The organism is Methylobacterium sp. XJLW, assembly GCF_003254375.1.
Lineage (GTDB): Bacteria > Pseudomonadota > Alphaproteobacteria > Rhizobiales > Beijerinckiaceae > Methylobacterium > Methylobacterium fujisawaense.
This window is the reverse complement of record NZ_CP016429.1, coordinates 5990442-6095828: the sequence shown is the minus strand read 5'-3', so window position 1 is coordinate 6095828 and position 105387 is coordinate 5990442. Positions and strand designations below refer to the sequence as shown.

At 69.4% G+C, this 105387-nt stretch carries 136 protein-coding genes, 1 tRNA gene and 1 pseudogene (2 of these 138 running past the window's edge); 57 read left to right on the top strand and 81 right to left on the bottom strand.

The annotated features are described in order from the left end of the window. From A3862_RS28280 to A3862_RS28270, 3 genes are all read right to left on the bottom strand, one after another. Positions 1-586, bottom strand: the 5' portion of a protein-coding gene (locus tag A3862_RS28280; protein WP_043345723.1) for a PhoH family protein. Its footprint begins 521 nt before the window's first position; the window shows 586 of its 1107 coding nt (coding positions 1-586); the start codon lies at positions 584-586; the stop codon falls past the left edge of the window. Between the two features lie 37 nt (positions 587-623). Continuing rightward, positions 624-1961, bottom strand: a complete 1338-nt coding sequence (gene miaB, locus A3862_RS28275; RefSeq protein ID WP_043755741.1) for a tRNA (N6-isopentenyl adenosine(37)-C2)-methylthiotransferase MiaB — start codon at positions 1959-1961, stop codon at positions 624-626. Positions 1962-2128: 167 nt separating this feature from the next. Next, on the bottom strand, positions 2129-3865 hold the full coding sequence (locus A3862_RS28270; protein ID WP_043383926.1) for an L-lactate permease: 1737 nt from the start codon (positions 3863-3865) through the stop codon (positions 2129-2131). 298 nt (positions 3866-4163) lie between these two features. Between A3862_RS28270 and A3862_RS28265 the strand changes: the two genes are divergently transcribed. Further along, the gene (locus A3862_RS28265) at positions 4164-4499 is read left to right on the top strand and encodes a pentapeptide MXKDX repeat protein (RefSeq protein WP_111474214.1); all 336 of its coding nucleotides are present in this window, start codon (positions 4164-4166) and stop codon (positions 4497-4499) included. Between the two features lie 123 nt (positions 4500-4622). On the opposite strand, the gene A3862_RS28260 is transcribed toward A3862_RS28265, so the two are convergent. From A3862_RS28260 to A3862_RS28245, 4 genes are all read right to left on the bottom strand, one after another. Beyond that, entirely contained in the window at positions 4623-5492 is an 870-nt protein-coding gene (locus tag A3862_RS28260; RefSeq protein WP_043755745.1) for a lysophospholipid acyltransferase family protein, read from the bottom strand. A 4-nt stretch (positions 5493-5496) separates the two neighbouring features. Then, on the bottom strand, positions 5497-6012 hold the full coding sequence (locus A3862_RS28255) for a GNAT family N-acetyltransferase (RefSeq protein ID WP_043345740.1): 516 nt from the start codon (positions 6010-6012) through the stop codon (positions 5497-5499). Further along, positions 6009-6683 (bottom strand): tRNA (adenosine(37)-N6)-threonylcarbamoyltransferase complex dimerization subunit type 1 TsaB, encoded by a 675-nt coding sequence (gene tsaB / locus A3862_RS28250; RefSeq protein WP_043760775.1) that lies wholly within the window; start codon positions 6681-6683, stop codon positions 6009-6011. The genes A3862_RS28255 and tsaB overlap by 4 nt, the downstream gene beginning before the upstream one ends. Positions 6684-7038: 355 nt before the next feature. Further along, positions 7039-7605 (bottom strand): NifU family protein, encoded by a 567-nt coding sequence (locus A3862_RS28245; protein ID WP_043345741.1) that lies wholly within the window; start codon positions 7603-7605, stop codon positions 7039-7041. Between the two features lie 186 nt (positions 7606-7791). Between A3862_RS28245 and A3862_RS28240 the strand changes: the two genes are divergently transcribed. The 4 genes from A3862_RS28240 to A3862_RS28225 all read left to right on the top strand — a co-directional run bounded on the left by A3862_RS28240 (position 7792) and on the right by A3862_RS28225 (position 10012). Next, on the top strand, positions 7792-8250 hold the full coding sequence (locus tag A3862_RS28240) for an atp-dependent helicase (RefSeq protein WP_335633064.1): 459 nt from the start codon (positions 7792-7794) through the stop codon (positions 8248-8250). A gap of 122 nt (positions 8251-8372) precedes the next feature. Beyond that, positions 8373-8780, top strand: coding sequence for a DUF2934 domain-containing protein (locus tag A3862_RS28235; RefSeq protein ID WP_043755748.1), 408 nt, complete (start codon positions 8373-8375; stop codon positions 8778-8780). 169 nt (positions 8781-8949) lie between these two features. Further along, entirely contained in the window at positions 8950-9615 is a 666-nt protein-coding gene (locus tag A3862_RS28230) for an HAD family hydrolase (RefSeq protein WP_043755750.1), read from the top strand. Between the two features lie 190 nt (positions 9616-9805). Beyond that, positions 9806-10012 carry a hypothetical protein gene (locus A3862_RS28225; protein ID WP_043351410.1) on the top strand — a complete coding sequence of 69 codons (207 nt, stop codon included), beginning with the start codon at positions 9806-9808 and terminating at the stop codon, positions 10010-10012. Between the two features lie 15 nt (positions 10013-10027). On the opposite strand, the gene A3862_RS28220 is transcribed toward A3862_RS28225, so the two are convergent. The 3 genes from A3862_RS28220 to A3862_RS28210 form a co-directional block, all read right to left on the bottom strand. Further along, positions 10028-10315 (bottom strand): hypothetical protein, encoded by a 288-nt coding sequence (locus A3862_RS28220; protein ID WP_043383910.1) that lies wholly within the window; start codon positions 10313-10315, stop codon positions 10028-10030. Between the two features lie 109 nt (positions 10316-10424). Beyond that, the gene (locus tag A3862_RS28215; RefSeq protein WP_043351407.1) at positions 10425-10718 is read right to left on the bottom strand and encodes a hypothetical protein; all 294 of its coding nucleotides are present in this window, start codon (positions 10716-10718) and stop codon (positions 10425-10427) included. 168 nt (positions 10719-10886) lie between these two features. Further along, positions 10887-11267 (bottom strand): DUF6481 family protein, encoded by a 381-nt coding sequence (locus A3862_RS28210; RefSeq protein WP_043351405.1) that lies wholly within the window; start codon positions 11265-11267, stop codon positions 10887-10889. Between the two features lie 829 nt (positions 11268-12096). Here A3862_RS28210 and A3862_RS28205 point away from each other — a divergent pair. The 10 genes from A3862_RS28205 to A3862_RS28160 all read left to right on the top strand — a co-directional run bounded on the left by A3862_RS28205 (position 12097) and on the right by A3862_RS28160 (position 22001). After that, positions 12097-12291: an AtzG-like protein gene (locus A3862_RS28205; protein WP_043755751.1), complete on the top strand. Its 195-nt coding sequence runs from the start codon at positions 12097-12099 to the stop codon at positions 12289-12291. After that, complete coding sequence (locus tag A3862_RS28200; protein WP_043755752.1) at positions 12288-13685, top strand: AtzE family amidohydrolase; 1398 nt, start codon at positions 12288-12290, stop codon at positions 13683-13685. The genes A3862_RS28205 and A3862_RS28200 overlap by 4 nt, the downstream gene beginning before the upstream one ends. Next, positions 13685-14068 (top strand): oxalurate catabolism protein HpxZ, encoded by a 384-nt coding sequence (gene hpxZ, locus A3862_RS28195; RefSeq protein WP_043351400.1) that lies wholly within the window; start codon positions 13685-13687, stop codon positions 14066-14068. The genes A3862_RS28200 and hpxZ overlap by 1 nt, the downstream gene beginning before the upstream one ends. 109 nt (positions 14069-14177) lie before the next feature. Then, entirely contained in the window at positions 14178-15800 is a 1623-nt protein-coding gene (locus tag A3862_RS28190; RefSeq protein WP_043755753.1) for an ABC transporter substrate-binding protein, read from the top strand. 258 nt (positions 15801-16058) lie between these two features. Continuing rightward, positions 16059-17012, top strand: a complete 954-nt coding sequence (locus A3862_RS28185; RefSeq protein WP_043383901.1) for an ABC transporter permease — start codon at positions 16059-16061, stop codon at positions 17010-17012. Positions 17013-17026: 14 nt separating this feature from the next. Then, positions 17027-17962, top strand: coding sequence for an ABC transporter permease (locus tag A3862_RS28180; protein WP_043351394.1), 936 nt, complete (start codon positions 17027-17029; stop codon positions 17960-17962). Beyond that, the gene (locus tag A3862_RS28175) at positions 17959-19014 is read left to right on the top strand and encodes an ABC transporter ATP-binding protein (protein ID WP_043755754.1); all 1056 of its coding nucleotides are present in this window, start codon (positions 17959-17961) and stop codon (positions 19012-19014) included. The genes A3862_RS28180 and A3862_RS28175 overlap by 4 nt, the downstream gene beginning before the upstream one ends. Before the next feature lie 8 nt (positions 19015-19022). Continuing rightward, entirely contained in the window at positions 19023-20060 is a 1038-nt protein-coding gene (locus A3862_RS28170) for an ABC transporter ATP-binding protein (protein WP_111474395.1), read from the top strand. A gap of 88 nt (positions 20061-20148) precedes the next feature. Next, positions 20149-21408, top strand: a complete 1260-nt coding sequence (locus tag A3862_RS28165; protein ID WP_043755758.1) for a hypothetical protein — start codon at positions 20149-20151, stop codon at positions 21406-21408. A 287-nt stretch (positions 21409-21695) separates the two neighbouring features. Next, positions 21696-22001 carry a hypothetical protein gene (locus tag A3862_RS28160; protein WP_043755759.1) on the top strand — a complete coding sequence of 102 codons (306 nt, stop codon included), beginning with the start codon at positions 21696-21698 and terminating at the stop codon, positions 21999-22001. Here A3862_RS28160 and pdxR read toward each other — a convergent pair. Next, a complete protein-coding gene (gene pdxR / locus A3862_RS28155; RefSeq protein WP_043755761.1) occupies positions 21976-23481 on the bottom strand; it encodes a MocR-like pyridoxine biosynthesis transcription factor PdxR in 1506 nt (501 codons plus the stop codon). The genes A3862_RS28160 and pdxR overlap by 26 nt on opposite strands. Positions 23482-23579: 98 nt before the next feature. Here pdxR and A3862_RS28150 point away from each other — a divergent pair, with 98 nt between their 5' ends. Beyond that, positions 23580-24206, top strand: coding sequence for an FMN-binding negative transcriptional regulator (locus A3862_RS28150; RefSeq protein ID WP_043755763.1), 627 nt, complete (start codon positions 23580-23582; stop codon positions 24204-24206). Beyond that, positions 24203-24919 carry a GNAT family N-acetyltransferase gene (locus A3862_RS28145; RefSeq protein ID WP_043755764.1) on the top strand — a complete coding sequence of 239 codons (717 nt, stop codon included), beginning with the start codon at positions 24203-24205 and terminating at the stop codon, positions 24917-24919. The genes A3862_RS28150 and A3862_RS28145 overlap by 4 nt, the downstream gene beginning before the upstream one ends. A gap of 7 nt (positions 24920-24926) precedes the next feature. Here the strand turns inward: A3862_RS28145 and A3862_RS28140 are convergent, their stop codons facing one another. Together A3862_RS28140 and A3862_RS28135 are read right to left on the bottom strand one after the other, a co-directional pair. Then, positions 24927-26474 carry a GMC family oxidoreductase gene (locus A3862_RS28140; RefSeq protein ID WP_043755767.1) on the bottom strand — a complete coding sequence of 516 codons (1548 nt, stop codon included), beginning with the start codon at positions 26472-26474 and terminating at the stop codon, positions 24927-24929. After that, entirely contained in the window at positions 26471-27898 is a 1428-nt protein-coding gene (locus tag A3862_RS28135) for an alpha/beta hydrolase (RefSeq protein ID WP_043755769.1), read from the bottom strand. The genes A3862_RS28140 and A3862_RS28135 overlap by 4 nt, the downstream gene beginning before the upstream one ends. A 125-nt stretch (positions 27899-28023) precedes the next feature. Here A3862_RS28135 and A3862_RS28130 point away from each other — a divergent pair, with 125 nt between their 5' ends. After that, positions 28024-28776, top strand: coding sequence for a GNAT family N-acetyltransferase (locus tag A3862_RS28130; protein WP_043755771.1), 753 nt, complete (start codon positions 28024-28026; stop codon positions 28774-28776). A 49-nt stretch (positions 28777-28825) separates the two neighbouring features. On the opposite strand, the gene xseA is transcribed toward A3862_RS28130, so the two are convergent. From xseA to A3862_RS28100, 6 genes are all read right to left on the bottom strand, one after another. Beyond that, a complete protein-coding gene (gene xseA / locus A3862_RS28125; RefSeq protein ID WP_111474213.1) occupies positions 28826-30526 on the bottom strand; it encodes an exodeoxyribonuclease VII large subunit in 1701 nt (566 codons plus the stop codon). 80 nt (positions 30527-30606) lie between these two features. Next, positions 30607-32079, bottom strand: a complete 1473-nt coding sequence (locus A3862_RS28120) for an MDR family MFS transporter (protein WP_111474212.1) — start codon at positions 32077-32079, stop codon at positions 30607-30609. A gap of 164 nt (positions 32080-32243) precedes the next feature. Further along, complete coding sequence (locus tag A3862_RS28115; RefSeq protein ID WP_043383873.1) at positions 32244-33560, bottom strand: MFS transporter; 1317 nt, start codon at positions 33558-33560, stop codon at positions 32244-32246. Continuing rightward, positions 33560-33766 (bottom strand): hypothetical protein, encoded by a 207-nt coding sequence (locus tag A3862_RS28110; protein ID WP_043755776.1) that lies wholly within the window; start codon positions 33764-33766, stop codon positions 33560-33562. The genes A3862_RS28115 and A3862_RS28110 overlap by 1 nt, the downstream gene beginning before the upstream one ends. A 67-nt stretch (positions 33767-33833) precedes the next feature. After that, positions 33834-34091 (bottom strand): DUF6894 family protein, encoded by a 258-nt coding sequence (locus A3862_RS28105; protein WP_043351991.1) that lies wholly within the window; start codon positions 34089-34091, stop codon positions 33834-33836. Between the two features lie 109 nt (positions 34092-34200). Then, positions 34201-34464, bottom strand: a complete 264-nt coding sequence (locus A3862_RS28100; RefSeq protein WP_043351989.1) for a hypothetical protein — start codon at positions 34462-34464, stop codon at positions 34201-34203. A 539-nt stretch (positions 34465-35003) separates the two neighbouring features. On the opposite strand from A3862_RS28100, the gene A3862_RS28090 reads away from it, so the two are divergent. Together A3862_RS28090 and A3862_RS28085 are read left to right on the top strand one after the other, a co-directional pair. Further along, on the top strand, positions 35004-36020 hold the full coding sequence (locus A3862_RS28090; RefSeq protein WP_111474210.1) for an NAD-dependent epimerase: 1017 nt from the start codon (positions 35004-35006) through the stop codon (positions 36018-36020). A gap of 246 nt (positions 36021-36266) precedes the next feature. Then, on the top strand, positions 36267-36632 hold the full coding sequence (locus tag A3862_RS28085) for a c-type cytochrome (RefSeq protein ID WP_024831013.1): 366 nt from the start codon (positions 36267-36269) through the stop codon (positions 36630-36632). Between the two features lie 66 nt (positions 36633-36698). Here the strand turns inward: A3862_RS28085 and A3862_RS28080 are convergent, their stop codons facing one another. The 3 genes from A3862_RS28080 to A3862_RS28070 form a co-directional block, all read right to left on the bottom strand. After that, positions 36699-37217, bottom strand: coding sequence for a MarR family winged helix-turn-helix transcriptional regulator (locus tag A3862_RS28080; RefSeq protein WP_043383865.1), 519 nt, complete (start codon positions 37215-37217; stop codon positions 36699-36701). A gap of 128 nt (positions 37218-37345) precedes the next feature. After that, the gene (locus A3862_RS28075) at positions 37346-38221 is read right to left on the bottom strand and encodes a site-specific tyrosine recombinase XerD (RefSeq protein WP_051044825.1); all 876 of its coding nucleotides are present in this window, start codon (positions 38219-38221) and stop codon (positions 37346-37348) included. 65 nt (positions 38222-38286) lie between these two features. Beyond that, on the bottom strand, positions 38287-38439 hold the full coding sequence (locus A3862_RS28070) for a hypothetical protein (protein WP_043351982.1): 153 nt from the start codon (positions 38437-38439) through the stop codon (positions 38287-38289). Between the two features lie 255 nt (positions 38440-38694). Here A3862_RS28070 and A3862_RS28065 point away from each other — a divergent pair, with 255 nt between their 5' ends. The 5 genes from A3862_RS28065 to A3862_RS28045 all read left to right on the top strand — a co-directional run bounded on the left by A3862_RS28065 (position 38695) and on the right by A3862_RS28045 (position 42321). Then, complete coding sequence (locus A3862_RS28065) at positions 38695-39306, top strand: shikimate kinase (protein WP_051044824.1); 612 nt, start codon at positions 38695-38697, stop codon at positions 39304-39306. 19 nt (positions 39307-39325) lie between these two features. After that, positions 39326-40471: a 3-dehydroquinate synthase gene (gene aroB, locus A3862_RS28060; protein ID WP_111474209.1), complete on the top strand. Its 1146-nt coding sequence runs from the start codon at positions 39326-39328 to the stop codon at positions 40469-40471. A 110-nt stretch (positions 40472-40581) separates the two neighbouring features. After that, positions 40582-40657: transfer RNA gene (locus A3862_RS28055), tRNA-Thr, on the top strand. Positions 40658-40760: 103 nt separating this feature from the next. Beyond that, positions 40761-41042 carry a hypothetical protein gene (locus A3862_RS28050; RefSeq protein WP_111474208.1) on the top strand — a complete coding sequence of 94 codons (282 nt, stop codon included), beginning with the start codon at positions 40761-40763 and terminating at the stop codon, positions 41040-41042. 463 nt (positions 41043-41505) lie between these two features. Further along, positions 41506-42321 (top strand): WcbI family polysaccharide biosynthesis putative acetyltransferase, encoded by an 816-nt coding sequence (locus A3862_RS28045; RefSeq protein ID WP_124263036.1) that lies wholly within the window; start codon positions 41506-41508, stop codon positions 42319-42321. Here A3862_RS28045 and A3862_RS28040 read toward each other — a convergent pair. The 44 genes from A3862_RS28040 to A3862_RS27850 all read right to left on the bottom strand — a co-directional run bounded on the left by A3862_RS28040 (position 42314) and on the right by A3862_RS27850 (position 80281). Further along, the gene (locus A3862_RS28040) at positions 42314-42796 is read right to left on the bottom strand and encodes a hypothetical protein (RefSeq protein ID WP_111474206.1); all 483 of its coding nucleotides are present in this window, start codon (positions 42794-42796) and stop codon (positions 42314-42316) included. The genes A3862_RS28045 and A3862_RS28040 overlap by 8 nt on opposite strands. Continuing rightward, positions 42793-43227: a hypothetical protein gene (locus A3862_RS28035; RefSeq protein WP_111474205.1), complete on the bottom strand. Its 435-nt coding sequence runs from the start codon at positions 43225-43227 to the stop codon at positions 42793-42795. Before A3862_RS28035 ends, A3862_RS28040 begins: the two co-directional genes overlap by 4 nt. 26 nt (positions 43228-43253) lie before the next feature. Further along, complete coding sequence (locus A3862_RS28030; protein WP_111474204.1) at positions 43254-43838, bottom strand: hypothetical protein; 585 nt, start codon at positions 43836-43838, stop codon at positions 43254-43256. A 2-nt stretch (positions 43839-43840) separates the two neighbouring features. Continuing rightward, the gene (locus A3862_RS28025; protein ID WP_111474203.1) at positions 43841-44746 is read right to left on the bottom strand and encodes a hypothetical protein; all 906 of its coding nucleotides are present in this window, start codon (positions 44744-44746) and stop codon (positions 43841-43843) included. Between the two features lie 21 nt (positions 44747-44767). Continuing rightward, positions 44768-44929, bottom strand: a complete 162-nt coding sequence (locus A3862_RS31725) for a hypothetical protein (protein ID WP_164706407.1) — start codon at positions 44927-44929, stop codon at positions 44768-44770. Between the two features lie 11 nt (positions 44930-44940). Next, positions 44941-50934 carry an LPD38 domain-containing protein gene (locus tag A3862_RS28020; protein ID WP_111474202.1) on the bottom strand — a complete coding sequence of 1998 codons (5994 nt, stop codon included), beginning with the start codon at positions 50932-50934 and terminating at the stop codon, positions 44941-44943. 14 nt (positions 50935-50948) lie between these two features. Further along, positions 50949-53285 (bottom strand): hypothetical protein, encoded by a 2337-nt coding sequence (locus A3862_RS28015; protein ID WP_111474201.1) that lies wholly within the window; start codon positions 53283-53285, stop codon positions 50949-50951. Next, positions 53285-53785 (bottom strand): hypothetical protein, encoded by a 501-nt coding sequence (locus A3862_RS28010; protein WP_124263035.1) that lies wholly within the window; start codon positions 53783-53785, stop codon positions 53285-53287. The genes A3862_RS28015 and A3862_RS28010 overlap by 1 nt, the downstream gene beginning before the upstream one ends. Before the next feature lies 1 nt (position 53786). Beyond that, a complete protein-coding gene (locus tag A3862_RS28005; protein ID WP_111474199.1) occupies positions 53787-54143 on the bottom strand; it encodes a hypothetical protein in 357 nt (118 codons plus the stop codon). Beyond that, entirely contained in the window at positions 54140-57052 is a 2913-nt protein-coding gene (locus A3862_RS28000; RefSeq protein WP_111474198.1) for a hypothetical protein, read from the bottom strand. Before A3862_RS28000 ends, A3862_RS28005 begins: the two co-directional genes overlap by 4 nt. A 3-nt stretch (positions 57053-57055) precedes the next feature. After that, positions 57056-58576, bottom strand: a complete 1521-nt coding sequence (locus A3862_RS27995; protein WP_124263034.1) for a hypothetical protein — start codon at positions 58574-58576, stop codon at positions 57056-57058. A 169-nt stretch (positions 58577-58745) separates the two neighbouring features. Further along, positions 58746-61166 carry a hypothetical protein gene (locus tag A3862_RS27990; RefSeq protein ID WP_111474196.1) on the bottom strand — a complete coding sequence of 807 codons (2421 nt, stop codon included), beginning with the start codon at positions 61164-61166 and terminating at the stop codon, positions 58746-58748. Between the two features lie 8 nt (positions 61167-61174). Continuing rightward, on the bottom strand, positions 61175-61642 hold the full coding sequence (locus A3862_RS27985; protein ID WP_111474195.1) for a hypothetical protein: 468 nt from the start codon (positions 61640-61642) through the stop codon (positions 61175-61177). A 70-nt stretch (positions 61643-61712) separates the two neighbouring features. Further along, positions 61713-62000 carry a hypothetical protein gene (locus A3862_RS27980; RefSeq protein ID WP_111474194.1) on the bottom strand — a complete coding sequence of 96 codons (288 nt, stop codon included), beginning with the start codon at positions 61998-62000 and terminating at the stop codon, positions 61713-61715. Between the two features lie 65 nt (positions 62001-62065). Beyond that, complete coding sequence (locus A3862_RS27975) at positions 62066-62923, bottom strand: phage capsid protein (protein WP_111474193.1); 858 nt, start codon at positions 62921-62923, stop codon at positions 62066-62068. Between the two features lie 191 nt (positions 62924-63114). After that, on the bottom strand, positions 63115-64128 hold the full coding sequence (locus A3862_RS27970; RefSeq protein WP_111474192.1) for a hypothetical protein: 1014 nt from the start codon (positions 64126-64128) through the stop codon (positions 63115-63117). After that, positions 64118-64420, bottom strand: a complete 303-nt coding sequence (locus A3862_RS27965; protein WP_111474191.1) for a hypothetical protein — start codon at positions 64418-64420, stop codon at positions 64118-64120. Before A3862_RS27965 ends, A3862_RS27970 begins: the two co-directional genes overlap by 11 nt. Next, positions 64417-64695 (bottom strand): hypothetical protein, encoded by a 279-nt coding sequence (locus A3862_RS27960; protein ID WP_124263033.1) that lies wholly within the window; start codon positions 64693-64695, stop codon positions 64417-64419. Before A3862_RS27960 ends, A3862_RS27965 begins: the two co-directional genes overlap by 4 nt. 8 nt (positions 64696-64703) lie before the next feature. After that, entirely contained in the window at positions 64704-66416 is a 1713-nt protein-coding gene (locus A3862_RS27955) for a portal protein (protein WP_111474189.1), read from the bottom strand. Continuing rightward, entirely contained in the window at positions 66413-66616 is a 204-nt protein-coding gene (locus A3862_RS31235; protein WP_124263032.1) for a hypothetical protein, read from the bottom strand. The genes A3862_RS27955 and A3862_RS31235 overlap by 4 nt, the downstream gene beginning before the upstream one ends. Before the next feature lie 258 nt (positions 66617-66874). Further along, a complete protein-coding gene (locus tag A3862_RS27950) occupies positions 66875-67153 on the bottom strand; it encodes a hypothetical protein (RefSeq protein WP_111474188.1) in 279 nt (92 codons plus the stop codon). Further along, on the bottom strand, positions 67153-67341 hold the full coding sequence (locus tag A3862_RS31230; protein ID WP_124263031.1) for a hypothetical protein: 189 nt from the start codon (positions 67339-67341) through the stop codon (positions 67153-67155). The genes A3862_RS27950 and A3862_RS31230 overlap by 1 nt, the downstream gene beginning before the upstream one ends. After that, the gene (locus A3862_RS27945; RefSeq protein WP_111474187.1) at positions 67338-67523 is read right to left on the bottom strand and encodes a hypothetical protein; all 186 of its coding nucleotides are present in this window, start codon (positions 67521-67523) and stop codon (positions 67338-67340) included. The genes A3862_RS31230 and A3862_RS27945 overlap by 4 nt, the downstream gene beginning before the upstream one ends. After that, positions 67520-69019 carry a terminase gene (locus A3862_RS27940; RefSeq protein ID WP_124263030.1) on the bottom strand — a complete coding sequence of 500 codons (1500 nt, stop codon included), beginning with the start codon at positions 69017-69019 and terminating at the stop codon, positions 67520-67522. The genes A3862_RS27945 and A3862_RS27940 overlap by 4 nt, the downstream gene beginning before the upstream one ends. A gap of 92 nt (positions 69020-69111) precedes the next feature. Continuing rightward, the gene (locus A3862_RS27935) at positions 69112-69357 is read right to left on the bottom strand and encodes a hypothetical protein (protein WP_111474185.1); all 246 of its coding nucleotides are present in this window, start codon (positions 69355-69357) and stop codon (positions 69112-69114) included. 35 nt (positions 69358-69392) lie between these two features. After that, on the bottom strand, positions 69393-69881 hold the full coding sequence (locus A3862_RS27930) for a hypothetical protein (RefSeq protein ID WP_111474184.1): 489 nt from the start codon (positions 69879-69881) through the stop codon (positions 69393-69395). Continuing rightward, positions 69881-70684, bottom strand: a complete 804-nt coding sequence (locus tag A3862_RS27925; protein ID WP_111474183.1) for a hypothetical protein — start codon at positions 70682-70684, stop codon at positions 69881-69883. The genes A3862_RS27930 and A3862_RS27925 overlap by 1 nt, the downstream gene beginning before the upstream one ends. 5 nt (positions 70685-70689) lie before the next feature. Then, positions 70690-71055 (bottom strand): hypothetical protein, encoded by a 366-nt coding sequence (locus A3862_RS27920; protein ID WP_205782305.1) that lies wholly within the window; start codon positions 71053-71055, stop codon positions 70690-70692. Between the two features lie 36 nt (positions 71056-71091). Beyond that, the gene (locus tag A3862_RS32410; protein ID WP_257791600.1) at positions 71092-71217 is read right to left on the bottom strand and encodes a hypothetical protein; all 126 of its coding nucleotides are present in this window, start codon (positions 71215-71217) and stop codon (positions 71092-71094) included. A gap of 45 nt (positions 71218-71262) precedes the next feature. After that, a complete protein-coding gene (locus A3862_RS27915; RefSeq protein ID WP_111474182.1) occupies positions 71263-71424 on the bottom strand; it encodes a DUF3309 family protein in 162 nt (53 codons plus the stop codon). Between the two features lie 132 nt (positions 71425-71556). Further along, a complete protein-coding gene (locus A3862_RS27910; RefSeq protein WP_111474181.1) occupies positions 71557-71817 on the bottom strand; it encodes a hypothetical protein in 261 nt (86 codons plus the stop codon). Between the two features lie 22 nt (positions 71818-71839). Next, entirely contained in the window at positions 71840-73222 is a 1383-nt protein-coding gene (locus tag A3862_RS27905; RefSeq protein ID WP_111474180.1) for an ISL3 family transposase, read from the bottom strand. Further along, the gene (locus tag A3862_RS31225) at positions 73222-73785 is read right to left on the bottom strand and encodes a hypothetical protein (protein ID WP_124263029.1); all 564 of its coding nucleotides are present in this window, start codon (positions 73783-73785) and stop codon (positions 73222-73224) included. Before A3862_RS31225 ends, A3862_RS27905 begins: the two co-directional genes overlap by 1 nt. A 169-nt stretch (positions 73786-73954) precedes the next feature. Beyond that, the gene (locus tag A3862_RS27895) at positions 73955-74815 is read right to left on the bottom strand and encodes a hypothetical protein (RefSeq protein ID WP_124263028.1); all 861 of its coding nucleotides are present in this window, start codon (positions 74813-74815) and stop codon (positions 73955-73957) included. Next, complete coding sequence (locus A3862_RS31220; protein WP_124263027.1) at positions 74812-75054, bottom strand: hypothetical protein; 243 nt, start codon at positions 75052-75054, stop codon at positions 74812-74814. Before A3862_RS31220 ends, A3862_RS27895 begins: the two co-directional genes overlap by 4 nt. Further along, on the bottom strand, positions 75051-75326 hold the full coding sequence (locus A3862_RS27885) for a hypothetical protein (RefSeq protein WP_111474176.1): 276 nt from the start codon (positions 75324-75326) through the stop codon (positions 75051-75053). The genes A3862_RS31220 and A3862_RS27885 overlap by 4 nt, the downstream gene beginning before the upstream one ends. Then, entirely contained in the window at positions 75326-76225 is a 900-nt protein-coding gene (locus A3862_RS31215; protein WP_124263026.1) for a hypothetical protein, read from the bottom strand. The genes A3862_RS27885 and A3862_RS31215 overlap by 1 nt, the downstream gene beginning before the upstream one ends. A gap of 4 nt (positions 76226-76229) precedes the next feature. Further along, on the bottom strand, positions 76230-77690 hold the full coding sequence (locus tag A3862_RS27875) for a replicative DNA helicase (RefSeq protein ID WP_111474174.1): 1461 nt from the start codon (positions 77688-77690) through the stop codon (positions 76230-76232). Next, positions 77687-77944 carry a hypothetical protein gene (locus tag A3862_RS27870; RefSeq protein WP_111474173.1) on the bottom strand — a complete coding sequence of 86 codons (258 nt, stop codon included), beginning with the start codon at positions 77942-77944 and terminating at the stop codon, positions 77687-77689. The genes A3862_RS27875 and A3862_RS27870 overlap by 4 nt, the downstream gene beginning before the upstream one ends. Before the next feature lie 4 nt (positions 77945-77948). Further along, a complete protein-coding gene (locus A3862_RS27865) occupies positions 77949-78536 on the bottom strand; it encodes an MT-A70 family methyltransferase (RefSeq protein WP_111474172.1) in 588 nt (195 codons plus the stop codon). Next, positions 78533-78883 (bottom strand): hypothetical protein, encoded by a 351-nt coding sequence (locus A3862_RS27860; protein WP_111474171.1) that lies wholly within the window; start codon positions 78881-78883, stop codon positions 78533-78535. The genes A3862_RS27865 and A3862_RS27860 overlap by 4 nt, the downstream gene beginning before the upstream one ends. A gap of 59 nt (positions 78884-78942) precedes the next feature. Further along, positions 78943-79161, bottom strand: a complete 219-nt coding sequence (locus tag A3862_RS27855) for a hypothetical protein (RefSeq protein ID WP_111474170.1) — start codon at positions 79159-79161, stop codon at positions 78943-78945. A gap of 33 nt (positions 79162-79194) precedes the next feature. Then, positions 79195-79602, bottom strand: coding sequence for a hypothetical protein (locus A3862_RS31210; protein WP_124263025.1), 408 nt, complete (start codon positions 79600-79602; stop codon positions 79195-79197). 448 nt (positions 79603-80050) lie between these two features. After that, on the bottom strand, positions 80051-80281 hold the full coding sequence (locus tag A3862_RS27850; RefSeq protein WP_111474169.1) for a hypothetical protein: 231 nt from the start codon (positions 80279-80281) through the stop codon (positions 80051-80053). 92 nt (positions 80282-80373) lie between these two features. On the opposite strand from A3862_RS27850, the gene A3862_RS27845 reads away from it, so the two are divergent. Both A3862_RS27845 and A3862_RS27840 read left to right on the top strand, forming a co-directional pair. Then, positions 80374-80709 (top strand): helix-turn-helix domain-containing protein, encoded by a 336-nt coding sequence (locus A3862_RS27845; protein WP_111474168.1) that lies wholly within the window; start codon positions 80374-80376, stop codon positions 80707-80709. Between the two features lie 2 nt (positions 80710-80711). Beyond that, on the top strand, positions 80712-81059 hold the full coding sequence (locus A3862_RS27840; RefSeq protein WP_111474167.1) for a hypothetical protein: 348 nt from the start codon (positions 80712-80714) through the stop codon (positions 81057-81059). Here A3862_RS27840 and A3862_RS27835 read toward each other — a convergent pair. Next, entirely contained in the window at positions 81056-81313 is a 258-nt protein-coding gene (locus tag A3862_RS27835; protein WP_111474166.1) for a hypothetical protein, read from the bottom strand. The genes A3862_RS27840 and A3862_RS27835 overlap by 4 nt on opposite strands. Before the next feature lie 183 nt (positions 81314-81496). On the opposite strand from A3862_RS27835, the gene A3862_RS31720 reads away from it, so the two are divergent. The 27 genes and pseudogenes from A3862_RS31720 to A3862_RS32655 form a co-directional block, all read left to right on the top strand. Then, the gene (locus A3862_RS31720; RefSeq protein WP_164706406.1) at positions 81497-81658 is read left to right on the top strand and encodes a hypothetical protein; all 162 of its coding nucleotides are present in this window, start codon (positions 81497-81499) and stop codon (positions 81656-81658) included. Then, the gene (locus A3862_RS27830; RefSeq protein ID WP_111474165.1) at positions 81658-81873 is read left to right on the top strand and encodes a hypothetical protein; all 216 of its coding nucleotides are present in this window, start codon (positions 81658-81660) and stop codon (positions 81871-81873) included. The genes A3862_RS31720 and A3862_RS27830 overlap by 1 nt, the downstream gene beginning before the upstream one ends. Further along, the gene (locus A3862_RS27825; RefSeq protein ID WP_111474164.1) at positions 81873-82235 is read left to right on the top strand and encodes a hypothetical protein; all 363 of its coding nucleotides are present in this window, start codon (positions 81873-81875) and stop codon (positions 82233-82235) included. Before A3862_RS27830 ends, A3862_RS27825 begins: the two co-directional genes overlap by 1 nt. Positions 82236-82308: 73 nt before the next feature. Beyond that, entirely contained in the window at positions 82309-82560 is a 252-nt protein-coding gene (locus tag A3862_RS27820) for a hypothetical protein (RefSeq protein WP_124263024.1), read from the top strand. After that, complete coding sequence (locus tag A3862_RS27815; protein WP_111474162.1) at positions 82557-82805, top strand: hypothetical protein; 249 nt, start codon at positions 82557-82559, stop codon at positions 82803-82805. The genes A3862_RS27820 and A3862_RS27815 overlap by 4 nt, the downstream gene beginning before the upstream one ends. After that, the gene (locus A3862_RS27810) at positions 82802-83203 is read left to right on the top strand and encodes a hypothetical protein (RefSeq protein ID WP_111474161.1); all 402 of its coding nucleotides are present in this window, start codon (positions 82802-82804) and stop codon (positions 83201-83203) included. The genes A3862_RS27815 and A3862_RS27810 overlap by 4 nt, the downstream gene beginning before the upstream one ends. Then, on the top strand, positions 83200-83538 hold the full coding sequence (locus tag A3862_RS27805; protein WP_111474160.1) for a hypothetical protein: 339 nt from the start codon (positions 83200-83202) through the stop codon (positions 83536-83538). Before A3862_RS27810 ends, A3862_RS27805 begins: the two co-directional genes overlap by 4 nt. Beyond that, a complete protein-coding gene (locus A3862_RS27800; RefSeq protein WP_236961574.1) occupies positions 83535-84290 on the top strand; it encodes an ERF family protein in 756 nt (251 codons plus the stop codon). The genes A3862_RS27805 and A3862_RS27800 overlap by 4 nt, the downstream gene beginning before the upstream one ends. Before the next feature lie 2 nt (positions 84291-84292). Further along, entirely contained in the window at positions 84293-84928 is a 636-nt protein-coding gene (locus A3862_RS27795) for a lambda exonuclease family protein (RefSeq protein WP_111474159.1), read from the top strand. Next, on the top strand, positions 84929-85330 hold the full coding sequence (locus A3862_RS27790; protein ID WP_205782304.1) for an ASCH domain-containing protein: 402 nt from the start codon (positions 84929-84931) through the stop codon (positions 85328-85330). After that, complete coding sequence (locus A3862_RS27785; RefSeq protein WP_111474158.1) at positions 85327-85650, top strand: hypothetical protein; 324 nt, start codon at positions 85327-85329, stop codon at positions 85648-85650. Before A3862_RS27790 ends, A3862_RS27785 begins: the two co-directional genes overlap by 4 nt. Beyond that, on the top strand, positions 85647-85802 hold the full coding sequence (locus A3862_RS31715; RefSeq protein ID WP_164706405.1) for a hypothetical protein: 156 nt from the start codon (positions 85647-85649) through the stop codon (positions 85800-85802). The genes A3862_RS27785 and A3862_RS31715 overlap by 4 nt, the downstream gene beginning before the upstream one ends. Then, positions 85799-86188 (top strand): hypothetical protein, encoded by a 390-nt coding sequence (locus A3862_RS27780; RefSeq protein WP_111474157.1) that lies wholly within the window; start codon positions 85799-85801, stop codon positions 86186-86188. The genes A3862_RS31715 and A3862_RS27780 overlap by 4 nt, the downstream gene beginning before the upstream one ends. Positions 86189-86261: 73 nt before the next feature. Continuing rightward, on the top strand, positions 86262-86618 hold the full coding sequence (locus A3862_RS27775) for a hypothetical protein (RefSeq protein ID WP_124263023.1): 357 nt from the start codon (positions 86262-86264) through the stop codon (positions 86616-86618). Positions 86619-86932: 314 nt separating this feature from the next. Then, positions 86933-87682, top strand: a complete 750-nt coding sequence (locus A3862_RS27765) for a methyltransferase (protein ID WP_236961572.1) — start codon at positions 86933-86935, stop codon at positions 87680-87682. Between the two features lie 61 nt (positions 87683-87743). Further along, entirely contained in the window at positions 87744-87956 is a 213-nt protein-coding gene (locus tag A3862_RS27760) for a hypothetical protein (RefSeq protein WP_111474154.1), read from the top strand. After that, a complete protein-coding gene (locus tag A3862_RS31205) occupies positions 87953-88345 on the top strand; it encodes a hypothetical protein (protein WP_124263022.1) in 393 nt (130 codons plus the stop codon). Before A3862_RS27760 ends, A3862_RS31205 begins: the two co-directional genes overlap by 4 nt. Positions 88346-88422: 77 nt before the next feature. Continuing rightward, entirely contained in the window at positions 88423-88971 is a 549-nt protein-coding gene (locus A3862_RS27755) for a 3'-5' exoribonuclease domain-containing protein (protein ID WP_111474153.1), read from the top strand. A 3-nt stretch (positions 88972-88974) separates the two neighbouring features. Beyond that, positions 88975-89337 (top strand): hypothetical protein, encoded by a 363-nt coding sequence (locus A3862_RS27750; protein ID WP_111474152.1) that lies wholly within the window; start codon positions 88975-88977, stop codon positions 89335-89337. After that, the gene (locus A3862_RS27745) at positions 89330-89662 is read left to right on the top strand and encodes a hypothetical protein (protein WP_111474151.1); all 333 of its coding nucleotides are present in this window, start codon (positions 89330-89332) and stop codon (positions 89660-89662) included. Before A3862_RS27750 ends, A3862_RS27745 begins: the two co-directional genes overlap by 8 nt. Before the next feature lie 4 nt (positions 89663-89666). After that, positions 89667-89942, top strand: coding sequence for a hypothetical protein (locus A3862_RS27740; RefSeq protein ID WP_111474150.1), 276 nt, complete (start codon positions 89667-89669; stop codon positions 89940-89942). Positions 89943-89946: 4 nt separating this feature from the next. Continuing rightward, the gene (locus A3862_RS27735) at positions 89947-90183 is read left to right on the top strand and encodes a hypothetical protein (protein WP_111474149.1); all 237 of its coding nucleotides are present in this window, start codon (positions 89947-89949) and stop codon (positions 90181-90183) included. 4 nt (positions 90184-90187) lie between these two features. Beyond that, positions 90188-91297, top strand: coding sequence for a hypothetical protein (locus A3862_RS27730; RefSeq protein WP_124263021.1), 1110 nt, complete (start codon positions 90188-90190; stop codon positions 91295-91297). Beyond that, complete coding sequence (locus A3862_RS27725; protein ID WP_111474147.1) at positions 91290-92015, top strand: hypothetical protein; 726 nt, start codon at positions 91290-91292, stop codon at positions 92013-92015. Before A3862_RS27730 ends, A3862_RS27725 begins: the two co-directional genes overlap by 8 nt. Beyond that, the gene (locus tag A3862_RS27720; RefSeq protein WP_111474146.1) at positions 92005-92235 is read left to right on the top strand and encodes a hypothetical protein; all 231 of its coding nucleotides are present in this window, start codon (positions 92005-92007) and stop codon (positions 92233-92235) included. Before A3862_RS27725 ends, A3862_RS27720 begins: the two co-directional genes overlap by 11 nt. Continuing rightward, positions 92228-92644, top strand: coding sequence for a hypothetical protein (locus A3862_RS27715; protein WP_111474145.1), 417 nt, complete (start codon positions 92228-92230; stop codon positions 92642-92644). The genes A3862_RS27720 and A3862_RS27715 overlap by 8 nt, the downstream gene beginning before the upstream one ends. After that, positions 92596-92754, top strand: a pseudogene (locus A3862_RS32655) (hypothetical protein); the annotation flags it as partial. The gene A3862_RS27715 and the pseudogene A3862_RS32655, both read left to right, overlap by 49 nt. On the opposite strand, the gene A3862_RS27710 reads toward A3862_RS32655, so the two are convergent. Further along, positions 92692-93897: a tyrosine-type recombinase/integrase gene (locus tag A3862_RS27710; RefSeq protein WP_236961570.1), complete on the bottom strand. Its 1206-nt coding sequence runs from the start codon at positions 93895-93897 to the stop codon at positions 92692-92694. The pseudogene A3862_RS32655 and the gene A3862_RS27710 overlap by 63 nt on opposite strands. Positions 93898-94966: 1069 nt before the next feature. Between A3862_RS27710 and A3862_RS27700 the strand changes: the two genes are divergently transcribed. Then, complete coding sequence (locus A3862_RS27700) at positions 94967-96445, top strand: methyl-accepting chemotaxis protein (RefSeq protein ID WP_111474143.1); 1479 nt, start codon at positions 94967-94969, stop codon at positions 96443-96445. 112 nt (positions 96446-96557) lie between these two features. Here A3862_RS27700 and A3862_RS27695 read toward each other — a convergent pair whose 3' ends face one another. After that, entirely contained in the window at positions 96558-97028 is a 471-nt protein-coding gene (locus A3862_RS27695) for a hypothetical protein (protein WP_043755790.1), read from the bottom strand. Positions 97029-97374: 346 nt separating this feature from the next. Here A3862_RS27695 and A3862_RS27690 point away from each other — a divergent pair, with 346 nt between their 5' ends. Then, positions 97375-97791, top strand: coding sequence for a hypothetical protein (locus A3862_RS27690; RefSeq protein ID WP_043755792.1), 417 nt, complete (start codon positions 97375-97377; stop codon positions 97789-97791). An 8-nt stretch (positions 97792-97799) separates the two neighbouring features. On the opposite strand, the gene A3862_RS27685 is transcribed toward A3862_RS27690, so the two are convergent. From A3862_RS27685 to A3862_RS27625, 12 genes are all read right to left on the bottom strand, one after another. After that, entirely contained in the window at positions 97800-97997 is a 198-nt protein-coding gene (locus A3862_RS27685) for a hypothetical protein (protein WP_043351974.1), read from the bottom strand. 140 nt (positions 97998-98137) lie between these two features. Next, positions 98138-98509 carry a hypothetical protein gene (locus A3862_RS27680; protein ID WP_043351972.1) on the bottom strand — a complete coding sequence of 124 codons (372 nt, stop codon included), beginning with the start codon at positions 98507-98509 and terminating at the stop codon, positions 98138-98140. Between the two features lie 93 nt (positions 98510-98602). Then, positions 98603-98938, bottom strand: coding sequence for a hypothetical protein (locus A3862_RS31710; RefSeq protein ID WP_164706404.1), 336 nt, complete (start codon positions 98936-98938; stop codon positions 98603-98605). Between the two features lie 249 nt (positions 98939-99187). Continuing rightward, complete coding sequence (locus A3862_RS27665) at positions 99188-99466, bottom strand: DUF6894 family protein (protein ID WP_043755794.1); 279 nt, start codon at positions 99464-99466, stop codon at positions 99188-99190. 467 nt (positions 99467-99933) lie between these two features. After that, entirely contained in the window at positions 99934-100647 is a 714-nt protein-coding gene (locus tag A3862_RS27660) for a hypothetical protein (RefSeq protein WP_236961565.1), read from the bottom strand. A gap of 60 nt (positions 100648-100707) precedes the next feature. Further along, positions 100708-102462: a complex I subunit 5 family protein gene (locus A3862_RS27655; protein ID WP_043755798.1), complete on the bottom strand. Its 1755-nt coding sequence runs from the start codon at positions 102460-102462 to the stop codon at positions 100708-100710. Beyond that, positions 102459-102866 carry a sodium:proton antiporter gene (locus A3862_RS27650; RefSeq protein ID WP_043351959.1) on the bottom strand — a complete coding sequence of 136 codons (408 nt, stop codon included), beginning with the start codon at positions 102864-102866 and terminating at the stop codon, positions 102459-102461. Before A3862_RS27650 ends, A3862_RS27655 begins: the two co-directional genes overlap by 4 nt. After that, positions 102863-103639, bottom strand: coding sequence for an MnhB domain-containing protein (locus A3862_RS27645; RefSeq protein ID WP_043755800.1), 777 nt, complete (start codon positions 103637-103639; stop codon positions 102863-102865). Before A3862_RS27645 ends, A3862_RS27650 begins: the two co-directional genes overlap by 4 nt. Next, positions 103636-103887 (bottom strand): Na(+)/H(+) antiporter subunit B, encoded by a 252-nt coding sequence (locus A3862_RS27640; protein ID WP_043383840.1) that lies wholly within the window; start codon positions 103885-103887, stop codon positions 103636-103638. Before A3862_RS27640 ends, A3862_RS27645 begins: the two co-directional genes overlap by 4 nt. Further along, entirely contained in the window at positions 103884-104168 is a 285-nt protein-coding gene (locus A3862_RS27635) for a monovalent cation/H(+) antiporter subunit G (RefSeq protein ID WP_043755801.1), read from the bottom strand. The genes A3862_RS27640 and A3862_RS27635 overlap by 4 nt, the downstream gene beginning before the upstream one ends. Further along, the gene (locus A3862_RS27630; protein WP_043351953.1) at positions 104165-104416 is read right to left on the bottom strand and encodes a monovalent cation/H+ antiporter complex subunit F; all 252 of its coding nucleotides are present in this window, start codon (positions 104414-104416) and stop codon (positions 104165-104167) included. Before A3862_RS27630 ends, A3862_RS27635 begins: the two co-directional genes overlap by 4 nt. After that, on the bottom strand, positions 104413-104901 hold the full coding sequence (locus A3862_RS27625; RefSeq protein WP_043383834.1) for a hypothetical protein: 489 nt from the start codon (positions 104899-104901) through the stop codon (positions 104413-104415). The genes A3862_RS27630 and A3862_RS27625 overlap by 4 nt, the downstream gene beginning before the upstream one ends. Positions 104902-105032: 131 nt before the next feature. Between A3862_RS27625 and A3862_RS27620 the strand changes: the two genes are divergently transcribed. Further along, positions 105033-105387, top strand: partial view of an NUDIX domain-containing protein gene (locus A3862_RS27620; protein ID WP_043755804.1) — the 5' portion only. The gene runs 215 nt beyond the window's last position; only the first 355 of its 570 coding nucleotides appear in the window; its start codon is at positions 105033-105035; the stop codon falls past the right edge of the window.

Sequence of the window (105387 nt, the reverse complement as noted above, 5' to 3'; positions counted from 1 at the left end):
GGATCAGCCGCTCGGCATGGCCCTGCTCCAGGAGCGATACGGCGTGGCCGACCGCGAGCCAGGTCTTGCCGGTCCCGGCGGGCCCCTCGGCGAAGACCAGCTCATTGGTGCGCAGGAGCTTGATGTACTCGTCCTGTGCCGGATTGCGGGCCCGCACGGCGCCGCGCTTGCGCGTTGCGATCTGCTCGAAATGCGGCGTGTCGGCCTCGGCGGCGATCGCCGCCGCCGGGAACAGGGTTGCCTGGGCGGTGGCTTCGCGGATGGCGCCGTCGACGTCGCCGAGGCTGAGGGTGCTGCCGCCGGTCCGCACTCGGGCGTAGAGTTTCTGGAACACCCGCCGCGCCGTCTCGACGGCGTCTGCGGGGCCCTTGATGACGAGATGGTTGCCGAGCGCCGTGGCGGTCACATCCAGCCGGCGCTCGATATGGGCGACGTTCTGGTCGTATTGGCCGAAGACGAGGCTCGCGAGGCGGTTGTCGTCGAAAGTCAGCGGCACCTCGACCGCCTCGTCCGATCCGGCCGGCAGCGCCGCCGGGCCGCGACCCCGGAGCGCGCCGCGCGCACCCCCACCGTCCGACGCGCTCAATCCGTCATCCTCGCCATCCGTCCGACCGTTCCGATCCTCACGCCGCCGCAGCCTCCGAGACGAGTTCCCCGAACAGGCTATTGGCGCCCGCCTCGGTGATCCGCACCGGCACCACCTGTCCGATATGGTGCGGCGCGGCGTCGAACTGGACGGCCAGCAGGTGCGGCGTCTTGCCCGCGACCTGACCCGGGTGACGTCCCGGCTTCTCCACCAGCACGTCGAAGACCCGGCCCTCGGCCGCCCGCTGATAGGCGTGCCGCTGGCTGTCGAGGAGCGCCTGCAGCTCGGCGAGCCGCGCGGCCATCACGGCCTCAGACACCTGATCGGTGCGGTCTGCGGCCGGCGTCCCGGGACGGGGGCTGTACTTGAACGAGAATGCGCTCTCGAACCCGACGTCGCGCACGAGCCGCAAAGTCTCGGCGAAATCCGCATCGGTCTCGCCGGGGAAGCCGACGATGAAATCGGAGGACAGGGCGATGTCCGGCCGCACGGTCCGGATCCGGTCGATCAACCGGCGATAAGCATCGCCGGTGTGCTTCCGGTTCATGGCGGCGAGGATCCGGTCCGACCCCGACTGCACCGGCAGGTGCAGGTAGGGCATCAGGGCCGGCACCTCGGCATGGGCCCGGATCAGGGCCTCGTCGAAGTCGTTCGGATGGCTCGTCGTGTAGCGGATCCGCGCGATGCCGGGGATGCTGGCCACCGCCCGCACCAGCCCGGCAAGACCCACGGGCGCGCCGTCGGGCCCGTCGCCGTGATAGGCGTTGACGTTCTGACCGATGAGGGTGATCTCGCGCACGCCCCCTTCGGCGAGCTTCTCGGCCTCGGCGAGCACGGCCGCCACGGACCGCGAGACCTCCGCACCCCGTGTGTAGGGCACCACGCAGAAAGCGCAGAATTTGTCGCAGCCCTCCTGCACGGTCAGGAAGGCCGAGGCCCCGAGGGTCCGCCGACGGGGCAGGTGGTCGAACTTGTCCTCGACGGGAAATTCGGTGTCGACGACGCGGCGCTCGCGGGACCGTGTCAGGAGATCGGGCAGGCGGTGATAGCTCTGCGGCCCGACCACCACGTCGACAGCGGGCTGCCGCGCCTGGATCTCGGCGCCCTCGGCCTGGGCGACGCAGCCGGCCACGACGATGCGGGTGTCGAGGCCTTTCGCCTTCCGTTCACCTTTCAGGACGCGCAGCCGCCCGAGTTCGGAATAGACCTTCTCGGCAGCCTTCTCGCGGATATGGCAGGTGTTGAGGACCACGACATCGGCGTCCTCGACCGAGTCGGTCGCCGTGTAGCCCTCGGCGCCCAGGACGTCGGCCATGCGGGCCGCATCGTAGGCGTTCATCTGGCAACCGTAGGATTTGACGTAGGCCTTCTTCAACGCGCGCCGTCCTGAACCAATCCGCTTCAATCCCCACGCCCGTCCCGCGACGCGGGCCGGCGCGTGGCCTGTAGCACGGATCGCGCGGCCCGTCGCGGCGCCAAAACGCGACCGGCCGCCCGAAGGCGGCCGGTGCAACGGTGCGGCGGAGGATTCCTCCGCCGGCCTCAGTGGGCCGCCGGCGCGGCGGCGGGCAGGTCAATGACCATCTGCTGGAAGAAGGGCACGTAGGCCTGCAGCATCACGAACAGGCCGACCAGGCAGGCGAGCGCGATCGAGTGCCAGAACACGAAGCGCAGGATCTTGCCTTCCTGGCCGAAATAGCCCGTGGCCGTGGAGGCGACGACGATCGACTGGGCGTCGATCATCTTGCCCATGACGCCGCCGGACGAGTTCGCCGCCGCCATCAGCACGCCGGACAGGCCGAGCTGCTCGGCCGTGATCCTCTGGAGGCCGCCGAACAGCACGTTCGAGGCCGTGTCCGACCCGGTGAGCGCCACGCCGAGCCAGCCGAGGAGCGTCCCGAAGAACGGGTAGAGGATGCCGGTTCCGGCGAAGGCGAGGCCGAGGGTCGCATCGACGCCCGCGTAGCGGGTGAGGACGCCGAGCGCGAGCATCGCCGAGATCGTGATCAGCGAGTACCGCAAGGCCCAGATGGTCTCGAAATACGCCGTCACGAGGCGCACCGGCGAGAACCGCATGATCAGGCCGGAGATGATCGCGGCGATCAGCACGCCCGTACCGGTGTAGGACATGTAGGTGAACAGGAAGACCGCACCCTCGGGCACCGGCTTGGCCACCACCGGGGGCACCTTCATGATCACGTTGTGCAGGCCCGGCACCTCGTACTTCCAGGTGAAGATCGGGTTGACGATGCCCTTGAACCAGCCGGTTCCCCAGATGGCGACGACCACGGACAGGATGACCCACGGCACCCAAGCCCAGAGGATTTCGCCCTGGGACGCCGTGCGTGCGCCGATATGGACCGGGGGCGTGCCGGGCACGCCGGCGCCGAGCGCCACCGGGCGCGGACCGGCCACGGCGAGCGACGGATCGTGCCCGCGCAGCGCCGGCGACGTCCAGATCTCGCGGGGCTGCCAGACCTTCAGGAACAGGACCAGGGCCAGCATCGAGGCGATCGAGGCGCCGATATCGACGATCCAGGGATTGACGTAGTTCGAGATCAGGAACTGCGCGACCGCGAAGGAGGCGCCGCAGACCAGGATCGGCGGCCATACCCGGATCATGCCGCGGAAGCCCGCGAACACCCAGATCAGCCAGAACGGCACGATCAGCGAGAACAGCGGCAGCTGCCGGCCGATCATCGCGCCGAGGATCTCCGGCGGGTAGCCGGTCACCGAGGCGAGTCCCTGGATCGGCGCGCCGAGCGCCCCGAAGGCCACCGGCGCGGTGTTGGCGATGAGCGACAGGCCCGAAGCGGCGAGCGGCGAGAAGCCGAGGCCGATCAGGATCGCGCCGGTGACGGCGACCGGGGTGCCGAAGCCGCCCGCGCCCTCGAAGAAGGCGCCGAACGCGAAGGCCACCAGCAAGAGCTGCAGGCGCCGGTCGGCCGTGATGCCGGCCACCGATTGCTGCAGAATCGCGAACCAGCCCTTCTCCACCGTCAGCCGGTAGAGGAAGATGACGTTGAGGATGATCCAGCCGATCGGGAAGAAGCCCGTGACCATCCCGAGGATGGCCGCCCGGCTGGCGAGATCGGTCGGCATGCCGAAGCCGACGATGGCCACCAGCATGGCGAGGCCGAGGGCAATGACGGCCGCAATATGGGCCTTCACGCGCCCGCTGGCGATCATGGCGAGCAGTGCGATGACCGGCACTGAAGCGGCGAGCGTCGAGAGCCAAGCGCTCCCGAACGGATCGTAAACCTGATTCCAGGTTTGCAACGGGCGTCCTCCACAAATCCCGACTGTTCCGGGTTGCGGCCTAGCTAGCAGACGGGTTCGACCCGCTCAATGCGTTGCATCATGTATTCCGGGGTCGTGCCTCTGGAGCTTCGGAGATCTGAGGCCCCAAGATCTCGCATCCCGCCTGACGTCGGCGCGGGTCCGACGCCGGAACGGGCCTGTTCGGGCGCTAACACACTCGCCCGACGAACGTTTTCTGCAGCCCCGTAACCGCGGGCCGAAGACGGCCGAACGTCCGGATGTGCTGCATGATCAGCACAGTTCGCGAGGTTTCGACATGCGCAACGGATTACAGCTCTCCGCCGCCTTCTTCGCCGCCGCGCTGGCCGCGGCTCCGGCCGTAGCGGAGACCATGAACAAGGATGCGATGAGCAAGAATTCCATGGCCAAGGACAGCATGGCCAAGGACAGCATGGCCAAGGACAGCATGGCCAAGGACAGCATGGCCAAGGACAGCATGGCCAAGGACAGCATGGCCAAGGACAGCATGGCCAAGGACAGCATGGCCAAGGACTCCATGCATAAGGGAGCCATGGAAAAGTCGGCTCCCATGGGAAAAACCGATGCCATGGACAAGGGTGCGATGAGCCGGAGTGACGCACCGAAGCGGTAGAGCACGGCAGACGCGCGGCGGAGACCGGCCGGGATCGGCAGATCCGTCGCGCGTCTCGAACCGCGCTGTCCGGGACCGCGGCGCCGGGGACCACCTGCCGAGCCCGCGGTCGAACGGCTCCGCTCAGACCGTCGCAATCTCCTGACCCTGAAGGCCGAGATCGCTGGCCGCTGGCCGGACATTCGGCGCGGGCGCGACCCCGTCGCCGCCCGCGCCGATGCCCCGCAGGGCCGCGCGCACCTCGGCCTCCGCGGCGGCCGTGGCGGCCTTCCGGTCGGTTGTCGCCTCGAAGACGATCGGCGCCCCCCAGACGACGTGCACGTCGATGGGGCCGCCCTGCACGAAGGCGGCGAGGTGGGGGGCCAACTCCATGTCCCCGTACCAGGCGATCTCAGCGCGCTCGGCCCGCGTCACCGGCAGGCCGTTGCGACGGGGATAGGTGATGGCCAGCGGCTGGAGGCGCACCCGGCCGCGCCCGGCCTCGGCTTGCAATGCCGCCCGGGCTGCGCCGACCAGGGAGGAGCGGAACGGCAGGAGCCGGGTTCCGTCGCCGGTGGTCCCCTCCGCGAACAGAACGACGAGCTCCCCTTCGGCCAGCCGATGGCCCATGGCGGTGCTGACGGTGGCGGTTGCCCCGCGCCGCTGCCGGTCGATGTAGATCGTCCGCTGCAGCCCCGCGAGGGCGCCGATCAGCGGCCAGCCGGCGATCTCGGACTTCGCCACGAAGGAGAGCGGCCGCAGCGACCCCACCGCGATGATATCCAGCCACGAGACGTGATTGGCGAGCACCAGGGCCGCCTCGCCGGGGGCAGGGGGTGTTCCGCTCTGCATGACCCGCACCCCGAACAGGCGCAGGAAAGCACGGTGGAACAGGACCGGCGCCAGGGCCGCGCGGCGACGCAGCAGCCGCAGGGCGATCCAGTGCGGAGGCCCCAGCACCGCGAAGGCGAGGCCGAGAGCCGCGACGCGCCAAGCGATACCGAGGCGGCTCACGGCGTCACAGATCGGCGCTCATCGTCAGCGCAGTCGCACGGCTGCCGTCGGCCTTGAGATAGTAGCCGGTGCGCGAGCCCACCTGTCGGAAGCCGTGGCGCGCGTAGAGCCGCAGGGCGGGGGCGTTGCCCTCGTCGACCTCCAGATGCACCCGGGCAACCCCGGCGAGGGCGAGGCTCGACAGGTGCTCGCGGAGCAGCTTGCGGCTGTGGCCGCCGCCGCGCAGCGCCGGGGACAGGACCACCGTCAGGATCTCCGCCTCGTCGGCCGCCCGGCGCGAGAGCACGAAGCCGTGGAGCGTGCCCGCACGCCACAGGGCGTGCGCCTGGGTCGAACGCTCGCAGAGCATGCGCTCGAATTCGTGGGCCTCCCAGGGCCGCGCGAAGGCGGTCGCGTGGAGCCGGGCGAGGGCAGGGGCCTGCGCCGCGTCGCGGAGCGGGGCGACGTAAGGCTCCGGGGTCAGCGCGTCCCACCACGCGAACCACCAGTCGAAGGGCCAGAAAGGCAGCGGGCGGGTCATCGCCGTGCGATCCGCGCATGATCCTGCGGCCGGGCATCCGGCCCGCGCAGGTAGAGAGGCCGTGCCAGCGCCTGCGCCGGGTCTGCGACGAGACCGAGGGAGGCCACCGACGCGATATCCGGGCCGGAGACGTTGGCGACGCGCGCCGCGACGCCGCGTTCGGCGAGCGCCGTGGCCAGCATCGGCGCACCGGAGCCCGTGAGCACCACCGGGCCGGAACCCAGCTGCTCGGCCGCTGCCTCGACGGCGAGGTGCGCGGGGGCGAGGCCGTCGCCGGGACCGAGGGCCTGGACGTAGACGGCGCCGTGGCGGGCATCGATCACCGCCGCGATCGTGCCCTCGACGGTCTCCGCCAGGAGGGGAGCGAGGAGAGCCGAGAGGGTGCCGACGCCGACGACCGGCTTTCCGGTGGCGAGTCCGATGGCCCGGGCCGCCGACAGGCCGACCCGCAGCCCGGTGTAGCTGCCCGGCCCGACCGTCACGGCGACGCGGTCGATCGCCTCAAATCCGCCCTCGACCCGGGCGATTACCCGCTCGATCAGCGGCAGCAGGGATTCCGCGTGGCCGCGCGCCATCGGCAGCGCCTCGGCGGCGAGGGGCGCCTCGGACTCCTCCGCCATGACGCAGGCGGCGCAGGTGTCCAGCGCTGTGTCGATGGCCAGGATACGCACGCTCACTCCCACAGGACGGTCCGAACCGGCCGCTTCCTCCTGCGTCACGACGGACGCGAAGAGTCTCAAGCGTTAGAGCAAAACCGCCGCTTCGTCAGCGGCGGGGGAGACCGAGCCGGCTCTTCGGCGGTCGAGTGTTGCCGGCTTGCGCCGCTCGGCCTGCACACTGGGAGGCCCCAAGGCCGCACCAAGGTCGGACGCCTTCGCTCGGCGCGCGGCCGCGGCACGGATCACGCCCTCTGGCGCCGGCGACGACGCGCGTCACCCGCTTGAAACGCGGCGTCGACGGCCTTGGGAAAGCTCGAGGGCGATGCCGGCCGGCAGGATCCTCGAGCTATACCGCGGAAACGGATCGTCAGATCGCCTGGACTTCGCGGATCTCCGGCAGGAAGTGCCGGAACAGGTTCTGCACGCCGTGCCGCAGGGTCGCCGTGGAGGACGGACAGCCCGAGCAGGCGCCCTTCATTTCCAGGTAGACCACGCCCTCCTTGTAGCCGCGGAAGGTGATGTCGCCGCCGTCGCCCGCCACCGCCGGGCGCACCCGGGTCTCGAGCAGGTCCTTGATGGTCACGACGGTGTCGTGGTCGGCCTCGTCGTAGAACTCGTCGCTGGGCTCGATCTCGCCGTGGCTGCCCTCGGCCATCACGGGCACGCCGGACTGGAAGTGCTCCATGATCGCACCGAGCACCGCCGGCTTCACCTGCGCCCACTCCGAGCCGTCCTCGGCCTTGGTCACGGAGATGAAGTCGTGCCCGAAATAGACGCCCGCCACACCCGGGACGGTGAACAGCGCCGCAGCCAGGGGCGACCGGGCGGCGGCCTCGGGATCCCGCGCCTCGAAGGTCGATTCCGGAAGGACGACACGGCCGGGCAGGAACTTCAGGGTGGCCGGGTTCGGCGTGGCTTCGGTCTGGATGAACATGGTGGGATCACTCCGCTGCGCCGGTTCAAGGCCGGCCGGGACAGGCGCCGCGAGGCACCGCCTTCCATGTGGACCGGCAAGCGGATTTTCTCAACCGGTCGTGGCGTCCGCGCCCATCGACGAGAGTGGACATTCCTGCAGCGGCGCGACAGGACGGGCGGAATCGGGATGCCAGAGGAGCCGGCAGTGGACGTGACCGCGGACCAGACCCTCGCGCAGGAATTGCTGAAGGATCTGCGCGAGACACAGATCAAGCTGGAAGCCGCGCGGACGGAGGCGGCGTCGCTCAAGGTGCTGCTGGCGTTGCGCACCCATCAGCACGACCAGGCCTGGCAGGACGGGCGGCGCCTGGCGGCCGCGCTCGAAGACGCGGAGGCGCGCACGAAGGCGGCCACCGAGCAGGACGCGGCGCGGGAGAACACCGCGTCGGCCGAAGCCGTGGCGATGGCCGACGAGCGCACCGAGGCGGTCCGGACCGTGCTGTCGGCCGTCCTCGCGAGCATCGGCCAGCGCGCCCTCGACCGGCGCCGGTTCCAGGAGATGATCGCCCGGGCCGGACGCGAGGCGCCGGATCAGGGACCCGGTGCGGCTCGCCACGCGGTACTCCTGACCGAGGCGCGGCGGGTGCTCGGGATCGCCGAATAGGCCGCGGGCACGTTCGCTCGGAGAGGGGCCGCGTCCGGCTCCCGGCCCCGGCGGGCAGGGTTAACCGACGCTTAACCTGACTCTCCCATCGTCGATCCCGGGACGGACAGGAGATCGACTGCATGCTGATCAGCGAGCACCAGGTGCGCGAATGCGCCTACTACATCTGGGAGAACGAGGGCCGGATTCACGGCCATGCGGCCGCCCACTGGATCCGCGCCGAAGCCGAGCTGCGCGCCAACGCGATGCTGGCGGCCGGCGTCGCCTCCAAGACGGTCGAAGCTCCGAAGGCCACCAAGGCCGCCGCTGCGAAGACCGCTTCAGCCAAGCCCGCGGCCGCCAAGCCTGCGACCACGAAGTCGGCCTCCGCTAAGCCGACCGCCGCCAAGCCGACCGCTGCCAAGCCCGCGGCCGTGAAGGCCGCCGCGAAGCCGGTGGCCCCGAAGACCGTTCGCGCGTCCAAGGCGGCGGTGACCGCCGGCCTCGCCGCCAAGGCGAAGCCTGCCCGGACCGCAGCCTCGATGCACTGACGGGCCGGCGCCGCCGCGCCGATGACGTTTCAGGAGCCCGCTTCCCGAGGGGAGGCGGGCTTCCGTCGTGCAAGCATCCGGCTCCGCGAATCCGGCCTCGCGGAACAGGCTGGCCCCGGCCCGGTTGTCCGGCCGAACGCGGGCGCCGGGCACCGCGAGGGGGCTCGCGATGCGCGCGGCGATTTTCGACATCGACGGAACGCTGCTCGACAGCGTCGATCTGCATGCCCGGGCCTGGGTGGAGGCCTTCGCGCATTTCGGGGTGACGACCGACCCGGCGGAAGTGCGGCGACAGATCGGCAAGGGCGGCGACGAGTTGATGCCCGTCTTCCTGTCGCAAGAGCGGATCAGGCGCGAGGGCGAAGCGATCGAGGCGTACCGCTCGGACCTGTTCAAGCGGCGCTACCTGCCGGATGTGCGGCCCTTCCCCGGTGTCCGCCCGCTGTTCGAGCGCATCCACGAGGCCGGCCTGACCATCGCCCTGGCCTCGTCCGGTAAGCGTACCGAGGTGGATCGCTACACCGAGATCCTCGGGATCGGCGATCTCGTGGACGTCGCCACCAGTGCGGACGATGCCGACCGCTCGAAGCCGCATCCTGACATCTTCCAGGCCGCCTTGCGGAAGCTCGACGGCGTGGCGCCGGACGCGGCGCACGTCGTCGGGGACACGCCCTACGATGCCGAGGCCGCTGCAAAGGCGGGACTGCCCACGATCGGCCTGCTCTGCGGCGGCTTCCCGGAAGCGGATCTGACCGCTGCGGGCTGCGTGGCGATCTATCGAGATTCCCAGGACCTGCTCGCCGGGTTCGCGTCCTCGCCGCTGGCCGGCACCTGAAATCGCGATCGGGCAAGCCGATTCGGACTCTCAGCCCGAGTCGTCCACACTTTACCGCCGCGCTGTTGCCCCACGGTGACGGAGACTGATGCCGGCTACGTAATCGCGCGAAAGGGGCTGGTGTCCGTCGATCGAAAGGCGTAGCGACCCGCCCGCCAATCTGGACTCTTTCGAAGGACGAGCGCCTCGCATGCCCCAGACTCATCAGGCCGGCCCGGCACCGCGCTACGTTCCGGCCGCCAAGTCCCTGCCGGAGCAGATCGCCGACGCCGTTGCGTGTCGTTCGACCCCGCTCAGCCACTTGCTGCGCCTGATGGCCGCGCTCGATGCCGAGGGTGGCAACGAGGCCCTGCGCCTCCGCCTCCGCGCGCGGATCGGCGCGCCGCTCGACGCCTGACAGCGCCGCCGCCGCTCAGCGGCGTCGGCTGCGATGCCGCCGACCACCGCGCCGGGCCGCCGGCGCGGTCACCTGTGCGACGCGCTTCATGCAGGCGAAATAGATTCGCCGCCCGATCTCCTCGAGTTCCAAACCCTGAGGGTTCGGCGTGGAGAACACCTTGGCGCGGGCCTCAAGGCGGCATGCCGCATCCTCGGGGCTCCGAATCGGAGGCTCTGCGCGGGCCGTTCCACAGCTCAGCGCCGATGCGATCCAGACCGCGGCGAACATCGACACGCGGGTGCTTTCGAGGATACGCGGCATACTGATGTTCAGGGCTCACACGCTCAAGACGTGAGAAATAGCGCGTCTTGCTGAGCCGTGAAGCTTCGTCAGAGTGCTGGCCTGACCGAAAAACGAGGGCGTGCCCGGCTTACGGGACAACCCAGAGACACCGCCCCGCATCGGCAACACTCATGCACTCGTAAGGCGCCCCGCCGATCAAGGCCCGTTGCTCGACGGCGCCGATGGCGCTGCGCGGGATGCGGCGGCAACCGGTCTCCCCAAGCGCTTGACGCTCGGCACCCGCGGCAGCATCGATCCGGCGTGCGGAGATCAGCGTCTCGCAGGCGGTCACCGTCTCCGAATCCTGCGCGTGGGCCTGTTCGGCGGCGAGGAGGATCGGCAGAGCGCCGACGATGAGGGCCAGTCTCGTCCAGGATTGCATCGCGACCTCGGCTGCGCCCGCCGAGCGAGGACGTCGCGGGTTCGACCGGCCCCAACGCGCGGGCACACGCAGCGGTTGCCGAGCGGGCATGACCCAAAACGCGAAGACGCCCGCCTGGCGGGCGGACGTCTTCGGTTTCCGTGGCGTGAAGGAGCCGTCGGTGCGCGTTCAGCGCTTGGTCTTGACCTTTGCCTTGCGGGCCGCGTAGCGCGCATCGCGCTGGGCCTTCTTGGCAGCCAGTTCGGCCGACTTGCGCTCCTGCGCCGCGGCCAACTCGGCGGCCTCGCGGGCGAGCTGGGCGGCGAGTTCCGCCTCCTCCCGCTGACGCTTCTCTTCGGCGGCCTGCCGCTCGGCGGCGATCCGGGCCGCCTCGCGCTCGCGGGAACGCTCCTCGCGGGCCTTGGCGATCTCCGCGCGGGCCTTCGCCTTGGCGATCACCTCCGGATCATCGGCCGGCGGACGGGCCTTGAACTTGGCCAGCAAGGCGGCCTTGGCGTTCTGGGAGTTCTGACGACGGTCGTCGAAATTCCTGTAGTCGAATGCGCTCATCTGACCTTTCTCAGTTGGGTACGTCTCGCGTGTCGCGGGGACATCCGGCGGGGCCGGGCACGTACGGAGTCTGCCGGTTCCAACGCCGTCCCCGCGCCCCGGAACCGCACCGATCCATCGGCTGTACCGATGGTCCGACCCGAACGCTCGGCGTGCGTCTGAACGCTCGGGTCGAACCATTGTTTCGAAGATCGCAGAGCCCTTAACCAGAGCTCCCCACACGATGCAATCGTCGGAACCTGCGCAGGCGGGCGACAAAGCGACAATCCACGCCGTCTCTGTAAGAGTTTCGTCCGGCGATGCGGAAAAACCTCAAGCCGAGGGCCGGGCCGCAAGGTCGGCACGCCCGCGTGTGGCTCCCGTCATCCTGCAGGTCTGACTGTGGATGATGTAGGTAGGTCGCGTGCGCGCTGAGAACAAGGATTGAACGTTCGCAATCCACCGACACATGGACAGCCGGGCCAAGGCGACGCCGTCTCAGGCTATACCTGCGCGGTCTTGCTTCCGGGCGGAGCATTCTTCGATCGCAAAGCAGACCTGCAAAATCGGCAGTCTATAGGAGGTCTTGGCTAACCGGCCACGTGCAACGGCCACCGAAGCCACCTCGACCGGAGACCGGGCGCGCCCGAATCCCGGTCCTGCTTACGACGCGGCGCCCAAAGCGCGGGCAACTGACCGCGCCGCCCCCGGATGCCGCGTCGCGTTCGTCGATATGCTCAACATTTAGGCACAATCGGATGCCGATCGGCAGATCTGTCGCGGCCTGCGCGGCACAAGGCCTGCTTCCCCCGCGAGACCTGCCTGAATCGACATCACACCGAAAGCAGCGATGCCCGAGACCTGCCCGCCCTTCGATCCCGAGAGCTATGCCGCCGTCACGGCAGCGCTGCTCGGCCTCCCGCTCGATCCCGCCTGGATGGGGCCGATCACGGCCAATCTCCGTGTCCTGGCCGCAGCGGCCGCGTTGGTGGAGGCGTTCCCCCTCGCCGACGAGATCGATGCGGCGCCGAGGTTCGAAGCGTGAGCGCATACGAGCTTTCGACGGCCGTCGCGGTCGCCGCGGCCATCACCGACGGCCACACCACCGCACGGCAGGTCGTCACGGCGGCTCTCGACCGGATCGAGCGGCTGGACGGCCGGGTCGGCGCCTTCACCGACGTGGTGGCTGCCCGCGCCCTGGCCAGAGCCGACGCCCAGGATGCCGCGCTGAGCGGCGGAGCGAAGCCGGGACCGCTGACCGGCGTGCCGTTCGCGGTGAAGAACCTGATCGACATCGCGGGCCTGCCCACCCGCGCCGGATCGAAGATCAATCGCGAGCGGCCTCCGGCCGAGAGGGACGGTGCCCTGTTGCGGCGCCTGGAGGCGGCGGGAGCCATCCTCGTGGGCGCCCTCAACATGGGCGAATACGCCTACGACTTCACAGGCGAGAACGTCCACGACGGCGACGCCCACAATCCGCACGCCCTCGATCACATGACCGGCGGCTCGTCCGGCGGCTCAGGCGCGGCCCTCGCCGCCGGCATGGTGCCCCTGACGCTGGGCTCGGACACCAACGGATCGATCCGCGTCCCCGCCGCCTTCTGCGGCTGCTTCGGCCTCAAGCCGACCTACGGCCGGCTGACCCGCGCGGGCAGCTTCCCCTTCGTGGGGAGCCTCGATCATCTCGGGCCCCTGGCCCGGAGCGTGACCGACCTCGCGCTCGCCTATGACGTGATGCAGGGCCCCGATCCGGACGATCCGGTGGCGACGCTCCGGCCGGCGGAGCCGGTCCTTCCGCATCTCGATGCGGGGATCGATGGCCTGCGCATCGCGGTGGCCGGCGGCCATTTCGCGCGCGGCGGCGACCCGGACGCCTTCGCGGCGGTTGCGCGCGCCGCCGAGGTCCTGGGTGCGCGCGGCACGGTCGAGTTGCCGGAAGCGCACCGCGCCCGCGCGGCCGCCTACCTGATCACCGCCGCGGAGGGCGCGACGCTGCACCTCGACCGGCTGCGGACGCGCCCGCAGGATTTCGATCCGGCGGTGCGGGACCGGTTGATCGCCGGGGCCATGATCCCGGCCCCCCATGTGGAGCGGGCGCAGCGGTTCCGCCGCTGGTACCGGGCGCGGGTGCTGGAGCTGTTCGAGACCGTCGACGTGATCCTGGCCCCGGCCACGCCCTGCCGGGCGCCGAAGGGCGGACAGACGCACTTCGTCCTCGACGGCGTCACGCTGCCGGTGCGCGCCAATATCGGCGTGTTCACGCAGCCGATCTCGTTCATCGGCCTGCCGGTGGTGGCGGCACCGATCCGGCTCGACGCGGGATTGCCCCTGGGGGTCCAGGTGATCGCCGCGCCCTGGCGCGAGGATCTCGTCCTGCGCGTGGCGCGTCACCTCGAACGAACCGGCGTCAGCACGTCGCCGATCGCGGAGCTTGCCTGATGATCATCGACGATCCCGCCGTGAAAGCCGAGGTCGAGGCCGCGTTCCGGGCCTACGAGACGGCACTGACGACCAACGACGTCCCGACCCTCGAGGCCCTGTTCCGGGACGATCCGCTGACCATCCGCTACGGCATCGGCGAGAATCTCTACGGCATGGACGCGATCCGCGCCTTCCGCCGGGCCCGATCGCCGGTGGGCCTGGAGCGCACCCTGGCGCAGACGCAGATCACCACCTACGGGCGCGACTTCGCCACCGCGATGACGCTGTTCGCCCGCGCCAGCGCGCCGGGCAAGATCGGCCGCCAGAGCCAGACCTGGGCGCGCTTCCCCGAAGGCTGGCGGGTGGTCGCCGCCCATGTAAGCCTGATCGACGCGCAATAGCCACGACACGCTCCCTGCATGCAGGACGATCCGTCTGGCCGCAGGCTTGCATAAGGTCGAGCGTATCCCGGGCCCTCAGGCTCGGGCCAACGTGAGCACCCGACGCAAGATGCTGTCCCGTCTGAGAAAACTCGGCGCCCGTGCGGCGCTGGCCGGCGCCCTGGTGCTCTCCGCGAGCACCGCTGCCCTCGCGCAGGGGACGCTGCGGATCGGCATGACCGCCTCCGACATCCCGCTGACCACCGGCCAGACCGACAATGGCGGCGAGGGCATGCGGTTCATGGGCTACACGGTCTATGACGGCCTGATCAATTGGGACCTGTCGAGCGCCGAACTGGCCTCCGACCTCGTGCCGGGCCTCGCCACCAGCTGGGGCGTCGACGCCACCGACAAGACCAAGTGGACCTTCAAGCTCCGGCCGGGCGTGAAATTCCACGACGGCTCGGACTTCACCGCCGACGCGGTGGTTTGGAACCTCGACAAGCTCCTGAAGGCCGACGCGCCGCAATACGACCCGCGCCAATCCGCCCAGGGCAAGACCCGCATCCCAGCGGTGGCGAGCTACCGGGTGGTCGACCCGCTGACCGTCGAGATCACCACCAAGGCCCCCGACGCGACGCTGCCCTACCAGATCGCCTGGATCATGATGTCCTCGCCCGCCCAGTGGGAGAAGCTCGGCAAGTCCTGGGACGCCTTCGCCAAGCAGCCCTCGGGCACCGGCCCGTGGAAGCTGACCCTGTTCGCCCCGCGCGAGCGCGCCGAGATGGTGCCGTTCAAGGAATACTGGGACGCGAACCGCGTCCCGAAGCTCGACAAGCTCGTGCTGATCCCGCTGCCGGAGGCCAATGCCCGGACCGCAGCGCTCCGCTCCGGTCAGGTGGACTGGATCGAGGCGCCCGCTCCGGACTCGGTGGCGTCGCTGAAGAGCGCCGGCTTCACCGTCGTCACCAACGCCTACCCGCATAACTGGACGTGGCACCTCTCGCGCGTCGAGGGCTCGCCCTGGAACGACATCCGCGTGCGCAAGGCGGCGAATCTCGCCATCGATCGCGACGGTCTGAAGGAACTGCTCGGCGGCCTCGCGATCCCCGCCAAGGGCTTCATGCCGCCCGGCCATCAATGGTTCGGCCATCCGACCTTCGATGTGAAATATGACCCCGACGCCGCCAAGAAGCTGCTCGCCGAAGCCGGCTACAGCCCCGCGAAGCCGCTGAAGCTGAAGGTGGCGATCTCGGCCTCGGGCTCGGGCCAGATGCAGCCGCTGCCGATGAACGAATTCGTCCAGCAGAACCTCGCCGACGTGGGCATCCAGGTCGATTACGAGGTGGTCGAGTGGAACACGCTCATCAACATCTGGCGGGCCGGCGCCAAGGCCGACATCTCCCGCGGCGTCTCGGCGATCAACTACTCGTACTTCATCCAGGATCCGTTCACCGGCTTCATCCGCCATCTGCAGTGCAACTTCGCCCCGCCGAACGGCACGAACTGGGGCTATTATTGCGACCCTGCGATGGACAAGCTGTTCGATCAGGTCCGCAACACCTTCGACAAGACCGAGCAGACCAAGGTCTTGGAAAAGATCCACGAGAAGTATGTCGACGACGCGCTGTTCATCATGATCACGCACGACGTCAATCCGCGGGCGATGAGCCCCAAGGTCAAGGGCTTCGTCCAGGCGCAGAACTGGTTCCAGGACTTCTCGAAGATTACGATGGCGACGGCGGGGCGGTAGCGCCGCCGTCGTGCCTGCGAGCTATCGGAGGCACGGAGCGGGTTTTCTGGAGGGGCGGGTTCCCTCTCCTATGCGGGAGAGGGACAGGGTGCGGGGTGCGACCTCTCTGGATGGACCTGATCCCTCACCCCAACCCTCTCCCGCACGGGAGAGGGGGGATTGTCGCGCCTCGCAAGGACCGAAGCGTGATCTTCGAAGGCTCTCCACGGCGGGGGCGACCGGACGGCGACAAAATATCGGTGGGCCAAAAGGCGAATAATGCTGCTCTACATCCTCAAACGGCTGGTCTACGTGACGCCCGTGGCGTTCGGGGTCAGCGTCGTCTGCTTCCTCCTCGTCCATCTCGCGCCGGGCGATCCCCTGAGCGCGGTCCTGCCCGCCGACGCCACCCAGGCGACCATCGACGAGATGCGGGCCGCCTACGGGTTCGATAAGCCCCTGCCGGTCCAGTACCTGATCTGGCTGTGGCACGTGCTGCACGGCGATCTCGGCACCTCCATCGCCACGGGCCGGCCGGTGCTCGGCGAGGTTAGCCGCGCCGTGGTGAACTCGCTGATCCTCGCCTCGGTGGCGACCGTGATCGGGTTCACCTTCGGCACCCTGTTCGGCTTCGTGGCGGGCTACCACCGCAACTCGCTGGCCGACCGGGCCGCCTCCGCCGTCTCGGTCTTCGGCGTGAGCGTGCCGCATTACTGGCTCGGCATGGTCCTAGTGATCGTGTTCTCGGCCAATCTCGGCTGGCTTCCGCCCACCGGCGCCGGGCCCGACGGCTCCGGCAACTGGCGGCCCGACTTCGAGCACCTGCGTTACCTGATCCTGCCGGCGATCACGATGTCGGTGATCCCGATGGGGATCATCGCCCGCACCGTCCGGGCGCTGGTAGCCGACATCCTGTCCCAGGACTTCGTCGAGGCCCTGCGCGCCAAGGGCATGGATGAGCGCGGCGTGTTCCGGCATGTCGTGCGCAACGCCGCCCCGACGGCGCTGGCCATCATGGGCCTGCAGCTCGGCTACCTGCTGGGCGGCTCGATCCTGGTCGAGACCGTGTTCGCGTGGCCGGGCACCGGCTTCCTCCTCAACGCCGCGATCTTCCAGCGGGACCTGCCCCTGCTGCAGGGCTCGATCCTCGTGCTGGCGATGTTCTTCGTGGCCCTCAACCTGCTGGTGGACGTGATGCAGACCGCCCTCGACCCGCGCATCGAGCGCGCCTGACCCGGAGCCCGATGATGACTGCTCCCGTCACCGCGGCCTCCGTGGCCCTCGACGGCGGCGTGCTTGCCGCCGAGGACGTGACCCACGGGCCGGAGGCCGCCTTCGCCCCGTCGCGGGGCTTCTGGGGCCATGTCGGCCACCGTCTGGTGCGCGACCCCGTCGCCATGGGCGCCGGCGCCGTGATCCTGATCGTCGTGCTCATCGCGATCCTCTCGCCGTGGATCACCCCGATGGATCCCTACAAGGGCTCCATGCTGCGCCGCCTGAAGCATGTCGGCGACGCCACCTACTGGCTGGGCTCGGACGAGCTCGGCCGCGACATGATCAGCCGGCTGATGCTGGGCTCGCGGCTGTCGCTGTTCATCGGCGTCACCCCGGTGCTGATCGCCTTCGTGATCGGCTCCGGCATCGGCATCCTGGCGGGCTATGTCGGAGGCTGGACCAACACGATCCTGATGCGCACCATCGACGTCTTCTTCGCGTTTCCGTCCGTGCTCCTCGCGATCGCGCTGTCCGGGGCGCTCGGCGCCGGCATCTTCAACTCGATCGTCTCGCTGACCTGCGTTTTCGTGCCCCAGATCGCCCGGGTGGCGGAGAGCGTCACCACGGGCATCCGCAAGCGCGATTACATCGACGCCGCCAAGCTGTCGGGCGCCTCGGCGCTGACGATCATGCGCGTGCAGGTGCTGGGCAACGTCGTCGGGCCGATCTTCGTCTACGCGACCAGCCTGATCTCGGTCTCGATGATCCTGGCCTCCGGCCTGTCGTTCCTCGGCCTCGGCGTGCGCCCGCCCGAGCCCGAATGGGGCCTGATGCTGAACACCCTGCGCACCGCGATCTACGTCAACCCGGTCGTGGCCGCCCTCCCGGGCGTCTGCATCTTCATCGTCTCGATCGCCTTCAACCTGTTCTCGGACGGGCTCCGGTCCGCCATGGAGATTCGCCAGTGAGCGTCATCCCGGACGCCCCCGACCCGTTCGCCCGCGACCGCGGCGGACCCGCCCAGCCGCTCCTGTCGGTCTCGGGCCTCATCAAACACTTCCCGGTCCGCAAGGCCGGCGGAAAAAAGCAGGTGGTCCGCGCCGTCGACGGCGTCGATTTCGACGTGCTCAAGGGCGAGACGCTGGGCATCGTCGGCGAATCCGGCTGCGGGAAGTCGACCACCGCCAAGCTGCTGATGGGCCTGATCGAGCGCGATTCCGGCCAGATGTTGTACGACGGTCAGGCCATCGGCGAGCGCGCCATGCCGTGGCGGGCCTACCGCCGTCAGGTCCAGATGGTCTTCCAGGACAGCTACGCCTCGCTCAATCCGCGCATGACCGTGGAGCAGTCGATCGCCTTCGGCCCGAAGGTGAACGGCGTGCCCGGCCGGGAGGCGGTGGAGCGCGCCCGCGCGCTGCTCGCCCGGGTCGGCCTGGAGCCGAAGCGCTTCGCCGGGCGCTACCCGCACGAGATCTCCGGCGGCCAGCGCCAGCGGGTCAACATCGCCCGCTCCCTCGCCCTGGAGCCGCGGCTCGTGCTGCTCGACGAGGCGGTCTCGGCGCTCGACAAGTCCGTGGAGGCGCAGGTCCTGAACCTGCTGCTCGACCTCAAGGCCGAGTTCGGCCTGACCTACATCTTCATCAGCCACGACCTGAACGTCGTGCGCTTCATCTCCGACCGGGTGATGGTGATGTATCTCGGCCGGGTTGCGGAGATCGGGCCGTCCGACACGGTGCTCGACGCACCGGCGCATCCCTACACCGAGGCGCTGCTCGCCTCGATGCCGTCGCTCGATCCCGACAACCGCACCCAGGCCGCGCTGCTGGCCGGCGACCCGCCGAACCCGATCGACCCGCCCCCGGGCTGCCGCTTCCACCCGCGCTGCGCCCTGGCGGAGGGCGTGTGCAGCCAGAAGGAACCGCCCCTCGACGCAATCCGGCCCCTGCACCGTGTCGCCTGCCTCGCCCGTCAGCCCGGATCGGGCCATTCCGCGGCCCGCGCAGACGCGCTCGCCGCATGAGCATGCCCATGAGCACGCCGATCTCTTCCTCAGAACCCGCAGTCGTCCTCAAGGACCTGCGCGTCGCCTTCGGCAAGGTTCAGGTGGTCGACGGCGTCGACCTCACCGTGGAGCGTGGTCAGGCGATGGCGCTGATCGGCGAATCCGGTTCCGGCAAGAGCGTCACGCTCCGCGCGATCCTGCGGCTGTTCCCGGAAGGGCGCAGCCGCATCGAGGGCCGGATCCTGGCCGCCGGCAGGGACGTACAGGCGCTCACCAAGCGTCAGCTCGCCGATTTCCGCGGCGGCGACGTCTCGATGATCTTCCAGGAGCCGCTGCTCGCCTTCGACCCGGTCTACACCGTGGGCCGGCAGATCACCGAGGCGATCCTGCGCCACGAAACGATCTCCAAGGACGAAGCCCGGAAGCGGGCGCTGGCCCTGTTCGAGCGGGTGCGGATCCCGAGCCCGGAGCGGCGGCTCGACAACTACCCGCACGAGATGTCGGGCGGCATGCGCCAGAGAGCGATGATCGCGCTGGCGCTGGCCTGCCGGCCGCAGGTGCTGCTCGCCGACGAGCCGACCACGGCGCTGGACGCCACGGTGCAGATCCAGGTGCTGCTGCTCCTGCGCGAGCTCCAGCGCGACCTCGGCCTGTCGATCATCATCGTCACCCACGATCTCGGCGCGGCCGTGGAGGTCGCCGACCGGATTGCCGTGATGTACGCGGGCAAGATCGTCGAGACCGGCACCGCGCATCAGGTGGTCCTGGACCCGCACCACCCCTACACGATCGGCCTTCTGCGCAGCCGGGCGGAAGGGGCGCTGGCCAAGGGCTCCCGGCTCGAGACCATCCCGGGCAGCCCGCCCGACCTCGCGAACCGCCCGCCGGGCTGCCCCTTCGCGCCGCGCTGCTTCCTGGCCGAGGAGCGCTGCCGCCGGGAGATGCCGCCGGTCGCCGAGATCGCCCCCGGCCACCGCGTCGCCTGCTGGCGGACCGAGGAGGCCTCGGCGGCCTACCGGGCCGGCCCGACGCCCGTGCGCGCCGCCGAGGCGGTCCCGGCCTGACCTCGACGCCCCCGCGCCGAGGCTTTATCCGGCTCGGCGCGGTCCCGCGGTGGCGGACCGCGTCCGATCCGGCCGCGCGGGCGTCACGATGAGCCAAGTCCTCTCCGAGCCAGTCTCGTCCGAGATCCTGCTCGTTCCCCGGGGCGAGGCCGGGCACTTCCTGACGGCGGCCCTCGGCTGGCTGGGCAAGCGGATCACCGTCACGGCCCAGCCCGGCACGGCGAATCACGTCCTCTGCCTCCCCGTCCTCGATTTCGTGCGCCTCGGCTTTCCGGAGGCGAACGGCCGCCTCGACCTCCTCGAACCGGGAGACGCCGAGAACCTCCGCGCCGGGCGCGCCGCGCTCCTCCTCGATCTCTCCAACGAGGGGCCGGGCCTGCACGCGCCGACCTTCGAGGCGCTTCACCGCAACCTCGCGGGGCTCGGCATCCCGCGCGATCGGGTGATCCTAGTCACGCAGAACCGGCTGCTGCGGCTCGATTACGAGCGGCTCTACGGCGAGGGCCTGCGGTTCTGGACCTTCGAGTTCTTCCCGCTCCAGGTTGCCCTCTGGCTGGACGCCGAGGCGGGTCCGCGGCTCTTCCCCCAGCATGCCCTCGATCGCACCGGCTACACGCCCTTCGCCCGCGCCTCCGGCCCGGCCCGCTTCCTCTGCCAGAACGCGGCTTTGCGCTGGCACCGAGTGCTGCTCTACCGGTGGTTCCAGCTCAACGGGCTGGACAGGGACGGGCTGATCTCCTTCCACGGCATCGGCGAGGACAACCCGAAGGCGGGCGGCATCAACGTCTTCCACGCCCCGCCGGAGATCGAGGCGGCTTTCGGCCCTCTGCTCGCCGATGTCGGCAGCTGGATCCCGCGCCGGGCGCGGCGGATCGATGCCGATCAGGGCACCGACATGGTCATGACCCTCGACACCGGCGCCTACGCGGAGTGCGACCTGACCGTCATCTCGGAGACCGACTTCTTCGAGCTGGGTGTCGAGCGCATCACCGAGAAATCCATCAAGGCGGCGGCGACGGGCCTGCCCTTCGTGATGGTGGGCGCGCCGCGCGCCGTCGAGCGGCTGTCCGAACTCGGCTTCCAGACCTTCGGCGGCCTGATCGACCACCATTACGATCTCGCGGCCGACCCGGCCGAGCGCCTGCCGCTCGTGTTCCGGTCGATCGAGCGGGCCTGGGCGACGTGTCGGGGCGACCGGGCGCGCTGGCATCGTCTGGCCCGGGAGCAGGCTGAAGCCAATGTCGCCCATGCCCGAACCGGATTGCTGCCGCAGCTCGACCGGGTGATGGTCGCCCCGCTGATCGTGCGCCTGGCCCGGTTCATGGAAACGGGCGCGATCGTGCACTGACGGCACTCCGACCGTGACCGCAGCCCCTCTGTCGCCGGACCGCCATTGCACCACCTGCGGGCGCGGCCACTACATCGCCGTCCGGTTCTGCCCCTTCTGCGGCGCCGCCCAGGAGCTGCCGCGGTCCGGCCCGGATGACGGGCCCGTCCCCGCGGTCCACGTCCTGCTGGTGCCGTCACCGGAATTGGACCGACCCGCGCGCGCGACGGCGCCGTCCGCCCCGGAAGCCCTGCTTCCCCCAGCGCCTCCATTGCATCGACCGCCGCGCGCCGCGGCCCCGCCGGGTCGTGCTGGCGCTCTTCACCATCGGCGCGCTCGCGTGGCTCGCGCAGGGCAGGCGGGCGGGGCGTCCCGCGCCGGTCCGGATCACGGCTCAGGCCGGCTGGACGCCTGTGACCCTCGCGCCCTTCCGGGGCGCAAGGCTGCTGCGGGTCACGGGGGAGACCGCCTTCAGCCTGCGCATCGACGGGGAACGCATCGTGCGCGTCGCACCGGACCGCGGCGCGACCGTCCGGATGAAGGCCCTGCGGAGCCTGGACGTGCGGGCCGACCAGGGGCGCACCGTCGTCACGCTGACACCGCGACCGGAGTGATCGGGACGGCGCGCAGGGTCTCCGCCAGGCGCAGCACGGCCGGGTCGATCGCCCGCTCCGGCACAGCGGCATAGCCGAGCAGCAAGCCCGGCTCCGCCGGCCCGGCATGATAGGCCGAGAGCGCGACCGCGGAGATTCCCGCCCGGCCGAGTGCGGCTGCGGCGGCCACGTCGGTGAGGGCTGCGGCCCAGGCTGGCCCCGGCCGGGCGATGACGTGCATCCCGCCCTCCATGGGGGCGATTACGGCGACATCCCCGGCATGGCGGCGCGCGGCCTCGATCAGCGCCTCCTGGCGCAGGGCGTAGAGGCGTCGCGTCCGGCGGAGATGGCCGGCGAGGTGTCCGTCCTCGATGAACCGGGCCAGCGCCCACTGACCGATCCCGGGCGGGGCGGGCCCCGTCTCCGCGAGGGCCTGATTCACCGGCGCCACGAGCCCGCGCGGCAGCACGAGATAGCTCAAGCCCAGTGCGGGGAGCAGCAGCTTGGAGAAGCTGCCGACATAGATCACCCGTCCACCGCGATCGAGGGCCCGCAAGGGCGCCAGCGGACGCCCGGCATAGCGATAGGCTCCGTCGTAGTCGTCCTCGACGATCCAGCCCGAGACCGCCTCGGCCCAGGCCAGGAGGTCGAGGCGGTTCTCCAGGCTCATGGCGTACCCGAGGGGGTAATGGTGGGCCGGCGTCACCACCGCGAGCCGCGCCTCCGCCGCCGGCGCGGCGGCCAGGGCCACCGACAGGCCGCCTGGACCGACCGGGACGGGCACCGGGCGCAGGCCGGCGCTGGCGAGGGCCTGCGCGATGCCGGGGAAACCCGGCTCCTCGACCAGGGCGGTCTCGCCGGGATCGAGCAGCAGCTCGGCGAGCAGGCGCAGGCTCTGGCGGATGCCCGCCGTGACGATGACGTCCTCGGGCTCGCAGGCGACGCCGCGGGCCTGTGCCAGATAGGCGGCGATGGCGCCGCGCAGGGCCGGCGATCCGCGCGGGTCGGGCTTCTCCGTCGGACCGTGGCGCCACTCGGCCTGGAGCAGGCGAGCCCAGACCTCGAACGGGAAGGCGTCCTGCGCAGGCCGGCCGAGGGCGAAGGCGTCGGGCACGCCCGGCCCCGCCATGTAGCGCCGTGCCGGAGCGGAGACGAGGCGGGCGCCGCGGCCCGACAGGTTCGGCGCCGGCTCGGCGCCCGGTCGCCGGATCGGGCCTGGCGCGGGGAGCGCGTCGTCGGGAAGGGTCGCGGCGACGCGCGTCGCCGAGCCCGGCCGCGCCGTCAGGTAGCCCTCGGCGGTCAGCTGCTCCAGCGCCAGGACCACGGTTCCGCGCGCGCAGCCGAGATCGGCCGCCAGGACCCGCGAGGCCGGAAGCCGGGCCCCGCGCGGCAGGCGGCGGTCGAGGATCGCGGCGCGCAGGCCCTCCCGGAGCTGCGCGTGCAGCGGCGTCGAGGCAGCGGCATCCAAGGCCAGCGTCAGCGGCAGGGGGCTTCGGGACATGGCGCAAACTGGTCCAGTTGCAGTTCGAGAATTGGACCTTTCGCCTGGACCGCCGAACGGTCAAGCACGCGTGGGCATCACCGCCGCAGGACGGACCCATGTACCAGCCGCCTCACTTCCGGGACGATTCGCGCGCCGCTCAGCACGCGCTGATCCGCGCCTATCCCCTCGGCCTGCTGATCACGGCCGGCTCGGGCGGCCTGACGGCGAACCCGATCCCGTTCCTGCTGGATGAGGCCGGGCCGCACGGCGTGCTGCGGGCGCATATCGCCCGCGCCAACCCGCAGGGCCTGGATCTCGCCGCGGTGGAGGAATGCCTGATCGTGTTCCAGGGGCCGCAGGGCTACGTCACCCCGAGCTGGTACGCGAGCAAGCGCGAGCACGGCCGCGTCGTCCCGACCTGGAACTACGCCACCGTCCATGCCTGGGGCCGGCCGCAGATGATCGAGGATGTGGAGTGGCTCGGGCGCCAGGTCGCCGACCTCACCGCCCTGCGCGAGTTGCCGCGGGCCGAGCCGTGGGCGGTGGCCGACGCGCCGGAGCCCTTTGTGGCCGCCCAGGTCCGGGGAATCATCGGCATCGAGATTCCGATCACGCGGATCGAGGGGAAGTGGAAGATGAGCCAGAACAGGCCCGAGGCCGACCGACACGGGGTCATCGCGGGGTTGCGCGCCGAGGGCGAGGCGGGTCTCGCCGGGCTGGTCGCCGAGCGGAGCGGCCTGTGAGCGCGCGCTTCAACGCCTTCGGCCAACCCATCGGCCCGGCGCTGCCGGACTGGAGCCCGCGTCCGCGCCCGCCGCGGACGCCCATGGAGGGCCGCACCTGCCGGCTCGTCCCGCTCGACGCCGCCGCCCATGGCGGGGCCCTGTTCGAGACCTACAGCGCTGCCCCCGACACGCGCGGCTGGACCTACCTCGGCGACGAGATGCCAAAGAGCGCGGCGGCCTACCGGGCGCGGCTGGAAACCCAGCAGACAAGCGAGGATCCGCTGTTCTACGCGATCCTCGATCCCGCGCGCGGCGACGCGCTCGGGATCGCCTCGTATCTCCGGATCGATCCGGGTAACGGCGTGATCGAGGTTGGCCATCTCCATTTCGGGCCGCGTCTGCAGCGCTCGCCCGCCGCCACGGAGGCGATGGCGCTGATGATGACCCGGGCCTTCGAAGAACTCGGCTACCGGCGCTACGAGTGGAAGTGCGACAGCCTCAACGCCCCGTCCCGGGCGGCGGCACTGCGGCTGGGCTTCACCTTCGAGGGCATCTTCCGCAACGCCGTCGTGGTGAAGGGCCGCTCCCGCGACACGGCGTGGTTCTCGATCACCGCCGCCGAGTGGCCGCGGGTCCGCGCCGGCTTCGCCGCATGGCTGGACCCGTCGAATTTCGACGGGGAGGGCCGGCAGCGGCACGGGCTCGCGGACCTGCGCGCCGCTTCGGGCTGAGGCATCCTCAGGCCCGACCGGCCAGGAACGCCTCCGCACTGCGCAGGCTGAGCGCCATGATGGTCAGCGCCGGGTTCGCCGCGAGCGAACTCGGGAAGGTCGAGCCGTCGCAGATCCACAGGTTGTCGATGTCGAAGCTGCGGCCGTGCGGATCGACGACGGCGCTCGACCCGTCGCGGCCCATCCGGCAGGTCCCGAGCGTGTGGGCGACGCGCTCCAGCACCCAGATGTCCTCGGCCCCCGCCTCCTCCCAGAGCCCGCGCATGACCTTCGTGGCATGCGCGTTGAGGCGGTCCTCGTTGGTGCCGTAGCCGAAGCTGATATGGGCCTTGCGCATCCCGTGCGCGTCGGTCTCGTCGGCGAGGGTCAGCACGTTGGCGTCGCAGGGCAGGGTCTCGCCGTTGATGCCGATGCCGGCGAGGCGGTTGTAGCGGTCGAGGTAGTCGAGGAGCGGCTTCCCCCACAGGCCGCGCCCCCGCGCCACCGCATTGCCGAAGGTCACCGGCACCACGCCGAGGCTCTGGATGAGGTAACCGCCGGCGAAGTCGGCGCCGGCGCGGATGAAATCCTCGGTGATCAGCGAGGACGGATAGCCCCGGTTCATCCGGACCTCGTTGTCGAAGGTGCCCCAGACCTGGGTCGCCACGTGCCCCATGTAGTTGCGCCCGATCTGGCCGCTGGAATTGGCGAGCCCGAGATTGAGCAGCAGGCGCGGAGTCTCGACGGCCCCGGCACAGAGGAAAACGGCGCCGCACCGCTGCCGGCGATCCTCGCCGTCCTGGCGGTAGACCACGCCGGTGACCCGGCCGTCGGCAGCGCGCTCCAGGCCGTGGACGAAGGCCTCGGCCCGGATCTCGGCACCGTGGGCCACCGCGTACGGCAGGTAGGTCACGTCCATGCTCGCCTTGGCGCCCGTGCGGCAGCCCTGGTGGCAGAAGCCACAATTGATGCAGGCGTTGCGGCGGGGTCCGTCCTCGGACTGGAAATCCTGGGAGACCACGGCGGCGGGCGCATCCGCCCACCGGATGCCGCGGGCCTCGCAGGCCCGCGCCATGATGTCGGCCGGGCCATTCCGCGGGACCGGGGGCAGGGGATAGCGCCGGCCGGCATCCCACGGATAGCTCGGCGCGCCCGACACGCCGAGAAACCGCTCCACCCGCTCGTAGAACGGAAGCAGGTCCTCGTAGGTCAGCGGCCAGTCGACGCCTTCGCCGGTCTCCGTATGGAGCCGGAGGTCGCGGGTGTCGGCCCGGGGCACGAAGGCACCCCAGTGCAGCGTCGAGCCGCCGACACCCGTGCCGCTGTTGTTCGCCCCGAAGGCCTCCGGGGTCGCGCCGCCGCTCAGCCGCTCCTCGGTCCAGTAGATCTCGTCCGCCAGCGTCTCGTCGAAGGCGAAGCGCTCCGGCGTGAAGTTCGGTCCAGCCTCCAGAGCCACGACCCTGAGGCCCGCGGCGGCGAGGCGCGCGAGGAGCGGCGCGCCGCCCGCGCCAGTCCCCACCACGACCGCATCGACGACGTCGTCCGCGCGGTAGGTCCGCATGCCCGCGAGATTCATCGTCCTGCCTCCGTCTGCAGCGCTTGGGGCTCCCAGGGTTCCGGCGCGTCGAGCCCGACCGCGTGGAAGCCCGGCAGGCCGTCGGCGATTTCTCCCGGCCGGTCGCCGCCGGCACCGATGCCCGAGAAGCCGATCCGGGCCAGCGCAGCCGGGTGGCCGAGCCAGAGCCGCACCGCGTCGGCGCGGAGATCCTCGAACCAGAACCGCATCCGGTCGGCGTCGAGCCGGCCTCCGAGGGCGTCCGTGACCGTCAGATCCCCACGCTGGCAAAGGGTGAGCAGCGCGTCCTGCCGTGGCGCGTCGAGGGTTGTGAACGGGCGGCCCTGCGCGGCCCGGGCTGCGGCATCCAGGGTGCGCAGGGCGGCGCGGTAGGCGTCCGCGTCCGGCGGTAGGGCCGAGAAGCGCCAGCCGTCGCCGGCGCCGGACGCCAGCCGCCGATCGAGGCGGGCTGCGAGATCGAGATGCGGCACCGGCATCACCCGGGCGAGGGCGGCCCGCAGGATCGCGAGTTCCACAGGGTCGATGGCTGCCGGTCGATAGGCGGGGTCGTCCGGCGCGGCGCGCTCCGCGAGCGCCTGGCGCAGGCGGCCGTTGACCCGCTCGGAGGCGATCAGCGCCGCGTAGTCCGGCGCCACCGCCGGGGCTGCCTCAACCGGTCGGCGGGGCCGGTCGTCGACATGGGCGCGCAGCCCGTCGGCCAGGGCGGCCGGCCGCTCCAGCGGCAGGAGATGGCCGACGCCGTCGACCGTCACGAGGCGATGATGTGCGAGGTGGGGCGCCGTCAGGGCCTGCTGCGCGTCGGGTCCGAGGTCGGCGTCCTCGGATCCGGCCAGAATCAGCGCCGGGGTGCGCAGGACGCCGACGCGGCGGCACCAATCCTCGTTGGCGCCCGCCTCGAGCCAAGCCTTCCAGGCGGCCGGCGCGGCCCGCAGGACGTCGGCTACCGCCCGTTCCTCGGTCTCAGGGTCCAGCCGGTCGCCGACATTCGCGCGTATGAAGGCCTGAGCCTCGCGCCGCCGCGTCTCGGGATCCGCATCGATCCAGGCGAGCATCTTGGCGCGCCGGTCCTCCGGGATCGGCTCCGGGCTCGGCGGCGAGCCGGAGACCAGGATGAGATCGGTGAGGCCGGTCAGGCCCGCTTCGCCATCCTCGGCCCGGCGCGCCAAGGCCAAGGCGACCTTTGCCCCCATGCTGTGACCGGCGATCCCGAACCGGGCCGGAGCCCGCGCGCGGATGGCTTCGGCCACGTGATCGGCCATCGCGGCGACGGAATAGCCCGGCGTGCCGGCGGCATCGCCGAAGCCCGGCAAGTCGACCGGCACACATGTCAGCGGCGTCCCCGCGAGGGCACGCGCCAAAGGCTCCCAGCTTCGGGCGCTGCCCCCCAGGAAGTGAAGGCAGAACAGGACTTCAGGTTCGGACATTGCGGAGACATCGCGCGGTGCCAGAGTGCTTCAAGCGTACGCGACGCCGCATGGCCGACGTTTTGCCCCGGACCGAACGGTCAAGCCGGGACGGCGTGCGATCAGGGCATACGGAGGAGACCGTGGTGACGGATCTTGAACAGGCCTGGCGCGTGGAAGAAGCCTGCCTCAACGCCTGGCCGAGCCCGCGCGAACTCCTGATCCACGGCTACCTGCTGCGCGCCGCGGGCGGGCGTTCGAAGCGGCAGAATTCCGTGACCCCCATGCGGGGGAGCGGCGCGCCCGGACCGGCCATCGAGGCCGCGCGCGCCATCTACGAGCGTCTGGGGCGGCGCGCGATCTTCCGGATTCCGGCGATCGCTCCGCAGATGGAGCCGCTCCTGTCTCACGCGGACTTCGCCGTCGTGGACGAGACCTGCACGCTGCTCCGCGCGCTCGATGACCTGCCGGCGGTGCCTGAGCCGGCAGCGACGGTCGCCGCCGTCCCCGGTGAGGACTGGCTGGCGGTGCGCGATGCCGTGAACCACGCGGACGCCGCAGCCGCGCAGGTCTTCCGCGACACCGTCGCCGCCCTGTCCCTGCCGCGGGCCTTCGCGGCGGCCGCGGCCGAGGGCGGGATCGGCGCGATCGCCTTCGGGGTGCTCGACGGTGGTTGTCTGGTCATCGAGGCGGTGGCCACGCCCGAACCCCTGCGCGGCCGCGGCCATGCCCGGCGCGCCGTGGCCGCGCTGCTGCGCTGGGGGAGGGCGGAGGGCGTCCGGGCGGCCTGCCTGCAGGTCGTCGCGGCGAACACGCCGGCGCGGGCGCTCTACCGCGCCCTCGGCTTCGAGCGCGAACTGTACCGCTATCACTATCGGGTCGGTCCGGAGCCCGGCTGAGACGCGAGCCGGATCGCGGCCCAGTCCCGCACCCGCTCCGGCCGTCGTCTCAGGCGTCGAAGAGCGAGCCCTGCCGCGTCGGGGCAGGGCGCGTACCGGTCCGCCTGCCCGACGTTGCCGGCGAGGCCGCGCCGCCGCGACGCGCGGGCTTCGCCGACGGGGATGGATCGGACGTCCCGGACGGATCGGCCGTCCCGTCGGGCACGGCCGTCACGGTCCCGTCGGCGAATTGCAGACTGAGGCGGGTGGCCGCCGCCGCATCCGCGGCGCGGCGCATCGGCAGCCCCGCGGCATCGCGCACCAGCACGTAGCCGCGGTCGAGCACGGCGCGGTAGCTGAGCGAACCGAGCAGGCCCGCCAGCCCGTCCAGACGGTCGCGGCGGCGCTCGATACTGCGCGCCCCGGCCTGGGCGAGGCGCTCCGACAGCGCGTGCAGGCGGTCGGTGTGGCGCGCCTGCAGCGCCCGGGCCCGTTCCAGGCCGGCCTCCCGCGCGACGACGAGGCGCCGCCCGAGCTGGATCAGGGCTTCGCCCTTGCGCTGGACGTCGTTGCGCAGGGCATTGAGCGGCCGGTGGTCGATCCGCGCCAGCCGCGCGCGGGCGTTGGCGAGGACCACGTCGGGCGAGCGCCGGGCCATCCGGTCGAGGAGGAGCTGGAGCCGCGCGCGATGGCGGCTGGCGCCCGCCGCGAGGGCCGGGGCGAGGCGCGCCTCGGCGAGGTCGAGCCGCTGGCGCTTGGCCGCCAGCAGGGCGTCGGCACTGGGCAGAGCACGTCCGAGGGCGCGCAGATCCGACCGGTCGCGGTCGATCCGGCGCCCGACCGCCCCTCTGCCACGGGCGGAGAGGTCCGCCACCGTGGCGATCAGGTCGGCGCGGACCGGCACCGCCATCTCGGCGGCGCCCGTCGGGGTCGGCGCCCGGCGGTCGGACACGTAGTCGATCAGCGTGGTGTCGGTCTCGTGCCCGACCGCCGAGATCAGCGGGATCGCGCTCTCGAAGGCGGCGCGGACGACGCATTCCTCGTTGAAGGCCCAGAGATCCTCGATGGAGCCGCCGCCACGGGCGACGATCAGCACGTCCGGGCGCGGGATCGCGCCGCCCGCCGGAAGCGCGTTGAAGCCGCGGATCGCGGCCGCGACCTCCTCGGCCGCGCCGTCGCCCTGGACCCGCACCGGCCAGACCAGGACGGGCCGCGGGAACCGGTCCTCCAGCCTGTGGAGGATGTCGCGGATCACCGCGCCGGTCGGCGAAGTGACGACGCCGACGACCTGCGGCAGGTAGGGGATGGGCCGCTTGTGCTCGGGGGCGAACAGCCCCTCGGCGGCGAGCAGCTTCTTGCGCTCCTCCAGAAGAGCCATCCAGGCCCCGAGACCCGCCGGCTCCAGGTTCTCGATGACGATCTGATAGGAAGACTTCCCGGGAAAGGTGGTGATGCGACCGGTGGCGACGACCTCCAGCCCCTCCTGGGGGCGCTGGCGCAGGCGGCCGAACACACCCTTCCAGACCACCGCGTCGATCCGCGCCTGCCCGTCCTTCAGGGAGAAATAGGCGTGGCCCGAGCCGTGCTGGCCGCGATAGCCCGAGATCTCGCCGCGCAGGCGGACATGGCCGAAGGCGTCCTCCAGCGTGCGTTTCAGGGCACCGGCCAGTTCGCCCACCGACCATTCGGGCTGGTTGGCATTGAGCACGCGGGTCGGCGGGATATCCGCCGCGGGCTGGGCTGCGGGGCGCGGGGGCGGCACGAGGGGCATGGCCGGACGCTAGGGGGCTCCGGCAGGACAGTCAAAGGTCCGCTGTGGAGATGCGGTCGTTCGGCCGGAGCGCTGCGACGCTACTCCACGGCGAGTTCGCGCGGACGGTCCGAGATCGCCACCCGCGGAACGAGGAGCGACAGGAGCAGCGTCAGCACCGCCACGACGAAAACCGTCCAGAACGTGCCGTGCAGGGCGTGCTGCAGCCCGTGCCGGATGGCTTCGCCGCCGGCGCCGAGGCTGCCGGGATCGTCGAGCAGGCGGCGGAGCTGGTCGGAATTCACCGCCGGGCCGCTCGACGGGTGCGTCAGCCGGTAGTTCAGCACGGCGCCCAGCACGGTGGCGCCGAGGGTCGAGCCGAGATTGCGCGAGAAGATGTTCGAGGCCGTCGCCGCCCCGCGCTGCGCCCAGGCGACGCTGTCCTGGATGATCACGATGGCGGCGGTGGACAGGAAGCCCATGCCGAGCCCCATCACCACGGAGCCGCAGGCCGCCACCACGGGGGATGTGTCCGGCCCGAGCGCCACGAAGGCGATCGCGCCGAGGGGCAGGAGGGTCGCGCCGACCAGCAGGATCGGGCGCAGGCCGAACCGCACGAAGCTGCGCGCCGCCGTGGTGGCGCCGATCGGCCAGCCGAGGACCATCAGGGTCAGCGTCAGGCCGGCGATGAGGGGCGATTGCCGCAGAACGCCCTGAACGTACATCGGCAGGAACGCCGTGAGCCCGATCACCGTCATGCCGGAGAGCAGCGTCGCGGTGTTGGCCGTCGCGATGGGGCGCTGCATCCACAGGCGGATGTCGAGCATCGGATCCGGGGCGCGCCGCTCCTGGACGACGAACAGGATCGCGGCCACCACGAAGGCCAGCGCCGGCCACAGGGCGGCTTCGGCCGATTCACCGGCCTCGGTCAGCGCGAGCATCAGCGCCGCGATGGCCGCGGTGAACAGGGCCGCGCCGATCACGTCGATCTGGCGGCTGCGGCGCTCGACGCCCTCGTGGAGGAAGCGCAGGAACAGGCCGGCCGCGATCACGCCGATCGGCAGGTTGATCCAGAAGATCCACGGCCAGCTCAGATGGCCGATGATCAGGCCGCCGACCAGCGGCCCGGCCACCGACGAGATCCCCCAGACACTGGCGAGGAAGCCTTGGACCCGGCCGCGCTCGCGGGCCGAATACAGGTCGCCGACGATGGTCAGGCTCACCGGCTGGATCGCCCCGGCGCCGACGCCCTGCACGAGGCGGAACAGGATCAGCGAGGGCATCGACCACGCGAGCCCGCACAGCAGGGAGCCTGCGAGGAACACCGCGATGCCGAACAGCAGCACCGGCCGGCGCCCGTAGAGGTCCGACAGCTTGCCGAACACCACCGTGGTGGCCGTCTGGGTCAGCAGGAAGGAGGCGAACACCCAGGCGTAGAGGTGGAGGTCGCCGAGCTGTCCGGCGATCTGCGGCATCGCCGTCGAGACGATCGTCGCCTCGATGGCGATCATGAACATCGCCGCCATCACCGCGGCGAGGACCAGCGGGCGGCGCGTCTCGGAAGGCTTCGGCATGGCGCCGGTCTAGGCCCCACGAGCGTGCCGACCTAGCCTCGAAACCGGAGACCGGTTCTCTGGCCGCGAGAGCCGTGCGCGAGCGCACATACACCGGCACCTGGCCCCGCGGCGCATGCATGAGCATGGCGCCGCGATGCTCAGGGCGCATGCGGCCGGTCTGTTCAGGCCTCCGCGTCGGCGTCGAGGTCCCGCCCGCGCGTCTCCGGCAGCAAAAAGGCGGCAACAGTCCCGACGAGGCTGAACGCGGCGAGATAGTAGGCCGGCGCGAGCCGGTCGCCGGTCGTGGCGATCAACCAGTTCACCACGTAGTTGGTGCTGCCGCCGAACACCGAGACCGAGACCGCGTAGACGATCGACAGCCCGGCGCTGCGGACGGCCCGCGGCAGTGCCTCCGGAATGCCGACGATCACCGCGGCGGCGTTGATGGAAGACAGCGCCGAGAGCAGGAAGGTGACCGCGTAGACGCTGGCGGCGCTCGGCGCCTGCACGACCCAGGCGAAGGCCGGAACCGCCAGGATCAGGATCAGCGCACGCGGCCAGATCATCACCGGCCGCCGGCCGACCCGGTCGGCGAGCCAGCCGCCGAGCAGCGGGAAGATCACGGAGGCGAGCCCGAGCGCGATCGGCACCGCCGTGGCGGCCGTCTCGCTCAAGCCGAGCGTCGCGCCGGCGAAGACCGGCATGTTGGTGCCGACCGCGTTCGACACGGTGGAGGCGGCGATGACCAGGAAGGTCAGGCCCAGCAGCCGGCCATGCTCCCGCAGCAACCGGCCGACCACCGCCAGGGTCGAGGCGGCCGCGTCCGGATCCTCCTCGGCGCCGGCCGTCTCCGGCAGATGACTGCGGATGACGAGGCCGACCGGCACCACGCACAGGCCGAGGGCGAACATCAGCCGCCAGCCCCATTGCGCCATGGCCTGGTCGCCGAGGACGAGCGCCAGGGCGGTCGCGAAGATCCCGGCGAACAGGGCCGCACAGCCCTGGCTGGCGATCTGCCAACTTGTCACGAAGCCGCGCTTCTCCGGCGGCGCCGCCTCCAGCAGGAAGGCGGTGGACGGGCCGACCTCGCCGCCGAGGGCGAGCCCCTGCACGAGCCGTCCGGCGATGACGATCACCTGTGCCCAGCCGCCGATCGTCGCGTAGGCGGGGCAGGCGGCCAGCATCAGCATGCCGACCGCCATCAGCGCGATGGTGATCAGCATCGCGGGCTTGCGGCCGGCACGGTCCGCGAAGGCGCCGATCAGCACGCCGCCGATGGGCCGCATGACGTAGCCAATGCCGAACAGGGCGAGCGACGCCAGCAGGCTGTGGGTCGGATCGTTTGCCGGGAAGAAGGCCTCGCCGATCGGCTTGGCGAAGAAGGCGTAGACCGTGAAATCGTAGAACTCGAGAGCATTGCCCAGGACGACGGCCCCGACCGACTTGCGGTCGAGCGTAGGATGATGTGCGCCGGGATGCGGTGCGGTCCGGGCGTCCATCAGCGGGCCGATCCGTCGACCGGGTGCTTGGCGAGACCGCCGGTCGCGGATTCTGCGCCATCCGCCAGGGCTTCGTCATGACCGGACAGCCGGAGCGCGGGCGCTTCCGTCCCCTGCGCGCAGGCGCGGGCTTTCGCGGCCGAGCCCTTGGCGGATGCGGCTCGGCCGAGCGCGCGGGCATCGAGATCGTTCGGGGGCGAATCCATTCGGGCGCAGCTCCGTATCGGTAGGCTGCGCCGCGATGTAGGGCGCGGATCGCGCGCGTCGTCGCTCTCAGTGACGCGTCGGATCCTCCGACGGCGGAAGCACGACGGCCTCGCTGAACGGGAATTCCAGCACGACCTCGCCGTCATCGTCCATGACCACGAGGCATGCGGTCATCAGCCGGGCCTGATTCTGCGGATTGCGCAGGGCGGCGCGGATCGTCTCCTGGGCCATCTCCCACGCCGCGTCCGGATCGCGCAGCTCGGTCCCGGTCGGGTCGGAGACGACATCCGCGCCGATATGCGTATGGAAGAAGTACCGCGGCATGGCTTTTACCGGCTCGGAGGCGTCCGCCAGGGCGGAGCGATCCGCGATAGGTGGGGATCGCCGGTCCTTGGACCAAACCGCAGCGCAGGCCGCCCAGCCGCGCCCGTCCTCAGCCGTTCGCGGCGCGTCTGTCCGGTGCGGACGGGACCGGGCGGAGGGCCCGCACTTGGCCGGTGACGCCGGCCGCGCGGTGCTGCTTCTCCATGGCCATGAGCGGACGCAGTTCCGGCTCGGCGAAGTCGAGGAGCTTGGCGTTGCGCCAGCGCGGCTTACCGGAGCCGCGGCCGAACCAGCGGGGACGCTCTTCCTCGACCAGCAACACCAGTCGCCCCGTCCAGGTCTTTCGGAACCAGAAACGCCCCGTCAGAGACATCGCTCAATCCTTGCAGCAGAGCCGCCCCCGTCTTGGTGCCTCAATAGCGAACTCGGCGGTTCGCGTACGGTTAGAAGAAGCAGAAGGCCCGACGAAATCCCGCTATCCACAGCAGCCGGCGCAGCGGCACGGCGGGGAGCGCCTACCGTGCGAAGTGCCGGAGGGAGAGTGCCAGGACGACGAGCCAGACGCCCCCCGAAACGGCGAACACGAACCCGCGGAGGATCGCTGTCTCCAGCGCCGCGTGCGCCGAGCGCCGATCCGGTGTTCGTGACACGCCGCCCCTGCGCGAAGGCTCGGGACGCGCTCCGACCGCCCGCTGCTCCGGCACGGCGAGCAGGCGCGTCAGGCTGTCCGGGAGCGGTCGCGGGTTTGTCTGCACGGCACCCGCGAACCTACAGGGCTCAGAGCCGGGGCGACAAGCCGTGCAGGGGCATCCCGGATCGCCGCTCCCGGCGCCCGCTGCGATCCGATTTGTCGGCTTCCGGCCCCATGCTACAGCGCGCGTTCGGCGGGCTTGTCCGCCCGTCGGTCCGCGGATGTCACAGCCCCCTGTCTTGATCACCGGCGTCGCCGGCTTCATCGGGAACCAGCTCGCTTTGCGTCTCCTCGAGTCCGGCCGCCAGGTCGTCGGACTCGACAGCGTCAACGCCTATTACGACGTGCGGCTCAAGGAGGCCCGGCTTTCCCGTCTCGCGGGCTTCGAGGGCCACAGCTTCACGCGGCTCGACCTCGCGGACCGGGACGGCCTCGACGCGCTGTTCCGCCGTCACGACTTCCGGACGGTGATCCACCTCGCAGCCCAGGCGGGCGTGCGTCATTCGCTCACCGATCCCCATGCCTATGCGGCGAGCAACCTCGTCGGCTTCCTGAACATTCTGGAGGCCTGCCGCCACGGGGGTGTGGAGCATCTGCTCTACGCCTCATCGAGTTCCGTCTACGGCGGCGGCACGACCATGCCCTTCTCGGTGCATCAGAACGTCGACCATCCGCTCAGCCTCTACGCCGCGACCAAGAAGGCGAACGAGCTGATGGCGCACAGCTACAGCCATCTCTACGGGCTGCCGACCACCGGCCTGCGGTTCTTCACCGTCTACGGCCCCTGGGGTCGGCCGGACATGGCCCTGTATCTGTTCACCCGCGCCATCCTGGCGGGCGAGCCGATCCGGGTGTTCAACGAAGGGCAAATGCTCCGGGACTTCACCTACATCGACGACATCGTCGCGGGGATTCGGGCTTTGACGGAACGGCCGGCCACGCCAAACCCCGCCTGGAGCGCTGCCGAGCCGGATCCGGGGACCAGCGCCGCCCCCTACCGGATCTACAACATCGGCAACAACGAGCCGGTGGCGCTTCTGGAGATGATTGCACTCCTTGAGGCGGCCCTGGGCCGCAAGGCGGAGAAGATCCTGCTGCCTATGCAGCCGGGCGATGTTCCGGCGACCTACGCCGACATCGACGATCTCGTGCACGAGACCGGATTCCGCCCCGCCACGCCGTTGAAGACGGGCATCGGGCACTTCGTCGATTGGTATCGGACCTACCACGGCGTCTGAGACAGGCGCGGTGAGCGCGCGACCGGCCGCCGGCGGCCGGACGGGGCTTCCGGCCATCCGGGGAGCCAAACCGGCCGCACCGTGTTGAGGCAGGCGGCGCGCCGGGTCGGCCGCCGATCTGAACACGGGCGACGGCTTTGCCAGACTAGGCCGTTGCGCCCGCCGGGCAGATTCATTTAGAGCTATTCCAGGCAGGCAAGCTCTGCCCGCATCGCTGCCGCAACGGTGGCCAACAGGAGGAAATCCATGCGTTCACTCGTTTTCGGCGCCGTCCTTGCCGTTGTCATGCCGCTCGCGGCACAGGCCCAGGAGGCCGGGGATGCGGCCGCCGGCGAGAAGGCGTTCGCTCCCTGCAAGGCGTGCCACAATTTCCAGAAGAACGGCGTGGGCCCTGATTTGAAGGGTGTCGTCGGCCGCAAGGCGGGCACCTACGAGGGTTACAACTACTCCGCCGCCCTGAAGAACTCGGGCATCACCTGGGACGAGGCCAACCTGCACGAGTGGCTGAAGAACCCGAAGGCGAAGGTCCCGGGCACCAAGATGATCTTCCAGGGCTATCCCGACGACAAGAAGATCAACGACGTCATCGCCTACCTCAAGACGCAGTCCTGAGACGCGAATTCGCGCAAGCCAGAACCGGGAGCGACCGCGCGGTCGCTCCCGGGCCGGGTGCGGTCCCTAGTCGGACGCGAGACCTGCCTGAAGGCTCAACCTGAGGGTAACGAGATCGTGAAGGAGATCCTTGCGACCCTGGATGTCGAAGCCGGTCAGGCCGCCCGCCTCGTCGGGGATGCAGGCCAGTTCGTCGCGCAGGGCTAGGCCGGCCGGGGTGAGGAAGATGCTGACCTGACGCTCGTCGACCCGGTCGCGGGCACGGCGAACCCGGCCTGAGGCCTCGAGGCGCTTCAGGAGCGGCGTCAGCGTCCCTGAATCCAGGAACAGACGATTGCCGATCTCCTTCACCGAAAGGCCGTCCTGCTCCCAGAGCACCAGCAGGACGATGTATTGCGGATAGGTCAGCTCGTAGCGCCCGAGAAGGTTTCTGTAGGCGCGACCGAAGGCGTGCGCGGCGGCGTAGACCGCGAAGCACAGCTGATTGTCGAGGCGCTGCCGCTCCTGCTGCGAAGGCTGATCGGCACGCGTGTGCCCCGCCTGATCCAGCTCAGCGCCGATCTGCGAGGCCGAAGGGCCTGACATAGGATAACTCTCTCTGGTAAAGGCTGGCTCGCGTACCGGTATGGCGAAAGGCCCCTCTTAGGCATTTCGCATAACCTATACAATTGGGGCGATCGACCAGGATTGCCACGCGTTCTGTGCGGTGATCCTCAGCCATCCATCAACGGATGCAGATCGCGGACCATCGCCTTCAGGCGTTCATCGAGCACGTGCGTGTAGATCTGCGTTGTCGAAATGTCGGCATGACCGAGCAGCTCTTGGACGATGCGCAGGTCGGCCCCGTTCTGCAGGAGATGGCTGGCGAAGGCGTGACGGAGCACGTGGGGGCTGACGCGGTCCGGATGCAGGCCGGCCGCCGCAGCGAGCGTCTTCAGGTCGCGGGCGAAGGCCTGCCGGGTGAGATAGCCGCTGTCGCTGTCGGCGGGGAACAGCCACGCGGAGTCCTCCGGCACCGCCGGAAGATGGGCCGACATGGCGGCGCAGGCCGCCTCGGTCAGGGGGACCAAGCGCTCGCGGCCGCCCTTGCCCTTGATGAAGAGGTAGCGCTCGCGGCTCACGCCCGCCGCGCGCGGCAGCGCGACCAGCTCCGAGACGCGCAGGCCCGTGGCGTAGAGCAACTCGAGCAGGCACACCATCCGGCGTGCCCGGCGGGCCGGCCCCGGCGGCTGCTCGGCGGCGGCGGCCGCCTGCGCGGTGGCGAGCAACCGGTCGACCTCCGCGATGGAGAGCACCTTGGGCAGCGACCGTCCCCGGCGCGGTCCGGAGACCGCGACGCTGGGATCGCTCTCGGCGCCCCCCTCGGCGTACAGGAACTTGTGGAAACCGCGCACGCAGGACAGGCGCCGCGCTGCCGAGGAAGCCTTGAGGCCGCGGGTCTCGAGATCGATCAGGAAGGCTCGGAGCGTGCCGGAATCCACGGCGTCGAGCGCGGTCCCCGACCGGGCGAGGTAACCGAGATAATCCTCCAGATCGCGCCGGTAGGCGGTCAGGGTGTTGAGGCCGGCACCGCGCTCGGCGGCCAGCATGTCGAGATAGTCGGCGGCCTCGGGGCAGAGCGCCCGGCCGGCATCGCCGGAGACGTCCGACCCGCTCAACGGTTGCCGGGCTGGAGCTTCGAGGCGGGGATGGAAACAGTCATCTCCCGCGGCGTCGGCTGGACGAAATTCGCCAAGGCGAACATCGCAGCGAAAACCAGACCCGCCAGGATCGCGAGGGTGGCGAAGAAACGGAATAGGGTCGGCACGTCGGTCGAACCTCGGGCAGACGGGCGCTGGCGGCGGGAAGGGGGACGGGCGAGGGCTGTCTCCGAGCCGCCGCGGGTGCTCGGGTTCGACCACGCGAACGCGGCGCTGACAAGGCCCACAACGACACAGCGATGCGTTTCGCAGCCCGCTTGAATCGCGCTAAGAGCCTGCCGCAGGATGGAGGCAGCCCGGCGACAGGCGCTCGGGGGCCGGTGAGGAGGCGGGGACGCCACACGGATGCGATGCAGGAGTCGATGCAGGAGGCCATAAGCGAGGAGGCGGCGGGTGAACCGATCGAGGCGCGTCTGCGCCGCGCGCTCGGCCTGCGCTCGATCGTGCTCGTCGGCCTCATGGGGGCGGGCAAGAGCACCGTCGGCCGGCGCCTGGCGAGTCGCCTCGGGCTGATCTTCAAGGATGCCGACATCGAGATCGAAGCGGCGGCCGGCCTGACGATCCCCGACATCTTCGCCATCTATGGCGAGCCGAGCTTCCGCGACGGCGAGGAGCGGGTGATCTCGCGGCTGCTCCGGGCCGGCCCGCTGGTCCTGGCGACCGGCGGCGGCGCCTACCTTCGCGAGGCGACGCGCGCCCGCATCGCCGAATCCGCGGTCTCGGTGTGGCTGAAGGCCGATCTGGACGTGCTGATGCGGCGCGTGCGCAAGCGCGGCAACCGTCCGCTGCTGCAGACCGAGGACCCGGAGGCGACGATGCGGGACCTGATGGCCGTGCGCCACCCGGTCTACGCCGCCGCCGACGTGATGGTCATCTCCCGGGAGGTGTCGCACGACCGGGTCGTCCAGGACGTGCTGGAAGCGCTGGACGCCCATCTCAGCGGCGAAGGCTCCGTCCCCGTTGCCGCCCAGTGAGACCCGAGCGAACCGCCCCATGACCGAGCCGACGCCCCGTCAGGACCTCCTGACCGTCCACGTGCCCCTCGACGCCGGCCGCGCCTACGACATCCTGATCGGCCGCGGGCTGATCGACACGGCCGGCGCCGCCGTGGCCGCGCTCGGGGGACGCCGCGCCGCCATCGTGACGGACGCCACCGTCGGCGCCCTCTATGCCGCGCGGCTTCGCACCAGCCTGGAGCGCGCCGGCCTTCAGGCGGGCGTGGTGACGGTGGCACCGGGCGAGGCGTCGAAGTCCTATGCGGGCTTTGCGGAAGTCTGCGACGGTCTGCTCGCCCTCAAGGTCGAGCGCGGCGACCTTGTCGTGGCCCTGGGCGGCGGCGTGGTCGGTGACCTCGCCGGCTTCGCGGCCGCCACCCTGCGGCGGGGCGTGCGCTTCGTGCAGGTGCCGACGAGCCTCCTTGCCCAGGTCGATTCCTCGGTGGGCGGCAAGACCGGCATCAATGCGCCGCTGGGCAAGAACCTGATCGGCGCCTTCCACCAGCCGCGTCTCGTCCTGGCCGATACGGCCGCCCTCGACACCCTCTCCGAGCGCGAGATGCGCGCCGGCTATGCCGAGGTCGCCAAGTACGGGCTGATCGCCGATCCGGGCTTCTTCGACTGGTGCGAGGCGAACTGGCGCGGGATCTTCTCCGGCGGCCCGGAGCGCGAGCAGGCGGTCGCCTCCTGCTGCCGGGCCAAGGCCGCGGTGGTCACCCGGGACGAGCGGGAGGACGGGGAGCGGGCGCTGCTCAATCTCGGCCACACCTTCGGCCACGCCCTGGAGCGCCTGACGGGCTACGATTCCGCCCGGCTGGTGCATGGCGAGGGCGTGGCGATCGGGATGGCGCTCGCCTTCCGCTTCTCGGCCCGGCTCGGGCTCTGCGGCGGGCAGGATGCCGGCCGCGTCGCCAACCATCTCGCCCTCGCCGGGCTGCCGACCCGTCTGCAGGCGGTCCCGGGCGGATGCGGCACCGTCGGGTCGATTCTCGACGCGATGACGCAGGACAAGAAAGTCCGCGACGGCGCGCTGACCTTTATCCTGGCCCGCGGGATCGGCCAGAGCTTCATCGCCCCGGGCATTGACCGGGCGGCGGTGGCGGCCTTCCTGGAAGACGAACTGGCGTCGCATCGAGACCTCTGAAGTGCTCGATAGTCGGCGGTGGCCTTGCCTAACGCAGGCCGTGCCGCTATGAGCCTGCCACGTCCGGCGCCGCACACTGCGTGCGTCGGTCACGGTTCCTCGGAACCAGGGCCGCAATAGCTCAGCTGGTAGAGCACCTCATTCGTAATGAGGGGGTCGGGGGTTCGAATCCCTCTTGCGGCACCACCACTTAGCCCTGCGCTTGCTTACCGGAAATAGCGACCGGTAAGCACATAGTAAGCAGGCCGAGGAACTTGCGCCGAGGCAGCGAGCTACGCGACCCAAGCCGATGCCCTTCACGTGGCGCCGCACCTTTCCTGACACGCACCACGATTTCGTCGCCGAGGATGCCGGCCAGCATGTCGGCCGCATCCGGCGAATCCACGGCGGCCCGCAGGATGGCGTCTGGATGTGGAGCTGCACCGGCTGCCAGCGCGGGCATGAGGCGACGGGCGTCCGGCCGCTCAATGGCGAGGCCGCGACCCGGGACGAGGCGATCGAGGCGCTTGCCGCCGCGTGGGGCCGGGCAAAGGCATGGAGCGCCGCGTCCGGGCTGCCGCTGGCGCATTGAGTTCAAGAGGCAGAGCGGCCCATCTCTCGGGCATCAGGTTCGGCGCCGCCTGTGTATCGGTGGTTGTACGATCGCACAATCAAGCAACCTGGGCGAAGCATCACGGCAAATTTAATCGACAAGACTTGTCGTCGCCGTGATCGCCTGCGTAGAGACATGCGGTCCTCAACCGTGGATTGACTAAGTTGGAAAATAGCACAGCAACTTCAGGTTCGTCTGGCGCCAGCGATGAGCTGGTCAATGCAAGGATGGCGTTGGCGGCGGCCGGACATCACGTCCTTCCGGGGGCGCCGGCAGGCTCGAAGCTGTGGCACATAGACCGGAGCGGGCCGATGACTGGAGAGGAAGTTGTTGCCTTTGCGCGACAGCGCAACCTCCTGCCGCCAGAAGGCCCGTCCAAGGACCTTTGAGCGCCACAACTCTACGTCTATAAGCCGTCCAGCAGGGCAAGCGGTCGGCGGGCATGAAAGTCGTAGTTTACGCGAATTGCCAAGGCATCGCGGTCAAGAAGCTCCTTCCGATCATATCGGGGATGGGCGACACGCTTCAGATCAATAACTTTGAGAATTACAAGATCATATCTGGGCAAGAGCCGAACGATCATCTGTTTGAAGCACTCGCGGACGCTGACATATTTATTTATCAGCCCCTTGGCGAAGGGCATGGGATCTACAGCACGTTTGGAGAGAGCGATAATATCCTCAATCGACTAAAGATATCTGCTGTGCAAATCTCCATGCCGTACATTTATAACAACGGCCTGTGGCCGATGTACCATGAAGGATCTGCAAAGAACACCGCAGCGATTGACGCCTACCTGTCTGACGGCGCGACCGCACAGGATGTCATCAAGATTTACGACAGCGGCGACATGTTCTTCGACATGAAAAACCGCATGCGTCAAAGCCTGGAAATGCTCCGCGACCGCGAAGCCGGGCTGGACATCAAGATCGCCGACTATATCGAACAGAACATGCTGGATCGCGAGCTTCTGTTCGTTCAGAACCACCCGACCACGGATCTGTTTCGAGTAGCTATCGAGCAGATGATCCGCCACATATTCGGCGAAGGGTTCCAGTTACCGCGCGTCGATTACGCTGCCCTGGGCTCCAACTACTCCGATCTGCCTGGGAGATATCCGATCGACAGATATTGCATTGAAGAAGGCGGCATCAGGTACGTGGATGCGCCGGAGGAAGGGGCCCAGCTATACTATCATGGCCTGATCTACATGCGACATGAAGAGTTGAACAAGCACAACTCCCCGCCAGTCAGTTAGGGGCGGGTTCGCACGGGACCTCGAATGGGGTCAGGGCGTCGCGCGCGTGCTGCCGCCAGATATGACGTTGGACCCAGTTGCAGGCAGCCGACGGCTTGGTTCGGATCTGAGCGGAGCCGCACGCCATGTCGAATGGAATGGCGATGTGGATCGCCTGCCCGCGTCCGTTGAAGCGCCACGGCGTGCTCGTCCGCTCCTCCGGCAGGATGATCGGCGGCTCGCCGGGATTCGCAACGCTCTCGATCTGCCGCGCGAAGAACAGGTCGCAGTCGTCGAGGTAGGTCCGGACCGCGATCACCGTAAGCGTCCCACCACGCGGTACTCGATCCGTCACGACGTCGATTGATTGGACGACGTAGGGCCAGCGCCAATCCCCGGCGGTGAAGGACAGGAGAGAGGCGAGGAACAGAAACGCGATCCCGCCAGCCACGTGCAGCGTCCGGTTCAGCCAGCGATCGAAGGTGCGAACGGTCACGATCCGCCTCCCTTGACGTTGAGGAGCTTCAGGGCCTCGCGCAGCAGCGGCAGAGCCTTATCGAAGAAGCCCTGCGCCCAGGCGAAGATGACCGGGACGACGAGGCAGGCCACCTTGTAGAAGCGCCGCCACAGCTTGCGGATGGCCTTCCGCTCGCGGTGATCCTCGACCAGCTCCTGGAGCGCTGTCAGCCGGTCGTCGTCGAACCAGCGGATGGTCTTCCGCCAGCCCGGCGTGAAGCGCATGAACAGACGCTGCTCGACCTCCTCCTGCTCGCTGTCGTCGAGCAGCTTGGCGACAACCTCCTCGCCGACCGGGCCGAGCCCGGAGCCGTCGGCGGGGAGACGCTTCTTGATCGCCTCCGCCGCCGCGTCCGCGGTAACCCGCGGGGCGACGGCAGCCGGGTCCGGCGGCTTTTTCGTGGGGGGCATGATGGCTCATCGGTTCGGCGACGGGGTCAGCGCTTCACGGCCTGGGCGACGGTGGCCGCGATCTGCGCCGGGCCGGGGACCGCAGCGCTCCGCGCCACCTCGCGGATGGCGTCGCCGTTGCGCCGGCTGCTGTCGGACGACCCGGTCCAGTACTGGACGACCGCTCCGAAGGCCGTGGCCAGGATACCCATCATCACCGACAGGAGCTGGAACACGCTCTGGGGCATCTCCGCCCGGACGAAGAACAGCATGAACATGATCCCGAAGAACCCGATCGTGACCACGACCGAGACCACCGGAGCGCCCCACGCGATGTTGCTGCCGACGGTTGCGAGTTGCACCGTCGTCGCCCGGGCGTTGGCGATGTCCGCCAGTTGCGCCTCGTTCGCCTTGGTCTCGGCCTCGATCTGCGCCAGTTTCACGGCTGCGGCGCTCGGGTCGGCGGCGATGGCGCTGGAAACGGCCTGCGGGGTTGGTTCGACGCCGAGCGCAGCAGCTACGCCCTTGCCGACGAGGCCGCCGATCGTGCCGCCGAGCGGGCCACCGAACAGCGTACCGAGGGCGGGGAGCCCGATCTGCGCGAGCTGACCCGCAATGCTCTGCCATTCCATGATCAGGCTGCCTTCTTGGTGAAGAGGGATTTCAGGGCGGCCCAGAAGCCGCCGGTCTGCACGACCGGGCCGAGCGGCGCCGGGGCGGGGGCAGAAGAAAGCCCGCCAGAGGAGGCGGGCTGGGATGGTGCGGGAGGGCCCGGGGGCGTGGGCGCGACTGCCGCTGGAGGCAGAGGCGCCGTCTCGACCGGCGGGATGGGCACGGCCGCCGCCACTCCACCGGGGACGTGCCCGGCGCTCTGGAGTGCATTGAGGAAGGCGCGATGCAGGACGGCAACCGCGGCGCCGTTCACATCGGCATTGACCATAGCGCGGGCGCCGACCGGGTTGTCCCGGCCGCCGCCAAAATAGTCCGAGAGCTTCTTGCCCGTGTACCAGCCCTCGGACAGGCCGACGAACAGCATGGCCGCGGCGATGTCGGGGTTGAGCATCAGGGTCGGGGTCTGCTCGAGGTCCTGATCCGCGGTCAGGTAGCCGAGCTCGCGCAGCCGCTTCGTCGCGCGGCGGGCGTTGTCCCGCCCGGTGGACTGGACGAGGCCCATGCCGCGGAAGTCCCAGCCGTCGTTCGGCTGGGTGTTGCCCATCCGGCCGCCGTAGACCTTGTTCGCGAGCGCCTGCGGGTTGCGGACGTAGGGAGCCGCTGCAGCTTCTGACGCAAACCGCGAGGGCCACACCGCGCGAATCCGGGCTGCGCTCGTGTAGTTCAGGTTCTCGATCCGCGGCGCCATGGCGCCGCCGGTCTCGTGATGCGTGGTCCCGAGGCTGTAGGCGAGATCCAGCGTCGGCATCAGCGGCGGCGCCATGTCGAGCATGGCGTTCAGGCCGTCGACCTGGGCTTGGCTCAGTCCGGCGAAGGGTGATCGGCGCACGGCTGCGAAGAAGGCTTTGCGATCCAAGCTTGCGGTCATCTCTGGCTCCGAGGCGAGGGGTCAGTGCCGGGCGCGGGCCGGGCGGGCGGAGATCCACACCGTGCCGACGCCCTCGATGAAGACGGGGACGGACACGGCGCGGGGGCGATGGTGGCGCGGCGCGGCGGCCTGCGCGCACGTCGAGAGAGCCGCCAGCAGAGCCGCGGCGTAGAGGAGGGGCATGGGAGCGAGCCTCAGTTGAAGGGGTTCGGGACCGGGTTGTCCTTCGGCACCGACAGGGCCGGCGGGGTGCGGCGCTCGCCTCGCGGCGGCGGCGGGGCGCTCGGGTCGATGCCGACGCGGCGGCGCTGCGGCTTCCTGACCGCGTCGCCGTCGAAGGCCCAGCCGTCCACCTTGGCGTCGAGCGCGAGGTCGCGGATCTCGGCCTGCGTGCCGTCGGCCAGGAGCCGGCGCTGCGCCTCCGGCCAGAGCTTCGCCACGGTGTCGGTCGGGAGGATCTTGTTGGTAGCGTAGCGAGTCGCCAGCTCGGCCGCCGCGACCGGGCTCTGCGCCTTCAGGACCGCGAACTGATCCTCGGCCGAGAGCATGGGCCGGCCCTCGTAGCCCTTCTGGCCCGTGAGCACGAGGGCGTTGCGCTGCTCGATCGCCTGGAGCACGCGCAGGTTGTCGATCACGTCGCGACGCTTCTGCGGGTCCAGCCCGATCCGCTCGCCGTCCTCGAAGGTCTTCTGGCTGTTGTTCGTCAGCTCCTTGATGAGGCCGCCGACCACCTGCACGGCGTTGGCCGCCCGGGTGATCGGGTGGAGGCGCTTGTCGTCGGCGTTGAACGATGCCTTGCCGGTGTCCTCGTCGCCGCCCTGGGTCAGCATGACGTAGGCACGCTGCGCCGCCGGCAGGGCTGCGAGGTAGTCCGAGGCGTCGCGGTCCTGGTAGCTCTTGAGAAGATCGCCGTAATGCGCTGCGGCCTGGGCGAAGGCGCCGTTGCGCTGGGCAGCCTGCTCCCAGAACAGCTTCGTGGTCTCGCTCGACCGGTCCGCGCCCTTGATGAAGCGCCGGAGGAACATGGTGTCCTCGTTCGCCGCGGCCGGCTGGTTCGGGTCGGCCTGGTTCGAGACCGACATCAGATCCCGGCCCCAGTTCCCGAACATGGAGCCGACGGCATAGTCGACCTTGATCGGGGAGATGTTGAGCGCGTTCCCGATGGCCTTCGCCGCCGACGACGTGTTGGGCTTCACCTCGAAGCGCGGGTTCTCCTTGTTTTGGAGGTTCTCCGGTACGATGTCGCGGCCGGTGAAGAACGAGCGGTTCAGCGTCAGCTCCGCGGCGGTCTTCACGAGCGGTATGCCGGTCAGCGGATTCGGCGGCTGGATCACCTCGCGCACGCCGTCCATGGCGAAGTGCGCGGCCCGGGGGTCGCCGGTGGCGATCTTGAGCCCGACCGCCTCGCCCAGGTTGAAGCCCATCGCGAGTTCGAACGGCTTCGGCACCACGAGGATCTTGCCCGGCCGGCCGAACGCATCGCCCGGCAGGATCAGGTGCGTGGCGCGAAGCTCTTCGTTCGCATCCCGGTAGGCCTCGCTCTGCGACGCCCAGAGGCCGTACATGGTGCCGAGCGCGCCGCCGACGCCGGCCAGCTTCAGCCAGGCCACGCCCGCGTTCTTGAGCGCGGCCGCATCCTGCTCGGTCACGATGCCGTCCCGGGCCGACCGCCAGAGCGGGTCGATCAGTGTCCGCCGGGCGAGGTCGAGCGCCTGCAGGTGCGCGTTGAAGAAGGGCACCAGCGTGCGGAGGTAGAGCGTCCCGGACCCGTGCCGGCCGAAATCGAGCACGTCCGTGGCCTGGGCCGCCGCCTCGATCATGGCGTCGTAGTCCGACAGGCCCTGCCGCTTCTTCTGCTCGAACACGGTCCGGATCACAGACAGGCGCGTGCCCGCCTCGGCCGTCTCGATGATCTCGGCGCCGGCCTTGAGCGGCGCCAGCAGATGTCCGTGCGCGAGATCGCCGATACCGCCGACCTTCTGTGTCAGCCATCCCTTCCGGGCGAGAGCGTTCACGTCGCGGTCGATCAGTTCCGAAAGGCCCGCAGATCCGGCGCCCGGGGAGACACCACCGGCATAGGCATAGAGCGCCGGCCATTGCTCCTTCACGAGACCCGTCTCGTTCAAGATGCCACGGGCGCCCGACACAAACGGCACATAGTCGGACCGCAGGATGCCTACCGCCAACTGATCGCGGAAGAAGTTCGTGATCGCGAAGGTGGGATTCGTGACGATGCCCGTGCGCAGCAGGCTCGACGTGGTGGCGCCGAATTTCAGCGCGAAGTCCCGGGCCACCGGCGGCAGGGCGGACAGGGTCTCGTAGAGGGCGAGTCCCTCGTCCCGGGCCTGGAGGCGCACCGCGCGGAGCTGCCCGCCGTCCTTGTAGAAGACGAGCGGCTCGCCGCGCTTGCCCGTGGGCTCGGCCCGGAAGATCGTCGCCATGATCGGGTCGTTGCCGAACACGTCGGTGATCGCGCCGTTCAGCACCGCGAGGTCGTCGCCCGACGTGCCCGCCGCGCGCGCCGCGCTCTGCACCGCCTCAGCGAGATCGAACTTCTTCCCCATCATCTGCGTGGGCGGGATCTCCTCAAGGATCCGCCCCACGCCCTCGGCGCCGGCCTCGCGCGCCAGCCGCGCCAGGGCGACGAAGCTCTTGATGATGTCGTTGTGCTGGAGCGTCCGGTTCACGAGGAAGGCCTGGGTCATCAGGCTCTGCGTCGGCGGGATCACGTCGCGGTCCGAGCCGCGCAGGCGCTTGATGGTGTCCACCGTGCCGGGCCCGTCCGAGCCGCCGGCCCCACCGCCGAGACCTTCCGGCCGCTCGTCCATGTGCCGGTAGAGGGGCACATAGAACTCCTCGTCCATCAGGCGCGCGTAGAGGTCGGCATCGATCAGGCCGCCCTCGTACTGCTTGCGCAGGAGCTGCCGGGTGAACTGGTGGATCTGGTCGGCGCCGGCCCGGAACGTCGGGTTCGCGGCCTCGGCCTCTGCCACCGCGGTCCGCACCTCCTCCGGCGACAGCGCGATCGGACGGCGCTCCAGCGTGCCGTCGGCCACGCGCCGATACAGCACCTCCGCGCGCCGGGCGACGAGGTAGCGGTCGAACTCCTCGACCTTGCCGGCATCCCAGCGCCCGAGGATTCCGGGCTGGCCGGTGGCCGTCGCGAGCGCGTCGGACATCGAGGGCCCCTCGGGCGCGATGCCGTGATAGGGCCGCACGCCCTCGCGCATGTCCTGCACCGCCGCCTGGTTGGCGCGGGCGAACAGACGCACGAGGTTCTCGGGGTTCTCGCCGCCCTCCAGCCTGACCCGCTCTCCGGTCGCGGCGTAGATCGCCCGCGTCATGGACCGGACTGCCCGGGCCACCGGCGCCTTGTCGTCGAACACCGCCTCGTAGGCGCGCGACAGGTACAGGCCGACCGTCGCCGGCAGTCCGTCCCGGCGGATGGACTGGATCACGCCCTCGTCCTCGGGCTTGCGCACCATGGTCGCGAGCTTCTCGCCGGTCGGCGCGGCGAGGTAGGCCTGATGCGCAGCCACGGCTTGGTCGAGGCGCTCCAGCAGATCGGGCGCCTCCCGCTGCATCAGCGACCGGAAGGACTGCGCGAACGCGGGCGCCTGCCGCTGCCCGGCGGCCGGGTTGAACATGGCCGTGCGCACCCACTCGGCGAATCCCTCGCCGGCGTCGCCGCGCTGCGGGTCATAGTCGAGCGGCCCGAGCTCCACGGCGTGCCGGTCGATCAGGTCCGACAGCGGCTCGCCGATCCGCTTCTCCAGGGCGTGGCCGGCCTCGTGCGCCACCGTCTCGAAGTCGGCGACGTTCCGGACCCGCATCACCTCGTCCGAGTTGCGGAACTGGCCGAGCGCGTCCTTGCCGCCCTGCACGCGCCCGGAGCGCAGCGGCACATCGAGCGCATCGGCGAGGTCCTGCGACTGCTGTTGGAGCGAGCGCAGCGGCTCAGCCGCCGGGCTCTCAGCCGGCGCCGCAGCGGAGACCACGCCGTCGGGCGGCTGGGGCCGGCCCGGCTCGCCCGCGGCGGCCGGCTCGCGGTTGCGGAAGCGGATGTCTCCGCCGTCATCGCGCAGCAAGCCTCCCAGATCGGAGCGGGCCGCCTGCGTCTCCGGCCGGGCATCGAGCGCGCCCTGCACCTTCGACAGCGTTCCAGGCTTCATCCGGAACTGGAGCCCATTGACCGCCTGCGCCTGCTGCCGCTGGCCCGGCCCGGACTCGCCCGACATCATGGCGTGCTCAAGCGCCACGAGCGGATCGTCCGCGTCGCCGCGCCAGAGCATCTCGGCCGCGTCCATCATCGTCCGCTGATCGACGTCGCCCGCGCGGATCCCGACCTTCTTCGCCGCCGCCGTGATCTTCCGAGCCTGCGCCTCGATCTCGCGCGTCTGGTTGTCGGCGCCGCCCTTCTCTGGCACCTGGTCGTGCGCGCTGAACTGGCGCTGCCCGCGCTGCTCCCGGTCGAGCGCGTCGAACAACTCCCTCTCGATATTCCGCGCCGCCATGCCGTCGGCATCCGGCGGCAGGTAGCCGTGCTCGATCAGCGCCTCGCGCCAGAAGCCGTCGATGCTGTGGCCCTTCGCGCGGGCGAGCGGACCGCCACCGGGCACGAACACACGGTTCAGGTCGCGGGCCCGGGCCTCGCCGTCGAGCGCCAGTCCGCCGTTCCGAGCGATGAACTGCGATAGGGACAGGGGCTTGCCCGACGAGGAGGTCACGACAGCCTGCGCGGGCGTGGCCGGGATCTCGGCCGCGGGCCGGGTGACGGCACTGCGCTGCATGAAGGCAGCGGCCTCATCCGGCGAACCAACCTCGACGCCTGGAAAGCGAGCGCGCGCCGCCTCAACGGCCGCATCGCTCCGCGTGTTCACCGTGACGAAGGCCGGGCCGTCCGTCATGGATCGGTTCTTGTCGTAGAGCAGCACATAGGGGGCATCGGTCCGCGTGGCTGCGGTGCCCGTGGAGCGCTCGACATCGTTCGGGAGTACCGGGCCGGCATTCATCTCTGGGTGATCGCGAAGGATGCCCTCGACAGCTTCAGCGCGGGTACCGCCGCGCGTTGCCGACACGCCGTGCGCCTGGAACTGGTCGCGCACCTCCGGCGGGACCTTCTCCATCGCCTGCGTGTAGGCCTCTCGCGGATTGGCGCCGTCTTTATAGAAGTCGGGGCTCAGCTGATGTTCGGTGCTCTCCCGCTCCAGCAGCCGGTCGGGATCGGGCGACGCCGGCTCCTCGCGCGGTACGTCCGCCGCCGCCCGCGCGGCCGCCGCCTCCGGGTCCGCGACGACGGTGGAGGCGTCCATCGCGGGGGATTCGGACGCGGCCCCTCCCGTCTCAGGGGAGGGGACGTCGCCCGCCCGGGGAACGTCGACGGTCTGCTCGGGTAGCGTGACCTCGGTCGAGGGCTCGCCGACCCGCGGCCCAAGTGCCTGATCTCGTTCCGTTGTCGGTATACCGATATCGCTCTGGCCCGCGGTCTCGCCGCCCGGCCGCAGCGCAGGATCCTCGCTCGCCAGTGCCGCCATGTTGCGGCTCTCTGCCGCCTGCTGCTCGGCCACGCGGGCGCGAGCCAGCGCGTCGGTGTCCACCTTCGCGGCCCGGCCAGATCGGGCCAGCGCACCCACAGCCTCGCCGGCGCCATGCAGCGCGCCGCCCAGCACCGCGCCGCCGGCCGCCGCGGCGAGGTTCTCGCCCAGGCTGTAGCTCTTCCGAAGTCCGGACTGGATCTCGCTCGCCTGGATCGCCGGGTTCGCGACGCCCTGCACGGTGGCCTGCGCGGCTCCCGCTCCGAGCACACGCCCGGCCACGCCGCCGACAAGCCGCTCTACCAGGCTGTTCACGCCCGGCACGCGGGTGACCAGAGCCTCGGGCGAGGTCATGCCGCCGCCGAGCTGACCGGCCAGCGCGACCGCGCCCTCCAGCGGCCCGTCGAACCCGCGCATGGTCTCGTACCGGGCGAGGTCCTTCGTGATGCGCTCGTACTGGTCGGGAAACGCCCGCTTGAACTCGGCGAGGTCGGCCGAGCCGGCGATCGTCCCGCGGTATGCCGCCTCGACGGCGTTCAGCCGGGCGCGCTCGGCCAGCGAGACCTCGCCGAGCGACGGGTCAGCCTGCAGGCGATCCGCAAAGGGGTTCGGCCCGTCGTCCTGGGGGGACGCGGGCGCTGCGCTGTCAGCCATGTCGGGGTCTCAGATCAGGGGCGGCCGGTGATCGCCAGGACGCGCTCGGAGGCGCCCGGGCCATAGGTGCGGTCGAACTGCCGGGCGAGGTCCGGCTTCTTCCGCAGCATGTCGATGGCGCCGGCGTCCGGGGTCGGGAACGTCGGGCGCGCGGCCAGCGCGGGCTGCGGGTTCAGGTAATCCGTCCCGGTGGCGCCCGCGGTGGCGTCGAAGTTCAGAGGCAGCGGGCCACCGCCGGCCGGTGCACCCGGGGCAACGCCCGCGACGGCCCGGTCCGCGGCGCTCGTCCGCTGCGCCTCGTCCAGGGCCCGGGCATCCTGCGGCGTCGGCATCTCGCGGTTCGCCAGCTTCCGCAGCACCACCGCCGCCATCTCGGCGCCGGCCCGGCCGATATGCGCCTCCTTGATCACCTGCTGGAGCGCGGTGTCGCTCTGGTCGCCGAAGCCGGCCTGGAGCTGCTTCACCGTGTCGGTGAGGACGTCGCGGATCTCGCGCGGGTCGCCGCCCTGCTGCGCCAGTTCCAGCGGCCGCGCCACCTGCTGCGCCTCGGCCCGGGTCATCGGCACGCGCAGATCCTCCGGGATCCGTAGACGCTCCTGCGCGATGGCGCGGGCCTTCGCCACGGCCTGATATGTGTCGGGCCGGTCGAGGCTGGCGTTCTGGAGCGCGGCGCGCACCTCGGGCGTCCGGTCCGCGGCGGCGGCGGGATCCTGCTGCCGCTCCTTCTGGATCTTGCCGGCCTGCTCCTCCGCGATCGAGAACAGTCGCTGCGCCGCCTCGAAACCCTGCGCGCCGGGCGCGGGCTTGAGCGTACCGAGCCGGGCCCGGATCTCCTCGATGGGGATCTGGCTCCAGTCGTTCGTCGCGTCGTGGAACTGCACGGCCTGCGCGCGGCCTTGGGCGAACTGCTCGGCCGCGGCCGGCCCGAGCGAGGCTGACACGCGCTCCGGTGTGATCTGACCGAGCGGGGCGCCCTGCGCCATGATGGACGCCTCGTCGTCCTTCATGAGTTGCCGGACGGTGGCGGCCTCGTTCGCCTGCGCGTTCTGCGTGGCCCGGTCCTGATTTACGAGGTCGCGCGTCGCGCCGTTCGCCAGGGCGAGGCGCTGCTGCGGGTCGAGGTAGCGTGCCAGCGAGCGCTCGTTCGGGTCGCCGGCGCCCGGGCCGGCCTGCGCCGCCATGCGGGCATAGCCGGAAATCTTCGTGCCGTTCTCATCGCCGCGGTCGACGCCGCCACGGAGCCAGCTATCGGTTCCGCCGATGCCGCCGAGGTGCGCCGCCGTGTAGATGCCCTCGCGCGTGATTGGCACGCCGTTGACCGTCTGTCCGATGAACTTGCCGAGTCCGCGGCGCTCGATCTCCTTGTCGTAATAGGAGGTCGAGGCCTGGAATGCGGCCCGCTGCGCCTCCGGGTTCTCGCGGAAATCGGACAGCGTGCGCACGCCCGGGAAGCCCGGGATGTTGAAGGTGCCCGACCACTTGCTCGGGTCGTCCTTGACCTTCGTCGTGCTCCACGTCTGGAGGTTCTCGCCCGCGCCCGGCGTGTAGAGACCGAGCGTCTTCAGCAGCGGCGCGCCGAACTGGTACAGGCCCGCATAGCCGAGCGGGTTGACGATGCGCGGGTTGTTCGAACTCTCGCGGTTGATCAGCGCGCCTTCCCAGCCGCCGCGTGCCGCCGCGAGCCGCGCCTGCGGGTTCATAGCGTTGAGCGCATCGACCGCATAGGACCGGCCCCAGGCCTCGCGCTGCTGCTGTGCCTGCACGGCGGTGATGTAGCCCTCCTTCTCCATGCCGGAGATCAGGGCGTTGCCGGCGTCGATGTACCCGGCCTTCTTCTCGGGATCCTGGTCGTTGATCGCGGTCTTCTTCAGCTCCTCGAGCTGCTGCAGCGTGCTGGCCCGGGTCTGATCCGAGGTGATGTTGAAGGCCTTGTCCTTCGCGGCCGTGCCAAGCGTCTCGATCGTCGGCCGGGCCCGCTCCAGAAACAGCGCGCGGCGGTTCGGGTCGGTGATCCGGTTGGCCGCCGCATCGAGGTCCGCTTGGGCGCCCTCGCGGTGGATCTTCTCAAGGTCGGCCGCGGTGGTGGCGTCACCGATCTGGCTCCGGCGCTTCGCCGACGCGGTCAGAAGGTCCGCCTGGGCCTGCGCGTCCTGAAGGGTCTCGGCCTGCCGGTTCTCCCGGGCAATCATCTCCAGGCCAGTGTTGACCCCGGCGTTGCCGATGCTCTGCACGCCGGCCGCGACCGCCTGCTGCCCCCGCGCGAGCGGCGAGGCGTCATAGGTCGCGATTCCACGGCGGCTCTCCAGCGACGGAGCAGGGCCGAGGTCTGCTTCAGTGGGGAGCTTGGGCATTAGCCGAACAGGCCTCCAGAGCCGCCGAGGCTCCCGAACCGAGATGCGAGCGAGCCGATCCCGCCCAGAATGGTGCCGGTGGCCTGCGCGCTGGCGCCGGCGGCTGCAGCGGCGCCGGAGTAGCGGTCAGCGCCGGCCTGCTGCCGGAAGCCGGCGGCCTTGTCCTGGCCCGCGAACAGGTCGCCCAGCGCGAGGTACTCGCCGCGGCCTGCCACGTTGTCGGTCAGGCTGAGCACGCCCGGATCCGTCGCCGATCCGCCATCCGCCGCGGCGCGGGCCTGAAGCGTCGACTGCGTCAGCGCCGTCTTGCGCTGCGTGTCGAACATCGTCCGCTGGCTCGCGGCGATCGCCTGCGTCGCCTGCTGCTCCTCCTGCGCCGCCTTGAAGGCGTATTGCTGCTGCTGCGCCTGCCCGGCCTGCCGCGCGGCCGAGGCCGACCCTAGCGTACCGAGCGCGCTGATCCCCGCACCGACCCCGGTCAGCGCCGCTGCCATCCCCACGTCAGGCCTCCCAGATCCACACGTTCGGAACTTCGCTCTCGCGGAAGCCCAGGCGAGCGAGCCACCGCGCCGCCGCCTCGATCGAGGTGTCGCACTCGGCCACGATGCGCCGGACACCGCGCGCCCGCGCCGCCGCCAAGCCGGTCATCACCGCCCGCGTGATCGCGACGGGAAAGCGCTGCACCGTCTCGGTGCCGGCATAGAAGGCGTGCGCCGTGCCGTCCGGCCCATAGGCCAAGCCGCCGATCGCGACGCAGGAGCCGTCCCGGTGCGCCGCCATTCCGCGGATCCGCCAGGGCGGCGCGGTGCCGAACACGGTCTCGAAATCCGAACCGGTGGCGGGCGCCAAGACGATCACTGCCGTGTCATCCCGGTTTCGACGCTGGTCTCCATCGTCAGGCTCGCCGCCATGACGGTGCAGGGGCGCGGGGCCTGCCCGACCAAGCACAGCCGAGCATCCGTGGTCCACGACCCCGGTAGCTCGACCTCCTGCTCATCGTAGCCGTACCAGCCGCCGGTCAGATCGATGCCGATGTCGTCCTCGGTCCAGGGCATCGGATCCAGGGCGTCGTAGCTCTGGCCGATCTGGAGGCCCTGAATGTGCGCGTCGGCGAGGATGAGACCCAGGCCGATCGTGCGTTTGCGACGGTTCAGAGCGGTTCCGCCCTGCGGCGCCCCGTAGGCCAGCTTCGCCGACCTCCATCGTGCCTGATAGGGCAGGCCGACGCAGACCGCCGAGTAGGAACCTCCGAGCGCGACCTGACCGCCGCTCACGACCGCAGTTCCGCGGTCCTTGCCGTCGGCCCAGATGCACACCGTCTTGCCGTTCAGATGCGTCAGGCCGCCGAGCGCGCTGATCGGGCTTCCCAGAGACGACACATGCGCATCTGCCATCAGGTTCAGTCCGCCGCCGCGCGCCTGATCCAGTCGAGCCATTTGCTCGCGGCAGCGCGTGCCGCTCCGATTCACCGTGTAGTAGACCGCATCCTCAAGCTGCCCTGGCAGCACGTAGACGTCTTCCACGAAGCCATCGGTCTCGATCCGGTACCACGCCGCCACGTCGTCGTTCGGCTCGAACACCAGCACCGCTACCGTGCCGTCGGCACGCACGCAGTGGATGCGCGTGTTCGGCTGCCGCTGCACGGCGATGCGCACGATGGCATTGCCGAGGAAGAGATCGGGGTGCAGGCGGGTCAGGTCCGAAGCGCCGTAGTCCTGGCTGTTCACGTCGTAGGCGAGCTGCAGCAGGCGCCGTCCGGACCGGTCCGCAAACAAGCCGCGCGTGTCGCATTTCACAGCCGGCACGAGGGCCGAACCGTAGGTCGAGCAATCGCGCATCGCCATGCCACCGGTCGGCGTCAGCGGCGCGTCCAGGGCCGAGGAGCGCACGGAGACCTCGCTGCCGGCGGTCCCGAGCAGGAGGCGCGTCAGGGGGAGCATCCAGTTGATCGTCGCCACCGGCCCGTAGCCGATTGAGCGGGAGATCGCGGAGGAATCCCCGACCGTGGCACCGCCGCTCCCGTCATCGATCTGCGCCGCGAAGCTGTCGAAGGCGTCCGAGACCGACATCCAGAGGCGATCGCCGCCGGAGAAACCGAGACGCCCGTCGAACAGCGCAACCGCTGTCGGCCATCCGGCGGCGTCGGACCAATCGCCGAACTGCCAGGAATCCGAGGGGTTGTCGCTCGACGGCGGCTGTATCACCTGGGCCCGGGCGCTGGTCGGGCTATCGACGGCGAGGATCCGCAGCACAGCCGTCCGGCCCCCGGACCCGCCATGGATGATCTGGGCGTTGATCACGCCGGAGGTCAGGCTGGTGGCCGAGATCCGATACCAGGCCACGACGTTGTCGAGGTCGTCCTGATAGGTGCCCCCGCCGTTGCCATTGGCTGTGAAGACCGTGCCGTTGCCGGCGGTGCCGCCCTTCTGCGTCGTGGTCGTGGAATTGCTCGTCCCGGTCGTGTTCGTCTCGCTGCTGCTTGTGCTCGATGAGGTGCCGTTCGACGTACCCGATGTGGAGTTCGATCCGCTGCTGCCGCTCGAAGTGTCGGTGCTCGTTCCGGAGGTCGAGCCGGTCCCGATCGCCTTGCTGGTGCTGGTCGTCGAGGTCGTCGAGCTGGTGGAGGTGATGGGTTGCGGGACGGCCGCGAATCCGTCGTTTGGCCCGGTGATCGACCGCTCAAGCTGCCAGGATCCGCTGAACGAACCCGAGACGTTGAAGGCGATGGAGCGAGCGACGCCGACGCCGGAGACACGGACCGCCGGCATGGCTGCCCCGGTGGCGCCGAGGGCGAAGGTCGCGTTCGCATTGGGCGTGAAGACCTGAAGCAGGCTGTTCGCGTGCCCGGACTGAAACACAGGTCGAGACGCGGTCACAGTCGCGTAGCCCTGCGCGTTCGAGACCTGGAGCTTGCAGGCCGGCGGCGTGCCAGCCGCAAAGGGACCGTCATCGGCGCGATAGGGCACGATGGACCAAGAGAACGGCGTGGGCCGCTGGATCCGCATCGGCGGTTTCCCGGCGCAGGCCAGGAAAACCACGTTCGCGGACTGATCCCATCGCACGTTCGGGAGATCGGCATCGCCCCATGAAGTCGGCAGCCGCAGCTCGCCGGCGCTCTCCAGCGCCACCGAGCCGATGAGCGCCGTCGCGAACTGGCGGTTCTGGAATTCGGCCCAAGCCGCGGCGCCCGGAGTGAACGCGATCGAGTGCGTGCCGACGTCCAGGCTGAGTTCGCCCACGAGATCGTCGAGCCCCGCGCTCGAGCCGATGCGCAGTCGGATCGGCCCGCGTAGGACCACGATCCGAAGCGCATGCAGAACGCCGGGGGAAGAGACGCCGACCGGCGCGCGAGCAATCGCGTAGCCGCCGATCGATGGCACATCGAGAGCGATCTGGCCGCTGATGGTGACGGACCCATTGCCCTGAACGCTGGTCTGCCAAGCGCCGCCTGGGAAAGAGGATCCCGTCGCGGGTCGCCGCAGCGCACTGGTCTGCGTGATGATGCGCAGCACGCCCGGGGTAAGCTCCAGCAACGCGGTGTCCTGCGTCGAGTAGACGAAGGGCAGCGTGTAGGCCTTCGCGTTGCCGGCCGTGTCGTTCACGTATGCCAGCCCGGGCCGGACCTGCATGGGGCCCAGGGTGTGCGGGATCCAATTCACGCACTCCTCGGCCGCGAGGCGCAGCTTGTCGACGTCGACGCGGCCGAGCGCGAGGCGCGAGACCTCGCCTCGGTTGAACGCTGTTAGGGCAGTCGTGATGCGGGCCATGGGTCAGAGACGCGAAACGGCATAGGTGCCGCCCGTGCATCGGATCTGCGCGTCCAGCATGGTGTTGCTGGCCGCCGGCGCGATGGTGGTCGAGATCGTCGTGACCGCCCCGGAGGTCGTGTAGTTCACGGTCGCGAAACCCGAGGCCGCCTGTGTCGAGTAGGCTGTGCCGACCGGCAGCACGACGGCGCCGCCGCCGTTGCGGGCGATCAGCAGGCCTTGCCGCACGATGCCGCCGCCGACACCGCCCACGAGGCCAGAAACGTTCACAGTGCAGTCGGTGCCGGTATAGGGGTTCAGGCTATCGAGCGTTACCGCGAACAGCGGGACGATCTGCTGTCCGGTCGCGTTGGTCGCGTAGTTCTTGCCGGCACGGCGCTGATCGACGAGCTGATCGTCGATGAGGCTGTCCGCCACCGGTGGCGTGTTCAGCGTAACGCCGCCGCCCAGGTTGTTGCCGGTGAATGAGATGCGCTGGAACGTCGGGCTGTTGGGCGCGAAGTCGAACGGCACGTTCATGCCGGCGTCGAGCTGAGAGCCCGAGACCAGGATATTGTTCCGATAGTTCGTCGACGTCCCGACCTTGATCAGCTCTGAATTCGTTCCGCCGAAGTGGCCGCCGTTGATGACGATGTCTCCGACCACTCCCGCCGGATAGTAGAAAGCCACGGCGCCGGCCGAGTAGAACGCCGTCTTGATGTTGTTGTACGTCGTGCCGGTGCCGGACCCGTTGTTCCAGATCCATCCATACATCGCGGGGCCAGAGCCGCCGCGGATCGTGATGTCGTCGAAGGAGAGCCAAGCCTGCGTGCTCTCCTGGCCGAACGACGTCGCAAACGAGGCTTTTCCGTTGTCGAAGGCGGCGTACAGCCCCTCGAAGGTCAGGTTTCGAAAGTGATTGTACTGGAAAAAGTTGGCGTTGTTGCCGGTGAAGGTGAAGCCGCGCGATGCGCTGTTGTCCGCGCCGGACGCGAACTGACCGCGCAGCGAGAAGTTCTGCACGAGCGCATTCGAGACCTCGGTGGCATCCGTCGTACCGCCAGGGCCGTTCGTGTCCCAGGTGAAGATCGGCCCGTTGAAGGTAGCGACCAAGATGGAGCGGGCTTGCCCGTCGCCGATGAGCGACACCGGCCCCTTGATCGGGATGGTGGAACCGAGGACGCACAGGCCTTTGCCGCCGATGTGCAGCGGGCGCTTGGCGGTCATCGCCACCGTCGCCGCGGCGCGGTACGCGGCCGAAACGTCCGTGGCGCCATCGCAGAACTGGGTCGGATCGCCCGTCCAGTAATCCTGCGGGTAGACGGGCAGATCGTCGAGGCGGCTCGCCAGGGTGCGCGTGACTGCGCCCAGAGCGCCGGAAGCGGTCAGCAGATCGTCGGCGCGACTGGTCTCCACGGCGCGCTTGCCGGCTGCGGTCGCGTAGAGTGAGCCCACGAGGGGAACCTGCTCCCGGGGCACGAGCCCGTCGGCGCCGAGGCTCGCGAATCCACCCGGGATCCCGCGCGCGCCGAGGATGCCGTTCACGCCGCCCTGGAGCTGCTGAAACAGGGTGCGCGCGGGAGCGCCGGACCGATCGTTCGGGCCGCCCCCGAGATTGAGCTGCAGCGGCTGCGGTGCGGTCTGAGGCCACGCCGGCGTGGCGACAGCCAGCGCGACGAGCAGCGGAGCGATCAGGCGAAGGGTGCGCATCGGCTTATCCGGAGATACGAGGGATGAAGTCGTTGTTGATCGGTAGGTCGGAGTCGCCCGACAGGGTCGTGTCGCCCGTGAAGGGGATCGGCGGCCCGCCCGGCCCCGCGCCCCAGCGCCGTCCGGCCCGGTTCCCGCCACGGCGCGCGGCGACCCAGGATCCATTCGGTGCAAACCGGGGCGGAGTGTTCAGCGCATCGGTCGCCCGCAGCCGCTTCATGGCATCGGCCCGCAGCGCCATGAGCCCGGCGACAAGGCCACCTGCGCCGATCTGCGGGGCGATCCGTTCGGCGATCCGCAGCGCCACGAGGTCGACGAACGACGGCGACCAGCGTTGCAGGTTCATGCCGTAGTTCGGACCCAGGGACAGGTACTGGACGAAGAGGCCCGGCGCGTCGGCGAACCACCAGCCGGTCTCATCCGCGAAGGTGGTCGAGCCGGCCCGGAAGTCGTCGAATTCGGAGACGAGGACGGTCTGCAGCCAGTCGTCGGGCTTCTTGAAGGCGTTGGCGTACCCGAAGGTCGGGACGTTGTCGCCGAAGGGGCCGATCATGATCGCGCGGATGGCGAAGGTCCACGGGCCCTGCTCCAGCGCCCAGCGCACCGCATGCGGCCATGCCTCGATCATCGCCCGCATGACGGGGCCGGCATCGGTCAGCGCAGCCATCCGGGGGCGACCGAGATAGGCGAGCGCGTCGTTCAGCACCGCGATCTGGCTGCGGAGGTCCGCATCGCCCGGGTAGCGCCGGGCGGCATCGGCGGCCTCGACGGCCTGGGCCTCCTGCATCGCAGCGTTGCGCTGCTCGACGATGCCGGGCAGCGCCGCCTCCGCGCCCAGACGCCCGGCACTCAGCTCTGCGAGGCGCAGCGCCACAAGGTCGAGGAACGCCGGGGTCCACAGCGTGACGTTCCGCCCGTTGGCCGGATCGCTCGACACGTAGCGAACCACGATCTGCGGGGCGGCGGCGTACCAGAGGCCGGCCTCGTCCGCGAACTCGGTGATTGGCTGCGTGACCTGGGCGTCAGCGGCCACGTCGAGGGTCGAGACCCAATCGACCGGCTTCGCGAACGCAGCGGTGTAGGGAGCGGGCGGGACGGCGCCGTTCGGCACAAGTGTAGCGACGCGCGCCGCGAACGCCCACCGTCCCTGACGAAGGCACCACCGGACCGCCGTCGCGAACTGGTCGTTCAGCGCCCGGCTGGTCGCGTTCGTCTCGCTGATGGAGGCCATGCGCGGCCGGCCGAGGTGACCGAGCGCGGTATTGTAGACTTCGAGCTGCGTCTGCTGCGCGGCGCCAACCCCGAAGACACGAGCTGCGCGCGCCGCCTCCGCATCCAGGGCGGCCGAGCGCTGGGCTTCGAGATCCTCGGTGAGCGCCTTGACCTGCTCCTGGGCACCGAGCACGCCGGCGACTAGGGCGGCCAACCGGGCCGCCACAAGGTCTCGGAACCCTTCCGGCCAGTTGCTGAGGTTCAGTCCGAAGTTCGGATCGGCCGAGACGTAGCGCACGGCGATCGCGTTCGAATCGGCGTACCAGAACCCGGCCTCGTCGTTGAAATTCGGGATCGGCTTCGTGAACGCTTGGTCGGCGGCGATGTCGAGAGTCAGCACCCAGTCGGCAGGCTTGGGAAACGCGCCGCTATAGACGCTGACGTTGGCGCCCGTCGTCGCGTTGACGCCGATCACGCGGGCGGCAAAAGACCAGGGCGCCTGCGCCAAGGACCAGCGAACGGCCTCCAGGAAGAACCGGTTCAGCGCGCGCATCGCGGACGTGGCATTCGTCAGCGATGTGGCGCGGGGCCGGCCGAGCCGGGTCAGCGTGTCGTTGAAGACCTGAAGCTGCGTCTCACCCGCGCCGGTCGGAAGCGGATACTGCCGGGCGGCGGTCTCCTGCTCGTAGGCCAGCGCATCGTGCATCGCTGCTTCGCGCAGCTTCAGGATGTCGCCGAGCATGTCGGCCGCGCCGGTCAACCGTCGGCAGCAGCGGGCGGCGAGCGCCAACGCGACGTAGTCCGCGAAGGGCTGGTGCCAGAAGGGAACGTTGTACCCGAACGCCGGATCGGTCGAGACGTAGCGGACGATGATGAGCCCGATGTTGGCGGCCCAGAACGTGCCCTCCTCGAGGTACTCGGTGAGCGGCTGCGTCAGCGTCGGCTCGACCCCGATATCGACGGTGCGCAGCCAGTCGCTGGGCTTCGGCAGTCCATAGGGATACGGCCCGGTGCCCGTCCCTGCACCCGTCGTGGTGATCGCCGCCGTCTTCGTCGAGAAGGCCCAGGGCGCGATCGAGAGGCAGCCGTTGACGGCCGCGACCCATTCGTCCGCCAGCACGCGCGTCGGCTCGCGCGGCTCCGCGAGCGAGGCCAAGCGCCGCTCGCCAAGGTGGGCGAGGGCGACGTTCCAGATGGCGAGCTGATCGGCCATGGCTCAGATCACGCGGCGGTGCGGCGGGCGGTCTGGAGGTAGACGGTGCGCTGCCGGCGGGCCTCGCGCTGCTCGCCCAGACCGGACTTGATGATCGTCCCATCGGCGACCCGGACGACGCGCCAGAGGTCCTGATCGCCGGCCCATTCGACGCGGACGCCGTCCTGCTCGTCGATACCGGGCGAGGGCAGCGGCGCCACCTGCTCGTCGTCCTGGTCCCGGAAGAGGCCGCCGGCGACCGGGTGAACGACCAGCGCTCCCGAGGCCATGGCGCGCACGTACAGGATCACGAAGCCGGACCCGTCCTCCCATGCGCAGTGGATCAGATCGCCGGCCCGGACCTTGGCGGACAGCAGCCGGTAGAATTCCGGCGTGCGCAGATCCTCCAGGGTCGTTCCGGCCTCAAGCCGGGCCCGCCACGTGTTGTTCGCGTGCTCCGCGAGGTTGAACCGGGCGTCCGTGATCTGTCGGGGCATCTTGTCGGTCCCATGAAAAAGGGCGGCCCGAGAGGACCGCCCTGTGGAAGGCACTGCGGTGCGGCCCAGGTCAGCCGGCGTTGGCCGCGGAGAGAACGGTGCCGTCGGACAGGTCCGCGGAGCCGTTTGCGTTGATCGTGATCACCTCGTGGCTGGTGACGACGGGAGGCGAGACGCCGTCCTGCCGATACCGCACCGTATCGCCGACCTTCATGCCGAGGGCCGCGGCGTTGGTGATGAAGCCGTTGCCGGCGAACACCGCGGGGGTGTCCGTGCCGTTGTAGAGCCAGTGCGACGGGCCGCGGCGACCGAGGTCCTGCTCGACGATGCGCGGGGCGTGGGTGGGATCGTAGGCCATGACTGCCTCTGATTATCGGGTTCGGAGGAGACGGGGCCGAAGCCCCGCCCAGTTCAGTCCGGCCATCAGCCGATCGCCGATCCGTCGTGAAGGGCGTAGACGAGGCCCTTCTGCTGGAGGATCTGCGAGCCCATGAAGATGGTCGAGCGGGCGAAGGAGTAATCGTCCTCCTCGTTGTACCCGGCGACCACCTGCATATCGCCGGTGTTGACGCAGTGGCCGAGCGCGTCGCGGTGGAAGAGCACCACCTTCTCGGCTGCGGTCCCGACGCCAGCGAGGCGGTTCGAGAACAGCCACATCGCGCCGGCCCACTGCACCATCTTGCGGACCGGGCCGACAAGCGGCTTCACGTCCACGTAGTCATGCGAGTTGAAGGTCGGCAGCTGGTAGAGCTCCGCGCGGAACGACGGGGTCGCGAGGAAGATCAGCTTCGTCGGGTCGTCGACATCGACGTCCTGGCGAGCCAGCTTGGCGATCATGCTCTCGATCAGCGCCAGGGTGGCCGGGTAGGTCGAGCCGGCGTTGCCGCCCGCGGCGACATACTGGTTCGCGGCCATGCCCAGCGCGCCGATGATGTCGTCATCGATCTTGCGGTTCATCACCGCCCGGGTGGTCTCCTGCATCTTGCGGCGACCGTCGCCCTGAGACGCGAAGATGTTGAAGCCGGTCTTGATCGGCTTGTCGTGCCACTCCTGGAGGGTGACCGTGATCTGGTTCTCGTTGTCGGTCCGGCTCGGGATGCGGCCGTTGACGCCGCGGGTGACCGCGGTGGCGCCGCCGGAATCCACGATGTCGAACACGGCCTGGTTCCCCTTGGCCTGCGCGTCCGAGTTGATCATGGACTTGAGCACCGACTGGTTCTGCTCGAACCCGTGGGTGAACTCGTCCCGGTACTGGGTAACGAATGCGGTGTCGCCGGCCATCGCGCCGCGCTCCTGTCGTGCTCAGAGGTCTCGGGTGAGCCGCTGCGACAGGGTGGCCTTCGGCGGGGTCCCGGGGTGGCCGCCGAGGCGGGGCCGGGTGAAGCGCTCGAAGGGGCTTCGCTTTGGCGAGGGGCGGGCCATCAAGGTCCGCGCTCCGCGTGCTGTGTTGCTGCCAAAGAAGGGCAAAGTCGTCAAGCCCTTGCGCTCTGCTTCTCAACTGCCGTGAGAAGTTCGCGGTAGCGGGCCTGCTTCTTCTCGGCCTCTGGGCCACGCCAGTAGGCGCTCGACTGGTCTCCCATCTCGGCCCGAAGCGCTGCCAGCTCCTCGCTGGCCGCCTTGCCCGCATCCTGGGTTCCGGCCGGCACGACGGTGCCGAGCGGGTTGATCTCGCGGGCGAAGGTGTTCAGCAGCCTGAGGAAGGCGGGGTTGTCGCCGAGCAGCTTCCCGTCGGGCGATCGGGCGCCCATCAGCGCGTCACCAAATCCGGGCTCGCCGTAGCGATCGACGATGTTGCGGATGTTCTGCAGGTTCGGCCGGAACTCGCGGCCCCACTCCTGCTGAAGCGCATCCTGCGCCTCCATGCGGAAGGACTTGTCAGCCTGATCCATGGCCGCGCGCTGCTGCTCGCCGAGCTGCGCCACGAACGCGGCGCCCTGGTTCACCTGTTGCGGGGTCCAGTTGCGCTCGTGCGCGAACTGCCGGAAGGCGTCGAGCATCGGCTTGTCGGCCTCGCCGAACACCAGCCCATCGCCCGGCTCGATCTTGTAGTCCTCGGCCTTCTCCGGGATCCCGTTCTCCTTGCGCCACGCGGTGATCTGCTCGGGGCTCGGGTTATCGGGAAGCGGCTCCTTGGCCTGGCCGGAGCGGATCCGCTGCTGCGCCTCGAAGCCGGCCTTCGCGTAGTTCGCGGGGCTCGCGTAGCGCTTGAGCTGCTTCAGGAAGGCCTCGTCGCCGCCGGCGAGCTGCTCGCGCCAGTCGTCGGGCCACTTCGCGGTCGGGGCCGGATCGGGGCGCTCTTCGCCCCCACCCTGCGCGAGCGAGCGCGAGCCCTGATCGCCACCCTCACCGCCGCCACCCGCACCCTGGTCGCCGCCGGCCGGGGCGGCGCCCTGATCCTGACGTGCATCGGGGGCCGCTTGGGCCCCCGTGGTGTTCGGCTGCTGCTCGCCAGGCGCCGGAGCGCCGCCGTTGTCCTCAAGGCTCATGTGCCGATCCCTCAAGCTGGTTCGGGTCGAGCTTCATCGCCCGAACGATCTGCTGCCCGACGAACATCATGCCCGCCGAGAAATCCGTGGCCCGGGCCCCGTCCGCGCCGCCGGGCCGGAAGGGCTGGTCGTAGGTCCGCGCGCAGGCCTCGATGATGAAGGCGAGGGCGGCCTTCTGCTGCTGCTCGCTGGCGGTGCCCGTGGCGAGGCTCGTGAGCGCGTAGTGCTGCGCCTTCGACGGCTGGGCCGGCACCCACGGGTCGCGCGGCGGGACGGGGGCGGCGCGGGTCACGAGGCCGCGTTCTCCAGCAACTGCCGCTTCGCGAGCTCCAGGAGCCAGAGGATATCCGGCGCCTGTGCCTCGCTGCCGGCGAAGTAGAGCGTGCCGTCCGGGGCAACCCCGACGACGATGACCTGGGTCAGCCCCGCAAGGCCGGCCTGATGCAGCACCCGCTCCGCCGGCACGGCGACCCGGCTGAAGCCGCCAAGGAACTCCACGTTGCCGGCCTCATCCAGCGCGACCGGGTTCTTGACACGGCGCTTGGCCGCAGTCGGCAGGCGGGTCACCTTCCGGGTCATACCGGCGCGCCCTCAACCGCGTTCGCCTGTGCTGGCGCGGGCAGGAGCCCGGCAGCCTGCCCCTGCGAAACGGCTCCGGCAACGGCACCGCCCGCGTTCGCCATATCGGCGACGTGCTGGGCGTCCTGCTGCTCCTTCTGGCGCTGGGCAGCCTGGGCGCGGACCCGCTGGGCCTGCTCATCGTCCACGATCCATGATGGCTCGCCCAGCCCGTCGAGGCCATCGCGGAAGGCCTTGCGGGTGTCAAACTCGACCGTGGACATCGGGTCGATCTGCATCGCGGCAGCGAGGAGCTGCCCGGCCTGCTGGAACGCGACCGCCTTCTGCTGGCCGGCCGCGGCCTGCAATGGGCTCTCGAACGAGAACCGCACCTCCTGGCCGGCGAGCATCCGCGGAAGGTCCGACATGTTGCCGAACGCGCCGTTGTCCATCGCTAGGTTGAACACCTCCTCGCAGATGGCCCCGTTGTAGTCCGTCTCCATCGGCTCGAAGAGCGGCAGGGCAGCCCGGATATACTCCTCGGTGCGCATCCGGACCTCGGTCGCGGTCATCGCCTCGCCCGCCGGCGGGAGCCGGATCTGGTCGAGGTAGAACGCCCGCTTGATCATCATCTCGGCGTTCTGCGCCATGGAGATGCCGAACTGGATCCCGGTCTTCTGGGACACGGCGTCGAGCACACGAAGCGCCTCGCCCTTCCGCTCGTCGTAGTCGGCGTCCACCCACGTGACGCCGCCCGGGTAGACGTTGAGCCCGCCCTGGATCTGGTTGCCGACGGCGACCATCGGCGGGTTCACCGCCTTCTCGGCCGCCTCCAGCAGCGTGAACGTCATGCGCTGCAGCAGCCGGGCATCGGACAGGCCGACCACCGTCGCGGGGCTGTGCGCGTAGGCCGAGCCCGAGACCGTGACCCAGCGCGGCACGATGTACGGGGAGCGCCGCAGCGGCGTCTCCTCCAGCACCGTGTCGTGGTCGCAGTCGATGTAGATCGAGACGAACGGGAACTTCGCGCTCTGCACCTTCGGGCGCGGGTTCACGAAGTCGTATTCGTCTGCCGGGAGGACGATGTGCCGGAGCCGCACGAGGGCGTTCGGATCCTTCTGCGCCATCTCGCGCAGCTTGGCGTCCACCTTGTCGGGCCAGAACTTCAGCACGGACCGGGCGGGGAGCCGCCACTTCCGGTGCATCGTGTCGATTTTGCCGTGCGCGTCCTCGGCCCAGGCGCAGTCGCGCAGGTGCCAACACCGGAACAGCAGCCCGTTCGCGGTGGCGTTCAGCTCCACGGAGATTACGCACTGGCCGAACGCCGCGAAGTCGCCGTCACCCTCCTTCGTCGCCCGGGTGAAGCCCGCCTGCGTGTCGTACATGATCCGGCGCATGGTCGCGGCCTTGGCCTGGAACCACGCCTTCACGGTCGAATCCTGGGCGACCCTCTCGTCCTCGACGGTCATGCCGAACCAGTCCTTGCCCTTGGGCCGGAGCATGGCGGCGAACTGGTCGGACAGCTCCCGGTGCGCGAGGATCGGCGAGCCGGTCATCAACCCGTCCATCCATTCGCGACCCTCGGAGTAGCCGTAGGGGTCGTGCCGGGTGAAGTCGGACCGCAGCGGGTGGAAGTTCTCGGCGATCTCCTGCCAAGCGGACATCAGGCCCGAGCGACGGCCGTAGAGCGCATCGCCCTGGCCCATCAGATCGCGGACGCGGGTTTTCACGATGCAGCCTCTACGGTCTCGGACATGGCCTGCCGGTAGCGGCGATAATCGGTCGGCGAGAGCACGAGCACGTCGCCGGGCTGCATCTTCCCTTCGGCCCACGCCAACGGACCAGCGATCACATATCGATCACCGCGGGCAACACGGCAGTTCCCCGGCTTCACGAGGCGGCTACGACGGACGGCGATGGTTTCAGTCATGGCGGCCGTCCACCCAGGTAACTTGCCCAGGCCAGCAGCCCTCGCGCTCGCGCACGACCGGCGGCGCCCAGGCCCGGCGCGGCTGCGCCGCGGACCATGCCTCGTGCGCCGCATCCTGTAGTCGGTGATAGTCAGGCGCAGGCCACGGTGCCCGCATGCCGACCGGCACCGGCGACCGCGACAGCACCCAAAAGCCAAGCGCGCACAGGCTTGCGATCGCAATGGCGGCGCAGGTGAAGAGTATGCCGCCAAACACGCTCACCGCCCGCCCCCAAGCGTGCTGTTCGCGTAGCTGTCGCCCGCGTTGACGCCACCGCCGGCCAGGGCGTTGCCGGTGCCCATGCTGCCACCGAGCGCCGTGTTGCCGATGCCGCCGCCCATAATGGTGCTGGCCCGGCCGCCGCGGGCCGATGCATCGGCGAGCGCCTTCTTGCGCGCCTCCAGCACCTGCGGGTCCTGCGTGTCGGGCATCGGCGTCGGGGCCGCGACCGTCGGCGTCGGCATGTTGATCTTGGGGGCGGAGAATAGGGAGGTCATCAGCGCACCTCGGAGAAGATGGCAGGGAGCCGGGCCACGACGCGCCAGCGGAACAGGACGAGGGCGCCGGACGTGCCCTGCATCTCGGCGCCGGCCCGCACGGCCTCCCACCGGGTCAGGAACGGCAGGCCGAGCCGGCGCGAGCCGTCGCGCATGCGGTACTCGTTGCGCCAGCAGCGAGCGTTCACCGCGTCACCACCAACCAAGTCAGCGTCAGGGCGGCATCGAAGACGAGGAGGACGCCGCCCAGCAGGACGGGGATCGAGCCGCCCACGCGCTCGTCTGCGGAGCCCGGACCGTCAGTGATCCTGAAGCCCCACCAGATCATGGCGAGGCTGAGCGCGAACAGGATGCCGATCAGCCACTTCATGCCCGCATCCTCCGCGCATGCACGGCAGCGTACCGCGCCCCCATGTTCGCCGTCGTCGGGCGGGAGCCAGACCGGTTCGCCTTCGCCGCGACGACCATCTTCTCGGCCTGATCGAACAACATCGTCAGCACATCGCCCTTGCCCGGGGAGCGGCCGATGCGCTTCCGGATCTCTTCCTTGCTCTCGACCTTCACGCCGGTACGGGTCAGCTCCCAGCGGATCGCGCAGAGGTCGGCCTTCAACTCGTTGTCCGGCGGCAGGGCGATGATCGAGCCGCCCTCCTGGGTCGGGTCGAGGGCCTCGCGCAGGCGCCAGTGCGCCTGGGCCCGGCAGTTCGTGAAGGCGAGCTGCGCCTTGTCGCGCGTCACCTCCGTGCTGGCCTCGGCGCCGACGAAGGCTGCGGCCTCAATGCCGTTGTCCTTCAGCCGGAGCGCGGTCGCGCCGCCGTAGCCCCCGCCACCGTCGATCACCACCGGGCAATCGTTCCGGCGCATCATGACCACGCGGCCGGCCATGGCGTTCCCGTCGGCGGTCTCCGGCCCCTTCACGGTGACGAAGGGCGAGACCCAGCCACCATAGCGCGCCGCCATCTCAGCCGCATCCTGGCCGCCGCCGGCCGGGTCCATGGCTATCGCTGTCATGGACTGGCCGAGATGCCCGCCGGGGCGCCAGCGCGCCTGTGCGGCCAGCACCCACTCGGTCGGAATGAGCTGCCACGCATCGTCAGCGAGGTCGGCGGTGAACACGCCATCGCGGTAGGCGCGGCGCAGCTCGGGCGGGAGCGAATCCAGGCTGGCCCGGTAATCGGTCTCCCGGAGGAACGGGTTGTCGTCGAGACGGGCGCGGATGAAGGTCCGGGACCGGGCGTGCAGCACCTCCAGGCCCATGCGGTGCGGCCCGCGGCCCTCGACCTCGATCTCCTCGCCCTCGTCCGTGCGCACGTACCAGCGCAGCTCACCGGGCTTGGCCGGCTTCGGGTGGGCGGGATCGAGCCACGCGGCCCAGCGTTTCAGCACCCACAGGCCCTCGGGCCGGGTCGGCGGGTTGCCGGCCGCCATGATGCGGCAGCGCTGGCCGGGCTTGGCGGAGCGGTTCCAGGTGGTGATGAACAGGTACTGCGACTCGGTGAAGTCGCCGATCTCGTCGAAGCCGTAGAAGTCCTTGGCGCGGCCCTTGTACCGCTCCTTGTCCTCCTCGAACTGGCAGCCGCCGAACCGGACCTCGCGGTCGTTCACGCGCAGGATCCGGTCCTGGCCGTTGTAGGAGCCGGCCTCGCCGACGAACTCGCGGGCGACCTTGGCGATGTCCTTCGCGTCGTCGTTCACGCGACGCAGGATCAGGCTGTCGGTGTGCTCCTCAAGGGCAAGCCCGACCAGCAGAGCTGATTTCCCGCCGCCCGCCTCGCCGCCGTAATAGACCTCGTCCGCCTGGCTCAGATACGCCTCGGTCTGCGGCCCGGGCGAGGGGATGAAGAACCGCCCTGCGGTCGCGGCCATGACCTCCTTTTCAAGCTGAGCACGCGCGTCCGCCGGCATGCCGGTAATGCGCCCGATCAGTTCGTCGAGGAGGGCCATAGCCGCGGGTTCGCTCAGCCTTCGACCGGCCGCCCCTGCTCCTCGGCCGCGTCCTGGCGCTCCTTCGTCTCGCTCAAGTCGGGCTCCGGATCGGGCTCGCCGTTCCATTCCTCCGCCTTGAAGGGCGTGCCGGTCTGGGCCTGGAGATCGGACAGGCGGGTGGACAGTCCGTCTTCGTCGCCCTCGAACACCTCGTGGGCGTGATGGGTGGGCGGGCCCTGCGGCTGGTCCGCCATGGGGGTGAGCTTCCAACGCTTCATGGTTAGGTCTCCTCTGCGCATCGCCACAGCGGCGATCACTGCGTGGGCTCGCGGCCGATCACCATCACGGCGGCGCTGGCGGCGGGTGAGCCGAACGGGTTGACCAGCAGGCCGACGAGCGTTCCGCCGAGGGTGGTGGTGGTCGATTGCCAGCACTTGCCGGTGGCACCGGTCGCCGAGCGCGAGACCACGTTGCAGACCAGCGGCAGCGAGCCGGTGTTGATCGGGATCGGCAGCACGACGGGCGTGGGCGACACGAACGACCGCCCCCAGGTCACGGACCAAGAACCGTCGGACGCGCTGGTGATGACGTTGGCGGCCTGGACGGCTGTCGGCCGGGTCGCGTCCCGGGGCACGAAGCAGTTGGTCGAGCCGGGCGACCCATTGAGGGTGTCCATGGCCGGGACGGCACCGCAGGGCACGGGCGGAACCGGCTGCTGCACGCCGTTGAGGAAGAGCTGCGCACGCGCGTCCCCGGCCGCCAGGAGGCCGGCGGTCAGGACGAGAGCGAACGCGAGGCGCATCAGTTCGAGGACAGCGAGACCGAAGCGTAGGCGACCGTCGCTGCGGTCGAGCCATTCGTGAGGTAGGCGCGATACCGCGTGCCCGTGGCGGTGACCGGCGTAGCCTGCAGTCGCAGGTTCGTCACTGTGGAGGCGGTGACCGTGCCGGTCGAGATCGTATAGAGGTTGGTCCCGTCCGTGGCCTGCACCGTATAGGTGCCGCTCTGGTTCGAGTAGAAGCTCGCGTTCAGGTAGACGTAGGGGCTGGGACTGGCCCCGAGGAAGACGTAATTCGCATCGTTCAGGAACCCGCCCGCGGCGAGGTTGCTGCTTGTGGAGACGAGGAAGGTCTGACGGCCGACGGTGGCCTGCCAGATCGAGGACAGCCACCCGGTGATCCCGGTTCCGCCTGCGGGCATGGTGACGCCGGTGACCGCCGTCCCGGCCGGCTCGATGTTCGCCAAATCCGAGGCCGGCGTGACGGAGCGCGACGCGGCCTTGGTCTGCGTGCCGATGGCCGGGGTCTTGGTGTCGAGCGAGGCCAGCGAGGAATTGCTGACACCGACGGGGACACCGCCGTTGATGCCCTGCACCGCCTGCGCGGTGGTGCCGTTCGTTCCTGCCGCCGTGACCGATCCTCCGCCGCCGGCTGCGACGTTCACCGGCAGCGGGTTCGCCGTCGAGATGTTCTGGTCGTTCCAGACGATCTGCACGAGCTGCGAGATCGTGGCCGGAACGCCGTTGATCGTGGTCGCCGCGATGGCACCGGACACGGCGAGAGACGCCGCCCCGGCGAGGAGCAGCGTGCGGAAGCGGGTCTGCATGGGGATCAGTCCTTGGTCGGTGCCTGCGCGGCCGCGCCGCTGGCGAGCATGAAGGCGAGGCGCCGGGCCACGTCGTCGGGCGAGGCCTCCGGGATCAGATCCTTCCCGTCCTTGCCGGTGTGCTCGATGCTGGCGAGCTTCGGGTGCACGTAGGGGGCAGCATCCTTCGCGATCGAGGCGGCGGCGGCGGCCTTATCGAGGTCGATGCGCTCGCCCTTCGTGGCCTCGGTCCAGACGGCCCGGGCGGCGCCCAGCATGATTTCCAGCGGGGTCACGCCCTCGACCATCAGAGCCTCAGCGACCTCGCGGGTGCGCTTCGTGAGCGATCCGGGCTTCCGCCCCGCTCCCGTCCGCGCTCCACCACGTGCCATGATTGATTGCTCTGATTTCTCTGATTGATTTCGATTTCAGCGCCCGGTCACGACACGCACGAGCAGAAGCGTGGACGTCACGACGAACAGGACCCACGCGGCGAACAGAGAGGCCTGCATCCACGTCGGAAGCGCCCCGATCTGCTGCACCGTGAGGAACATCGCCTCAGTCCTCGAAGCTCATACGATCCGACAGCGGGCGCCGCTTCACGCCAGTTCCCGCACCAGCCCGATGATCAGGACGATGACCAGAATGCCGAGGACGCTGATCGCCGGACCATACCCCCACTCCGCGTTGTAGGTCAGGCCGAGCGGAAGCACGCCGGGCAGCACCGCGATCAGAACGAGGATCAGAACCCAAAGGCTCACAGGCTGCTCCAGAAACGACAACGCCCGCGGCCCTGGTGAGGGATCGCGGGCGCACTGCGCGGCGTACAAATGGCTGGCAGAAGCGCCGTCGGGTGTCAACGCGGCCGGGTCGCGAGCGGGGGATAACCCCGGTCACCAGTCGCCTGACGTCTGGAAGTCCTCGTCCAGACCATCGTCACCCTGGCTATCGCCCTCCCGCTCTCGGCGCTTGTAGTCCGAGATCTCGGCCCGGGTCATGAACCGCCAATCGGAGGCGAGCCCCTCCAGCGGCGCGACGTCGACGCTCAGCGAGCGCAGCAACTTCACCGCCTCGGGCTGTGCGGTGAACGCCGGCAGGAGCGGCAACCCACCGATCCCGACCTTCACCTCAAGTCCGGTCTCGTCCGACGTCACGAAGAACGTCAGGTTATCCGGATTATCGCGTGGAGTCGGCGAAGCCATCAAGCCAGCCCTTGGTGTGGAATGTGTTGCACCGATTGCAGAGATCAATCTGCGCAATCGGTGTGTACTGGCGTCCCCCAGCAGGGCCGTAGAAGCCTCGCCCCCATCCGATAAGGTGCAACGGGTCCATCTCTGCGACGGGGAACTGCCCCAGGCATTCCTCGCATACTGCCAGTCGGAGCTTGCCGCGGGTCGGCAGCGTCAGCGCGCGAGCCCGGATCGCGTCGAAACGGTAGCCGCGCCCGGCTCGGTTGACGATCTTGATCAGCCCGTTGGCGGCCTCGGTGTAGGCGTTGGTGTAGGGGTGATCGAAGTACGCGAAGACCTGCTCCCGCCATGCGTCGATCGTCTTGGCGACGCCCTTGAACTCATCCACCTCGCTCGGGATGCTCGTCTTCCAGCGGTCAAACATGGTCTCGGCTTCGTGCCGAGACCGCCGCTGTTCACCGCCCCAGATGTCGTAGAACGCTTCCTTCGTGTGCCAAGCCGCCGACAGCAGATCGTTGTTCTTGAGCATGCCGTCGAGGACGAACGCGCGCTGCGGGCTGAGGGTCTTGCCATGCGCGTGCAGCAGGCGGCGAGCCCGCCACGGGTTGCGCCGATCCTTGCCTTTGGCGCCCCGCCGCTGCCGATTGCGGATCACATCGAGTGCAGCGTTCGCTTTGCTCTGAACGTGCCATCGGTCGGAGATGATAACGGCATCCGGCAGAAGGGCTTGCACCGCCTCGCGGTACGGCCCCCACATGTCGATAGTGACGATCTTGATGCGACGGCGGTTCGTCAGGATGCTGAGCCAGCGGTCAACCGCTGGCCGGTTCATGCTGTCGATCAAGTCGAGGATCCGGCGCTCGCCGACATCCGTGAAGATGGTTCGCTTGCGGCCGAGAAGGTGCAGTTCGTCGATGCCGAGCGCAACCGGTGCCGTAGGCTTGTGCCGGGCCAACAGGCTCTCAATCTCCTCGTTGCAGATGTCCCGGATGGTCTTCTCGTCCAGACCGATCTCACGGGCGAGGTGGGCGTAGGGCCGGATCAGACCCTGCTCGCGGATGTGATCGGCGCATCGCCGCGTCATCCGCCGCTGCGGGTCCATGTCGGGCAAGGGCTGCATGAACGTCGCGCTACAGTCTCGGCAGCGGTAGCGCTGGACATCGACCGCGACGATGGTCCGGAGTCCGTGTACAGGAGCATCCACGTAATCGATGGCCCGTGGCCCATGTCGATAGGGCTGCCGGGTGGAACCGCACTTCGGACAGTGGGTGGGCTCGACATCGTAGCGGGCCACCAGCCGGTAGCCCTCTTGCGACCTATCCACGGCCTCCACGGTCCAGTCGTCCAGATAGAGTGCGTTGACGGCCATCAGTCGGTGTAACGGAAGTCGCTGCGCGCTGTCGGGCGCCCGCTGAGACTTCCAATCGTCGTATCCGCCCGATGCGCAGGTTTGGGCGGCCACTCGCCGACGAAAGAGCCAGAGGCATCCACTCGATCAATCAAGATGCGCAGCGCATCCGCCATCGTCTGACAGACGCCGTGTGCGTCGAGCGCCACGATGGTGCTGCGGATCGCGCCGATGGCTGCATTCCGATCAGCTTCAAGTTCACGGAGGCGCAGGGCTAACGCCGCCTTCTCGTCGGCTGCACCAGCCAAGGCGCTGCATAACATGCGGGTCTGCATCTCCGCGAATTCATTGAGTTTCGGCCATAGGCAGACAACAGCATGAGGCGGTTCTGCTGGGAGTTCATCTGCCGGGATCAGGTTGCTCAAAGCCGTCATACTGGTGGCGAGAGCATTCCAGTCATCCCGGTTGACGGCGAGAGGTAGCCACTCATGGTAGCCGGTATTATCAACAAGCGCCCACGCTGAACGCACGACCTCCAGAATTGCATCGTATGCGGCCGAGTTGGCATTGACGGAATTTTCCATCCCACTGCTCCATCTTAAGAGCATCTCAGTGCTCTGGCGCTTCGGCAACCCACACCGAAATCCGGATTGATGATAGCACGTCTGATGCTACTTTCAACACTCAAATCCGGAAAGCCGAACGTCAGCCCGCATTCGCAGCCCTCGGGCAGTCTCTCGTCGATACCCATCGTCATCCCACGCTCCTGAACCCGCGGATCTGTCCCGCTGCCTCGGTGTCTGCGCCGCTGAGCGCCCGTGTCGCCTGCCGCAGCAGCCACCGGAATCGGCTGGCGATCTCGGACGCCGCCCGCTCGCCGGTCCTGCCCTCGGCAGCGGCCATGTCGGCGAAGTAACCGTGCCCGCAGAGGACGGCGCGCAGCACGGACAGACCCTCGCGGCCGACGGCGTCGCGCACCTCGGCATTCAGGTCCTCGGCCCGGCGGGCGCCGACGATGCGGCGGATGGCGAGCACCTCGGCCGCTGAAAGGCCGTCGGTGATCCCGCTGCGGCGGCTGCCGCCGGACCAGTCGGCGCCGGAGACGTGGCTGCCGTCCTGGCCCTCCCAGATCGCCTGCATGGCCCGTCCGGTGTGGAACTCCTCGTGGCTGATCCGCTTCTGGGCGCGCTCGTGGGCCAGCGTGTCGACGCGGCGGTTGACGGCGACTTCCCGGGTGACGCCGGGCGCGCCGGGCACGGGGCGGTCAACGAGCGCCACGTCGCGGTGGCTTCGGGCGTCGTCTCCGGCCCCATGGGCGAGGGCGATCTGCCGGCGCGTGAGTGGCGCCGCCTCTTCGAGCACGACGGCGCGGTGCGCCTGCGCGGCCATCTCGACGGCTCGATCAGCTCGGGCGTTGGCTGCCCGTCGATTCCGGATCCGGTCGGCGTCCTGGCTCACCGCCATGCGCCGGGCCCGCATCCAGAGATCCTCCAGCCGGGCGAGCTTGCGGCTATGCTCGGCCAGGACGTCGGCCGGTGCGCCGCGCTCCCGATCTCGGTCGAGCAGCGCGCGGCGGCGCTCGGCGGCGGCGTGGTGGCGCTCGACGGGCGTCATGCGGTCACCTTCGGCTCACGGGCCATGTCGGCGACGCTGGCGCCACCCGCTGCGCGTCCGGGCTGACCGCAGACCTCGATCAGGTGCTGGCCACACCAACTCGTCGGCTTCCCGGCCTTCCACGCGACCGGCTCGCCGCAGAACCGGCGCTCGTGCGGTCGGGCTCGGTGCGGCGTGACGGGGAAGCGGCACTGGCCCTCAACGAGTTCGGCGATGCGGAACGTCCCAGGCTCGCTCATGCGGTCACCTCGTCGACTTCGCGTCGCACCGGGGTGTTGTTGTTCCGCACCGTCGCTGTGCCCGCGATCGAGACGAACATCGCTTCCTCGTCGACGATGTAGGCGTAGCCGTCATCACGCCGCTCGGTCTGCAGCCGGGTGACCATCACGCCGCCTTCGCGGGTGAGCCGCTCGCAGAACGTCTCCAGATCCGGATCGGAGACGCCGATCGGGAACGCGACGAATCCGCCGCGCGAATTCGGGATGGTGCTCGTCCAGAACAGCACCAGCATCACGCGGCCTCCATCTCGCCGCGCTCAACGGCGACCGTCCGGCGCGCTTCCTCGACGATGTCCGAGGCGGTTGTGCAGCCGGCGGTGCCCGGCCGCATCTCCTCGGGCCAGCCCTGCCGCCACTCGCCGCGGAAGTGGGCGACAGCCTTGGCGAAGCGGCTGCGGCGGTCCTGCTCGGGCGTTGCCGGCTTGGCGGCTGCTCGCGCCATGGCGCCGCGATTCCCCGAGGATGCCTCCTCAATCCTCCGGTCGAAGTAGCTCAGCGACCCGACGTCGGGTTTCCGAGATAACCCTTCCCGGATCACGGCCAGGATCACCGCAGGGTCGTGCCCCGCTGCCAGCCAGACCGCGACGCGGTTGGTGTCGGGTACCAGTCGGTTCGGGGCCAATTCGCCGAAGGCCGCCGCGACGTCCTGTCGACATCGAACCGAAACGTCGCGCGCATCAGAGCTTACTGGCTTCTGGCTTCTGGCTTCTGGCTTCTGGGTGTTATCCAGACCCTTATCCCCCAGGTTAAGCCCAGCAGAATTTTCCTTTTGTTTTCTGAGGGTTGGGTTGCCTCCCAATTTCCCCTTTTTCACCGCAAGTGCGCTCTTTTTTTTGTCCCTGATCATGCGCCGGCTGTAGATCCTGCCGTGACGATCGCGGGTGAAGACGCCGTTCCGCTCTAGCTCGTCGAGAAGGATTTCCACCTCAGAGGCGTGACCGCCGGTAAGCCGGGCGATCTCTGGTGCAGTGAGGGGTCGGCCGTTCAAGACGACGTAGCCGGTAGGGTCAGCCGTCGCCGCGATGCAGAGCAGGTCGATCCAGAGACCGCGCGCTGCGTAAGAGGATGCACGAACACCAGGGTCGGACATCCAATCGCTCCAGTACCACTTGCCGTAGACGGTCGCGCTCATCGCGTCAGTCTCCCAGCAGGCGTGAAAGAGGCCGGATCGCGTTCAGCGCGACGTCGCAGTGCGCGCGCACGATCTGGTTCGGGCCGCCAGCCCGGTTCTTGTCGATGATGATCTCCAGGTCGTTCCGGACGCGCTCGAACTCCTCGTGCGCGGCGGCGTCGCCGTCCCTGAACTTCTGGCTGCGCTCGACGTAGTAGGCCGGCCGGTAGAGGAAGCAGACCGTGTCGGCGTTCTCCTCGAAGGCGCCGGCGCCGCGGATGTCGGCGAGGCCTGGCCGCTTGTCCTCGCGACCCTCGGTCTGGCGATTGCACTGCGCCAGGAGGAACACCGGCACGTCTAGGTGCTTCGCCAGCGCCAGCGCGCCGTCAGCGACCTCCTTCAGTCCCTCGTCCTCGCGATTGAAGGCGCGGCTCGCGCGGACGATGTGCGCGTGGTCGATGACGATGCTGCCGAGGGGGATGTTTTTCCTGGCGTATGCGTTCGCCACGCGCTCGGAGGAAGCCGCGATCTCCAACATGGAGCGGCGACCGCCATCCTCGATCGTAAGCGGCTGCCCGCGCATCTCGTGCAGGCAGTCCGATACGAGCTGGGCTTGGCGCGGCGTCAGCGCCCCACGTTTCATGATCAGGCCGAAGGGCAGGCGCACCCGGCGCCGCTCCAGGGCGCTCGACACCAGCCGGGCAGCGACCTGTCGCTTCGACATCTCCAGGCTGTGGTAGATCGAGCCGAACCCCTGTTCGGCCATGTTTCCGGCCACCTCAGTCCCGAAGATCGATTTGCCCATCGACGTGCGACCGGCGACCACGATCAGGTTCGATGGCTGCGGGGCGCCCCCGATCTCCTGATCCATGGAATCGATGCCGGAGGCGGGGAGGTGGCGCCCCTCACCCTTCAGTCCGGCCTCAAGCTCGCGGACCAGATCGTCGCCAGCCTCATCCAGTGTGGCGGAGACAGGCCGGCGCTCCACGAAGGATGCGCGCACCTCATCGACCCGGGCGTAGATTCGCGCCAGAGCTTGGCTCGGCACCATCACGCCGCCTTCGCGCACATCGGCCGTGGCGGCCGCCAGCTCGCGGAGCTGCCAATAGTTCTGGATCGCCTTCGCGTGATCAGGGGCATGCAGGGGCACGCACAGGGTCGTCGCGACCTGGATCAGGTATCGCTTGAAGGTGATGCCGCCGAAGTCGCGCTCCGCAGCCTTCGGCCCGATCGCCGCCAGAACGCGGGGCAGGTTCGGCACATCGCCGGCCGCGGCCATCATCTCGATCAGGGCCCAGACCTCGCGGTGTGCGGGCTCATGGAAGTGCTCGGCCGAGACCAGCGTCTGCACGACCGGGAAGACGTGCGGCTGAGACAGCACGCAGCCGATCAGGGCCTGCTCGCACTCGATCGTGACGCGCGGCAGGTCGTCGGCGGTGCCGCCTGCGATCGGAAACGGGACGACGTTGTCGGCGCCGACGCTCATGCTGCGATCCTACGAAGGCGACGGGGCAGCATCTGCTCGGGCAGCATCACCGTGCCGCGGGAGATCCTGCAGGGAAGCTCGGTGCCGTCCGCGTGCCAGTGCCGTCCATCGACCAGCACACCGCGGGGCTCGCCCTCATCGTCGAGATCGCGCCCGACGTGGAACAGGACGCCCAGCCGCTCGCCGGCGCTCAGGCAGTCCTCGCGGGAGCCGCGGTAGAGGACGCGGCCGGCCTGTACGATGACCCAGGTCATGGGGCTACTCCGCAGCGATCAGTGGAGCGTCGAATTTGCCGGACTCGTTGCCAGCGATGGTCCAACCAGGGCGCGACTGCCGGCCGAAGACTTCAAGGTACGGGCCGGGCACGCGCGCTTCGATCGCGGCATGCAGATCGGTCGGCTTGCGCGAGTGTTCACGGCGCGGCGCGATCATCACCCCGGGGAATGGATTGCCCTTGATGCTGTGCGGCCTGCCAGCTTTCAGGATCGCGACGTATTCGGCGTTGCCCATCACCTCGAAGCCGGTGCCTCGTGCGATCGACGACGGGTACATGAACAGCCCGCTTTCAGACGGCCACAGCTTGATCCACGGGATCGCGGACGAGTACCGGAGGCGCCAAGCCTTCGCGATCTCGGGCAGGCGATGAAGCAGAGGCGCGGTGATCCAGAGGAAGACGCGGCCGCCATCTGGATGAAGGTGGTCGCGCAGCCGCAGCGAGCAGACCTCGCTGAAGGTCATCCGGCCGTAATGCTGTGGTCGGCTCTTCGTGCCACCAGAGAACCGCCACGGCGGGTCAATGATGACCGCATGGAAATGGCGCGTCGGGATGCCTTCGAGCGGGTTCATGCTGCCGCTCCGGCACGCGGGCGGATCACGCCCCAGGTTTCAAGAAGCGTGATCGGCTCGTCTCGGCCGTGCGTGACGATGCAGGGGATCGCGAGGGCGCGGCATCGCTCCTGGAAGGCGAGCTGCGCATCACTGGTCCGGCCGCGAGCCGTTTTGAGCTCGATGAATGCGACGCGCACGATGCCGCCAAGGACGAGGAGGTCAGACAGTCCGGCGGTAAGCCCCGGCTGGCCGAGGGCGCCCGCGTTCGGGATCGCCGCCACCAGCGAGCCCGGCACGCCGAGGGCGCGCCAATGCTGAATCACGGCGGTCTGGATGGCTCGCTCGGAGATGATGGGGCGCCGCATGTCCGTCGCGATCTGTGAGGAAGGGCGCCGCCCGCTGAACTCGGGCGGCGGCTCGCGCTTCAGGCTCCGGCCGATTGCTCGGGCGCGGTCAGGTCGTCGAGCGTCTTGCGCAGCTCGGCGACCTCGGTCTCCAGCGCCGACACGCGCTGTTCCAGGCTGGTCGTGTCCGATCCGCCCTCGTGGCCGAGCGCGTCCTTCAGCTTGCCGACGAGGCCCTCGACCTCGTGCGCGGCGACGCCGAACAGGTTGGCGAGGAAGTTCTTCTTCGCGTCGTTCATGGGTTCTCTCCTTCTGGCCGGGATGGCCGAAGCTCAGGCGGCCGCGAGGGCCGAAACGGGGATCAGCGGCGCACGCCGGAAGCGCAGATCCTGGCGGCGACGAGGTGAGCGCGGCGGCGCAGGTTGCCGAGCAGCAGGACGAGCAGGCGCAACGGCATCTCCCAGGAGTTCCGCCAGCTCTCGGTCGAGCCGGTCGTTATCGGCCTCGACCCGCGCGCATAGGCGGTCGTAGGCGGCGCGGATGTTGAGGAAGTCGCGGAGCCGGACGCCGACGCTCGGGTTTCGACCGAGGTGCTTGCGTACCCAGGACTCCGACTTCCCAGCCGCATCGCCGATGCGGGCGTAGGCATCCATCTGCGAGACACCCTGCTCGCGAAGAACAGCGACGGCGCGTGCGATCTCGGCACGCAGTAGTTCGGCCTCGTGATCGGCTGTGATCATCGAACCGTAGACCCTCGACTTTGGCACGACCTTCCCACTCCGTGATGCTTCAAAGCAGTCGCGAAGTAGGGAGCGGTCAGATGGAAGGGGATCCGGTACGCAGAACAATCATCCGGATTTACAGGCGCGCAAACGTCTTCGACTTGGCGGAAGAGCGACGTGTGCGCGCGATGGGCGACCCGGCGGCGGGTCACGGCGATGTCGCCGCCGGGCGCTCGAGCCGTGACACCCCTGCAAGCGTCACGGCGAGCTGAAAGGGGAACGCCCAGCCCCAACTCGGGCGAGTTTCGCTGGGCGCCCACCCGCGACGGGCTGGAGTGGCATTCGAGCACTCGCCGCGGATCGGTGAAGGGGATCGAGACGGTCAGCGCGAAACCGCCTCGTGAATGCGCATGGCCGCAGCCTCGTTGAGGCTGCTCATCGCGGGCATGCTCGCGCGCGGCCGGCATCAGGCGGCGTCCGCGGTCGTCGGCGCCGCGATCGGCGGCCGCTCCTCGTCCCAATGCTCGGGGCGAACGATGCCGTTCGTCCACTCGGCGATTCTGTTCGCCACTACGCGGCCCGGCTTCCCGGTCCCGCATAGCTGCGTGACGAAGCTCGGCGTCACGCCGACGGCGCGCGCAAGCTCGATGCGCTTGCGCTCAGGATGATCACGGAAGAAGGCGGCCAGCGGTGACATGCGCGGACTTTAGCACAGCTGCAATTCTGTCAGCAAGTGGGTTGAAGCTGTGCTCGCTTCAAGGCCCGCGCCTGTCCGCGGATAATTGAAGCATGGGTAAACTTCGCGCTGATCCGAAGCTGCAGCGGCCGGTGTTCCTGCGCGAGTGGCGGGAGCACAAAGGGCTCAAGCTCGAGCAGGTGGCCGAGGAACTCGGAATCACCGCCGGCGCCCTGTCGCAGACCGAGTTGGGGAAAACGAATTACACCCGTCCGCTGCTCGAAGCGCTGGCCGCGCTCTACGGGTGCGAGCCCGGTGACCTGATCATGCGGAACCCGGCCGACACCGATGCGGTCTGGACGCTGTGGGAGCGTGCGAAGAAGGGCGAGCGCGAGCAGATCATCGGCATGATGAAGCTGATCGTCGGACGCACCGGCACGGACGGCTGATCGTGCTGTTCTTCGTTCGGCGACGCTGGGCGGTGCGCGTCCTCACCGAGACCGGGCTGCCGATCCGCGGACCGACCGCGACGCTTCTGATCGACCTCATTGTGTGGGGCGCGAAGCAGAGCGAGGCGACAGCGCGATCAGCCGGACAGCGCCTGCCGAAAGCAGAATCTGTCTTGCTGATGGCGATGGGGCTGCCCCGCAATCCCACCGTCGCCGCGCGCATGATGCGCTCTCTGCCGCTGACACAGGAGCAGGCTTCCCAAGCCCTGGATGCGACACGGACCGCAGCGCGGGTGATCGCCCGCGCCTACGGCTTCGATAACCTCGTCGCGCTCGACGACGCCCGCTAAGCGGCGAGGCAGGCCTCGACCAGGTCGTTCGGGATCTCACCGACGCGCGCGATCACCCGCGCTTCGTCGTAGACCCCGACCTTGTCATCCCCCGTGCGCGAGTAGACCAGCACCGGCTTGCCGCCATCGTGGGCCCGGGCAGCGATCCGAAGCGCGTCGCTGGGCGACTTGGCCGTGACCAGCCCGTCGGGCGTGTACTCGTTCCATTCGTTGACCGTGAAGCTCTGAACCGCAAGCAGGGTGTGCTGTCCCATGGGCGCCTCCGTTTTTAGCCTGAGTACAGAACAGAGCAGGAACGGATTTGGAGCGCAACCCAAGGTCGTCCAGCCTGTGGACGGTTTCGCGTGGCGCCGAGTTATAGCTGTGCTCAAATTTCCGGTTGCGAACTGTTATAGCTGTGCTACAACACGCCATCGCCCGCCGCGATGGAGCGCACCGTGCTCGCAGCCCTCGACATCTACCTCTCAACCGCATCCGCCGCCGAAATGGTGGTCTACGCCACCCTCGGCGTAATCGCCGTCGGCGGTCTGCCCTGGGGCATCGGCCACGCCCTCGACCACGCGCTGGCTGCCCGCCGCGCCTCGCAGGGCATCCGTTGATGACCGGCGCCTTCAACTGGTCCGCCGCGCTGCTCGATCTCCGGGCCCGCCGCGCGCTCGAAGCCGCGCAGGGCAAGCCCGCTCGGCGCATCCGTCCGGCCCCGCGCCGCTACGCCGCCAACGTCCCCTTCGTCGTCGCATCGGAGGATGAGGACGAGAACCGCCTGACGCCCCGCGACGTGCTCGGCGCGGACGCATTCGAGCGGAGGCGCTGATGTCGACGCCCGAGACCCTCCCGCGCGAGGAGTATCTGCGCTCGAGCCGCGGACTTCGCGGTACCCCTGCGCTCCCGCTGTCCGCTTGGCGCGGGGCCTCCGGTCGACGCTACCTCGTCGGCGTCCATCAGGCCCAAGGCTTTGAGGCCGCCGAGGCCGCCGAGGCCGTGTGCTTGGCCGTCAAGCGCAACAACGCTGGCATCGCCGAGCTGGTCAGCGTCGCAATGAACCTGGGCCCGACAGGCACCGAGGTCTGGCTGCGCCGCGCCAAGAAATCCGGCGCCACCGAAATCCACGTCCATCGCCTTTGCGAGTCGGCCTCTGAACGGACCGCCGTCGCCGAAGACCTCCAGCCGGAGTAGCGCCGCCGTGCCCAAGATCCGTCCCGTCACAGCCCCAGAGCGCGCGAAGATGCGACGCATGCGGGAGCAGCGCATGTCCATCTGCCGGATCGCTATCGAGGTAGACCGTACCGAGGCGTGCGTCTGGTCGCACGTCAAGGACATGCCGATCAGCGTCACGCACGGGATCAAGGCTTGGCCCGAGGCGAAGGTTGACCGGTTCCTGACCGCCTATGGCCGCGGGATCCCTCCCGAGGAGCTCGGCCCGCTCTACGGGCTCTCGCCGATCAGCGTACGCGCAACCGCGTGCAACCTGCGTCGGAAGCTCCGGGAGGCGCGGGCATGAATGCCTTCGCCGATCTCATCGAGGCGCAGTGCATCCGAGAGGCCGTCCGTGCGCAGAGCGCCGGCAAGCAGGCCGATCTCACGCACGCTGTCGCATCCGCTCTCGCGCTGACCATCGCACTCCAGGCGAAGGGGCACCCGAAGGCCTGCGATCTGGTCCTGCGGGTCATCCTCGAAGAACTGCCTACCATGGTCGAGAAGCGAGCGGCGGCCGTGCGTGATCACCTCATGGAGATCTCTCAATGACCGCCGCTCTCGTCGCCCCTCTCACGCCGACCGAGCGCGAGCGCCTCGTCGGTGTCGTAGACGAGGCACTGACCTCGTTCGGGCTCCAGTCCTACTCGATCCTGCAGGCCGATCTTGCCCTGGCGCATGTCGGCTTCAACGCCGCGGTGCGCGAGCGAGCTATCGGGCTGGCGAACGCCGAGAACCGGCGGCTGCGCGTCGCCCTTACGATCGCTCTCCAAGACGTGCTCGCCGTCCAGGGGCTGCTCGACGAGGGCCGCCACGAGTCCGCGGGGCACGCCATCGCGGCCATGCTGCCGGACCTGCGTGTCGCCGCCCACAAGATGCAGCCGGGCAAGCTCCCGCTGTCCGTGACCGTGCTGGAGCATGCGCGCGAGCGCCGGGACGGTGCGCGATGAAGGCGGCGACCCATCCGGCCCACGTCGAGGGCGTGACGCCCAGGCAGGCCGCGCAGCGCCTCTACGACACCGGCCGGCGCTTCGCCTCTCTGCCGTTCGGCAACCGCGCGCTGGCCGTCGAGATCGTCCGCGCCTTCGAGGGCACGAGCGTCCGCCTCGGCGACACGCTGGCCTCCGCCTCCGCCTTCACGGAGGTCCGGTACGAGCTGCAGCGCATCTGCGCCGCCGCGATCGCCAACCCCTTCGACCCTGAACACCTCGACGCCGTGAAGGCCGAATCCGCGCGCTTTGCGCGGCAGGCCGGGCGCGCGTCCAACACGGAGACGCAGCAGTGAGCCAGCCCCAGCAGCAGATCGCCACCGTCGAGGAGCAGCGCGCCGCTGCGCCGGCGGTCGTGCAGAGCGAGTCCACGGCGATCATCAGCATGATCGAGCGGGCCGCGTGCGACCCGAACGTCGACATCGACAAGATGGAGCGCCTCCTCCAGATGCAGGAGCGCGTCCTGGCGCAGCGCGCCCGTGCCGCGTTCGCTTCCGCCCTCGCCGAGCTGCAGCAGGAGCTCCCCGTCGTCCGCGAGCGCGGCCGCGGCGATAAGCAGGCGAAGTTCGCCCTCTGGGAGGATTTGAACGAGGCGATCCGGCCCGCCATGGGGCGGCACGGGTTCTCGCTGACCTTCCGCGTGGGGAGCAACGCGGGCGGCAAGCTCTCGGTGACTGGCGTCCTGATGCACCGGGACGGCCACGCCGAAGAGACCACCATGGAGCTGCCTCTCGACAACAGCGGCTCGAAGAACGCGGTGCAGGCGGTCGGCTCCTCGACGAGCTACGGCAAGCGCTACGTCGCGATGGCGATCCTCAACATCACCAGCACCGGCGAGGACGACGACGGCCGAGCCGGCGGTGGCGCCCCGGTGATCAGCGACGACCAAGCCGACGAGATCCGCGATCTGATCAAGAAGCACGGCGTGCGCATCGACCAGTTCCTGCGCTTCTTCAAGGTCGAGAGCATCCCGGATCTGCCCGCCACCCGGCACGCCGAGGCGGTCAGCATGATCAACGACTACGCCCGCAACCAGAGGGGGCGCTGATCATGGCCGAGATGATCCAGGGCAGCAGCCAATGGCTTGAGGCGCGCTGCGGCCGCTTCACCGCCTCCCGTGGGCACGAGGCCTTCGCGTTCCGCAAAGACGGCAAGCCCTACGCCGCCCGCGAGAACTACATCATGGAGGTGGTTGCCGAACGCCTCACCGGCTACGCGACCCAGCACTTCGTCAGCTCGGCGATGATGGACGGCCAGGAGCGCGAGCCCCAGGCGGCCGACGCCTACGCCTTCCTGTTCGGCGCGGACCTGACCCAGGTCGGCTTCGTCGAGCACCCGCAGATCCCGATGTCCGGCGCCAGCCCGGACCGGCTCGTCGGCGAGGACGGGCTGCTCGAGATCAAGTGCCCGACGATCAAGACGCACCTCGACACGCTGCTCTGCGGGGAGATCCCCGAGGAGTACCTCGCCCAGATGCGCTGGCAGATGGCCTGCACTGGCCGCCAGTGGTGCGACTTCGCCTCCTGGCACCCGAGCGTCCCCGCGCACCTGCGGCTGTGGGTGAAGCGCCTCCACCGTGACGACGCGCAGATCGCGAAGGACGAGGCGGCCGTCGTCGCCTTCCTGGCCGAGGTCGATGCCCGGGTCGCGAAGCTGCTCGGCACGGATCAGGCGGAGGCGGCGTAGATGGCTGAGCCGATGAAGGCCCTCTCGATCATGCAGCCGTGGGCTTGGCTAATCGTCAACGGCCACAAGGACATCGAGAACCGGGATTGGCGGTGCCACCGCCGCGGGCATGTCCTGATCCACGCCGGCAAGAAGGTCGATCGGGACGCGATGCAGGACCTGCACGCGGGCCGGCATCCGGTCACCGGCGAGCCGCTGCGCCTTGACCTGCCTGAGGTGTTCGAGACCGGTGGCATCGTCGGTGAGGCCACCATGGCGGGCTGTGTCGAGCGGTCGGAAAGCCCGTGGTTCGTCGGCCGGTTCGGGATCCTGATGCGTGACGCACGGTCGCTGCCGTTTCAGCCATGCAGGGGCGCGCTCGGCTTCTTCCTGCCGACGCTTGATGCGGCGGTCGCAGTATGAGCGCCCTCGACCTCTCCGCCATCGACCCGCTGCGACTCGCCCTCGCCGCTGAGACCGCGGCCCGGGCCAGCCTCGACGCCGCCGGGATCCTCGGCGCATGCCCCGAGCGGAACACTGGCGGCGCCACGCGGCGCGCGATCGAGCACGGCCAGGCCATGGCCGACGTCGCCCGGTTCCTGGCCTTCATCGCAGAGCACCACGAGGCGCTCTTGCCGGTTCTGCTGGCGCTCCAGGAAGGCTCCGTCGTCGCCGTCGAGGAAGCCCAGCCCGTGCGGCGCAGAGAGGACGGGCGGCCCGCGCTCGCGCTGGTGGCGGGATGATGTTCTGGCTGGGCTTCTTCGTCGGGCTCGGCGCCTCGAGCTTCATAGCCCTGCTGGTGGCGACCGCAATGTCCTTCGCGCCCACAGGCGAGGAGGAGGACGAGCCGCTCGCATCGGGCTTCGATCTGCTCGAGCCGGAGCTCGGCCAATGACCGCCGGCGCTGCCGATCTGTTCGGCTACGCGCCGGCCGAGGCCGAGGACGCGGCGCCGCTGCGGGAGGCGTTCGCGAAATTCCATCGCGAGCACCCCGAGATCTACGTGCTGTTCGACAGGTTCGCGCGGCAGACCATCGCGCGCGGGCACCGCCGGTTCTCGGCCGACGCCATCCTTCACCGCATTCGCTGGGAAGCATCCGTCGAGAACACCGGCCGCCACTACAAGATCAACGACCACTTCAGCGCCTACTACGCCCGCCTCTGGATCGAGCAGAACCCGGCGTGGCCGCACTTCTTCGAGCGCCGCGTCGCCGAGGGCGAGAAGCCGCCGCGGTCGCCGGGCGCCGCCCGCAGACCCCATCAGCAGGAGCGCATCCGATGACCGTCGAATCCGCCACCTCCGCGCTTGAGGAAGCCGTGCGCCGCGAGGCCGCTGCGAGGGGGGAGATCGCGGCATGAAGACTCATCACACACCCGGCCCTTGGGTCGCGCTTCGCGACCGGCGCCGCACCTCACCTTGGCGCATCGAAGGTGATGGCGGCATGCTCGCCGAGGTCCTGGCGCAGGGCTCATTCGGCACCGCGTTACCCGAGGAGACGGAGGCAAACGCCCGCTTGATTGCGGCCGCACCCGAACTTCTGGCCGCGCTCGTCGGCCTCTACGAACTGTGCACGCTCGGCGCCTCGGAAGACGCATTCCGCAACGGCGTGACCGACAGCCATGGCATCGTTGACGAAGGCGACGCCCGAGCCTTCGACCGCATCTCGGCAGCGCGTGCCGCCATCCGCAAGGCGGGGGGCGAGAATGCGTGAGTGCTGGATCAACGTCTACGAGCGGCGGCGCGATGGCTTCCAGAAGCCGGGGGCAGGGTTCAGCAGTCGCCGAAGCGCGGAGCTTGCGGGCGGCTCGATTGGCTCGACGGAGTCATTCCGGCTGCTCTACCGCCTGCACGTGCGCCTCAAGCTCCCCGCTCTTCCCGCCACCGATGCCCTGGCCGCCGTGAAGGCGGGTGAGGACAATGGGAGGGCGGCTCGTGGCTAAGCTCTCCAAGGCCCAGGCCAAGCAGCACGCCGAAGCCGAGAAAATCCTTCAGCAGGATCGGCTCAGCGAGGACGACCGCCTGTTCGTGATCGAGAACTGGCAGGAGTCGGCTCGGCACATCAACAGCATCGCCGGGGCTTTCTTCACGCCCTGGTCACTCGCCCGCGATTTCGCGATTGAGGTCCCGGCAGGCCGCATGATCGACCTGTGCGCCGGCATGGGCACGCTGTCGCTCGCCCGCTGGTGGCGCGGCCAGTTCACCCAACACGACCGCATCTCGGAGGTGGTCTGTGTCGAGGCGAATCCGGACTATGCCGCTGTTGGGCGCAAACTCCTGCCGGAGGCCCGGTGGATCGTCGGCGACGTGTTCGACCTACCGACGGATCTCGGCCACTTCGACGCCGCGATCAGCAACCCGCCGTTCGGCATCGTCAAGCGCACCCGGTCGGCCCCGCGCTTCACCGGCAGGCCGTTCGAGATCCACGTCATAGACATCGCGTCGGACCTCGCGGACTGGGGCGCGTTCATCATCCCTCAAGCCAGCGCGCCGTTCCGCTACTCCGGGTGCCCGGCGGGCGGCTGGCCAGCGACCCGCCGTGACGGCTTCGGCAGCGGCTACGAAGACTGCCCCGGCGAACTGCACGCGACCCTGCTCGCGCAGACCGGCATCGTCATGCAGCCCAACTGCGGGATCGACACGGCCCTCTGCCAACAAGAGTGGCACGGCGTGTCGCCGCTCTGCGAAGTCGTGATCTGCGATTTCGTCGAGGCCCGCGCGCGCCGGGCGCCTCCACCGGCTGAGCAGTCGGATCTCTTCGCCATGGCTGCGGAGTGAGCCGCATGACCTCCCTCGCCCTGGCCGCCGGTCTGCTCGCCTACACCACAGGAGAAGCCGCGTGACCGAGCGTCGAACCAGCGATGTGGCCCGCCTGCTCGGCGTGGCGCCTGATCTCCTTCGCAAGTGGAAGGCTCGCGGCTTCCTGCCGAGTGCGCCGGGCGGCGTCGCCGGCCAGGGGCGCGGCAACGAATGCTTCTGGTCCGATGAGGCCGTGGAGGAAGCACGGCGCGTCGCAGACACTCGCAAGCCGACGAAGGCGAGGACACGATGAGCGAACGTTGCCCGATCTGCGGCGAGACCGCACCGGAGCCCGCATCCCTCTGCATCCCGAGGGCGGTGCGCATCGCAGAGTCGGGGAAGCCTTGCGACTACAGCCGCGAAGGTGAGGCTAGGTTTGCCGCCGAACTCGGCCAGGAAAAAGCAACGCTGATCTCAGGACTAACAGGCGAGACTAAGATGGATGACGATTACCTGCTTGCCGACCTCCGCTCGCTCGCCCGCGTCTTAGATACGGACAGCAGTACGGATTACGCCACCGCCGTTCGCCAGGCCGTGATTGAGATAGTGCGGCTACGAGCCGAGGTGCGTGAACTAGGGAAGCTGGCCGTCAGTCAAGCCAAGTCGACCAGTGCCACTAATCCTGTGAGCGCCAACAGATGATCCCCCGCGCAGCCGGTCAACGACGAACGTGGGGACGGGGACTGATCCGAAATCCGAACCGATAGGAGACTGAAGCCATGCGCATCTGGTTTGACACAGAGTTCCTTGAGGATGGTCGCAACATCGAACTGATCAGTATCGGCTTGGTCGATGAGGACGGCCGCAGCCTTTACATGGAAACGAAGGAGGCTCGGGATCTGGCCGACAGCACCCCTTGGCTGCGCGAGAATGTTCTGCCGCATCTGCGCGGCGGCGGCTACACCCACACCCGTCAGCAGATCGCCGGCTACCTTCAGATCTTTGCAGGCGAGAGCCCTGAGTTCTGGGCGTACTATGCCGACTACGACTGGGTCGCGCTGTGCCAGATTTTCGGCACGATGATGGGCCTGCCGAAGGGCTGGCCGATGTTCTGCCGGGACCTTCAGCAGGCCATCGGGCTTGCTGGACGAGGTAAGCCGCCAGAGCAGACGTCGGGGGAGCATGACGCTCTCGAGGACGCCCTGTGGACCCGCGATGCCTGGACGTGGCTCCGCGATGCCACACTCGGCGGCCACGGCATTCTGGTGCCGCTGGAGGGCCCTGGCTTCAAGTCCCTCGCCCCCGCGACCGAAACGTCGGGAGCATGAGAGATGGCCGAGACCACCTACGCCAACCCGGGCAGCGGCAGCTATCCCTTCACGCGGGCGCTGCCCGACCCGCATGCGGCTTGGTGGATGGCCGAGCGCCTGCCACCTGAAGCCATCAGCATCGCCGACCAGATGCCCCCGCAGCACAAGGAGGTGCTCGGCTTCGTGTCGGCGCCCGAGGTCGCGATCCATCACTTCCCGGTCGTGATCTGGTGGAGCGATCGACTCGCGTCCGGCGAGATCCGTTGGTGGGGCGGGCTGCCAGGCAGCTACCTCGACCTGCGGCGATGGAAGTGGAAGGTCACCCACTGGCTGCCCTTGGCCAACGCCTCCGCCGCACTTGCGACGGGAGGTTCTCGTGGTTGACCGCAAGATCCACTGGCGCTGCTTCCACTGCGGCGAGGGCTTCACCAAGGCGCAGGAGCGTTGGGCTCGGCAGCACTTCGGGGCTGACGAGATGGAGACCCCCGTCTGCCTGATGCGGATCCCCGGCGAGCATCACCTGCTGGAGCGCCTTCGCCGGCAGGAGGCGGAACTGGCCGCCTACCGGGCCGAAGACACCAACCTGCATCGGGCGATCCACGCCATGTCATCCGACCACGCGCAGGCGCTGCGCCGCGAGGAAGAGCGCGGCTACGAAAAGGGCCTCCGTGATGGTCAGGCTCTCGCTCTCACCCCCTCGGAGGCCTGAGACCATGGCGAACGAAGATCTCCACAAGCAGGTCTCCGACCAGTGTCGCGTGGTGGCGCATCTCGCGACCGCCATTGCCAAGGTGCATTCCGACTATGCCGCCCTGATCGAAGCCGGGGCCATGTCGGATCTTCACGAGCGCATCGGGCGGCGCACAGCATCGCTGATGGAACGGCTCGGCGACGTGCTCAACGGCATGGACGCGGTCTCAGATGAGGACGACTGGACCCATCCGGTCTTCCGCGAGGCGCAGCGTCTCTTCCCCGCCTCGGAGGCCTGAGGCCATGGACGGCCAGCCCGATCCGCACCGGTCCCAGATCCTCCGGCAGCAGTGCAACCGGATCCTGCGGGACAAGAGCATCCACGACATCGTCGGCGCCCTGGAGATGCTGACGGCCGACGCGCTGCTGAGCCTGCCGGGCATCGGTGAGGCGCAAGCGCTCTCAGCCTTCGACGCCATCGCCGGAGACATCCGCAACATCATCCGCGAGCGTTTCGCTGCGCAAGGGAAAGGACACTGAGACCATGTCCTCCGCAACCAAAGCACCGGGCGCTGAAGGGCCGGGCGATTGGGTTCTCGTGCCGCGCGAGCCGACGCCTGAGATGCTGAAGGCGGGATATGACGCATATGCGGCTGCCGAATGGGATCAGGGGCGGGCAAAGCGCGGTCCAGAGCGTGAGAGCCTGCCGATCGCCTATCGTGCTCTGATCGCATCCGCCCCCGCACCTTCTGATCCAGCCGGAGCGGGCGGGACCTGGTTGCCGATGAAGGACGCGCCCACGGGCGTTCCGATCATCGCCAAGCATAAGCCGAATGCCGCGATGCCTCACGGCTGGGTCGCCACCATCAAGCTCGGTCACGGCGACGACGAAGAGGCCGGCTGCTACGACACGATCCTCCACTACAACGGCGAGGAGAGCTTCCGGGGCTTCCGGGGCACCTGGACCGGCTGGCTTCCGGTTGGCTCGGCTCTCCCAGCCGGAGCGGGCGGGGATCTGCGTGCAGCAGCCCAGGCCGTGTTCGATGCCATCAATGCCGATGGCCCAGGTGTCGGCGAGCCGGGGTATCCGGACGACCCCGCGTACAACCTTGAGGACAAGGGCCGCATGAGGCTGACGACCGGCCTCGTCCGGCGCTTGCACGATGCTCTCGCCTCGACACCGGGAAAAAAGGGAGCGGGAGAGGCCATCAAGTTCGCGGTCGGGATCGATGATCACTACGACCGGCTGGAGTTCCTCCAGAGCTGGCTGAGCGGCGACACGTCAGAGTGGCCTGAGTTCATCCAAACGCCCCCATCCCCGCCCTCCGCAACGCCCGAAGGCGATCCTCCGATGACGGTCGAGGAGGCTGAATTATTCCCACGAGGCTGCGGGTCGGGGACATACTTCCGCCGGCTGCCGGACAACTCTTGGGTCATGCTCAACAGCAGTTCCCAATGGGTCACGGTCCCAAAGTTCAGCGCAGAGATTGACGCAAACGGGGCAGCTATCGCCGCGATCAAATTCGCGCTGACCATTGACGATCACTACGACCGCCTCGACTTCCTCCGCGATTGGATCAAAGGCGACGTGTCCGAGTGGCCTGAGTTCGCGCCCACCGAGTCCCCGTCCACCAAGGAGGCGTCGGATGCTTGAGAGCCCCGCCACCGATCCCGGCCGTGCGGCCGAGGAGGCAATGCGAGACTGGTCCGGGTTCTCCGGCTGTGGCGTCCATCAGGTGCGCGGCCGAAAGGAGGACATCGATCTCGTTAAGCGCTGGTGCGAGCAAGCCGCAAGCATTCCGGCGCTTCAGGAGCGCATTCGATCAACGCAGAGGCTCTTAGCCGATTGCCAGCAGAAACTACGAACCACCGAGGCAACGGTCGCGGTTGCTCGGGCCCTGAACGAAGCCGCCGAGCAAGAAGCCGCCCAACTCCGCGCTCGGCTCCGCGAGGCTGAGAAGGGCGAGGCGCGCGCTGGATCCGAATACGCCGACGCCATGGACGCGCGCATGGAAGACGCGGCGCACATGGAGACCTTGCGCGTCGCCGTGCTGGTGCTGGCCGAGTGCAAGATTGGGAGCGGGCTGGCCGCCGTGCGGGAGTGGTTCGCCGACGGCATGCGGGGCCCGATCCAGTGGCCGGAGGGGACGCTGTTCGCTGCCTGGGCCGACGAGCACGACATCTACGACTGCAACGGCGCGATGGGCTTCCGGCGGCGCGACAGAGGGAGGGCCGCATTAGGGATCGAAGCGGCTCTGCCGCCGGAACCGAAGGATCCGGCCGAAGGCGAGAGCCCGGCCCCGACAGGGGCAATGCCCGATCCCCTCACCCCCGCACCAGAAGCAAACCAGGAGGCAGGCGATGGCCGCTAAGAACCTGTTGTCGTTCCACCGCCGCGCCTGGGTCATCCCGAACGGTAGCGGGATGCTCTGGACTGATCGGATCTTCGACACTGAGGCTGAGGCGCAGGCACACGTCGATGCCTACTGGGCCGAGTCCGGATGGACGACGCCGAAGCACAAACCCATTGAGGCGTCGGTTCGCGTCTCCGCGAAGCTTGCTCTCCTGACCCAGGAGGCTGGCGATGCATGACGCCTTTCGCCGTCGCCTGCTCGGTACGACGTTGCCGGTCGCGATGGATCGGCCGCTGACTCTGAACACGAGCACGGCTCCCACCAAGCCGCCGCCCACGGGCTCCGAAATCATGGATACATGCAAGAAGCTGCTGGACGAGGTGATGCCCGGCGGCACCCGTCCGCGCTGGCTCGGCGGCGTCTCCGGCATGCTGGTCGAGGTCGACCCGAACATGCCCAACGGCTGGTTCGGCCTGCGCCAGCCTGGCGAGGCGATGGCCTATGCCGGCCCGCTGCCGATGACCTCGTTCGGGATCTTCTACCGCGGCGGCGATGTCGTGCGCCTCTCGCCAAGCAATGCGGCGCAGCTCGCCGCCAAATCCGCCCCTTCCCTCAACCGATCCGAGACCGATGGAGGACGCTCTTGACCGACGCATCGCGCCACGTCGTGCCGTTTCAGGTCGCCGCCCGGGAACTAGGACTCAGCGCCGCGACGCTTCGCCGGATGTGCAAGGACGGCCGCGGCCCGACGCTTCTTCGGCTTAGCGAGCGCCGGCTCGGGATCCGCCGCGGCGATCTCGACGCTTGGCTTAAGGCCTGCGAGATAGGCGCCGAGCGCGTCTAGGGCCTCGCGCTTCTCCGTGGCGTAGAGCGCCCGGTTGTAGATGCCGGCCACGCCCGCCTTGTGGCCGGAGATGTGGTTCAGCACGGCCTCGATCACGTGCGGGAGTACCTTCAGGCGGTCGCCCATGACCGTGGCGGCCGTGCGGCGCAGATCGTGCAGCCGCCAACCGGTGACGCCGGAGCGCTTGTCGAGCGCCGCCTTCGCCCGGGAGAACCCCTGGAATCCACCGTCGCCTTGGCCGAACACCAGCGGTCGCCCCTCGATGCGCTCCGTCCCGGCGAGGATCTGCAGGGCAGGGGCCGACAGCGGCACGTCGTGATCCTGCCCGTTCTTCACGCGCTCGCCCGGCAGCGACCAGAGGCCCGCAGCTAAGTCCACCTCGGTCCATGCCATGTCGGCGACCTCGTCGCGGCGCTGGCCGGTGAGCAGCAGCAGGCGCACGACCCGTCCGAAGTCATCGTCGCGGCAGGCCTTCAGCACCCGAGCGATCTCGTCCTCCGACAGCACCCGGGCGCGGCGGACCTCGGGCGCGGGCTTCGGCACGCCCATGACCGGGTTCGTCTCGGCCTTGCCCGTCCCAACCAGCCACGCGAAGTGCGCCGACAGCGCGGCTCGAGCTCGGTTCGCCGCGTGCGGCCCGGTCTCGTTCCGGATCTTGGTCAGGTGCTCGGTGATCTCGGGGCGACCGACGGTGTGCAGCGGGAGCTTGTGCAGCGGCTTCCAGGTCGTTCGCAGGTAGCGGCCGGCCTCGGCGAGGTAGGCTGGCCGGAGGCCGGGCCCGACCGCTTCCAGGTACGGCTCGACCACGGCGCCGAACGTGACCGCCGCCCGAGCCTTGGCCTTCACCTTCTCGGCGTGCGGGTCCTCGCCGAGCTTGGCCCGGGCCAGCCGTTCGCCGGCGGCGCGGCGCGCATCGGACGCGGACAGCAGGCCGACCTTGCCCAGCGATTCCCGCTTCGATTGACCGAGCGCGTTCCGGTACTGGACGACCCACATGCGGGACCCGCCCTTGCTCAGGCTCAGCCCGAACCCGGGAAGATCATCGTCAAACACCACGATCCGATCGCGCCCGGCGGGAAGCCGAACGGCAAGGGCAGACTGGTTCGTGAGGCGCATCGCTGTCCGGTAAGCACATAGTAAGCAGCGGGGACGAACCGAGCGGTCGGTCCCGTCCGCATAATGAGAGGGTACGCGCACACAAACCCCTCACAGATCGACGCTTCTGCGGGCCGGTAAGCAGTCCTGTCAACTAATTTGCTGGGTAACTCATGTTTCGTAATGAGGGGGTCGGGGGTTCGAATCCCTCTTGCGGCACCACCACTTAGCCCTGCGCTTGCTGACCGAATGACCGGCCCGGCATGCATATGGCAGGCAGCATGGCGAACAACTCGACCATCTCCGAGCTGCGCTAGGCCGCCGTGGTCAGCGGCCAGGACATCGACGCCACCGTCGATGCGGTGCCGGCCGAGCTCGTCACCGAATCGTATCCGCTCGCGAAGGCTGGGCGCCGATCTCGTCGCGTCCCTCCGTACGCACACCTGGGCGACCGAGGCGCTGATCGCCGACAAGCCGGCGCGCCTGGAGGCCAAAGGCCCAGCCATCAGCCAGAAGCAGCGGACCGCGATCCCGTGGCGCTTCGCGAGGGCTGCTCCCGCCTCTCTTGATGCGAGCCCCGCGGCGTCATGTAACAAGGCTGCTTTCGACCCGCCTCGGTGACACGCGGGAGAATATCAAGGCTGCGCGGGCGGCAGTTGAATGGACGCCTCGCACCACAGCGCGACCGGCGGCCGCGTAGTCGCAATCTCGCGACCAGCTGGCATCGTCATGTCTTGAGCCAGCGCATCTCAATGACTGGATCTACTACTGCAGACCGCGGTGATCTCGTCGAATTCGCGGGGATAGTTATCGAAATTTATCTCTCTGAGCCGCAAGCGATCGGAAATTACATAACCAGCAGCAGATGGCCAGCCGGCAGCAATACGAGAATACGAGACGAATCAACTTAAAGTAGAAAATGCGGAGTTCAATCCTTCTCGAAAAGTCTACACTTAAAGAAAGTTTACTGATATTTTATTAGTTTATGAAAGAATTGGCATAGAAACGTCGATATTAAAAGCAGGTTAAGATGCTGTCTCTCCGTCCCAGCCATCACGCGAAATTGAATGCGCTCGACAGCTCTCACGCACTGATCGAATTCGATCTCGACGGAAAGGTCGTCACCGCCAACGCCAACTTCCTGTCGATCCTCGGCTACCGACTGGACGACATCAAGGGGCGGCATCACTCCATCTTCGTCGACCCGGTCGAGCGCGAGAGCGCAGCCTACAAGGCGTTCTGGGACGCTCTGCGCAGCGGTGTACATCAGACATCTGAATACAAGCGCATCGGCAAGGGCGGCCGCGAAGTCTGGATTCAGGGGAGCTATACCCCACTCATCGGGCGCAACGGCAAACCCTACGGCGTCTTCAAATGCGCCACGGACATCACAGCGCAGAAATTGCGCAACGCCGATTTCGAGAGCAAGCTGAACGCCCTCGACCGCTCGCAAGGGATCATCGAATTCAACCTCGACGGGACGATCATCACCGCCAATGAGAACTTCCTCGCGGTGGTCGGCTACAGCCTCGACGAGGTGAAGGGCAAGCACCATGCGATGTTCGTCGATGCGGCAGACCGCGATACCGCGGCCTACCGGGCCTTCTGGGACCGGCTCCGGAGCGGCGAGTATCAGCAGGCGGAGTACAAGCGCATCGGCAAAGGCGGCCGCGAGGCCTGGATCCAGGCCACCTACAACCCGGTCCGCGACGCCGCGGGCCGCCTCGTGAAAGTGGTGAAGTTCGCCACCGACATCACCGAGGCCGTGGCCGAGCGGCTGCGGCGGGCCGAAATCCACCGGGGCGTCGACCGCGACCTCGACGTCATCAGCGGCTCGATCTCTCATGCGTCGCAGCAGGCGGTGAGCGCGGCAAGCGCGGCCGCGCAGGCCTCAGGCAACACCCAGAGTGTCGCCGCCGGGTCCGAGGAGCTTGCCGCCTCGGTCGGCGAGATCAGCGCCCAGGTGAACCGCGCGCTGCAGGTCACGGGGCGGGCCGTCGAGCAGGCGGTCGCCACCTCGACAGTGGTCGCCGGCCTCGCCTCCGCCGCCCAGCGCATCGGCGAGGTGGTCGAGATGATCAACACGATCGCCGGGCAGACGAACCTGCTGGCGCTGAACGCGACGATCGAGGCCGCCCGGGCCGGCGAGGCCGGCAAGGGCTTCGCCGTGGTGGCCACCGAGGTGAAATCCCTCGCGGCCCAGACCGCGAAGGCGACCGAGAGCATCAGCAGCCAGATCGCGCAGGCGCAGGACGCTGCGAATCAGGCCGCCACCGCCATCGCGGGCATCGGGCAGACGATCGGAGAGGTCAACGAGATCTCCTCGGCCATCTCGACGGCCGTTGAGCAGCAGGCTGCGGTCGCCCAGGAGATGTCCATCAACATGCAGGCCATGACCCAGGCCGTAGGGGAGATCAGCCGCAATGTGAGCGTGATCGCCGCCTCGACCCAGGAGGTCGACTCCTCAACGCGGCTGGTGCGTGAGGCGTCACGGGCCATGGTAGCTTAACACCGCCCGTCGCTGCCGCTTCTGCCTCTGCGGTCGTCCGCTCCAGCGCGGGCCGCCGTAAGGCCGTCCGTCGCGGAGCGCGCGAGTCGGTTCGACCGCGGGACCGGGAGGCTCAAGACGGTAAGGCGCCGTCGACCCGTGGCGGCACCTCACGCTTCCGCACGATCCGGGCCCGGTCCCGCAGCGTGACCTCATGGGTCGGCCATTCTCGGCAGGCAGCCTCGAACGCGGCGAGCGCCATCGACAGCGGGTAGATGGTGGCGAGGTGCAGCGCGACGTTGCCGCCGGCGTCGCGCCAGACCTCGATCGTGTAGGGCACCCCAGGCGGCACCGGCGGGATCTGCTTCGCCGGCGGCGGCAGCGTGATCGCGGCGAGGCAGAGGCGCTCGTATTTCCGCGCGGGCGCAGCCCCGGGCCGGCGCTGGTAGCGGCACGACGCCGTCAGGTGGCGGAGCAGATCCACCGTCGGGACGTCGGCGCCGTAGCGATCGATCAGGCTGGCCACGGTGTAGCGTCCCGAGCGCTTGCAGGGCGCGCAGTCGACGTAGACCCGACCAGGCTGGACGTTGCCCAGGCGCCCCATTCTGGTGCTCCTCCGCTTGCGAACGAACGCAGAACAAGCCTGAGGCGGGGGGAAGCTTCAAGGCGCCCGCGCTTCTGATCTTCGCAACCGGTGGACGAATGTGAATGGCGGCCGATTTCGGCTGTCTGGGCATCGGCTTATGAGAGAACCGCGCTCGGATGATATCGGCCCGCGCCCAGGCCATCGCCTGTCTCGGCCTGCGGACCGCCACGAAGAAGCAGCACGTGGCCGAGCATGCCGCCGACCGGCGGTCCGGCAACTGGGGGGCTCGGGGACTCTCACAAGCCAGTGCGTCCGAGAACGATGCCGCCCCACGGTCGAAGGCAGCATCCAAGGAGGAGGCTCCATGAGGCAGGCTGCGAGCGATGAACGGCTCTCCCTCGACGCCGTGTCGGTCGAGGACCTGAACGCCGCCCTCCGCGTGGTCCGGCGGCTGCACCTGGAACTGCTGGGCTTCCTCATCCTGTTGCCGATCGTCGGCATCGGCCTGTCGTGGCTCAGTACGGCCCTCGCACCACCCTATGGCCTCTCCATCTTCGGGCAAGGCCTCGTGACCTGGGGCTTGCTTCTGACGCTCGCCCTGCTGTTCGGGCTGTTCTGGTGGCGGGGACGACAGGTCGGGCTTCTCCTGCACGACCCGGCCATCCTGGCGTCGCCGGAGATGAGCCTGATGTCGGTGCCCGGCGTGTTGGCCGCGCGAGCGCAGGCCCTGGGCCTGGAATGGAGCGGGTTCTACGGGCCGCTCCGCCCGCGCCGAAAGTGAGTCCGCGTCTAGATCAGGCCGCCTGACGATCCCGCGGTCAGCGTCTGGCCAGCCCGGTTCACGAGCTTCGCGAAGGCCAGCGCGGCCGCCGAGGCCTGGGTCTCGGACGGAAAGGTGCGGTCCGATTCCAGGACCGTCATCTGCGTCGCGTCGAGCAACACCCAGGTCCAGAGGTGGCGGCCGGTGGCGCGGATCTCGAAGTGCATGGCAGGCTCGTGGCGCAATGGGACATGCCCGCACCATGCGCCGCGAAAAGGCCTGACGCGTTAATGGCTTGGCCGGCGCAACAACCTGCGTCGGCTAACCGCGCGGTTGCCCCCGACATCCTCGCAGATCACAGGCGGGATCAGCCGCGCCCCTTGGCCGCGAACTCCCAGACCGGCGGTCCCCAGGTCTGACCCGGCTTGGTCCGGTAGCCGGAGAAGCGGTCGAACACGACCCGGTCGGGCTCGACGCCGGTGACCCGGCTGTCGTTGACCATCAGGGCGCCGGCATATTCCACGCGCAGGAATCCGTGCTCCGGATGGACCCCGAACAGTTGCGGCGCGGTCCAGCCGAGCCGATGCGCCTCGGCGCCGAACTGGTCGAGGAAGGCCAGCGCGCTCGCCCGCATCGCCGCCCACTTCGCCGGCAGGAGATACCGGCACGGCGAGGCGTGCTCGGACAGGCGCTCGATCTGGTCGCGCCAGGACGCGACGGCGGGCGGGAGGTCGGACATGACGGCCGGGTTAAGGGGCGCAGACTTAATAGACCGTCATCGGGCGGAGAATGGCAGACGGAGGGAGAAGAACGTCGTGATCGCGCCGCTGCGCTAACCTTGAGCTTCTGACAAGAGCTTATCGCGTGGTTTGTGCTTGGCTCGTTCGTGCGCCAGATTTGGTCGATGTCGCTCGAGGACGCCTATCGTGCTCGGCAGACCGAGCCTGCGTCGAGCTTCCGGGACCTCGATGACGTGGTACTGCGCGTCGACGCGATCAGCGATGACGGCGACCGCATCGCCGCGGGCACGGAAGGCACGATCGTCAGCATGCATGATGATGGTGCGCGCTTCGTCGTGGAATTTTCCGAGCCGGACGGTGTGCTGGTGACAGCTCGGCCGCATCAGCTTCCGCTCGCGAACAGATCGGACGTTGAGCGCGAAGCTCATCCCGGTCCTCTTCACGATCGATGGCCCGATCCCCAAGGCGATCCCGTCAGGATCCGCGCGGCCCCGCCCCGATCTGCTCACGGGACGGGGGAGTGTCCGATCTCACCAACGATGAGCCATGCCCATACGCCGAGCGGCTTGAGGCCAAGACGCTGACACCCGAGTTACAGCGCCGCCGGTGCATCGAAGCCGCGGGTGACGCTGGCGCCGGCGAGGATCAGACCGATTTCGATGCCGCCGTGGGACAGATCAGGACGCCGGTGAAGGCCAAGGGCCGAGCGAACTCGCGGCGTCGTTGAGCCGGACTCCCGCGAAGGTGAGCGTCGCCGTGTAGACGACGGTTCCAGCCTCATCGCGGACCAGGACAACGAAGGCTTGGTTGTCCCCGTCGCCCGGGATCGCGAACCGTGCGATCTCGGGCAGGCTTCGCATCGCGAGAGCGCGGGCCGCCTCAAAATTAGCGCAGTCGCTGCCTTCCTCGTCGCGATGGAAGCTTCGGTTGCTGATATCGAAAAAGTACCGCGGCATGGGGCGCTCCACAGTAAAGGGGCGGGAGCACGCTCTACTCTCGGCCACTGACGCCCGAATCAATCTGCCAGCGATAGGCGCACCTTTACACGGTCATGCGTGGTCGGCATTGATCTGGATCGCCGAATACCGCCTATCTCGTATGACCACACTGCATCATCGCTGACGAATAAACGCGGACGGGGCGGCCCTTCCGGGATCCGCGCCCTGGGGGATGAAAAGCCGGATCCGCGGCGCGAAGCGGTCGTTGCCCTGCGCCTCGGCGCGATGTTGATCGCGTTCCGCGGCTGGAGCGCTGCCGTGAGGGCCTGCTCGATATCGGCGATGCTCGGGATCGGCGCGGCGATACCGGCGCCGGGCCCGCGCCGCCCGTCCGGGCGGCGCCGACGATGGATCCGGTGAGGCGCACAGTGCGTCGATCACGGCGCTGGCTCCGATGCCCTCGGACGGTTTCCGGCGGAGACTCCTCACGGTCCGATCGGTTCGTCCTGAACCGCCCGACGGCGCCAAGCCGTGAGCAGAGCGGCGAGGGCGTCGGGGTCCAAACCGTAGCTGTCCGGCAGCCCGGCTCCACGCCCGGTGAGCTGGCGGTTCAGGGCGACGAGGCGGCCCTCTCCGACGCGCGCATCGTCGAACACGACCATCCGCTGCATCGTGCCCTTCACGGTCACCGCTGTGAAGCCGCTGACGTCGTGCCAGGACATGCGCCGCGACCGGCCGGCATGCACGATCGCCAAGCCCGTCCCGTCGAGATACAGCGACGAACCCCGGATCGCCACGAGGATCAGGACCGGCAGGCCGCCCAGGAACAGCACGACACCCGGCCAGAGCAGCACCCGCATCGTCACCGACGGCGCCTCGTGCATCAGCATCCAGACCATGACCCCACCGAAGACGGCCGAGAGGGCGGCGAGGAACAGGATCTTCTTCACCGAGGCCCGTAGAACCACCGGACCGGGATAATGCGCGAGCACGGTCTCCGCCGAGCGGGTCTCCGATTCCAGCAACCCGGGCCGCATGTGCCAGACGGAGACCGCCGCACAGACCCCGAAGAACGCTGTCGTCGCGACGCCACCGTCCGCCCCCGTGACGATCATTCCGATGCCGCCAGCGACGAGAACGAGGCTGAGGCCGAGCAGCAGCGCGTGTCGGAAACGGGAACCGCTGGCTTGGTTCGACACGGACAACCTACCCCTGATGGGCGCGGCCGATCAGGTTCGTCCGCGTCCGGTTGCTCATGGTCACGCCAAGGCCAGCACGCCCGCGACCACCGCCACGCCGACCCCGAGCCACGCCACATAGTCGCCGATCAGGCCGCTGTGCAGCACCTCCAGCGCACGGGTCGGCGCCGATTGCGTCGCGCTCACCGGCCGGACCACCAGCGCCGGCAGGCGTCTCCGGAACAGCCCGTAGCCGGCACCCGCCAGCGCGGCGACCACGGAAATCCATGGCAACCAGCCCGGTCCCTCCGCGAGGGTCTCCACCGCCGGCCGGTGCAGGAAGGCCGACGCCGCCCGCGGAAGGGCGTGCTCGATCAGGCCCGCCGGCACACCGACGTCGAGGGCGAGCAGAACGCAGCAGGGCGCCAGCATCAGCCAGAGCGGCCGATTGGCCTTCTCGCGCTCGTCCTCGCTCGGTGCCCCGGCCTCGTCGCCGGGATCGGGCCCCAGGCCCAGGAAGATGCGTCCTGCCGCCCGGAGCACCGCCGCCCCCGTCAGGGCCGCGCCGATGGCGCCGGCCGCCAGCGCGATCCCGTGCCCCTGCTGTGCCAGCGCGCCCTGGACCAGGCGCGTGCCCTGATCGAGCACGCCGAGCGGGAGGCCGCAGAGCAGCAGCCCGGCCAGACCCATGGCGATCCCGGCGGGCCAGATCCCCCGTCCGAGCCCCCGCAGGGCGATCTCGTCGATGCTGGCCTGGGTCGCGAGCAGGATGCCGGCGATCATGAACAGGGCCCCCTTCACCAGCCCGTGGCCCACCACGTAGACCAGCATACCGCCGGTCCCGTCCACCGAGAGGGCCCCGAGGCCGGTGAGCATGATCCCGGCATGCGAGATCGTCGAGAAGGCGAGCATCCGCTTCAGGTGGCGCTGCAGCAGGGCCATCCAGCCGCCCAACAAGGCGGTGAAGCTGCCCAGCCCGATGAGGAGCGCGGGCAGGGCGTGCCGAACCTGATCGGAGCCGCCGAACACGACGGCGCTCACCTTCGCGAGGCCGAACAGCCCGAGCGAGACCATCGCCCCCGAGAAGATCACCGAGACCGGGCTCGGCGCCACCGCGTGGGCGTCGGCGAGCCAGAACTGGAACGGCACGATCGCGCCCTTGATCATCAGGGCGGACGCCACGAGGCAGAAGGCTCCGGCCACCACCGGATCGCGGCCGCCTCGCGCCACGGCGGCCGCGATGCCCTCGAAATCGAGCGTGCCGGTCTGGGCGTAGATCAGCCCGATGCCCCCGAGCATCAGGAAGCCCGCGAGGCTGTTGACCACGGTGAAGTTGATGGCACCTGCCAGCGACGATTCCGCCAGATGGTAGGCCGTCAGCGCGAAGGCCGCGACGCTCATCACCTCGAACCACACGAACAGGTTGAACATATCGCGGGTGAAGCAGAACCCGACCATGGCGGCCAGGAACAGCAGCATCAGGATGTGGAAGTGGCCGTGGGTGCGATCGAAGAAGCCCCAGGCGAACACGAAGGTCAGGGCGTAGAGGAGGCCGATGAAGGCCGCGACCCAGCCGCTGGCCTCGTCCACCGAGAAGCCGATTCCGAGATGGACGCCGTCGCGCGGCTCCCAGCCGCCGAACCAGTAGACCAGGGGCCCGTCGGCGGCATGCACGGCGATGACGCCGCAGAGCACCGCGACGCTCAAGGCCGCCAGCGTCGCCAGGATGTCGGGGAGGCGGCCTGGCAGGAAATGGGCGGTCGCCAGCATCGCCGCGCAGATCACGAGCGGGATGGCGACCGGTAGCGGGAGAAGGGCGGCGGGAAAAGCGGTCACGAGGCTTTCCGCTCCCCATCGCCCACCCGGTTCGATCCCCGATCGCGCCCGGACTGGCCGCCCGCGCGCATCGGCCGGAGCTTCTCCGGGTCCAGGCTGCCGCCGCGCTTGTAGGCCTGGATCGTCAGGACGAGGAGAAGCGCGGTGAGCGTTGCGCCGACCACGATGTCGGTGAGCACCAGCGCCTGCATCACCGGGTCGACGGCGGGCGTTCCCGGCGGGTGGTCGTAGAAGATCGGCGCGATGCTGCCCCAGCGATAGCCGAGGCCGAGCAGGAGCACGTAGGTCGCCGATTGGCAGACGCCGAGGCAACCCACGAGGTGGATGAAGTTGCGGCTCGTGGCGATGCCGTAGAGACCGATCCCGAACAGCCAGGCGGCAACCGCGTAGGGGAGAACACTCACGCGGATTCCTCCCCCGGTTCCTCGGGCTCGCGCGCCTCGCGGGTCTCCTCCATGAATTCCAGGAAGAGCTGCGTGAAGCCGCCCGTCACCGCCAGGGCGACGCCGAGGTTCTCGACGAGCATCAGGCCGCCCGAGAACAGGTCGCGGAAGGTGCCGAGCGGCAGGATGTTCTGCATGAAGGCGGCGCCGGTGAGCATCGGCGCCAGCCCGCACAGGGCGAAGAGCAGCGCGCCCCCGCCCTCCAGGGCGTCGAGCCAGTGGCTGCGGATGGCGTCGCGCCAGCCGGCATAGCCCTCGCCGAGATAGATCAGCAGGGTCCCGGAGGCGAGGATGACGCCGCCCTGGAAGCCGCCGCCCGGCGTCACGGTCGCGTGCAGCACGACGTAGAGGCCGAACAGCGCGGTGAGCGGGCCGGCGATCCGGCAGGCGAGCACGACGGCCTCCGAGCGCGGGATCACGGCGCGGCCGGGCCGGCGCATGGCGCGCTCGGTGTTGCCCTCGCCGCGCCGCCCGCGCAGCAGCACCACCGTGCCGGTGATCGCCGCGAGCAGCATGAACTCCTCGCCGAGGGTGTCGAGGCCGCGCAGGTCGAAGTTGATGGCGCTGACCATGTTGGCGACGTGCCGCGCCTCGGGGGCGACCGCGTTGATGCGTTCGCCATACTGCGCGATCGTCGATCCGAAGGGCGGCAAGCCGGCGATCACCGCCGCCGCGCCGGGGAGCAGGGCGAGGCCCGCGAGGGCCAGAAGGACGATCCGGGCGTTCGGGCTCACGAATCCTCCTCGGGCGGCTGGGTCTTCACCGCCATGAGCGCCACGAGGAAGAGGAGCGGGACGGCCGCAGTGCCGACCGCCAGCTCGGACAGGGCGACGTCGGGCGCCTGAAGGGCGTCGAACAGGATCGCCAGGACGAGCCCGTTGACCGCGATGGCGAAGACCTGCCGGGCGGGATCGCGCACGAGGACCACGGCAGTGCCCGAGATCGCGGCGAACAGGAACAGCAGCGGCAGGATCGCCGTCATGCCGAGCGGCCCTCGCGCATCAGCACGGCCCGGCCGGAGACGTGCGACAGCACCGCCGCCCAGGCGAGGAACACCACCATCATCACCAGGATCTTGAGCGAGCGCCCGGAGACGCCGTCGGCGAGGAACGCCGCCATGGTGACGAGGACTGAGGCCGCGACGTTGAGGAAGGCCAGCGCGTGCAGCCGGTCGAGGGCCCGCGGCAGGCGCCACAGGGCGAGCGCGGCGAGCCACGTCACCGCCACCGCGAGGACCAGCAGGACACCGATGACGACGCTCATATCCAGCGCTCCAGGAAGACGGCGAGCAGCATCGTGCCGGGCAGGTTGAGCAGAACCAGGGTGAGGGCGAGGTCGGTGATCGAAGCCTGGTCCGTGGCGAAGGCCATAAGCGTCAGGATCAGGACCGTGACGCTGCCGGCGAGCTGGTAGGCGGCGAAGCGCTGGCCGGGCCGGCCCCGCCACGCCAAAGCCGCCGCAACGGCGAGCGGCGGCAGCAGCGCCAGGATGGCGGCCGTCCAGACCGTCATCGCGCCTCCTCCAGGCCGTGCGTCACCACCGTTCCGTGATCGCGGTCGAGGGTGAGGACGTAGCTGTCGGGGGCGAGCGAGGCGGCGAGCAGTCCGACGGCCCGCGCGGCCGGCGCCGTCGCACCGTCGGGCGTCGCCCAGGCGAAGTCGGAGGCGCTCCGCTCGCGGGTCGTCCCGCCGCCGGCGCCGCCGCGCAGGGCCCTCACCAGCTGGCCGCCCACCTGAACGGTCTCGCGGGGCAAGCCGCGCAGGGCCCGCCAGATCGGCCGCAGCGTCCCCCGGTCGAAGCGGAACCGCACGCCGCCGCGCCGGCCGACGCCCCACCACCACAGCGTCCCGAGGCTGGCGCAGACGAGGGCGGCGAGTCCCTCGTTCACGCTCACCGAGCCGGCAAAGACCATGTAGGTCAGTGCTAGGGCGACCCAGATCGCGAGGCCATCACGCCCCGAGCGCCTTCTGAGTCCGCTGATCGGTCCTGCCCGCATCGATCCTGACCGGAGCGCGCCCCGCGGAAGCGTGGCCATGCGCATGACCGACCGAACGTCACGGCGGGCGCCCGCGTTCCCGGAACCCGAAGACACGCTTCCGTGTAGGGCGATCAGAGATGGGAGTGCGCATGAAGGCCGAGATCCTGAACATCCGCTTCCTCCACGAGGGCTGGAGCCGGTTCGGCATCGCGCAGGTGCGCCTCGCTGACGGCGCCGTGGTCGAGCGGGAAATCGAAGATCACGGCAACTCGGTGGGGATCCTGCCCTACGACCCGGAGCGGCGGGTCGCGACGCTCGTGCGCGAGTTGCGGGTCCCGCCGCTATTCGCGGCCGGCGAGCAGGTCCAGCTGGAAGCCCCGGCCGGCCTGATCGATGACGGCAGCCCGGAGGAGAATGCCCGCCGGGAGGCGATGGAGGAGGTGGGCCTGCGCCTGCACGCCCTGGAATTCGTCGGCGCCACCTATTCCTGCGCGAGCCTCACCA

What these genes read in the sequence shown, in the direction of transcription:
- A3862_RS28265 (WP_111474214.1), top strand. Translation starts at nt 4,164, where the DNA reads ATGCGCAACGGATTACAGCTCTCCGCCGCCTTCTTCGCCGCCGCGCTG.
- A3862_RS28255 (WP_043345740.1), bottom strand. Translation starts at nt 6,012, where the DNA reads ATGACCCGCCCGCTGCCTTTCTGGCCCTTCGACTGGTGGTTCGCGTGG.
- A3862_RS28245 (WP_043345741.1), bottom strand. Translation starts at nt 7,605, where the DNA reads ATGTTCATCCAGACCGAAGCCACGCCGAACCCGGCCACCCTGAAGTTC.
- A3862_RS28235 (WP_043755748.1), top strand. Translation starts at nt 8,373, where the DNA reads ATGCTGATCAGCGAGCACCAGGTGCGCGAATGCGCCTACTACATCTGG.
- A3862_RS28230 (WP_043755750.1), top strand. Translation starts at nt 8,950, where the DNA reads ATGCGCGCGGCGATTTTCGACATCGACGGAACGCTGCTCGACAGCGTC.
- A3862_RS28225 (WP_043351410.1), top strand. Translation starts at nt 9,806, where the DNA reads ATGCCCCAGACTCATCAGGCCGGCCCGGCACCGCGCTACGTTCCGGCC.
- A3862_RS28220 (WP_043383910.1), bottom strand. Translation starts at nt 10,315, where the DNA reads ATGCCGCGTATCCTCGAAAGCACCCGCGTGTCGATGTTCGCCGCGGTC.
- A3862_RS28215 (WP_043351407.1), bottom strand. Translation starts at nt 10,718, where the DNA reads ATGCAATCCTGGACGAGACTGGCCCTCATCGTCGGCGCTCTGCCGATC.
- A3862_RS28210 (WP_043351405.1), bottom strand. Translation starts at nt 11,267, where the DNA reads ATGAGCGCATTCGACTACAGGAATTTCGACGACCGTCGTCAGAACTCC.
- A3862_RS28205 (WP_043755751.1), top strand. Translation starts at nt 12,097, where the DNA reads ATGCCCGAGACCTGCCCGCCCTTCGATCCCGAGAGCTATGCCGCCGTC.
- hpxZ (WP_043351400.1), top strand. Translation starts at nt 13,685, where the DNA reads ATGATCATCGACGATCCCGCCGTGAAAGCCGAGGTCGAGGCCGCGTTC.
- A3862_RS28190 (WP_043755753.1), top strand. Translation starts at nt 14,178, where the DNA reads ATGCTGTCCCGTCTGAGAAAACTCGGCGCCCGTGCGGCGCTGGCCGGC.
- A3862_RS28185 (WP_043383901.1), top strand. Translation starts at nt 16,059, where the DNA reads ATGCTGCTCTACATCCTCAAACGGCTGGTCTACGTGACGCCCGTGGCG.
- A3862_RS28180 (WP_043351394.1), top strand. Translation starts at nt 17,027, where the DNA reads ATGACTGCTCCCGTCACCGCGGCCTCCGTGGCCCTCGACGGCGGCGTG.
- A3862_RS28170 (WP_111474395.1), top strand. Translation starts at nt 19,023, where the DNA reads ATGAGCACGCCGATCTCTTCCTCAGAACCCGCAGTCGTCCTCAAGGAC.
- A3862_RS28165 (WP_043755758.1), top strand. Translation starts at nt 20,149, where the DNA reads ATGAGCCAAGTCCTCTCCGAGCCAGTCTCGTCCGAGATCCTGCTCGTT.
- pdxR (WP_043755761.1), bottom strand. Translation starts at nt 23,481, where the DNA reads ATGTCCCGAAGCCCCCTGCCGCTGACGCTGGCCTTGGATGCCGCTGCC.
- A3862_RS28150 (WP_043755763.1), top strand. Translation starts at nt 23,580, where the DNA reads ATGTACCAGCCGCCTCACTTCCGGGACGATTCGCGCGCCGCTCAGCAC.
- A3862_RS28140 (WP_043755767.1), bottom strand. Translation starts at nt 26,474, where the DNA reads ATGAATCTCGCGGGCATGCGGACCTACCGCGCGGACGACGTCGTCGAT.
- A3862_RS28135 (WP_043755769.1), bottom strand. Translation starts at nt 27,898, where the DNA reads ATGTCCGAACCTGAAGTCCTGTTCTGCCTTCACTTCCTGGGGGGCAGC.
- xseA (WP_111474213.1), bottom strand. Translation starts at nt 30,526, where the DNA reads ATGCCCCTCGTGCCGCCCCCGCGCCCCGCAGCCCAGCCCGCGGCGGAT.
- A3862_RS28120 (WP_111474212.1), bottom strand. Translation starts at nt 32,079, where the DNA reads ATGCCGAAGCCTTCCGAGACGCGCCGCCCGCTGGTCCTCGCCGCGGTG.
- A3862_RS28115 (WP_043383873.1), bottom strand. Translation starts at nt 33,560, where the DNA reads ATGGACGCCCGGACCGCACCGCATCCCGGCGCACATCATCCTACGCTC.
- A3862_RS28110 (WP_043755776.1), bottom strand. Translation starts at nt 33,766, where the DNA reads ATGGATTCGCCCCCGAACGATCTCGATGCCCGCGCGCTCGGCCGAGCC.
- A3862_RS28105 (WP_043351991.1), bottom strand. Translation starts at nt 34,091, where the DNA reads ATGCCGCGGTACTTCTTCCATACGCATATCGGCGCGGATGTCGTCTCC.
- A3862_RS28100 (WP_043351989.1), bottom strand. Translation starts at nt 34,464, where the DNA reads ATGTCTCTGACGGGGCGTTTCTGGTTCCGAAAGACCTGGACGGGGCGA.
- A3862_RS28090 (WP_111474210.1), top strand. Translation starts at nt 35,004, where the DNA reads ATGTCACAGCCCCCTGTCTTGATCACCGGCGTCGCCGGCTTCATCGGG.
- A3862_RS28085 (WP_024831013.1), top strand. Translation starts at nt 36,267, where the DNA reads ATGCGTTCACTCGTTTTCGGCGCCGTCCTTGCCGTTGTCATGCCGCTC.
- A3862_RS28080 (WP_043383865.1), bottom strand. Translation starts at nt 37,217, where the DNA reads ATGTCAGGCCCTTCGGCCTCGCAGATCGGCGCTGAGCTGGATCAGGCG.
- A3862_RS28075 (WP_051044825.1), bottom strand. Translation starts at nt 38,221, where the DNA reads ATGCTGGCCGCCGAGCGCGGTGCCGGCCTCAACACCCTGACCGCCTAC.
- A3862_RS28065 (WP_051044824.1), top strand. Translation starts at nt 38,695, where the DNA reads ATGCAGGAGGCCATAAGCGAGGAGGCGGCGGGTGAACCGATCGAGGCG.
- aroB (WP_111474209.1), top strand. Translation starts at nt 39,326, where the DNA reads ATGACCGAGCCGACGCCCCGTCAGGACCTCCTGACCGTCCACGTGCCC.
- A3862_RS28050 (WP_111474208.1), top strand. Translation starts at nt 40,761, where the DNA reads ATGCCCTTCACGTGGCGCCGCACCTTTCCTGACACGCACCACGATTTC.
- A3862_RS28045 (WP_124263036.1), top strand. Translation starts at nt 41,506, where the DNA reads ATGAAAGTCGTAGTTTACGCGAATTGCCAAGGCATCGCGGTCAAGAAG.
- A3862_RS28035 (WP_111474205.1), bottom strand. Translation starts at nt 43,227, where the DNA reads ATGCCCCCCACGAAAAAGCCGCCGGACCCGGCTGCCGTCGCCCCGCGG.
- A3862_RS28030 (WP_111474204.1), bottom strand. Translation starts at nt 43,838, where the DNA reads ATGGAATGGCAGAGCATTGCGGGTCAGCTCGCGCAGATCGGGCTCCCC.
- A3862_RS28025 (WP_111474203.1), bottom strand. Translation starts at nt 44,746, where the DNA reads ATGACCGCAAGCTTGGATCGCAAAGCCTTCTTCGCAGCCGTGCGCCGA.
- A3862_RS31725 (WP_164706407.1), bottom strand. Translation starts at nt 44,929, where the DNA reads ATGCCCCTCCTCTACGCCGCGGCTCTGCTGGCGGCTCTCTCGACGTGC.
- A3862_RS28020 (WP_111474202.1), bottom strand. Translation starts at nt 50,934, where the DNA reads ATGGCTGACAGCGCAGCGCCCGCGTCCCCCCAGGACGACGGGCCGAAC.
- A3862_RS28015 (WP_111474201.1), bottom strand. Translation starts at nt 53,285, where the DNA reads ATGCCCAAGCTCCCCACTGAAGCAGACCTCGGCCCTGCTCCGTCGCTG.
- A3862_RS28000 (WP_111474198.1), bottom strand. Translation starts at nt 57,052, where the DNA reads ATGGCCCGCATCACGACTGCCCTAACAGCGTTCAACCGAGGCGAGGTC.
- A3862_RS27990 (WP_111474196.1), bottom strand. Translation starts at nt 61,166, where the DNA reads ATGGCCGATCAGCTCGCCATCTGGAACGTCGCCCTCGCCCACCTTGGC.
- A3862_RS27985 (WP_111474195.1), bottom strand. Translation starts at nt 61,642, where the DNA reads ATGCCCCGACAGATCACGGACGCCCGGTTCAACCTCGCGGAGCACGCG.
- A3862_RS27980 (WP_111474194.1), bottom strand. Translation starts at nt 62,000, where the DNA reads ATGGCCTACGATCCCACCCACGCCCCGCGCATCGTCGAGCAGGACCTC.
- A3862_RS27975 (WP_111474193.1), bottom strand. Translation starts at nt 62,923, where the DNA reads ATGGCCGGCGACACCGCATTCGTTACCCAGTACCGGGACGAGTTCACC.
- A3862_RS27970 (WP_111474192.1), bottom strand. Translation starts at nt 64,128, where the DNA reads ATGAGCCTTGAGGACAACGGCGGCGCTCCGGCGCCTGGCGAGCAGCAG.
- A3862_RS31235 (WP_124263032.1), bottom strand. Translation starts at nt 66,616, where the DNA reads ATGACTGAAACCATCGCCGTCCGTCGTAGCCGCCTCGTGAAGCCGGGG.
- A3862_RS27950 (WP_111474188.1), bottom strand. Translation starts at nt 67,153, where the DNA reads ATGACCTCCCTATTCTCCGCCCCCAAGATCAACATGCCGACGCCGACG.
- A3862_RS27945 (WP_111474187.1), bottom strand. Translation starts at nt 67,523, where the DNA reads ATGAAGTGGCTGATCGGCATCCTGTTCGCGCTCAGCCTCGCCATGATC.
- A3862_RS27940 (WP_124263030.1), bottom strand. Translation starts at nt 69,019, where the DNA reads ATGGCCGCGACCGCAGGGCGGTTCTTCATCCCCTCGCCCGGGCCGCAG.
- A3862_RS27935 (WP_111474185.1), bottom strand. Translation starts at nt 69,357, where the DNA reads ATGAAGCGTTGGAAGCTCACCCCCATGGCGGACCAGCCGCAGGGCCCG.
- A3862_RS27930 (WP_111474184.1), bottom strand. Translation starts at nt 69,881, where the DNA reads ATGCGCCTCGCGTTCGCTCTCGTCCTGACCGCCGGCCTCCTGGCGGCC.
- A3862_RS27925 (WP_111474183.1), bottom strand. Translation starts at nt 70,684, where the DNA reads ATGCAGACCCGCTTCCGCACGCTGCTCCTCGCCGGGGCGGCGTCTCTC.
- A3862_RS27920 (WP_205782305.1), bottom strand. Translation starts at nt 71,055, where the DNA reads ATGGCACGTGGTGGAGCGCGGACGGGAGCGGGGCGGAAGCCCGGATCG.
- A3862_RS32410 (WP_257791600.1), bottom strand. Translation starts at nt 71,217, where the DNA reads ATGTTCCTCACGGTGCAGCAGATCGGGGCGCTTCCGACGTGGATGCAG.
- A3862_RS27905 (WP_111474180.1), bottom strand. Translation starts at nt 73,222, where the DNA reads ATGGCCGTCAACGCACTCTATCTGGACGACTGGACCGTGGAGGCCGTG.
- A3862_RS31225 (WP_124263029.1), bottom strand. Translation starts at nt 73,785, where the DNA reads ATGGAAAATTCCGTCAATGCCAACTCGGCCGCATACGATGCAATTCTG.
- A3862_RS27895 (WP_124263028.1), bottom strand. Translation starts at nt 74,815, where the DNA reads ATGACGCCCGTCGAGCGCCACCACGCCGCCGCCGAGCGCCGCCGCGCG.
- A3862_RS31220 (WP_124263027.1), bottom strand. Translation starts at nt 75,054, where the DNA reads ATGAGCGAGCCTGGGACGTTCCGCATCGCCGAACTCGTTGAGGGCCAG.
- A3862_RS27885 (WP_111474176.1), bottom strand. Translation starts at nt 75,326, where the DNA reads ATGCTGGTGCTGTTCTGGACGAGCACCATCCCGAATTCGCGCGGCGGA.
- A3862_RS31215 (WP_124263026.1), bottom strand. Translation starts at nt 76,225, where the DNA reads ATGAGCGCGACCGTCTACGGCAAGTGGTACTGGAGCGATTGGATGTCC.
- A3862_RS27875 (WP_111474174.1), bottom strand. Translation starts at nt 77,690, where the DNA reads ATGAGCGTCGGCGCCGACAACGTCGTCCCGTTTCCGATCGCAGGCGGC.
- A3862_RS27870 (WP_111474173.1), bottom strand. Translation starts at nt 77,944, where the DNA reads ATGACCTGGGTCATCGTACAGGCCGGCCGCGTCCTCTACCGCGGCTCC.
- A3862_RS27865 (WP_111474172.1), bottom strand. Translation starts at nt 78,536, where the DNA reads ATGAACCCGCTCGAAGGCATCCCGACGCGCCATTTCCATGCGGTCATC.
- A3862_RS27860 (WP_111474171.1), bottom strand. Translation starts at nt 78,883, where the DNA reads ATGCGGCGCCCCATCATCTCCGAGCGAGCCATCCAGACCGCCGTGATT.
- A3862_RS27855 (WP_111474170.1), bottom strand. Translation starts at nt 79,161, where the DNA reads ATGAACGACGCGAAGAAGAACTTCCTCGCCAACCTGTTCGGCGTCGCC.
- A3862_RS31210 (WP_124263025.1), bottom strand. Translation starts at nt 79,602, where the DNA reads ATGATCACAGCCGATCACGAGGCCGAACTACTGCGTGCCGAGATCGCA.
- A3862_RS27850 (WP_111474169.1), bottom strand. Translation starts at nt 80,281, where the DNA reads ATGTCACCGCTGGCCGCCTTCTTCCGTGATCATCCTGAGCGCAAGCGC.
- A3862_RS27845 (WP_111474168.1), top strand. Translation starts at nt 80,374, where the DNA reads ATGGGTAAACTTCGCGCTGATCCGAAGCTGCAGCGGCCGGTGTTCCTG.
- A3862_RS27835 (WP_111474166.1), bottom strand. Translation starts at nt 81,313, where the DNA reads ATGGGACAGCACACCCTGCTTGCGGTTCAGAGCTTCACGGTCAACGAA.
- A3862_RS27830 (WP_111474165.1), top strand. Translation starts at nt 81,658, where the DNA reads ATGACCGGCGCCTTCAACTGGTCCGCCGCGCTGCTCGATCTCCGGGCC.
- A3862_RS27825 (WP_111474164.1), top strand. Translation starts at nt 81,873, where the DNA reads ATGTCGACGCCCGAGACCCTCCCGCGCGAGGAGTATCTGCGCTCGAGC.
- A3862_RS27820 (WP_124263024.1), top strand. Translation starts at nt 82,309, where the DNA reads ATGTCCATCTGCCGGATCGCTATCGAGGTAGACCGTACCGAGGCGTGC.
- A3862_RS27815 (WP_111474162.1), top strand. Translation starts at nt 82,557, where the DNA reads ATGAATGCCTTCGCCGATCTCATCGAGGCGCAGTGCATCCGAGAGGCC.
- A3862_RS27810 (WP_111474161.1), top strand. Translation starts at nt 82,802, where the DNA reads ATGACCGCCGCTCTCGTCGCCCCTCTCACGCCGACCGAGCGCGAGCGC.
- A3862_RS27805 (WP_111474160.1), top strand. Translation starts at nt 83,200, where the DNA reads ATGAAGGCGGCGACCCATCCGGCCCACGTCGAGGGCGTGACGCCCAGG.
- A3862_RS27795 (WP_111474159.1), top strand. Translation starts at nt 84,293, where the DNA reads ATGGCCGAGATGATCCAGGGCAGCAGCCAATGGCTTGAGGCGCGCTGC.
- A3862_RS27790 (WP_205782304.1), top strand. Translation starts at nt 84,929, where the DNA reads ATGGCTGAGCCGATGAAGGCCCTCTCGATCATGCAGCCGTGGGCTTGG.
- A3862_RS27785 (WP_111474158.1), top strand. Translation starts at nt 85,327, where the DNA reads ATGAGCGCCCTCGACCTCTCCGCCATCGACCCGCTGCGACTCGCCCTC.
- A3862_RS31715 (WP_164706405.1), top strand. Translation starts at nt 85,647, where the DNA reads ATGATGTTCTGGCTGGGCTTCTTCGTCGGGCTCGGCGCCTCGAGCTTC.
- A3862_RS27780 (WP_111474157.1), top strand. Translation starts at nt 85,799, where the DNA reads ATGACCGCCGGCGCTGCCGATCTGTTCGGCTACGCGCCGGCCGAGGCC.
- A3862_RS27775 (WP_124263023.1), top strand. Translation starts at nt 86,262, where the DNA reads ATGAAGACTCATCACACACCCGGCCCTTGGGTCGCGCTTCGCGACCGG.
- A3862_RS31205 (WP_124263022.1), top strand. Translation starts at nt 87,953, where the DNA reads ATGAGCGAACGTTGCCCGATCTGCGGCGAGACCGCACCGGAGCCCGCA.
- A3862_RS27755 (WP_111474153.1), top strand. Translation starts at nt 88,423, where the DNA reads ATGCGCATCTGGTTTGACACAGAGTTCCTTGAGGATGGTCGCAACATC.
- A3862_RS27750 (WP_111474152.1), top strand. Translation starts at nt 88,975, where the DNA reads ATGGCCGAGACCACCTACGCCAACCCGGGCAGCGGCAGCTATCCCTTC.
- A3862_RS27740 (WP_111474150.1), top strand. Translation starts at nt 89,667, where the DNA reads ATGGCGAACGAAGATCTCCACAAGCAGGTCTCCGACCAGTGTCGCGTG.
- A3862_RS27735 (WP_111474149.1), top strand. Translation starts at nt 89,947, where the DNA reads ATGGACGGCCAGCCCGATCCGCACCGGTCCCAGATCCTCCGGCAGCAG.
- A3862_RS27730 (WP_124263021.1), top strand. Translation starts at nt 90,188, where the DNA reads ATGTCCTCCGCAACCAAAGCACCGGGCGCTGAAGGGCCGGGCGATTGG.
- A3862_RS27725 (WP_111474147.1), top strand. Translation starts at nt 91,290, where the DNA reads ATGCTTGAGAGCCCCGCCACCGATCCCGGCCGTGCGGCCGAGGAGGCA.
- A3862_RS27720 (WP_111474146.1), top strand. Translation starts at nt 92,005, where the DNA reads ATGGCCGCTAAGAACCTGTTGTCGTTCCACCGCCGCGCCTGGGTCATC.
- A3862_RS27715 (WP_111474145.1), top strand. Translation starts at nt 92,228, where the DNA reads ATGCATGACGCCTTTCGCCGTCGCCTGCTCGGTACGACGTTGCCGGTC.
- A3862_RS27700 (WP_111474143.1), top strand. Translation starts at nt 94,967, where the DNA reads ATGCTGTCTCTCCGTCCCAGCCATCACGCGAAATTGAATGCGCTCGAC.
- A3862_RS27695 (WP_043755790.1), bottom strand. Translation starts at nt 97,028, where the DNA reads ATGGGGCGCCTGGGCAACGTCCAGCCTGGTCGGGTCTACGTCGACTGC.
- A3862_RS27690 (WP_043755792.1), top strand. Translation starts at nt 97,375, where the DNA reads ATGAGGCAGGCTGCGAGCGATGAACGGCTCTCCCTCGACGCCGTGTCG.
- A3862_RS27685 (WP_043351974.1), bottom strand. Translation starts at nt 97,997, where the DNA reads ATGCACTTCGAGATCCGCGCCACCGGCCGCCACCTCTGGACCTGGGTG.
- A3862_RS27680 (WP_043351972.1), bottom strand. Translation starts at nt 98,509, where the DNA reads ATGTCCGACCTCCCGCCCGCCGTCGCGTCCTGGCGCGACCAGATCGAG.
- A3862_RS31710 (WP_164706404.1), bottom strand. Translation starts at nt 98,938, where the DNA reads ATGAGCTTCGCGCTCAACGTCCGATCTGTTCGCGAGCGGAAGCTGATG.
- A3862_RS27665 (WP_043755794.1), bottom strand. Translation starts at nt 99,466, where the DNA reads ATGCCGCGGTACTTTTTCGATATCAGCAACCGAAGCTTCCATCGCGAC.
- A3862_RS27640 (WP_043383840.1), bottom strand. Translation starts at nt 103,887, where the DNA reads ATGACGGCGATCCTGCCGCTGCTGTTCCTGTTCGCCGCGATCTCGGGC.
- A3862_RS27635 (WP_043755801.1), bottom strand. Translation starts at nt 104,168, where the DNA reads ATGAGCGTCGTCATCGGTGTCCTGCTGGTCCTCGCGGTGGCGGTGACG.
- A3862_RS27630 (WP_043351953.1), bottom strand. Translation starts at nt 104,416, where the DNA reads ATGACGGTCTGGACGGCCGCCATCCTGGCGCTGCTGCCGCCGCTCGCC.
- A3862_RS27625 (WP_043383834.1), bottom strand. Translation starts at nt 104,901, where the DNA reads ATGCGGGCAGGACCGATCAGCGGACTCAGAAGGCGCTCGGGGCGTGAT.